Source organism: Sorangium sp. So ce834, from assembly GCF_051521425.1.
Classification (GTDB): Bacteria; Myxococcota_A; Polyangia; order Polyangiales; family Polyangiaceae; genus Sorangium; species Sorangium cellulosum_D.
The window spans coordinates 10,242,434-10,357,776 of the sequence record NZ_CP150351.1 but is presented as its reverse complement, the minus strand read 5'-3'; the positions used below and the strand labels follow the sequence as shown (position 1 = coordinate 10,357,776).

71 protein-coding genes and 2 pseudogenes (2 of these 73 running past the window's edge) are annotated in these 115,343 nt (G+C 71.6%); 37 read left to right on the top strand and 36 right to left on the bottom strand.

Features of this window, described 5'->3' with window-relative positions; translation table 11 throughout:
* Nucleotides 1-454, top strand: the 3' portion of a protein-coding gene (locus WMF20_RS38065; RefSeq protein ID WP_165374394.1) for a class I SAM-dependent methyltransferase. Its footprint begins 350 nt before the window's first position; only the last 454 of its 804 coding nucleotides appear in the window; the start codon falls outside the window, past its left edge; its stop codon occupies nt 452-454.
* Between the two features lie 75 nt (nt 455-529).
* On the opposite strand, the gene WMF20_RS38060 is transcribed toward WMF20_RS38065, so the two are convergent.
* The 3 genes from WMF20_RS38060 to WMF20_RS38050 all read right to left on the bottom strand — a co-directional run bounded on the left by WMF20_RS38060 (nt 530) and on the right by WMF20_RS38050 (nt 4,200).
* Nucleotides 530-835: a hypothetical protein gene (locus WMF20_RS38060; RefSeq protein WP_437606678.1), complete on the bottom strand. Its 306-nt coding sequence runs from the start codon at nt 833-835 to the stop codon at nt 530-532.
* 295 nt (nt 836-1,130) lie between these two features.
* On the bottom strand, nt 1,131-1,763 hold the full coding sequence (locus tag WMF20_RS38055; protein WP_129578878.1) for an AgmX/PglI C-terminal domain-containing protein: 633 nt from the start codon (nt 1,761-1,763) through the stop codon (nt 1,131-1,133).
* Between the two features lie 58 nt (nt 1,764-1,821).
* Nucleotides 1,822-4,200: an ArnT family glycosyltransferase gene (locus WMF20_RS38050; RefSeq protein ID WP_437606677.1), complete on the bottom strand. Its 2,379-nt coding sequence runs from the start codon at nt 4,198-4,200 to the stop codon at nt 1,822-1,824.
* Nucleotides 4,201-4,310: 110 nt separating this feature from the next.
* Between WMF20_RS38050 and WMF20_RS38045 the strand changes: the two genes are divergently transcribed.
* Nucleotides 4,311-5,114, top strand: a complete 804-nt coding sequence (locus tag WMF20_RS38045; protein WP_437606676.1) for a Uma2 family endonuclease — start codon at nt 4,311-4,313, stop codon at nt 5,112-5,114.
* A 21-nt stretch (nt 5,115-5,135) separates the two neighbouring features.
* On the opposite strand, the gene WMF20_RS38040 is transcribed toward WMF20_RS38045, so the two are convergent.
* Complete coding sequence (locus tag WMF20_RS38040; RefSeq protein ID WP_437606675.1) at nt 5,136-5,879, bottom strand: hypothetical protein; 744 nt, start codon at nt 5,877-5,879, stop codon at nt 5,136-5,138.
* 544 nt (nt 5,880-6,423) lie between these two features.
* Between WMF20_RS38040 and WMF20_RS38035 the strand changes: the two genes are divergently transcribed.
* From WMF20_RS38035 to WMF20_RS38020, 4 genes are all read left to right on the top strand, one after another.
* Nucleotides 6,424-8,223: a hypothetical protein gene (locus tag WMF20_RS38035; RefSeq protein WP_437606674.1), complete on the top strand. Its 1,800-nt coding sequence runs from the start codon at nt 6,424-6,426 to the stop codon at nt 8,221-8,223.
* Between the two features lie 38 nt (nt 8,224-8,261).
* Nucleotides 8,262-9,092 carry an HmuY family protein gene (locus WMF20_RS38030; RefSeq protein WP_437606673.1) on the top strand — a complete coding sequence of 277 codons (831 nt, stop codon included), beginning with the start codon at nt 8,262-8,264 and terminating at the stop codon, nt 9,090-9,092.
* On the top strand, nt 9,089-10,777 hold the full coding sequence (locus WMF20_RS38025) for an MXAN_6640 family putative metalloprotease (RefSeq protein WP_437606672.1): 1,689 nt from the start codon (nt 9,089-9,091) through the stop codon (nt 10,775-10,777). The genes WMF20_RS38030 and WMF20_RS38025 overlap by 4 nt, the downstream gene beginning before the upstream one ends.
* 161 nt (nt 10,778-10,938) lie before the next feature.
* Nucleotides 10,939-11,361 (top strand): STAS/SEC14 domain-containing protein, encoded by a 423-nt coding sequence (locus WMF20_RS38020; protein ID WP_437606671.1) that lies wholly within the window; start codon nt 10,939-10,941, stop codon nt 11,359-11,361.
* 2 nt (nt 11,362-11,363) lie between these two features.
* Here WMF20_RS38020 and WMF20_RS38015 read toward each other — a convergent pair whose 3' ends face one another.
* Complete coding sequence (locus WMF20_RS38015; RefSeq protein WP_437606670.1) at nt 11,364-12,938, bottom strand: S8 family peptidase; 1,575 nt, start codon at nt 12,936-12,938, stop codon at nt 11,364-11,366.
* Between the two features lie 223 nt (nt 12,939-13,161).
* Here WMF20_RS38015 and WMF20_RS38010 point away from each other — a divergent pair, with 223 nt between their 5' ends.
* Complete coding sequence (locus WMF20_RS38010) at nt 13,162-14,502, top strand: lactonase family protein (protein ID WP_437606669.1); 1,341 nt, start codon at nt 13,162-13,164, stop codon at nt 14,500-14,502.
* Between the two features lie 39 nt (nt 14,503-14,541).
* On the opposite strand, the gene WMF20_RS38005 is transcribed toward WMF20_RS38010, so the two are convergent.
* The 8 genes from WMF20_RS38005 to WMF20_RS37970 all read right to left on the bottom strand — a co-directional run bounded on the left by WMF20_RS38005 (nt 14,542) and on the right by WMF20_RS37970 (nt 21,825).
* Nucleotides 14,542-15,096: a hypothetical protein gene (locus tag WMF20_RS38005; RefSeq protein WP_129578870.1), complete on the bottom strand. Its 555-nt coding sequence runs from the start codon at nt 15,094-15,096 to the stop codon at nt 14,542-14,544.
* Between the two features lie 494 nt (nt 15,097-15,590).
* Entirely contained in the window at nt 15,591-16,070 is a 480-nt protein-coding gene (locus tag WMF20_RS38000) for a hemerythrin domain-containing protein (protein WP_437606668.1), read from the bottom strand.
* Between the two features lie 213 nt (nt 16,071-16,283).
* Nucleotides 16,284-16,979, bottom strand: a complete 696-nt coding sequence (locus WMF20_RS37995) for a pirin family protein (protein ID WP_437617205.1) — start codon at nt 16,977-16,979, stop codon at nt 16,284-16,286.
* Nucleotides 16,980-17,102: 123 nt separating this feature from the next.
* Nucleotides 17,103-18,062 (bottom strand): GNAT family N-acetyltransferase, encoded by a 960-nt coding sequence (locus WMF20_RS37990; protein ID WP_437606667.1) that lies wholly within the window; start codon nt 18,060-18,062, stop codon nt 17,103-17,105.
* 269 nt (nt 18,063-18,331) lie between these two features.
* Nucleotides 18,332-19,507, bottom strand: a complete 1,176-nt coding sequence (locus tag WMF20_RS37985) for a hypothetical protein (protein ID WP_437606666.1) — start codon at nt 19,505-19,507, stop codon at nt 18,332-18,334.
* On the bottom strand, nt 19,504-19,734 hold the full coding sequence (locus WMF20_RS37980) for an acyl carrier protein (RefSeq protein ID WP_437606665.1): 231 nt from the start codon (nt 19,732-19,734) through the stop codon (nt 19,504-19,506). The genes WMF20_RS37985 and WMF20_RS37980 overlap by 4 nt, the downstream gene beginning before the upstream one ends.
* A 15-nt stretch (nt 19,735-19,749) precedes the next feature.
* On the bottom strand, nt 19,750-20,544 hold the full coding sequence (locus tag WMF20_RS37975; RefSeq protein WP_437606664.1) for an acyltransferase: 795 nt from the start codon (nt 20,542-20,544) through the stop codon (nt 19,750-19,752).
* Nucleotides 20,545-20,796: 252 nt separating this feature from the next.
* The gene (locus tag WMF20_RS37970) at nt 20,797-21,825 is read right to left on the bottom strand and encodes a lysylphosphatidylglycerol synthase domain-containing protein (protein WP_437606663.1); all 1,029 of its coding nucleotides are present in this window, start codon (nt 21,823-21,825) and stop codon (nt 20,797-20,799) included.
* Between the two features lie 154 nt (nt 21,826-21,979).
* Here WMF20_RS37970 and gor point away from each other — a divergent pair, with 154 nt between their 5' ends.
* Nucleotides 21,980-23,398 (top strand): glutathione-disulfide reductase, encoded by a 1,419-nt coding sequence (gor, locus tag WMF20_RS37965; RefSeq protein ID WP_129578862.1) that lies wholly within the window; start codon nt 21,980-21,982, stop codon nt 23,396-23,398.
* 172 nt (nt 23,399-23,570) lie between these two features.
* Nucleotides 23,571-24,161 (top strand): DUF420 domain-containing protein, encoded by a 591-nt coding sequence (locus tag WMF20_RS37960; RefSeq protein ID WP_437606662.1) that lies wholly within the window; start codon nt 23,571-23,573, stop codon nt 24,159-24,161.
* 60 nt (nt 24,162-24,221) lie between these two features.
* Here the strand turns inward: WMF20_RS37960 and WMF20_RS37955 are convergent, their stop codons facing one another.
* From WMF20_RS37955 to WMF20_RS37925, 7 genes are all read right to left on the bottom strand, one after another.
* Nucleotides 24,222-24,872, bottom strand: coding sequence for a protein-methionine-sulfoxide reductase heme-binding subunit MsrQ (locus WMF20_RS37955; protein ID WP_437606661.1), 651 nt, complete (start codon nt 24,870-24,872; stop codon nt 24,222-24,224).
* Nucleotides 24,873-24,874: 2 nt separating this feature from the next.
* A complete protein-coding gene (msrP, locus tag WMF20_RS37950) occupies nt 24,875-25,918 on the bottom strand; it encodes a protein-methionine-sulfoxide reductase catalytic subunit MsrP (RefSeq protein WP_437606660.1) in 1,044 nt (347 codons plus the stop codon).
* A 46-nt stretch (nt 25,919-25,964) separates the two neighbouring features.
* Complete coding sequence (locus tag WMF20_RS37945) at nt 25,965-26,747, bottom strand: DUF5995 family protein (RefSeq protein ID WP_437606659.1); 783 nt, start codon at nt 26,745-26,747, stop codon at nt 25,965-25,967.
* 1,194 nt (nt 26,748-27,941) lie between these two features.
* Nucleotides 27,942-28,715: a succinate dehydrogenase/fumarate reductase iron-sulfur subunit gene (locus WMF20_RS37940; protein WP_437606658.1), complete on the bottom strand. Its 774-nt coding sequence runs from the start codon at nt 28,713-28,715 to the stop codon at nt 27,942-27,944.
* The gene (locus WMF20_RS37935) at nt 28,715-30,628 is read right to left on the bottom strand and encodes a fumarate reductase/succinate dehydrogenase flavoprotein subunit (RefSeq protein WP_129578857.1); all 1,914 of its coding nucleotides are present in this window, start codon (nt 30,626-30,628) and stop codon (nt 28,715-28,717) included. The genes WMF20_RS37940 and WMF20_RS37935 overlap by 1 nt, the downstream gene beginning before the upstream one ends.
* Nucleotides 30,629-30,647: 19 nt before the next feature.
* Nucleotides 30,648-31,343 (bottom strand): succinate dehydrogenase cytochrome b subunit, encoded by a 696-nt coding sequence (locus WMF20_RS37930; RefSeq protein WP_061628392.1) that lies wholly within the window; start codon nt 31,341-31,343, stop codon nt 30,648-30,650.
* Nucleotides 31,344-31,502: 159 nt separating this feature from the next.
* Nucleotides 31,503-32,363 carry a response regulator gene (locus WMF20_RS37925; RefSeq protein WP_437606657.1) on the bottom strand — a complete coding sequence of 287 codons (861 nt, stop codon included), beginning with the start codon at nt 32,361-32,363 and terminating at the stop codon, nt 31,503-31,505.
* Between the two features lie 810 nt (nt 32,364-33,173).
* Between WMF20_RS37925 and WMF20_RS37920 the strand changes: the two genes are divergently transcribed.
* The 4 genes from WMF20_RS37920 to WMF20_RS37905 all read left to right on the top strand — a co-directional run bounded on the left by WMF20_RS37920 (nt 33,174) and on the right by WMF20_RS37905 (nt 40,003).
* Nucleotides 33,174-33,488 carry a hypothetical protein gene (locus WMF20_RS37920; RefSeq protein WP_437606656.1) on the top strand — a complete coding sequence of 105 codons (315 nt, stop codon included), beginning with the start codon at nt 33,174-33,176 and terminating at the stop codon, nt 33,486-33,488.
* A gap of 373 nt (nt 33,489-33,861) precedes the next feature.
* A complete protein-coding gene (locus WMF20_RS37915) occupies nt 33,862-35,193 on the top strand; it encodes a class I SAM-dependent methyltransferase (protein WP_437606655.1) in 1,332 nt (443 codons plus the stop codon).
* Between the two features lie 86 nt (nt 35,194-35,279).
* Nucleotides 35,280-36,401, top strand: coding sequence for an aminopeptidase (locus tag WMF20_RS37910; protein ID WP_129578855.1), 1,122 nt, complete (start codon nt 35,280-35,282; stop codon nt 36,399-36,401).
* A 1,343-nt stretch (nt 36,402-37,744) separates the two neighbouring features.
* A complete protein-coding gene (locus WMF20_RS37905; protein ID WP_437606654.1) occupies nt 37,745-40,003 on the top strand; it encodes an ATP-binding protein in 2,259 nt (752 codons plus the stop codon).
* Nucleotides 40,004-40,079: 76 nt separating this feature from the next.
* Here WMF20_RS37905 and WMF20_RS37900 read toward each other — a convergent pair whose 3' ends face one another.
* The 4 genes from WMF20_RS37900 to WMF20_RS37885 form a co-directional block, all read right to left on the bottom strand.
* Entirely contained in the window at nt 40,080-40,598 is a 519-nt protein-coding gene (locus WMF20_RS37900; RefSeq protein ID WP_129578853.1) for a nuclear transport factor 2 family protein, read from the bottom strand.
* A 110-nt stretch (nt 40,599-40,708) separates the two neighbouring features.
* Nucleotides 40,709-41,119: a response regulator gene (locus WMF20_RS37895; protein ID WP_437606653.1), complete on the bottom strand. Its 411-nt coding sequence runs from the start codon at nt 41,117-41,119 to the stop codon at nt 40,709-40,711.
* 108 nt (nt 41,120-41,227) lie between these two features.
* Nucleotides 41,228-43,591: a phosphoribosylformylglycinamidine synthase subunit PurL gene (gene purL / locus WMF20_RS37890; protein ID WP_437606652.1), complete on the bottom strand. Its 2,364-nt coding sequence runs from the start codon at nt 43,589-43,591 to the stop codon at nt 41,228-41,230.
* Between the two features lie 198 nt (nt 43,592-43,789).
* Nucleotides 43,790-45,064, bottom strand: coding sequence for a SpoIIE family protein phosphatase (locus WMF20_RS37885; protein WP_129578850.1), 1,275 nt, complete (start codon nt 45,062-45,064; stop codon nt 43,790-43,792).
* A gap of 339 nt (nt 45,065-45,403) precedes the next feature.
* Between WMF20_RS37885 and WMF20_RS37880 the strand changes: the two genes are divergently transcribed.
* From WMF20_RS37880 to prs, 3 genes are read left to right on the top strand one after another with little or no spacing between them, the layout of a single operon-like run.
* The gene (locus WMF20_RS37880) at nt 45,404-46,468 is read left to right on the top strand and encodes a LolA family protein (protein WP_437606651.1); all 1,065 of its coding nucleotides are present in this window, start codon (nt 45,404-45,406) and stop codon (nt 46,466-46,468) included.
* Nucleotides 46,468-48,504 (top strand): class I SAM-dependent methyltransferase, encoded by a 2,037-nt coding sequence (locus WMF20_RS37875; RefSeq protein ID WP_437606650.1) that lies wholly within the window; start codon nt 46,468-46,470, stop codon nt 48,502-48,504. The genes WMF20_RS37880 and WMF20_RS37875 overlap by 1 nt, the downstream gene beginning before the upstream one ends.
* Nucleotides 48,501-49,424: a ribose-phosphate diphosphokinase gene (gene prs, locus WMF20_RS37870; RefSeq protein ID WP_437606649.1), complete on the top strand. Its 924-nt coding sequence runs from the start codon at nt 48,501-48,503 to the stop codon at nt 49,422-49,424. The genes WMF20_RS37875 and prs overlap by 4 nt, the downstream gene beginning before the upstream one ends.
* Before the next feature lie 7 nt (nt 49,425-49,431).
* Here the strand turns inward: prs and WMF20_RS37865 are convergent, their stop codons facing one another.
* Nucleotides 49,432-50,502 carry a glycosyltransferase family 4 protein gene (locus WMF20_RS37865; protein WP_437606648.1) on the bottom strand — a complete coding sequence of 357 codons (1,071 nt, stop codon included), beginning with the start codon at nt 50,500-50,502 and terminating at the stop codon, nt 49,432-49,434.
* Nucleotides 50,495-50,932 carry a serine O-acetyltransferase gene (locus WMF20_RS37860; protein WP_129578845.1) on the bottom strand — a complete coding sequence of 146 codons (438 nt, stop codon included), beginning with the start codon at nt 50,930-50,932 and terminating at the stop codon, nt 50,495-50,497. The genes WMF20_RS37865 and WMF20_RS37860 overlap by 8 nt, the downstream gene beginning before the upstream one ends.
* A 464-nt stretch (nt 50,933-51,396) precedes the next feature.
* Here WMF20_RS37860 and WMF20_RS37855 point away from each other — a divergent pair.
* A pseudogene (locus WMF20_RS37855) lies at nt 51,397-51,468 on the top strand (hypothetical protein); the annotation flags it as partial.
* A 664-nt stretch (nt 51,469-52,132) separates the two neighbouring features.
* The gene (locus WMF20_RS37850; RefSeq protein ID WP_437606647.1) at nt 52,133-54,616 is read left to right on the top strand and encodes an RCC1 domain-containing protein; all 2,484 of its coding nucleotides are present in this window, start codon (nt 52,133-52,135) and stop codon (nt 54,614-54,616) included.
* A 120-nt stretch (nt 54,617-54,736) separates the two neighbouring features.
* Here the strand turns inward: WMF20_RS37850 and WMF20_RS37845 are convergent, their stop codons facing one another.
* The gene (locus WMF20_RS37845; RefSeq protein ID WP_437606646.1) at nt 54,737-56,125 is read right to left on the bottom strand and encodes an IS1380 family transposase; all 1,389 of its coding nucleotides are present in this window, start codon (nt 56,123-56,125) and stop codon (nt 54,737-54,739) included.
* A 155-nt stretch (nt 56,126-56,280) separates the two neighbouring features.
* On the opposite strand from WMF20_RS37845, the gene WMF20_RS37840 reads away from it, so the two are divergent.
* Nucleotides 56,281-57,255 carry a hypothetical protein gene (locus WMF20_RS37840; RefSeq protein ID WP_437606645.1) on the top strand — a complete coding sequence of 325 codons (975 nt, stop codon included), beginning with the start codon at nt 56,281-56,283 and terminating at the stop codon, nt 57,253-57,255.
* 128 nt (nt 57,256-57,383) lie between these two features.
* Here the strand turns inward: WMF20_RS37840 and WMF20_RS37835 are convergent, their stop codons facing one another.
* Entirely contained in the window at nt 57,384-58,019 is a 636-nt protein-coding gene (locus WMF20_RS37835; protein WP_437606644.1) for a hypothetical protein, read from the bottom strand.
* Nucleotides 58,020-58,339: 320 nt separating this feature from the next.
* On the opposite strand from WMF20_RS37835, the gene WMF20_RS37830 reads away from it, so the two are divergent.
* The 7 genes from WMF20_RS37830 (at nt 58,340) to WMF20_RS37800 (ending at nt 66,659) form a co-directional block, all read left to right on the top strand.
* A complete protein-coding gene (locus WMF20_RS37830; protein WP_437606643.1) occupies nt 58,340-60,406 on the top strand; it encodes a hypothetical protein in 2,067 nt (688 codons plus the stop codon).
* Between the two features lie 179 nt (nt 60,407-60,585).
* Nucleotides 60,586-61,350, top strand: coding sequence for an antibiotic biosynthesis monooxygenase (locus WMF20_RS37825; protein WP_437606642.1), 765 nt, complete (start codon nt 60,586-60,588; stop codon nt 61,348-61,350).
* Between the two features lie 40 nt (nt 61,351-61,390).
* On the top strand, nt 61,391-63,307 hold the full coding sequence (locus WMF20_RS37820) for a hypothetical protein (protein WP_437606641.1): 1,917 nt from the start codon (nt 61,391-61,393) through the stop codon (nt 63,305-63,307).
* A 25-nt stretch (nt 63,308-63,332) separates the two neighbouring features.
* Nucleotides 63,333-64,409 (top strand): ferritin-like domain-containing protein, encoded by a 1,077-nt coding sequence (locus tag WMF20_RS37815; RefSeq protein ID WP_437606640.1) that lies wholly within the window; start codon nt 63,333-63,335, stop codon nt 64,407-64,409.
* Between the two features lie 103 nt (nt 64,410-64,512).
* A complete protein-coding gene (locus WMF20_RS37810) occupies nt 64,513-64,731 on the top strand; it encodes a hypothetical protein (RefSeq protein WP_044989269.1) in 219 nt (72 codons plus the stop codon).
* Nucleotides 64,732-65,193: 462 nt separating this feature from the next.
* On the top strand, nt 65,194-65,664 hold the full coding sequence (locus WMF20_RS37805) for a ferritin-like domain-containing protein (protein ID WP_437606639.1): 471 nt from the start codon (nt 65,194-65,196) through the stop codon (nt 65,662-65,664).
* A 206-nt stretch (nt 65,665-65,870) separates the two neighbouring features.
* The gene (locus tag WMF20_RS37800; RefSeq protein WP_437606638.1) at nt 65,871-66,659 is read left to right on the top strand and encodes a leucine-rich repeat domain-containing protein; all 789 of its coding nucleotides are present in this window, start codon (nt 65,871-65,873) and stop codon (nt 66,657-66,659) included.
* On the opposite strand, the gene WMF20_RS37795 is transcribed toward WMF20_RS37800, so the two are convergent.
* Together WMF20_RS37795 and WMF20_RS37790 are read right to left on the bottom strand one after the other, a co-directional pair.
* Nucleotides 66,640-68,301, bottom strand: a complete 1,662-nt coding sequence (locus WMF20_RS37795) for a M23 family metallopeptidase (RefSeq protein ID WP_437606637.1) — start codon at nt 68,299-68,301, stop codon at nt 66,640-66,642. The genes WMF20_RS37800 and WMF20_RS37795 overlap by 20 nt on opposite strands.
* The gene (locus tag WMF20_RS37790) at nt 68,298-68,912 is read right to left on the bottom strand and encodes a hypothetical protein (RefSeq protein ID WP_437606636.1); all 615 of its coding nucleotides are present in this window, start codon (nt 68,910-68,912) and stop codon (nt 68,298-68,300) included. Before WMF20_RS37790 ends, WMF20_RS37795 begins: the two co-directional genes overlap by 4 nt.
* Nucleotides 68,913-69,521: 609 nt before the next feature.
* On the opposite strand from WMF20_RS37790, the gene WMF20_RS37785 reads away from it, so the two are divergent.
* From WMF20_RS37785 to WMF20_RS37765, 5 genes are all read left to right on the top strand, one after another.
* Complete coding sequence (locus WMF20_RS37785; protein WP_437606635.1) at nt 69,522-78,440, top strand: neuraminidase-like domain-containing protein; 8,919 nt, start codon at nt 69,522-69,524, stop codon at nt 78,438-78,440.
* A 39-nt stretch (nt 78,441-78,479) separates the two neighbouring features.
* Nucleotides 78,480-79,028, top strand: coding sequence for a hypothetical protein (locus tag WMF20_RS37780; protein WP_437606634.1), 549 nt, complete (start codon nt 78,480-78,482; stop codon nt 79,026-79,028).
* A 192-nt stretch (nt 79,029-79,220) separates the two neighbouring features.
* Nucleotides 79,221-86,531, top strand: coding sequence for a SpvB/TcaC N-terminal domain-containing protein (locus WMF20_RS37775; protein ID WP_437606633.1), 7,311 nt, complete (start codon nt 79,221-79,223; stop codon nt 86,529-86,531).
* A gap of 35 nt (nt 86,532-86,566) precedes the next feature.
* Complete coding sequence (locus WMF20_RS37770) at nt 86,567-86,851, top strand: hypothetical protein (RefSeq protein ID WP_437606632.1); 285 nt, start codon at nt 86,567-86,569, stop codon at nt 86,849-86,851.
* 536 nt (nt 86,852-87,387) lie between these two features.
* Nucleotides 87,388-88,989 carry an RHS repeat domain-containing protein gene (locus WMF20_RS37765; RefSeq protein ID WP_437606631.1) on the top strand — a complete coding sequence of 534 codons (1,602 nt, stop codon included), beginning with the start codon at nt 87,388-87,390 and terminating at the stop codon, nt 88,987-88,989.
* 24 nt (nt 88,990-89,013) lie between these two features.
* On the opposite strand, the gene WMF20_RS37760 is transcribed toward WMF20_RS37765, so the two are convergent.
* Entirely contained in the window at nt 89,014-90,438 is a 1,425-nt protein-coding gene (locus tag WMF20_RS37760; RefSeq protein WP_437606630.1) for an IS110 family transposase, read from the bottom strand.
* Nucleotides 90,439-91,140: 702 nt separating this feature from the next.
* On the opposite strand from WMF20_RS37760, the gene WMF20_RS37755 reads away from it, so the two are divergent.
* Complete coding sequence (locus WMF20_RS37755) at nt 91,141-92,937, top strand: RHS repeat-associated core domain-containing protein (protein ID WP_437606629.1); 1,797 nt, start codon at nt 91,141-91,143, stop codon at nt 92,935-92,937.
* A 5-nt stretch (nt 92,938-92,942) separates the two neighbouring features.
* A complete protein-coding gene (locus WMF20_RS37750; RefSeq protein WP_437606628.1) occupies nt 92,943-93,251 on the top strand; it encodes a hypothetical protein in 309 nt (102 codons plus the stop codon).
* Between the two features lie 79 nt (nt 93,252-93,330).
* Here WMF20_RS37750 and WMF20_RS37745 read toward each other — a convergent pair whose 3' ends face one another.
* Nucleotides 93,331-94,098 carry a transposase gene (locus tag WMF20_RS37745; protein WP_437606627.1) on the bottom strand — a complete coding sequence of 256 codons (768 nt, stop codon included), beginning with the start codon at nt 94,096-94,098 and terminating at the stop codon, nt 93,331-93,333.
* 67 nt (nt 94,099-94,165) lie between these two features.
* Nucleotides 94,166-95,716 (bottom strand): annotated as a pseudogene (locus WMF20_RS37740) (IS3 family transposase).
* 167 nt (nt 95,717-95,883) lie between these two features.
* Here WMF20_RS37740 and WMF20_RS37735 point away from each other — a divergent pair.
* The 3 genes from WMF20_RS37735 to WMF20_RS37725 all read left to right on the top strand — a co-directional run bounded on the left by WMF20_RS37735 (nt 95,884) and on the right by WMF20_RS37725 (nt 97,686).
* The gene (locus tag WMF20_RS37735; protein WP_437606626.1) at nt 95,884-96,663 is read left to right on the top strand and encodes a hypothetical protein; all 780 of its coding nucleotides are present in this window, start codon (nt 95,884-95,886) and stop codon (nt 96,661-96,663) included.
* Nucleotides 96,664-96,683: 20 nt separating this feature from the next.
* A complete protein-coding gene (locus tag WMF20_RS37730; protein WP_437606625.1) occupies nt 96,684-97,115 on the top strand; it encodes a hypothetical protein in 432 nt (143 codons plus the stop codon).
* A 151-nt stretch (nt 97,116-97,266) separates the two neighbouring features.
* Complete coding sequence (locus WMF20_RS37725; protein WP_437606624.1) at nt 97,267-97,686, top strand: hypothetical protein; 420 nt, start codon at nt 97,267-97,269, stop codon at nt 97,684-97,686.
* Between the two features lie 971 nt (nt 97,687-98,657).
* On the opposite strand, the gene WMF20_RS37720 is transcribed toward WMF20_RS37725, so the two are convergent.
* The 3 genes from WMF20_RS37720 to WMF20_RS37710 form a co-directional block, all read right to left on the bottom strand.
* On the bottom strand, nt 98,658-99,467 hold the full coding sequence (locus WMF20_RS37720; RefSeq protein WP_437606623.1) for a glutaredoxin domain-containing protein: 810 nt from the start codon (nt 99,465-99,467) through the stop codon (nt 98,658-98,660).
* Entirely contained in the window at nt 99,464-101,593 is a 2,130-nt protein-coding gene (locus tag WMF20_RS37715) for an ABC-F family ATP-binding cassette domain-containing protein (protein ID WP_437606622.1), read from the bottom strand. The genes WMF20_RS37720 and WMF20_RS37715 overlap by 4 nt, the downstream gene beginning before the upstream one ends.
* Before the next feature lie 184 nt (nt 101,594-101,777).
* A complete protein-coding gene (locus WMF20_RS37710; protein ID WP_437606621.1) occupies nt 101,778-102,404 on the bottom strand; it encodes a glutathione S-transferase family protein in 627 nt (208 codons plus the stop codon).
* Between the two features lie 850 nt (nt 102,405-103,254).
* Between WMF20_RS37710 and WMF20_RS37705 the strand changes: the two genes are divergently transcribed.
* Nucleotides 103,255-115,343: the 5' portion of an SDR family NAD(P)-dependent oxidoreductase gene (locus WMF20_RS37705; protein WP_437606620.1), read on the top strand. It continues 3,475 nt past the right edge of the window; the window shows 12,089 of its 15,564 coding nt (coding positions 1-12,089); it begins with the start codon at nt 103,255-103,257; its stop codon lies beyond the right edge, outside the window.

Genomic DNA, 115,343 nt, shown 5'->3' with positions numbered 1-115,343 from the left:
CCGCCCGGAGGCGCTCGTCGCCGAGATGGCGCGCGTCCTCCGCCCGGGCGGCCTGCTCATCCTGAGCGCGCCGTTCTCGTTCCGCCTGCACGAGGAGCCGCACGATTACTTCCGGTTCACCCCTCACGGCCTCCGCGCGCTGTGCGGCCGCGCCGGCCTGACCATCGAGGAGATCTGCCCGCACGGCGGCCTCTGGAGCTTGCTCGGCCACAAGGTGAACAGCTACCTGGCGCTCCAGGTGGCGCAGATCGGCGGCGTCGCGCAGGCGATGGGCAAGCTCGGCCACGAGGCCCGCGAAGGCCGCGGCGCGCGCGTGTGGACGCTGCCGCTGGTCGCGCCGGCCATGATCGCGGTGGCCGCGGGCGCGCGCGCGCTCGACCGCGCGCTGCCCGACCCCACCGAGACGCTCGGCTTCACCCTGGCGGCGCGGCGGCCGGCGGCCACGGCGGCCTGACGGCGAGAGGGGTTGAGCCAGGGGGCGCAGCAGGCCATCGGGCAGGCCCGCGCGGCCGCGAGCGCGACGACCCGCCTACGAGCGGCCCGGGGCGAGCTCTCCGGCGATGCGCTGCACGCTCTGGAGCAGCGCCTTGATCTGATCGCCGACGACCGGCCCCGCGTCCTCGACGAGCCCCTCGACCTGCTCGAGCACGGGCGGCAGCCCGTCCGCGGTGACCTCGTGGATGCGCTCGCCCCCGAGCTTCGCCTCGATGCGCGCGAGCTCGTCCTTGAGCTCGCCGAGCGCCTGCGACACGTGCTCCCGGTTCTGCACGTGCTCGTGGCGCGAGAGCTCATACGCTATCGCGATCGCGCTCCGGACATCCCGCTGCACTTCCATCCGCTCCATGCTCCCTCACCCGTGCCGTCGCCGGCGATAGTGGATCTCGAACCGCCTTCAGCGTTTCAGCGCTTGAGCGTTCCAGCGCATAGCAGCTTCCGTGCCCTCGCCGGCCCTCTCGCCCTGCTCGGCCGAGCCCGGGCGGGCGCGTCTCCCGGGCGCGCGCCCGGCGCAACCCACGCGGACGATCCGCCTCACGTGTCGCAGATCGCCACGCGGTCGCGCGCCTCTACCGGATCGGCCGTTCGCGGGGGCCGGCCGCGCCGGGCCCGCCGCGCTCCCGGGCAGGGGCCTCTCAGGGCACCAGCTCGACGCCGCTGAACTCGATGGGAAAGGTGATGACGGTCGTCACCCCGCCTTGCGGCGCGGGGAACTGCATCTTCTCGAACGCATCGGCCACGCAGCGGTCGACCTGCGGGTTCTTCGCCGTCGACCTCACGACGTCTGCCTTGTTGACCTTGCCGCTCGGGCCGATGGTCGCCTTGACGGTCACCTTCCCGACGAACTTCGGCGAGCTCTTGACGCCGATCTTGTAGCACTCGTCGAAGACCTCTCCGTGCTTCTCCACGACGTCGCGGACCTGCGCCTCCGAGATGCTGCCCCCGAGCGTCCCGGTCGCGACGGCCGCGCCGGGCTTCACGTTGCCGTCGCCCCTCGACGCGGCCGGCTTCGGCGCGGCCTCGACCGGCGCGGCCGCCCCGGGGACCTGCGAGGTCGCCGGGGGCGCCTCGCCGGCGGCGGGCGTCCGGCCCGCCGGCGTCGGGCCCGCCGCGCCCGCCGGCCCGGCGGACGTCGTGTCCGCGGGCGCCGTGGAGGTCGTACCCGCCGGCTCCGGCGGCGCGGGCTGCGCCGGCGCCTGGGCGGGCGGCGGCGCGCAGGCCGACGCGAGCGCGAGGACCAGAACCAGACCTGTTCGGCGAGAGCTCATGCCGAAGGTAAAACCCGGATGCGGGGCCGTGTCCACGAGGATGGAGGCGCGCCGCCGCTCAGCGCAGCCGCAGCACCTCGACCTCGGACGCGTCGCCGCCGAGGAGCCTCGGCGCTCGGCCCCGGTCGCGGGCCTTCAGCGACGCCCAGAACACCTCCGTCCCCGGCCGCTTCCGGATCGGCACCGGATCGGCGTAGACGAAGCCCGCCCTCCAGCGCTGCGGCGAGATCGCCGTCGGGAGGCCGACCTCGCGGTAGACCGGGTCGGCCATCGTCGAGGACAGCGGGGCGCGCTCGACCACCCGCGACCGCACCGTGAGCGTCACGTCGCTCGCCGCGGGCCCGCCCGCGCGCACGAAGATCGTGAGGAGCGAGCGCGCGCCCTCGTGGAACGTGGTCCCGAGCAGCTCCGTGCCGTCGTCGAACCGCGCGCCGAGCGGCGCGAGCGCGGCGGTGATCTCCGAGAAGAGCGCCGCCGCGCGCGCCGTGTCGCCCGCGGCCAGCGCGGCGTTGTGGGCGATCCGCTTCTGCTCCAGCGTCTCCGGCGGGCCGGCCGGCGGCTCGGCCGGCTGTCCGAAGTGCGCGCGGAGCTCCCACGTGAGGAACGGATCCGGCACGATCTCGCGCTCGGGCTCGGTGCCCGAGACGAAGTACCAGGCGAGGAGCCCCGGCTCCCGCTCGCGGAACGAGAACGCCTCGATGCCGCGCGCCCCCTGCGCCGGCGCCGCCGCCCCGACGCCCGCGCCGAGCGCCCAGAACGGGCCCACCGCGGTGATGTCGAAGCGCTGCGCGAGGCTCGCCTGGTCCCGGTCGAGCATGAACCGCGTGTCCACGAGGTAGGCGCCGCGGGGCGGCGTCTCCCTCGGCGCGGGCCGGGTCGGCTTGACGACGCGCCCGCCGAGCGCCCAGACCTGGGCCCAGGTGGCCTTCATGCCCTCGTGCATCTCGACGAGCGCGCCGGTCGGCGTCCGCGGCAGCCTCGGCGCGAGCCAGCGCAGGAACGCCGTCTTCTCCCCGTCGGAGTCGATGAGGTGCCCCCGCTCGTTGAAGCGCCCGCCCGTCTCGCGCGCGTAGCGCAGCGCCGGGAGCCCGTCGCGCAGCACGGCGGCGAGCGGCGCGAGCCACAGCGCGAGCGCCGCGAGCGCCGGCCACGCGGGCGCCGGCCCCGCGATCCCGGCGGCTGCAGGCGCCGCGCGCGATCCTGCGGCCGCCGCCCCCGCGGCCGCCGGCCCGGCGGGATCGCGCGCGGCGTCGGGCGCGGCGTCGGGCGCGCGCTGCGCGGCCGCGGCGGCGGCGCGCTCGAGCAGCGCCGCGCCGGTCGCGACGAGGGCGGCGGCGCCGAGGGCGAAGTAGGCCCCGAAGTAGTGCGGCCAGAAGATGTGGATGTCGGCGCCCTGGCGGAAGACGACGTACTGCACCGTCGCCGTCGCGAGGTAGAGCAGCGGCAGCGCGTCGTGCTCGCGCCGGAGCAGGACGAGCCGCGCGGCGCAGACGATCGCGGCGAGCTTCCCCGCGGCGATGGCGATCGGCGTGAACGAGAGCTCGATCCAGTACCGCCGGCCCGCGAGCACCTTGGCGAGCGGCTCGGCGTTGCCCGAGGAGCGGAACCCGTAGCTCGCCAGGAGATCGCCGAGCTTGCCGGCCTGGTGGAAGAGGGCGAGGTAGAGCGCGGCGGTCAGCGCCGCGAGGAAGGCGGTGAGCACCCACCACTGCGCGTAGCGCCGCTCGTGGATCGGGCCGAAGACGCGCTTCGGGAGCAGGTAGGCGCGGATCGCGCCGAACGCGAGCAGCCCGCCCGTGAGCACGAACGCGGGCCAGTCGGCGTGCATGCCGAGCGTGAGCCCGAGCGCGCTCAGCGCGAGGTAGCGGCGCCGGCCCGTCTGCGTGAGCCGGACGTACCCGAAGAGCCCGAGCAGCGTCCAGGCCATGACGGGGACCTCGAGCGCGTTGAGGTTCGCGAACGAGAGCGTGATCGGCAGGACGACGAACGCCGCCGCCGCGGCCGCCCCTGCGGCGGGGCGGTAGACGCTCCGGCCGATGGCGTAGAGCAGGGGCGGCGTCGCGGCGCTCAGCAGGACGGCGGGCAGGCGGCAGACGACGTCGTGCCGCCCGAGGACCTGCATGAACGCGGCGGTCGTCCAGAAGATCCCCCAGGGGTGGTGGCAGTAGTACATCTCCGGCGCCGGCCGGCCCGCGGTGTACTCCCACACCGGCCCGGGGATCTCCCAGCGGAGCATGTTCTCCGCGATGATCCCGACGCCGGCGGACGACGCGTAATGGCCCGCGAGGATGGGCCCGAACAGCTCCCACGCGGCGACGAGCGCGAACCACGCGGTCGCGACGGCGGTGACGGCGAGCGCCGCGCGGGTCTCGAGGCGGGAGGCGGCGGGGAGGCCGCGCAGATCGGTCGGGCGGGGGGCGGGGCGCGGGAAGAGCAACGTGCGCGCAGCCTAGCGTCGATGGGGCGCTTCCGGAGAGGGGAGAAGCCCCCGCCGTCCGCGGCGGCGGCGCGGGTCGATGCGCGCGCGCGGCTCGGGTAAGGTAAGGCATGTCGACCGAGGCGCAGAGGCAGGCTCACGGGCGGGCGCACCGCGACGGCAGGGGGCGCGATCCGACGTTCTATCCCGTGGAGAAGAAGATGGGGGAGGACTCCCTTCAGACATGGATCGTGGAGCTCCTCCGCCCGCTGATCGAGCGCTGGTACCAGGAGCTCGGCCGGCCGCGGTTCGTGGGGGCGGACCAGTTCATCTATTATCAGCAGTTCGATCCTTCCAAGGTCGTGGCGCCGGACGTGTACGTGCTCCCCGGCGTGCCGCCGGGCCGGCGCGTGCGCAGCTGGAAGGTGTGGGAGACCGGGATCGCCCCGAGCTTCGCGCTCGAGGTCGTCTCCTCCGACGAGCCGTACAAGGACTACGTGGACGCGCCCGAGCGCTACCGGGAGCTCGGGGTGAGGGAGCTCGTGATCTTCGATCCCGACTGGGAGAGGAGCCGGGATCGGGTGCGCTTTCAGCGCTACCGGCGGCTGAAGACGCGGGGGTTCGTCCGGGTGGAGACGACGAACGTCGACCGGATCTACGCGCGCGTGCTCGGCTGCTGGCTGCGGGTGGTCGGCACGGGCGACGCGGCGCGCCTCCGGCTGGCCACGGGGCCCGAGGGCGAAGCGCTCTTCCCGACCGCCGCGGAGGCGGAGCGTGCCGCGAGGGAGGCGGAGCGGGCCGCGAGGGAGGCGGAGCGGGCCGCGAAGGAGGCGGAGCGGGCCGCGAAGGAGGCGGCGCTGGAGCGGGTCGCGGCGCTCGAGGCGCAGCTCGCGGGCGCCGCGGGCGCGAAGGACAAGGGGCCTGGCGTCCCCTGAGCCTCGCCGGCGCGCGGCCGTTCAGGCCCGGAGCAGCGCGACCCGCCGGCCCGAGGGCGTCCGGGCCTCGTCGAGCCGCGTGCGCGCCTCGACGTCGCCGGCCGCGGCGCGGCGGTCGAACAGCACGAGCACGCCCTCGTCGAGGCCGAGCTGGGCGAGGTAGCCGTCGAGCTGCTCGAGCCCCTTCGGCGTGGGATCCTTCTCTCCCTCGCGCCGCCTTGTACTCGCGCACGTCGCGCAGGCCGCAGAGCGCCACCGCGGCGGGAAAATCGCCGGGGCGATCGGGAAGCCGGCGCGCAGCTGGCGCAGCACGCTGAGGAGGCTCTGGTCGCGCAGTGCGTCGATCTCGTCGAAGAACAGCGCCAGCGGGCGCGGGCAGGCGCGGGCCCAGGCGCGCAGCGCGACCTCGACGCGGTTGCCCTCCGGGGCGGCGGGGAAATCCGGCGGATGCAGCGCCGGCGGCAGGGTGAGCTCGGCGCGCGTCCGGATCGAGCTGAGCAGGATGCGCTCGGCGGCGCCGTAGTCGTCGCCTGCCGCCTCGCCCGCCTCGCAGGAGAAGTGCAGCGCCGCCCAGCGGCCCGACGCGGTGAGCTGCTCGGCGAGCGCGCGGAGCGCCGTGGTCTTCCCCGTCTGTCGCGGCGCGTGAACCACGAAGCAGGCGCGCTGCTCCACGAGACCGGGCGCCTCGGGCAGGCGCCGCTCGGCCGGGATCATGTAGTGCCAGTCGGGACGGCAAGGGCCGGCCGTGTTGAAGCGGCGTGCCACGCGCGCAGCTTGCGTCCCGGAGCCGGGCGGCGGCAAGGGCCGCGCGCGTCCTCCGCCGCCGTCGCCGGGCGGCGTGCGCTGCGCTCGCGCAGCGGCATCTCGCCAATCTCGGGGAGACCCTGACCTGACCGCGCGCCGGTTCTGGATCGAGCCCTCCGGCCCTCCGAGGGCTTCTCCTTCGGTTTCGGATCGACGCACCCCCCCCTTGAAGGGATCGGCGGCACATCGCGACCTCTCGGTGCGGGCTTTCGAGGCCCTCGGGTCGGTTCTGGATCGACCCCACCCCCCCTCGGAGGGGTCGCCGGCACGTCGCGACCTCCCCGTGCGGGCTTTCGAGGCCCTCGGGTCGGTTCCGGATCGACTCCACGCCCCCTCGGAGGGGTCGCCGGCACGTCGCGACCTCCCCGTGCGGGCCTCCGAGGCCCCCCGGTCGGTTCCGGATCGACCGAGCGCCCCTCGCCAGGGGTCGCCGGCACATCGCGGCCACTGCGCGCGGGCCTCCGAGGCCCTCCGGTCGGTTCCGAGATGGTAGCTTCCCGCCACTTTGGGTACCCCGTCCCCCCCGGCGGAGCCTCCGGCGGCCCCCGCCCCGGCGGTCCGCGCGCCGTCCGGCCCGCTCCGCCGCGCCGCGGGCGCCGCGCGCCGCGCGCTGTCCGGCCCGCTCCGCCGCGCCGCGGGCGCCGCGCGCCGCGCGCCCCTCGACGCGGCGCTCGCGCTCGTCGTCGTCGCCGCGTCCGTCTACGTGATCGCCCTCCCGCTCGCGGTCGTCCGCTATCCGCCGATGACCGATCTCCCGTTCCACGCGGCCCAGACCGCGGCGCTCCGGCACTACCTCGACCCGGCGTGGCACTTCCGCGAGCAGTTCACGCTCCAGCCGCTCGCGGTCCCGTACATGTCCATGTACGCGCTCGGCGCCCTGCTCATGCTCGTCCTCCCGCCCGTGGCCGCGGTGAAGGTCGCGGCGGCGGTGATGCTCGCGCTCCTGCCCGCGGGCCTCGCCGTCCTCTTCCACGGCCTGAAGCGGAGCCCCCTGCTCGGCGTCCTCGGCCTCGTCCTCGTCTGGTGCAACCTCACGCACTGGGGCTTCCTCAACCACATGGGCGCGCTCGGCCTCTTCGCGATGGTCGTCGGCTTGACGCTCATGCTCGTCGATCGCCCCTCGCGCGGCCGCCAGATCGCGCTCGCGCTCGCGCTCGTCGCGCTGTTCTTCACCCACGTCTTCCGCTTCCCGTTCGCGATCGCCGCCGTGGTCGGCGCGGCGATCGTCGTGTTCCCGGCGACGCGCCGGCTCCGCCCCATCGCCCTGCCGCTCGCGCCCTCGCTGCTCCTCTTCGCGGCGTGGCTCGCGGTCCGGACCGACACCCTCCACGCCGCGCCCTTCACCCCCGCGCTCCACGGGGAGCGGCTCGGCGAGATCCCCTCGCTCCTGTTCACGAGCTTCACCGATCCCGCCGAGGCGGCGGCGGCCCGCCGGGCGGCGCGCCTCGTGCTCGCCGCGCTGCTCGTGTGCGTCGGCGGCGCGGCCGTGCAGCTCGCCGCCTCCACGTCCGCGCCGGCGCCCGCGCCCGCCACCCCCGACGCGGCGCCCGCCGCCTCCACGTCCGCGCCGGCGCCCCCTCTCGCCGCCCCCGACGCGGCGCCCCCGCCCGCCACGGACGCGCGGCAGCGGTCGTTCGCGCGCCTCGCGGCCCTCGTCCCGATCGCCTGCGCGGCCGTGTTCCTGGGCCTGTTCCTGAGCCTGCCGCTCCAGATCGGCCTCTGGTGGTACGTCTACCCGCGCGAGATCGTCGCGGCCCTGTTCCTCGCCCTCGGCGCCTTCCCGGACCTGCCGCGATCGCCCTGGCTCAAGGCGCCGGCCGTGCTCGCGATCGCGGCCGCGGCGATCTCCCTCGGCGACGTGGCGCGCGACAACTACCGCCGCTTCGACCACAGCACGCGCGACTTCGACGCCATCATCGCCCGCGTCCCGCGCGCGCCCAGGCTGCTCTACCTCGTCTTCGATCACGGCGGCTCGACCCGGGCGACGACCCCGTTCATCCATCTCCCCGCCTGGGTCCAGGCCACGCGGGGCGGCTGGCTCAGCTTCCATTTCGCCGTCTGGGACGCGTCGCCGATCGCCTACCGGCCTCGCGACGAGCCGGGCGCCGTCGTCCCGCCGGAGACGCCGCTCCGGTGGGAGTGGACGCCGGAGAAATTCGACGTGCGCCGCCACGGCGCCTTCTTCGACTGGTTCCTCGTCCGCCGGCGGGCGGGCGCCGATCACCTCTTCGCCAAGGACCCGAGCATCGTCCCCGTCGATCACGTCGGCGACTGGTGGCTCTACCGGCGCGCCGGCGCGCCGTAGCCAGCGCTGCGGCCCGGGCTTCTGTTACCATGCCGCCCATGCGCTCCTCCTCGGCCTCCGCTCTCCTCGCTGCGGGCTTCGCGCTGCTCGCCGTCTGCGCCTGCGGCTCCGACGGGCCGGTCGACCCTGCCGGCGCGGGCGGCGGCGGAGCGGGCGGCGGCGCGAGCGCGGGGGGCGGCGGCTCCACCGGGGAGCCGGGGCCCGCGTGCCTCGAGCCGACCCCGGTGCCCTGCGAGGACGAGGTCTTCCAGCAGATGAACCTCCAGTCCGACGTGGCGCCCGGGGAGCTCAGCAACGAGCAGGACGGCGGCGGGTTCCGCTCCCTCATCGACGCCACCGCGGGCGGCGCCTTCGCCTCCGAGCCCCACGCCTACGTCTACGCCCGGTTCACCGACGGCGGTCTCGAGAAGGTCGCGATCTCCGACGAGGCGTCGCTCGGATCGATGGACTGGGACATCGCCTTCCGGCGCTACGTCGTGCGCATCAACAGCGGCCACTCCGGGCCGTCCTGCGTGACGGCGGCGCGGCTGCCGGGGACGCCCGACTACGACGCGCTCGCCGAGGCCCCCGGCGACCTGAGGCTCCGCAGCGACGAGTACTTCACGAGCGACACCTGCGAGCTCATCCCCGACGGCTCCGGGCTGGAGTCGCCGGCGACCGCGCTCTCCGGCTACTGGAAGTACCCCGGCTGCGTGGAGATGAGCGGCGCCGTCTACGTCCTCCGGCTCGCGGACGGCCGGAGGCTCAAGCTGACCGTCACGCACTTCTACGACGAGGAGAACCAGGCGCTGTGTCAGGAGACCGGGGCGGTCCCGATGGGCGACACCGGCGCGGCCAACCTCCAGATCCGGTGGGCCTTCCTCCCGTGAGCCGGCCCTCCGGCGCCGGGCGCCCCGCCCCCGCGCGCCGCCGCCGCGCCGGAGGCACCGCGGCCTCGTGGCGCCGCCGCGCTGGAGGCGCCGCGGCCTCGCTCGCGCCGGCGCTCGCCGCCGTGCTGGCCCCGGCGCTCGCGGCCTGCGGCGCCGGCGACGCGCCCCCAGGCCCGCTCGACGGGCCCGCCGCGGCGCCGCTCGATCGGCCGGACACGCGCGGCACCGATCTCCAGTTCCGGTTCGATCCGGACGACGCGGTCGAGACCTTCGCGTCGGCCTCGGGCAGCTTCCTGGTCCACTTCGCGCGCGAGGGGCGCAGCGCGGTGCCCGCCGAGGACGCCGACGCGACGGGCGTCCCCGACTTCGTCGAGGAGGTCGCCGCCATCTACGACGAGGTGATCGTCCACTACCGCGACGTCCTCGGCTTCCGGCCGCCGAGGAGCGACGAGGACCTCCCCGACAACGGCGGCGACGGCCGCTTCGACGTCTACCTCGTCGACTTCGCCGGCGTCGGCGACGGCGTGTTCCGCGTCGACGCCTGCGCGCCGGACGACGAGGGCCGCTGCGCCGGCTTCATGACCCAGGAGAACGACTACAGCGGCTACGACTATCCGTCGACGCGGATCGCGAACCGGATCCTCGCGAGCCACGAGCTCTTCCACGCCGTGCAGGCGGCCTACGATCACGGCCAGGACACGCCGATGCTCGAGGGCAGCGCGGTCTGGGCGACCGAGTCGTTCGATCCTTCGCTCCAGGACTTCGAGGGCTTCGTCGGCGGCTACCTCTCGAACACGGATCGATCGCTCGACGTGCCCATGATCGGCCCGGTCGACCCCTTCAGCTACGGGAGCGCGCTCTTCTTCCAGTTCCTCGAGGAGCGCTACGGCGACGGCACGGTCCGCGAGCTCTGGGAGCGCGTCGAGGACGGCGCGTTCGACGAGGCCGATCCCGTGTGGTTCGAGCAGCTCGACCCCTTGCTCGCGTCGCGGGCGCAGGCGACGTTCGCCGACGCGTTCGTGGAGTTCGCCTCCTGGAACCTGCTCACCGGCCTCCACGCCGATCCCGAGCGCTCCTACGCCGCCGGGGCCGGCTACCGCGGCCTCGTCCCGGAATCCGTCGCGGCGCCGCACGCTGGCCGGCTCCGCGTCTTCCACGCGTCGGCGCAGTACTTCAGCGTCCCGCCCGACGGGCGTGCGGCCATGACCGCCGCGCTCGCGGGCGACCCCGCGCAGCGGGACGGCCTCGCCCTGCTGCTCGCGGCGCGGCGCGGCCGCGCGTACGGCGAGATCGCGCGCGCCGACGACGTCGCCTCCGGCGCGGCGCTCGTCGACACGGCCGGCGCCGACGGCCTCGCCGTGATCGTGGTCAACGGCCTCCAGGACGGCGATTCGCGCAAGCCGACGCTGTGCATCGGCACGGCGGACGAGGTCGCGGCGTGCCGGGCCGCCGCGGAGGGCGGCGGCGCGGGCGGCGGCGGCGCGGGCGGTGGCGGCGGCGCGGGCGGCGCCGGAGGAGAGGCGCCGCCGGAGGGCGAGGAAGGCGGCGACGACAGCGGGTGCGGCTGCCGCGTCGTGGCGCCCGCCGCAGCCGCGAGCTCCGCCGCAGCCGGGAGCTGCGCGCTCGGCGCGTCGCTGCTCGCGCTCGCCCTGCGCCGGCGCAGGGCCACGCGCATCCACCGCTGATCTCGGACGATCGCGCACCCGCTACGGCGCGGCGCGATCGCGCGGCGGCGCGCGGCCGCGCCGCGCCGCCCGTCACCGCCGAGGCTGCCGTCGCGTGACCGCCGCGCCCGCTGCGCCGGAATGCGCTGCCGCGCTCGACGCGAGACGCTACGATGCTCTGCATGAGCGACCCCGGTCCCGAGGCCGCGCGCCTCACCCTTCGCGAGGATCCGGACGGCTTGCTGTGCACCGTCGTCGAGGGCGACCTGTCGGACGACATGGCGCGCGAGATCGCCGCCGCCTGCCAGAGCCTGTCGGACAGCGGCCGCGAGGTCCTCGTGCTCTCCGATACGCGTCGCATCGGCACCATCTCGCCGTCGGCGCGCAAGGTGATGGCGAGCGAGATGCGCGCGGTGCGCTTCGACGCCATCGCGCTCTTCGGCGCGAGCTTCGCCGTGCGCGTCGTCTCCACGCTCGCGGCGAAGAGCGTGCAGATCCTCACGCAGCAATCGTATCCGGTGCAGTTCTTCGAGACCGAGGCCGAGGCGCGCGCGTGGCTCCTCGCGCAGCGGGACGCGCGCCGCGCGAGGCGGCCGGGCGCGTGACGTCACGCGCCGAGGCGCGCGCCGGCCGCCCGCCGCCGGCGCGCCGCCGCGGCCAGGCCGAGGAGCGCCGCGACCGCGAGGCCGCGCCGCTCGCCCGAGGGAGCGCCGGCCGCCGCGCACGCGCAGCCTGCCTGCTCGTCCTCGCCCCCTTCTTCCGGGGGCGGCGGCGGCGGCTCGTCCCCGAGCACCTCCCTGAGCGCCGCGACCGGGTCGATGATCCCGTACCCGAAGATGGGGTCGTGCCCGCGCTCGTCGGGGAGGGCGAACGGCGCCGGCCGCGCGGTGCGGATCAGGACGTCGTAGAGCTCGCCCGCGGTCCGCTCGGGCGCGGCGCTCACGAGCAGCGCGGCGACGCCGGCGGCGACCGGGCACGCCGAGGAGGTCCCGCCGAACAGCGACGTGTAGTCGTCCGGGCTGTCGCCCTCGCGTCCGGCGATATCGGTGCTCAGCGTCCCCGTCGGCGCGACGAGATCGAGGGAGCTCCCGCGGTTCGTGAACGGCGTCTCCTCTTCCAGGTGGTTGACCGCGCCCACGTTGAGGACGCCGCGCGCGGCCTGGATCTCGTCGTCGTCGATCTCCCGGTCGTCGTTGCCGGCGGCGAAGAGGACGAGCGCCCCCCTCCCGTCGCGCCCGGCGTCGAACAGGCGGCCGATCGCGTCCTCGACCACCCTGGGGACCGGCATCGGCTCGGCGTATCCCCAGCTGTTGGACACGACGGCGGCGTTCACCTCCAGGGCGAACTCGAAGGCGTCGACCGAGGCGGAGATCGGCTGCGGCTCCTCGTCGAGCAGCCGCACGCACCGCAGCCTGCACTCGGGGCAGCCGCCCGCGATGCCCACGCCGTTGTCGGTGTCGGCGGCGATGAGGCCCGCGCAGGCGGTCCCGTGGTTCACGCCCGCTGCGCCCGGCCGGTAGGTGGGGTCGTCGTCGCCGTCGATGACGTCCAGGCCCGGATCCATCTTCGCGGCGAGGTCGGGGTGATCGAGGTCGCAGCCGGTGTCGATGACGACGATGGAGGTGGCCGCGTCGCCTCGCGTGCGCCCCCAGGCCTCTTCCATCCTGAGGTCGTCGAAGTACCACTGCCCGGGCAGGCGCGGGTCGTCCGGCGTGAACGGCGCGCCGCGCGCCTCGAGGCGCACGTGGAGGTCCGGGATCGCCTCGCGCAGGAAGGCCGGCCGCGCCGCGCCCTGCAGCCGCTCGGCGACGTCGAGGCCGTCGCCGCCGCCGGAGTCCCTGACGAGCCATAGCCCGATCGAGGGCATCAGCGGCCTCACCACCTCGAGGCCCGCGCCGGCGAGCTCGCCCTCGGCGCCCGGCTCGACCTTCACGATCGCGGTCGCGCCCACGCTCGCGTGGATCGTCCGGCCGTCGGGGTAGCGGAGCCGCAGCGGCGAGAGCGCGCCGCGCGAAGCGCCCAGCGCGGCCGGCCCGAGCCGCTCGACGGCGACGCGGCGCCCGCCGTCCAGGAACGACGGCGCGCTCGCGGCCGGGCGCGGGCCGCTGGCGAGGGCGTCGCCGGCTCCGGCGGCCAGGAGGAGCGCCGCCGAGGAAAGCAGGATCGAGGGCTTGCGTCTCATCGCCCTCCTGGATCTACCGGACCGCGCGGCCTCCCACCAGGGCCGCCCTGGAGCGGCGCTCGGACGAGTAAAGAACCAGACGGCGAGCCGGTGCTCGGCGGAGCGAGACGAGGAGAGAGGCCGCCGAGGCGCCGAGAGCGCCAGGAGGAGAGATGTTTCCGGCGAGCGCTCCGCAACGATTCAGACCGACGGAGTCCTGATATGCCCGAGCAGCAGATTTGCGATGCTCGTGCGGGCTGTCGCGCGGACCCTCTGGCCTCATCATCCATCGTGCTCGAGGAGAGCCGCGAGAGGATCGATCGGCGTAGATATCCGCGCAGAGCTCGAACGAGCTGCTCACGTCGGTGATGAATGCGCTCGTCTACGCCGCGACCGGCATCGGCATCGAGCCGAGCTGCGGACCGCTGCCGGGCTTCCTCGCCTGAGGCCGCTCGGGGCGAGGCGACGCGTCGCTGGCGTCGCCTTTGCAGGGGGCCTCGGATCGGATAGAAGGCGTTCCTCTCCACCCTGCCTGCTGACGCTGGCCGAAAGCCCCTTCACCGCGATGACCCAGGCCGCCACCTACGTCTACGTCTCCAACGCCGAGAGCCGCGCGATCTCGGTGCTGCGCCTCGGCACCGCCGACGGGTCGCTCTCGCCCGTGCAGACCGTCGGCGTCGACGGCCAGGCCGGGCCGCTGGCGATCTCGCCGGACCGGCGCTTCCTCTACGTCGCGTTGCGCTCGGAGCCCTATGCCGTGCAGAGCTTCGCGCTCGACGCGGCGAGCGGGCATCTGAAGCCGGTGTCGGCGGCGCCGCTGCCGGACAGCATGGCGCACATCGTCACAGATCGCAGCGGGCGAACCCTCTTCGGCGCCTCCTACCACGGCCACAAGATCACCATCAGCCCGCTCGACAGCGACGGCGCGGTGCGCGCGCCTGCTGCGGTGCTGCCCGCCGGCCGCCACCCGCATGCCACGCTGGTGGATCCGTCGAACCGCTATGTCTTCGTCAGCGCCCTCGGCTCGGATGCGGTGCTGCAGTGGCGCTTCGACGCGGCCACCGGCCAGCTCACGCCGAACGATCCGGCGGCGCTGCCGGTGCATCCCCTGGCCGGCCCGCGCCACCTGGTGTTCTCTCCCGACGGGCGCTTCGTCTACCTGCTCAACGAGCTGGACGCGACCGTCGAGCTCCTCGCCTTCGACGCCGAGCGCGGCACGCTGTCGGCGGTTCAGCGCCTCTCCACGCTGCCCGAGGGCTTCTCGGGCAAGCCCTGGGCGGCCGACCTGCACCTCACGCCCGACGGCCGCTTTCTCTACACCTCGGAGCGCACGTCGAGCACGCTCGCCGGCTTCAGCGTCGATGCGCAGACCGGCCGCCTGACCTTTGTCTCGCGCTCGCCCACGGAGCAGCAGCCGCGCGCCTTCCAGATCGATCCCAGCGGCCGCTGGCTCGTCGCCGCCGGGCAGCTCTCGCACGCCGTGCGCGTGCACGCCATCGACCGCGCGAGCGGCCGGCTCACCGCCTCGACGCCGTACCCGGTGGGCCAGAATCCCCTCTGGGTCGAGATCCTGAGCTTCCCCTGAGGGGGCCCGCGGCGCCGGCGCTCGTCGCGCGGCCCGGAGCTATCCCTTCTCTCCGCCTCGGATCACCATCGACGTGAGCAGGTCCATCAGCCTCGACAGGTCCTCCCGCGCCGCCCCGTCGGGGAGCGTCGCGAGCCGCGTCGCGACGCGCTCCAGGAACTGCTGCCTCGCCCGCTCGAAGCCCGGCGCCAGCTGGTCGTGCAGCGCGCACGTCACCAGCTCCTGATCGAGCTGCCGCCAGAAGAACTTGCCGTCGACGGTCGCGACGTAGAGCCGACCGGTGAAGCCGACCACCGTCCGCGCGCCCGCCTCGAGGAGCTTGTCGAACAGCGGGCCGCTCGCCGTCTCACCGCAGCAGAAATACAGCACGCGGCCGCGCGCCCAGAGCTCGATCTCCTGCGCGGGGCTCTCGTGCGACAGCAGGATGCCGTCCGGCGACTCGTCGTCCACAACGCAGCTCGTCCTGCCGTGGGACGACACCACGATCCCGCGGAACGGGTTGCCCCCGCTCTCGGCCCGCGCGATCTGGCGGATGATCCTCCGCCGCTCCACGCTGGCGCGCCCGAACGGTACGACGGAGAACTGCTCTCCCATACGCCCATAGAGCTGCGTGCGCCCCGTCGCGAACCAGGCGCTATCCGGGTCGAGGGATGTGTCAATCGAGAGTACAGGTCGAGCCGTCATCCTACCTCCGTCGAAGATTCCCCGTGCGCGCCGCCCAGCGCTCACCCGCACCGGCGATGGCAAGCGCCGCCGCTCGCGCCCGCTGCGCCGGCCGGCTGGCGCCGGGCATCAAGCCCGCTCCACCGGCTTCTTCGCAGCATCCATCGTACCCGCTGGCATTTCGAACCCTGCCACAAAAGTCGCGACAGTGTACAATATCAACCGTAGGGGAATTCCTTCTAGAAAAATCGTGATCGTTCCGATGAATTTTCTCGCTCACGTATGCTGTTGGTGGGCCCCTGCGCGCGCGGCGGCTCATGTTTTTTACCGCGGGCGTTGGCACGCGTGTGTTGCGCGAGGGTATCGCGTCGAACAATCGCCGCGAAACGCGCCGCGAGGCGGGGGGGCTCACATGAGCGCGCGGCTCAGGGGAGGGGCGCGGCGGCGTCGGTTTGGGCGAGGACGAGCTTGCGGGGCTCACCCCGCCGGAGCTCGGTCATCCTCGCTTGCATCGCTTGCCCGAGCTCCTCGCGCGCGGCGTCGTCGAGGAGCTTCTTCACCTTGGGAAACAGGTGCTCTTCTTCTTCCTTGTGGTGGTGCTCGAGCTGCTCGGCGAGCACGTGCAGCTTGGGGCCGAACGTCTCGTCCTTGGTGTCGAGCGCCAGGAGATCGGCCAGCACGCGCTTGAGCGACAGGTGCTCCTCCAGCGACTCGAGGAGGATATCCTCGGTGCGGCGGGCCCGAACGGCGGGGTAGAAGTCCTGCTCCTCGATCGTGATGTGCGTGGCGAGGAGGTCGGCGGCCGTGAAAAACTGCTCAGGGGCGACGGAAGAGGCCTCTTTCAGGCCGGAGAACTGCTGCTCGAGCTCGCGGTGATGGCGCTCGAGGAGATCGATGGCATCCATGGAGACTCTATGTAGCGGCGCCGCACCGCGAGCAAGCCGGGTGGACACCCGAGAGCCGCGCCGAGCGGCGCTCATCCCGGCGCCGCGCGCGGCGGAGCGGGCGTAAGCTCGCCGTATGGACTCCCCGATGCGCCGAGGCGCGGGCCGGGCCGCCCCTCGGCAGCGTGGGTGTCTGAGCCAGGGAGCTCCTGATGCAAATTGCCGATCTCCCCTTCACGCGAGATCGAACAACAGCACCTCGCCCGCGTCCTTCCCGACCAGGTGGAGCGCGCCTCCCGCGCCGATCGCCGCCGCGTCGCCGGCCTCGAGCCGCGTCCCGTTCAGCTCGACGCTCCCGCGCGCCACGTGGACCCAGGCGCTCCGCCCGGCGGCGAGTTCGTACCGCGCCTCCTCCCCAGGCCCGAACAGGCCCGCGAACAGGCTCACGTCCTGGTGGACCGTCACCGAGCCGTCGCGTCCGTCCTGCGAGGCGACCAGCCGCAGCTTGCCCTGGCGCTCCTCCTTCGAGAACGCCTTCTGCTCGTAGCTCGGCGGATACCCGCGCCGGTCCGGCAGGATCCAGATCTGCAACAGGTGGGTCTCGCCCGTCTTCGAGGGGTTCATCTCGCTGTGGAACACGCCCGTGCCCGCCGACATGCGCTGGACCTCGCCGGGGCGGATGATCGAGCCGTTCCCCATGCTGTCCCGGTGCGCGACCTCCCCCTCGAGGACATAGGTGATGATCTCCATGTTCTGGTGCGGATGCGTCCCGAACCCCCGCGCCGGCGCGACGCGATCGTCGTTGATCACGCGTAGCGCCCGGAAGCCCATGTGCGCCGGGTCCTGGTAGTCGGCGAACGAGAACGTGTGGAACGACTTCAGCCATCCGTGGTCGGCATAGCCGCGCTCGCCGGAGCGGCGGAGCTGCATCGAAGAAGTGGTGTTTGCCATGCACTTCATGATGCGTCGGCCGATCCATCTTGTGAATCGGCATTCACCTCATGGTTTCCATCTGGATCGTAGATGGATCCCGCCCCCCCACGGGGCGCTTCGTCAGACGACCTCGAGGTTTGTCGCCTCGGCGTCGAGCCACGGCCCGTCGCCCGGGAGGAGCACGAAGGCGTCGAAGGCCGCGTCGGTCGGGCGCGCGCCGGCCGGCCTGAGCTGATCCTGGGGGACGAGCGCCAGGTTGGGCGCGCTCACCACCGGCGCGGTGGCCTGCCCGGCGAAGGCCTCGGAGGCGGCGCGCAGCACGGCCGCGAGCCGGTCGGCGGTCGGCTCGGGCAGGAAGAGCGCGTCGACCGTCGCCACGCGGTCGATCCCCCGGGCGGTCGCGATCTCGGACAGGAACACGGCGGCGGCGCCGACGGGCCGGCCCGCCTCCTCGACGAGCAGCAGCCGGCGCGGCCGCGGATCGCGCAGGCTGTGCTCGAGCTGCGCCGCGTCGGGCGCCGACCACAGCACGCGATCGTCGCCGCACGCCGCGATGGCCGCGAGCACGTCGGCCGCGGCCTCGGTCGGCCTGGCGACGGCCTGCGTCGGCGCGGCGCTCGCCCGGGGGACGAAGCCGTGATTCCGGCACGTGGCCAGCTGTTTGCGCCTGAGGCCGGCCGCTTCGACGGCCTTGAGGAGCACGCGCTGCGCGGGCGCGGAGCGCGCCTCCACGAACACCACGATCGGCAGGCCGGACGCGCGGAGGCCGGCCAGGAGCTCGCCGTACAGCCGGCTCGCGAGCCCCCGCCCCTGGAACTTGGGGCGCACGCTCACGAACGAGAGGACGTACCCCGCGGACGCGGCGCCGCGGAAGCGGAAGCGGCGCGGCGCGACGCCGATGAAGCCGGCCGGCTCGCCGCCCTCGCGCGCGAGCACGGCGCGCGGCGCCGGACCGGGGAAGCCGAGCTGCCACCTCAGGTAGTCGGCCGTGTAGTGGAGTGCCGGCGGCGGCCACGCCTCGCGCAGGACCAGGCTGGCCTCCTCCGCCGCGGCGATCGGGTCGACGTGCTCGAGCTGCATGGCCGAGAGCGTCGCAGAATCGTCCGGGAACCGGAACAGTCGGAACCGAGCGCCGCGCGAGAACGCCGATCACGTTGGAATTCGGCGAAAATCGACTCATGGGAAGAGCACCGCAAGGGCGCAAGGGACGCAAGGGGAAGAGAAGAATACAATTTCATCTCTGTCCCGTTGCGCCTCTTGCGCCCTTGCGGTCTCTCCTCTTGTGTTCTTTTGCGCGTCTGCGTTGAACTCTCTCTCCGGATCCCTGACCGGACTCCCGGTGGGCGGAGTTAGAGACCCGCCATCTCCGGGGAGCGCCGCACGACGTCCGGCCAGCCCGAAGGGTCGTTGCCGTGCTGGGCGAGGAAGGCGTAAACCCACCGCTCGAGGCCGAACGCGATGCACACGCTGTGCATCGGCCCCGCGCCCTCGACATTGCAGCTGAACGCGCGGCCGAAGAAGTCCGTGTGGTAGTTCAGCGACCCGGCCGCCACCCGCTCGCCCTCCGGGAGCATCAACGAGATCTCGTACTTCGTCTCGCTGCTGATCTGGAAGTACGTCTTGGCCGCCGCGTCCGGCGCGATGAAGAACGGATCGCTCGCCGTCCGGATCTCGCCCGCGAGCCGGTGCTCGTCGAGGTAGCGCGCCACGAGCTCATTCCCCTGCTCCCGCAGCCCGAGGACGTTCTCCCGCGTCCCGAGGAAGACGATCTCCCGCATCGTGAACTCCCAGAGCCGGCGGAGGTCGACCATCTTGCTCGACTCGTAGCGGAAGCAGCGGCCCGCGAGGGCGTAACGCGCGCCGCCCGCCGGCAGCACGCGGTCCCGGTTCGCCGCGTAGACGTGATAACAGACCGCCGGCGAGAGGCAGACCTCCGGGGGCGCCATGTCGCCGAGCGCCCGGTCGTCGAGCGTCTCCCGGTCCTGGTGCCGCGCCCGGAAATCCTCGATGCGCGGCATGTCCTCCGGCAGGTGGCACGCGAACGTGACGATGTGGGGAAACGAGCGGAAATAATCGCACTTCGACAGCGTCGCGGCCGGGATCAACGTCGGCACCAGGATCGGGCTCGGCGAGAACGGCGCGCCGAGCGCCTCCAGCGAGCGATCGAAGTAGCGGTAGAGCCGCAGCGGGATGCCCTCCAGGGCGACCTGGCCCTGGCCCATCTGCGTGATCCCGGCGGGGAGCGCGCCGCCGCGGAACTCGACCCGGTCGCACGCCGGGCTGCGGTACACGAGCTTCCGCGCGAGCGAGCGCAGGCTGCGCTGCATGGTGCGCGCGAGCCCCTCGGCCGCGCGCGCGAGATCGGCCGCGCGCTCCTCGGGGGCCTCGAACGCCAGCGCTGCGCCCTCGCGGACGAAGCGGATGTCCGAGATCTCCTTCGAGAGGAAGGCGATCTGCTTCGGGATCTCCTCCTGCGCCATCTCGGTCGCGGGCGTCGCGAGCTCGACGGTGACGGTCTTCCTCACGAGGCGCGCTCCTCGATGAGGGCGCTCAGCGCGCGCGGCGTGCGCGCGAGGCTGAACTTGTCGTCGGGGAGCGTCACGTTGAACTTGTCCTCCAGCTCGGTGAGCAGCTGGAGCGCGCGAATCGAGGAGAACCCCGCATCGTAGATGTCGTCATCGGGCTGTATCGCGGCCGGCAGGCTGCCGACCGTGACGATGACCTCGATCACCTTCTCGACCTCAATCGCCATGAGCAAGCTCCAGGGTTACGATGCGCTGCTTTCGAGCGAGCGCCTCCCCGCGTCGTCCGCGCCGTTGCTCCTCGCGCCGGCGCGGTCCGCCTCGGCGGCCGGCGGCGGCTCGGTCCGGAGTGATGCCACCCGCCTCGCCGGATTGCCAGCGACGACCGTGTACGGCGGGACATCGGCCATCACGATGGAGCCCGCCGCCACGACGCTGCCCTCGCCGATCGTGACCCCCGGGAAGACCATCGACCGGGCGCCGAGCCAGACGTTGTCCTCGATGACCACGGGCCGCACCTCGCTGTCCGCGGGGGGCAGGCCGCGCTTGCGGTCCTCCGGATCGCTCGGGTGGCCGCTCGAGTCGAGGATGTAGACGCTCCCCGCGATCCGGCAATGCTTGCCGATGGTGACCGACTTGCCGACGATGATCCGGCAGTCGTGCCCGATCCCGGTGTTATCGCCGATCCGCAAGGTCGGGCGGTCGGTGAACCGGGCGGCGAAGACGATGTTGACCTTGCCGTCGAGCACCACATTGTCGCCGAGGATCATGTCGCCCCGGCCCTGGATGTAGTGAATGAAGTTCCCGGTCCGGACGCCCTTGCCGTACTGGGCGCAGTGCGACTTGAGGTGCGGCTCGCAGACGAGCACGCGAGCACCGAACCAGTACATCTCGCGCGCTGCCTCGAACGCCAACCGCATCGGGACCACGAGCGGCCGCGGCGCGGGCAGCGTGAAGCTACGGACCTCCCGGCGCGCGTGGCGCACGGCGCGGGCGACGCTGTGATCGGAGGTGGCGAGGAAACGAACCAGGTTCTTCATGGAAGGTCGCTCTGCGCAGCCTGGCCGGAGCAGCGATGTTCCGCGGGCGCCCGGCAAGAAGGACGGAAGGAACGTCAGCGAGCCCGAGACTATACCTCGGAGCCTACCGCGTCGATCGTTCTCTAGCCGCTTTATGGCGCGGTCCCGGCGCTGTTCCGCACCCTATTACAAACCAATTACAGGCAGCGCATCACCCGCGGGCACAAGCAAATACCGTGACAACACCGCGACGCGGGGCCGCGCGGCGCCGCTTCAGGCCGGCTCTCGTTGTGCGCTCGTGGGGGCGGCGCCCTCGGGCGCGGCGGCGGTGGGGTCCTTCGCCTCCATATGGGGCAAAACGCCCCGGAGCAGGACCAGGCCGAGCGCGGCCTCGACGAGGGTGAGCGCCACCGCCCATGTGGTCGTGGTGGCGGCGATGGCGGCGAGGCGCTCCTCGCGCGTGACGCCGGCCGCGAAGCCCTCGAGGAGCGCGGCGGCGAGCACGTCGCGCGTGCCGAAGCCCTGCGGGGTGAGGGGGAGCGTCACCGCCACCATCAGGATGGGGATGTACGTCAATGCGGCCCCGAGGGGGATGCGCACGCCGAAGAACCAGAAGGGGAGCCAGGTGCCGGCGAACAGGACGAGGAGGTGCGGCACGCGCGCGGCGAGGGCGACGAGGTGGCCGCGCACGCCGGCCTCGAAGAGCGGGGCGAGGAGCTTTGTGCGGGCGAGCCGGGCGGGGCGCAGCGCGAGGACGGCGAGGTAGAGCACGCCCGCGGCGAGGAGCAGGGCGGACCCGGCGAGCGGCCCGCCGTTCGCGGGCACGGCGACCGCGCCGAGGAGGAGCAGGCAGCCGAGCCACGACGCGTAGACCACGAGCGTCGCGCCGGCGACGCGCGCGAGCGGCACGCCGTGCGCGCGCGCGAGGAAGACCGTGATGAACGCCTGGCCCACGTGGTGGTTGAGCAGCGAGGGAAGATAGGAGGCGCCGCGGAGCACGAAGAAGTCGCGGAAGGCGACGGGGGCGATCAGCCGGCGGTAGACGAGGACGGTCGCGAACGTGTCGGCGCCGAGGAGCGCGAGGATGAAGAGGGCGGCGAACCCGCCGAAGAGCGGGGCGTCGACGCGCGCGAGGGCGGCGCGGAAGGCGTCGAGGTCGAGGCGGCCGAGGACGAACGCGACGAGCGCGATCGCGAGCGCGAAGGGCAGGGCGCGGCGCGCGCGATCCCAGCGGCGCGGGGCGCGCCGCTCGGGCGGCGGCGCGGCGTCGGCGAAGGTTCCGGTGTGGGTCGAGGAGCGCAACGGCGGGACCCTAGCAGAATCCCCGCCGCGGGGCCGAGAGGAGCGGCGCCCGGGACCGCGCCGCCTTCGGCCTCGGCGGGCGCGCGCCGCCCCCGCCTCCGGAGGGCGCACGCTGCGCGGCGACCGCGCCTCGCATGGGGCATAGTCGTCCACCATGTCCAAGTACGATTACGATCTGTTCGTCATCGGCGCCGGCTCCGGCGGCGTGCGCGCCGCCCGCATGTCCGCTTCCTACGGCGCCAGGGTCGCCATCGCCGAGTCGCGCCACCTCGGCGGAACGTGCGTCAACCTGGGATGCATCCCGAAGAAGCTCCTCGTCTACGCCTCGCACTACGCCGAGGACTTCGAGGACGCCGCCGGCTACGGCTGGTCGGTGCCCGGCCACGGCGGGGACGGGCAGGCCGGCCCGTCGTTCGACTGGGCGACGTTCCTCCGGAACAAGGACAAGGAGATCGAGCGCCTGAACGGCGTCTACGAGCGGCTGCTGAAGAACTCGGGCGCCGACATCCGCTGGGGCCAGGCCAAGGTCGTGGACCCGCACGCCGTCGAGATCGACGGCGCCAGGATCACCGCCGAGCGGATCCTCGTCGCGACCGGCAGCTACCCGTGGGTTCCGGACCTGCCCGGGCGCGAGCTCGCGGTCACCTCGGACGACGCGTTCCACTTCAAGGGCCTGCCGCGCCGGGCGGTCATCGTCGGCGGCGGCTACATCGCGGTCGAGCTCGCCGGGATCTTCCACGGGCTCGGGGCGAAGGTGTCGCTGATCCACCGCGGCATGCACCTCCTGCGCGGCTTCGACGACGACATCCGGGCGTTCCTCGCCGCCGAGATCCAGAAGAAGGGCCTGGATCTCCGCCTCGGCGCGAGCGTCGAGAACATCGAGCGGCGCGGCGACGGGCTGTGCGCGGCGCTCGCCGACGGCACCGAGCTCGCGGCCGACTGCGTGCTGTACGCGACGGGGCGCCTGCCGAAGACGAAGGGGCTCGGCCTCGAGGAGGTCGGGGTGGCGCTCGACGAGGACGGCGCGGTCGTGGTGGACGACGCGTTCCAGTCGTCGGTCCCGTCCATCTACGCGATCGGCGACGTGATCGCGCGCGTGCAGCTCACGCCGGTCGCGATCACCGAGGCGATGGCGCTGGCGAAGCGGCTGTTCCGCGGCGAGGACGCGCGCGTGGACTACGCCGGCATCCCGACCGCGGTGTTCAGCCAGCCGAACGTCGGCACCGTCGGCCTGTCGGAGTCGCAGGCGCGCGAGCACCACGACGTCGCCGTGTACCTCTCGACCTTCCGCGCGCTCAAGCACACCCTCTCCGGGCGCGAGGAGAAGACGATGATGAAGCTGGTCGTCGACCGCGCGACCGACCGGGTGCTCGGCGTCCACATGGTCGGGCCCGACGCCGGCGAGATCATCCAGGGGTTCGCGGTCGCGCTGAAGTGCGGCGCGACGAAGGCGCAGTTCGACGCGACGGTCGGCATCCACCCGACCGCGGCCGAGGAGTTCGTGACCATGCGCGAGCCGCTGCGGAAGATGGATCGCAGCCCCCCGATGGGGATCGCGCCGAGCTCGGCGTGAGCTCGCGGGCGCGCGCGCGCCGGCCCGCCCCAGCGCGCGCGCCCGCCCGTGCGCTGGCGACGGCTGCGGCCGGCTGCAGGCCACGTCCGTCCGTTTTCGCCGGCCTTCGATCGCCGGCGTACGGTCGCTCCGGCTCGCCTGCTCGCGTTCGCGCTCTGCGCGCTCCTCTGGTATGAACCGCGCGATGTCGACACCCGCCTCGACCCCCTTGAAGCCGGTCGGCCTGCTCGCCCGCACGAGCGACCGCTCGTTCTACGTCTTCAACGCCGTGCTCTCCGCCGCCGCGCTGGCGTTCCTCGCGTACATCCTCATCATCCGGCGCGGCGCGGGCGGCGCGGATCTCCGCTTCATGCCGCCGCTGAACGCCGCGCTCAACGCGACGGCCGCCACGCTGCTCGTCGCGGGCTGGATCGCGATCAAGCGCCGCGCGATCGTCGCGCACAAGTACCTGATGGTCTCGGCGTTCGTCGCGTCGTCGCTGTTCCTCGTCGGCTACCTCGCCTACCACTTCGTCCACGGGGACACGAAGTACCAGGGCACGGGCCCGCTCCGCGCCGTCTACTTCGTCGTCCTCATCTCGCACATCGTGCTGTCGGCGGGCATCGTGCCGCTCGCGCTGACGTCGTTCTACTTCGCCTACAAGGCGAGCTTCGCGAAGCACGCCCGGGTCGCGCGGGTGACGCTGCCCCTCTGGCTCTACGTGTCGGTGACCGGCGTGCTCATCTACTTCATGCTGCGCGGCAGCACGCCGGCGGTGCCGTGAGCGCGCTGCCGCCGCGCCGGCCCGGCCTCGGAGTTCCTCGGCGGCGACGCGGCGCAGGGCTCAGCGCGACGCCGCGCGCCTGCGCAGGGCGGCGCTGACGATGCGCGCCGCGAACAGCAGGGCGAGCAGCGTGGCGTAGATCATCGGCTCGGTCGCGTCCTTCTTCACGCGGAGGAAGAAGTGCGCGACCCCGAGGACGGCGGCGACGTACGCGAGGCGGTGCAGCCGCTTCCAGCGCGCGGCGCCGAGGCGCTTCAGCATGCGCGCGGTCGACGTCGCCGCGAGCGGGACGAGCAGGAGGAGCGCGACGAAGCCGGCGAGGATGAACGGGCGCTCGGTGATGTCCTCGACGATCGCGCCGACGTCGAGCCCTTGATCGACGAGCGCATACGTCAGGAAGTGCGCGCACGCGTAGAAGAAGGCGAGCAGCCCGAGCGCCTTGCGGATGCGCAGCGGAAACGTGTAGCCCGAGACGATCTTGAGCGGCGTCGCCGCGAGGGAGGCGACGAGCAGCACGAGCGCGAGGAGCCCGAGCTGGTTCAGCGCCTCGGCGACGGCGTTCGGGCCGAGCGCGCCGGCGCGGGCGCGCAGGCCGAGCACGGCCAGCGGGATCAGCCCGCCGGTGACGACCGCCGGCACGAGCCAGGGCAGCTTCCGGCCGGCGGGCGCCGCGGCGCCCGGCCGCGACATCGTCCTCGCGGGCGCGCCCATGGTCAGAAGCTCTCCCGCAGGTCCATGCCGCTGTAGAGGCTGGCCACCTCCTCCGCGTAGCCGTTGAACGGCAGCGTGGGACGGCGGCGCAGCTCACCGATCCTCCGCTCGGTCGCCTGGCTCCAGCGCGGGTGAGCCACCGCGGGGTTCACGTTGGCATAGAAGCCGTACTCGTCCGGCGCGGCCTGGCTCCACGTCGTCTTCGGCTGCCGCTCCGTGAGCTTGATGCTGACGATCGATTTGCACCCCTTGAACCCGTATTTCCACGGGACCACCAGGCGGATCGGCGCTCCGTTCTGGCCGAGCAGCGATTTGCCGTAGAGGCCCACGGCCAGCATCGTGAGCGGGTGCATCGCCTCGTCGATCCGGAGCCCCTCGACGTAAGGCCAGTCGAGGACGTCGCTCCGCTGGCCGGGCAGCTGCTCCGGATCGAGCAGCGTGGTGAACTGGACGTACCGGGCGCGGGAGGTCGGCTCGAGGCGCCGGAGCAGCGCGGCCAGAGGGAACCCGAGCCAGGGGATCACCATCGACCACGCCTCGACGCACCGCATGCGATAGACGTGCTCCTCCAGGGGAAACCACGAGAGCAGGGTGTCGAGGTCGATGACCGCGGGCTTCGCGATCTCCCCCTCGCACGCGACGGCCCAGGGGCGCAGCCGGAGCCGGCCGGCGTTCTTGGACGGCTCCGACTTGCTCAGGCCGAGCTCGTAGAAATTGTTGTAGGTGACGATGGCCTCGTAGTCGGTCCGAGCTTCGTCGGTGACGAACGCGTTCTTCGCGTCCGCCGCGCCCGCCGCGATGCGCGGCGCGGCGGCGTCCGGCGGCGGGGGCGCGCTGCCGAGCGGCGCGGCCTCGCCGCCGGGGGCGCCGGGAGCGCCGGCGTCCGCGACGCCGGCCTCGCCGCCGGTGAGCCAGACGAGGCCGCCGCCGATGGCCGACGCCGTGCCCGCGAAGAGCGCGGCGTTCTTCAGGAGCTCGCGCCGCCTCAGGTAGAGCGCTGGAGGGGTGATCTCGCTGGCGGGCGGCTCCTTGGGCAGCTTGCTCATGCCCCATTCTACGATCGGCCCGGGCTCCGGTTACGGTCGGACGCGCTCACGCGGCCCTTGACAGGAGGCGGAGCGCGGCGTGGGGCGCGTGGTGGAGCGACGGCAGCGCGAGCATCTGCCCGATGCGCGCGGAGCGCTGCTCCACCCCGCGGGCGATCGCCGCCCGCTCGCTCGCGGTGCGCGCCTTGAGCAGGGCCAGCACGTCGCTCCAGACGCGCTCGCGCCACCGCGAGAGCATCTCCATCGACACCCAGACCGCGAGATCCGGGGCGGTGTCGCGGAAGATCGCGCTCAGGGGGCAGCCATGCCGGACGGCGAGGCGCTCGAGCGCCTCGATGACCGAGCGGCGGAGCAGGATATTGACCTCATCGTGATCGTGCTTGAGCCGCGCGAGCATCCGCGGGTCGCGGCCGTGGCCGAACTCGACGATCGTCGCGTGGATCCCGAACACCAGGTCGTAGTTGATGTGGGCGCTGAACCCGAGCAGGGCGTTCTGCACGGGGGGCGCGAACCGGGACGACGTGCTCGCGTACGCGATGTGCCAGGCGCCGCAGTCCTGCGCCGCGCCCCCCTCGCACCACCGGAACGTCTCGAGGTACCGCTCGCAGAACCTGCCGGCGAGGCGCGAGATCCACGAAGGCTCGAGGAACATACCATCGGGCCGCTCCACCTGCGCCGCGACTGCGCGCGTGACGATACCGTAGACGTCGGTGAACGCCGCCCGCCGATCTCCCGCGGCGATCAGGCGATCCGTCACGGTGTCGAGAACAACGGCAGCATCGTGGACGCTCTTCGGGTGCAGATTAAGGCCGTCGATGCAGCTGCTCATGAAGTCCCCTCCTACTTCTTCGCTCGTCAAAGAGACCTGATCCGATGTTCGAACTTCCGCATCCGACCGCCTCGCTGGCGCCGGCCGCATCGCCTGAGCGCAGCACGAACGGTGAAGCAGCGGCGCCGGCCGTCGGTCCGCCCGGACCCGGCCTTCCTGGTCTGCGCCCCGGTGCGCTTCGTTCCCATGTCGAAAGCGGATCTGGAGACCCGCCGGGAGAAAGGTCGCCGCGGATGTTGCCCTTGCTTCTCCTACTGCCGGCCCTCCCCTTGAACCGGCCCCCCGCAGAAGAGCGATGACTCGATGCGATCCAGACGCGCTCGCAGCGGGATGCCCCCCCTCGCCGCGGCGCTCTAAGGTGAACCTAGTCTACGACATGGTGTGGGGTGACCACAATTGTCTTATGACTGCTGATCCCGTTCGGGACAGTCTCGAGGTTATTCTAACTAGCGAGCTCGAACAAGCGGCCGTTGACCCTGACACGTTTCTTTCTCGCGCGGGAGAGCGCCACGGCATCTTCCGGGTTGCGCTGCCACTGGAGCGAGGGTTCGTCGAATTCGGAAACCCATCGTCTCACGTAGCTGCAAGTCTCGACGAGATGTTCTCGAAACATGCCGAGTGCTTATCCCATGTCGGCTGTACGGTCGGGGCTGGGAATGTGAAGAGCGTTTAGGAAGTCCCTGAGCCAGAGCTCAGGAAACTCCTGGCTCGTTTTCCACAGGGGAGGTCGGTTTCTTGCGTCGATGTTGAAAATCGCGCGGATGTGGCGGATGAGGACGCTCGCATCGCGGCGTGGCCTCCACTGCGCGTCTGCGCGAGCGGCAGGGTTCGCCTGTCATCGCCGCTGGGCCCTGCGGGGTGATCCTCGCGCCGAGGTCCTGCAGCCTGCGCCTGCAGGGCGCGGGGGCCGGCCGTACGGCGGCGATGGCCGGGAAGGCGCGCCGCGATCGCCGGACGCAGGGCTCGCCCGGCGCTGGACGGCCGGTCGGCGCGAGCGGCGGCGGCGCCGACGCGCGGCCCCGCGCGCGAGGTGGACGGCCGCGACGGAGCGCCGCCGTCCACCTCGCGCGCGGGGCGGGGCCTCGCTGTCGAGGAGAAAGAGGAGGGGCTCCGCTGCCGGAGAGGGGGGAAGAGCCGGATGAGGAGGAAGCGCCGCCGGCGTCGCCGGGCGAGGCCGGCGAGCCGGCGCGGCGCTCAGCCGGTGCCGCCCTTGGCCTGCACGTCGCGGTAGCTCAGCGTCGCGCGCAGGTAGTCGCGGTTCATCTGCGCGATCACGTCGAGGGGGATCTCCTTCGGGCAGACCGCCTCGCACTCGCCGATGTTCGTGCAGTGGCCGAAGCCCTCGGCGCGCATCTGGCCCACCATGTTGAGGCTCCGCTGATCGCGCTCCGGCTGGCCCTGCGGCAGGATGTTGAGGTGCGTGAGCTTCGCCCCGGTGAAGAGCGAGGCCGACGCGTTCGGGCACGACGCGACGCAGGCGCCGCAGCCGATGCACGCGGCCGCGTCCATGGAGCGCTCGGCGATCGGCTTCGGCACCGGGACGGCGTTCGCGTCCGGCGCGCTGCCGGTCGGCACCGAGACGTAGCCGCCCGCCGCGATGATGCGGTCGAACGCGCTGCGGTCCACCGCGAGGTCGCTCACCACCGGGAACGCCTGGGCCCGCCACGGCTCGAGCCACAGCACGTCGCCGTCCTTGTAGTGACGCATGTGCAGCTGACACACGGTCGTCCCACGGAGGGGGCCGTGCGCCTGGCCGTTGATCATGAAGCCGCACATGCCGCAGATGCCCTCGCGACAGTCGTGATCGAAGGCGATCGGCTCCTCACCCTTGAGGATGAGCCGCTGATTGAGCACATCGAGCATCTCGAGGAAGGACATGTGCTCGCTGACGTCGGGCACCTCGTACGTGACGAACCGGCCCGCTTCGTACTTGCCCTTCTGCCGCCAGACATGGAGGGTGAGGCGCATTATTTGTAACTCCGCTGCGTTGGGTGAACCTCGTTGAACTGGAGCGGCTCCTTGTAGAGCTCCTGTGCCTGACCTTCGCCTCGCCAGCCCCAGGCGGCGACATAGGTGAAGTTCTGGTCGTCGCGCTTCGCCTCGCCCTCCGGGGTCTGGTGCTCCTCGCGGAAGTGCCCGCCGCACGACTCTTCCCGGTGGAGGGCGTCGCGGCACATGAGCTCCGCCAGCTCGAAGAAGTCGGCGACGCGCGCCGCCTTCTCGAGCTCCTGGTTGAGGCCGGTGCCCGTGCCCGAGACGCGGACGTCGCGGTGGAACTGCTCCCGCAGCTCCGGGATCCGCGCGAGCGCGCCCTTGAGCCCGGCCGCGTTGCGCGCCATCCCGCACTGCTCCCACATGATCTTGCCGAGCTCGCGGTGGAACGAGTCGGCCGTGCGCGAGCCGTTCGTGGCGAGCAGCCTGTTCAGCCGCTCGCTCGCGTCGCGCTCGGCGTCCCGCACCGCGGGGTGGAGGTCGTCGACCCGCTCGAGCTTCGTCGACGCGAGGTAATCGCCGATGGTGTAGGGGATGATGAAGTAGCCGTCGGCGAGGCCCTGCATCAGCGCGCTCGCCCCGAGGCGGTTCGCGCCGTGGTCGGAGAAGTTCGCCTCGCCGAGCACGAACATGCCGGGGATCGTGCTCATCAGGTTGTAGTCGACCCAGAGCCCGCCCATCGTGTAGTGGATGGCCGGGTAGATGCGCATCGGGACGCTGTACGGGTCGTCGCCGGTGATGCGCTCGTACATGTCGAAGAGGTTGCCGTAGCGCTCGGCGATGGCGGCCTTGCCGAGGCGCCGGATGGCGTCCGAGAAGTCGAGGTACACGCCGAGCCGCGTCGGCCCCACGCCGCGGCCCTCGTCGCACACCGCCTTCGCCGCGCGCGACGCGACGTCGCGCGGCACGAGGTTGCCGAAGCTCGGGTAGCGGCGCTCGAGGTAGTAGTCGCGCTCGCCCTCCGGGATGAGCTCCGGCGGGCGGGTGTCGCCCGGGTTCGTCGGCACCCAGATGCGGCCGTCGTTCCGGAGCGACTCGCTCATGAGCGTGAGCTTCGACTGGTAGTCGCCCGAGACCGGGATGCACGTCGGGTGGATCTGGGTGAAGCACGGGTTGCCGAAGAGCGCGCCGCGCTTGTGCGCCCGCCAGATGGCGGTGGTGTTCGACCCCTTCGCGTTGGTCGAGAGGAAGAAGACGTTGCCGTAGCCGCCGGAGGCGAGGACGACCGCGTCGCCGAGGTGCGTCTCGAGCGCGCCCGTGATCAGGTTGCGCGTGACGAGGCCGCGCGCCTTGCCGTCGACCACGATGAGGTCGAGCATCTCGGTGCGCGGGTACATCTTGACCTTGCCGAGGCCGATCTGCCGCTCGAGCGCCTGGTAGGCGCCGAGGAGGAGCTGCTGCCCCGTCTGCCCGCGCGCGTAGAACGTGCGCGACACCTGCGCGCCGCCGAAGGAGCGGTTCGCGAGCACGCCGCCGTACTCGCGCGCGAACGGCACGCCCTGCGCGGCGCACTGGTCGATGATGTTCACGCTGATCTGCGCGAGCCGGTACACGTTGGCCTCGCGCGCGCGGTAGTCGCCGCCCTTCACGGTGTCGTAGAAGAGGCGGTAGATGCTGTCGCCGTCGTTCTGGTAGTTCTTCGCGGCGTTGATGCCGCCCTGCGCGGCGATGCTGTGGGCGCGGCGCGGAGAGTCCTGGAAGCAGAAGCTCTTCACGTTGTAGCCGAGCTCGGCCAGCGTCGCGCTCGCCGCGCCGCCGGCGAGGCCGGTGCCGACGACGAGGATCGTGTACTTCCGCTTGTTCGCCGGGTTGACGAGCTTCAGGTTGAAGCGGTGCTGGTCCCACTTCTTTTCGATGGGACCTTCGGGGATCTTCGCATTGAGCTGCATGATGACGGGGGCTCCGGGCTCAGCGGACGATGCCGAACAGGACGGCCAGCGGGATGGAGGAGAAGCCGACGGCGAGCAGGATCGACGCGGCGGCGGCGAACTTCCTGAGCGCCGGTGTGTAGCGCGGGTGGCTGAGGCCCATCGACTGGAACATGCTCCACGCGCCGTGGTAGAGGTGCAGCGCGAGCAGCCCCATCGCCACCATGTAGGCAATCGCCACGGGCGCCGAGCTGAAGCCCTTCACGACGTTGTCGTAGGCGTCGAGCGGCACGAAGTCGGGGTGCACGGTGCCCGTCGTCAGGTGGAGCAGGTGATAGACGATGAACGCGGCGAGGACGCCGCCGCTCAGCAGCATCGTGCGGGCGGCGAGGTTCGGGTGCCTCTGCCCCTTGACCTGGTAGCGGACCGGCCGGGCAGCGCGGCTGTGCAGCGCGAGCGATACGCCCGTGTAGACGTGGACGACGAGGGCGGCGAGGAGGAGCAGCCGCGTCCCCCAGAGCAGGGAGGGGGTCCCGTGGAGGAAGGCGGCATAGTCGTTGAACTTCTGCCGGCCGAGGAAGACCTGCAGGTTGCCGGCCATGTGACCGATCACGAAGCCGAAGAAGACGACGCCGCTCAGCGCCATCGCGAACTTCTTGCCGACGAGATCCCGGTAGAAGAGCGCGATGCGCTGGGCCCTGGTGGGGAGAGTCGATGGGGCAGCAGTGGGGCTCATCGCTCCCCTCCTTTAGTGGCGTGCGAACGCGTTCGCCAGAGGGAATCTCGCGCTCGATCGCGGAAGATTTTGCGGACGTCGGCCGCAGATCTCGGCCCGAAGGAGGCGCGCTGCCCGCGGCGTTCGCGGCGGAGGCGGGCGGGGCGCGGGGGGCGGGCGTCAGGCGGCGCGCGGGTCGTGCGCGCGCCGTACCTTGCGACCGTAAAACGCCAGTGCGAGCTCGATCGCGAAGATGCCGATGGCCTGCTCTTCCTGGCTGGTGAACGCCGGCAGGCGCTCGTCGCGGAGGACGACGAGGCCGCCGAACGAGCGCTCCCCCAGGCGGAGCGGCGCCACGATGGCGGCGCCGAAGCGATCGCCCTCCGCGGTGCAGAGCAGGTCGGGCGCGTCGTCCGCCGACAGGCGGACGGGGGCGAGCGCGCCCTCGATCTGGCCGGCGAGCCGCGCGATGAACGCGGCGGACACCTCGGCGCCGGAGGCCGCCTGGTAGAGCGCGGCCCCGTGGTCGAGCGCCAGGGAGAGCGCGGCGCCGGTTGTATAGACCACCTTCGCCGCGAGATCCACGGCGCGCTCCGGGAAGTCGTCCCGCGAGAGGGACGCGACCAGGGCGGCGCTCGCCTGGTGGACGGCCGCCACGGCGTCGAGGTGGGTGCGCAGCATGGCCGCCTCGAGCAGCCGCTTCATGTCCTCGATGTCGTACGGCTTCTCGAGGATGTCGTACGCGCCGCTCTGGATGCACTCCACGGCGGCCTGCGCGCTCGAGCACGGGGCGCCGACGATGATCTCGAGGTCCGGGCTGATCGCCTTGAGCGCGGCGATGGTCCCGGCGCCTTCCATGCCGGGCGCCCTCACGTCGGCGATCGCGACGTCGAACCGGCGCGCCTTGACGAGCTCGATCGCGGCGAGCCCGCTCTCGGCGCAGGTGACGTCGAAGCCGCCGTCGCTGAGCTCGACCGCAAGCCTGTCGAGGACCCTCTTCTCGGCGTCTACCACGAGCACATGGGGTCGGGCCTGGCTCACTGATGCCTCCTCCTCTGGTTACAAGGGCTGCGCCGCGCCGCCTCGCCGTCCGGCGCCGTCGTGATCGCGCGACGACCACGCCGGTCGTGGCCGATGTCGCCCCACCCGGCGGAGCCCCCTCCGGTCTCTACCCGCTGTCCAAAGTTCGCCTACAGTCCAATAGAACCGGGTTTCCAGCGAAACGGAAGTCGAAGCGGCGTTGACGCGGTCCACCTTGAGCAGGCGAGGCGCCGCGCGCCCGGCGCGGATGTGCTCCGGTATGCCGACTCCTGTGGACCGTGTGAGCGCGCGTCGCAGGGAGAGAGCGCGCGGGGCGCGCGTCTTCGGGCCCGTCTCGCGAGGAGCGGCGGTGGTCGCGCGCCGCACGGCGGACAGGATGGGGGCGGTGCGCTGCGCGTCGCCGCCGGCGACGTCCGTCACGCGGAGCGCGGCGCGGGCGAGCTCGCGCCGGGCAGCGGGTTCGCTGGCGGCGCGCTCCACGAGGAGGCGCTCGAGCGCGGCGCGGCTCGTGGTGTCGTCGCGGCGGGCGTCGATCCCGCGCGTGAACGCGCGCGGCGCATCGAGGGCGCGCGAGCGCGTGAGCGCCGCGCGCATGCGCGCAGTCGTCGTGCGCGTGCTCGTGCTCGTGCTCGTTCTCCGTCCGCGTGCGCGTGCGCGTGCTCGTGCTCGTTCTCCGTCCCCGTCCGCGTGCGCGTGCTCGTTCTCCGTCCTCGTGCTCGTCCTCTGTCCTCGTCCCCGCGGCCGCGCATGCTCGCGTCGCCTTCGCCTCCGCGCGCGTGGCGAGTCGGCCTTGCATCGTGCATCTCCGCGGTGGACCTGCGCGCCTCCCTGCACCCGTCGCGACCAGCGCGCGATGCGTCCCAGCACGTTGGCGATCTTCTCGAGCGCGCCGTGCATCGCCTGCGCGCGCAGCGTCGCCTCGAGCCGCGCGACCGCCGCGGCGCACGGGCGCGGCGCGCCCACGTCGCGCGCTCCGCCTTCGCCTCGCGCGCCCCGCGCGATCCGATCCGAGCGCATCTCGCCGACCTGGACGACCGACGCGCCCCCGGCGAACGCGACGTCGACCTCCTGCCCTCCGGCCGTCCCCAGCCGTCCCGCGAGCCCGCACGGCCGACGGTCGGCTAGGGGGAACGGACCGCGGCGGCCGCTCGCGACGGGAAGGCTGGAAGAAGGTGGGGAGAAACTCGACGCATCCTCTCGATTTCCTCCCTTCGTCTGGAACATGAAACCTCCCAGACACAGTTCTGTTGTCGGGACTTCCCCGAACACTTCTCCGATGCCCCTGGAGCCCTGTCGACCACGTTCCTCCTGTCCCCGACGACAGCGCATGTCCGCGTCGTCCTCCGACCGTTGTGGGCGTTACGGGACTCGCTGCCACGGTGTCGATGAAATGACATGTCGCTTGACGGGAAAGCGCAGCTCGGTTCAGCTCGTCGGGCGGCCGGGGGGTCGCGGAGGGGGTCCGATGTTCATCGTCAGGAAGGGCGAAGTTCCGCTGTTGTCCCGTTGGGTGAAGGAGGCGACCTCGCGCCTGCTGGAGCGCTATGACGGGACCCCGTTCGAGCTGCGCTTGTGGGGCGGCGAGCGGCTGCGCTTCGGCGCGGGCGCGCCGGCGTTCGCGGTGACGTTCCGGACGCGCCGGGCGCTCTGCGAGGCGGCGCTCCGGGGCACGCTGGGGCTCGGCGAGGCCTACGTCCGGCGCGAGGTGACGTTCGACGGCGATCTCGAGGACTCGCTCGCCGGCCTGTTCCAGCTCGCGCGGTCCGTGCGGTCCGTGCGGTCCGTCGAGGCGCGCTTGCCGCGCCTCGCGCCCGCGCTGCCGTCGTTCGAGCGCGGCCTCTCCGGCGTGCTCGACGCGCTCCGGCTCGGGCTGCTCTCCGGCGCGGCGAAGCGCGAGCGGCTCGCCGTCGAGCGCCACTACGGGCTCGGCAACGACTTCTATCCTCTTTACCTCGACAGGCGCCTCCAGACCTCGTGCGGCTACTTCCGGTCTCCGGGCGAGGCGCTCGACGACGCGCAGGCGCACAAGATCTCCCTCGTCGCGCGGAAGCTCGCGCTCCGGCGCGGGCAGCGGCTCCTCGATCTCGGCTGCGGGTGGGGCCACCTCATGTTCCACGCGGCGGAGACCTACGGCGTGCAGTGCCTCGGGATCACGCTCTGCGAGAACCAGGCGAGGTACATCCGCGAGCAGGCCGCGGCGCGGCGGCTCCCGGTCGAGGTCCGCGTGATGGGCTGCGACGAGCTCGAGGGCGAGCCGCGGTGGGATCGGCTCGTCTCGCTGGGCTCGATGTGCCACGCCGGCGCGCGCCGGATCGAGGTGTTCTACGACAAGGTGAAGGCGCTGCTCGCCGAGGGCGGCGTCTGCCTGCTCGAGAGCGTCACCCGCGAGCTGGAGTCGCCCCGGACTGACCCCTTCGTGCAAAAGCACATCTTCCCGGGGTACTGGCCGCCGTCGATCCAGGGGATGGCGGCGCGCGCCGCCGCGCGCGGCCTCGACGTGCTCGACGCGGAGAACCTGCGCCGCCACTCCGCGCTCACGGCGCGCTGCTGGCGCCGCAACTTCCTGGACAACCGGGAGAGGATCGAGCGGGTCACCGGCTTCGACGGCGCGTTCCTGAGGACGTGGGAGTTCTACCTGGCCTGCGCCGCCGCCGCGTTTCGCAGCGGGCACCTCGGCGCCGTGCAGATGGTGCTGTCGAACGGGGCTCCGCGCGACTACCCGCTCGCACGCGAGCCCCTGTACGCCGCGGAGGAGCCGTCGCTGCGGGACCGCGCGCCGATCGTCCCGGCCGTGCAGTTCAGCGCCTGGGGCACCGCCGCGCCGTCCTGATCCCGGAGGCGCGCCGTCCGGCCGGCACGCGCGCCCTCCGCGCGGAAGACCTTGTGAACCCCGCGCGGCCAGCTATCAGCTAGAGCATGAGCGAACGGCTGCCGGCCAGCGCCCATCGCGGCGCCGCGCCCTCGTGGTCTGCGTCGCGCCCCCGCCGCCCGGCGCGCGCGGGCAAGGCCGGAAGCGCGCTCTTCGCGGCCGCCCTCTGCGCCCTGCTCTCCTCGTGTACCCAGATCCGCTACATCGCGCAGGCGGGCCTCGGTCAGCTCTCGATGGCGTGGAAGACCGAGTCGCTCGAGGACGCCGTCGGCGACGCCCGCAGGCCATGGCGGACGCGCGCGCTCCTGCGCGAGGTCCCGCACATCAAGCGCTTCGGAGAGCGCCACGGGCTCACCGCGACCGACAATTACCGGACATACGTCGAGCTCGATCGCCCGGCCGCGGTCTGGGTGGTCAGCGCGTGCGAGCCGCTCCGGTTCCGCTCCAAGACGTGGAGCTTCCCCATCGTCGGCACCGTTCCGTACGTGGGGTGGTTCGACCTGAAGGCCGCCAAGGCGTTCGCGGCGCCGCTCAAGGCGGCCGGCTGGGACGTCGACGTGCGCCCGGCGGGCGCGTACTCGACGCTCGGCTGGCTGGAGGATCCGGTCCTGTCCACGATGATCTCCAGCGGGGACGAGGCGCTCGGCGAGCTCGCCAACGTGGTGCTGCACGAGTCGCTGCACGCGACGCTGTACGTGAAGGGCCAGACGAGGCTGAACGAGAGCCTCGCGAGCTTCGTCGGGGACGAGCTCGCCAAGCGCTACCTGGACGAGCGGGTGGGCCCGTTCTCCGCGGAGAAGACGGCCTACATGCGGGAGCAGGAGCGCAGCGAGGCGCGGGCGGACGCGCTGCACGAGGCCTACGTCCAGCTCGACCGGCTGTACGCGTCCGCGGCGCCCGACGCCGAGAAGCGGGCCGCGAAGGCGGCGGTGCTCGCCCGGCTCAAGGCGGCCATCGGGGCGCGCAGGCAGCTCAACAACGCGTCGCTCGTCCAGTTCCGCGTCTACAACTCGGGGGACTCGGAGCTCCGGGCGCTGCTCGCGACCTGCGGCGGCAGCTGGCCGAGGTTCCTGGGCGCGCTGCGGAAGCTCGAGCGCCACAAGTTCTCCGCGCCCCAGGAGAACATCGGCCAGGTGATCGAGCCGCTGATCCGGGCCGGGTGCAGGTAGCTCCGCGCGCGCGTAGGGCCGTGTGCGGCATTGCGCGCGTGCGGTGCTGCGCGCCGCGTGCCGCAGTGCGCTGCGCGCGCGTGCGGTGCTGCGCGCCGCGTACCGTGCTGCGCGCCGAGGGCAACGTGTAGCGTCAAAATCCGCTGCGGTGCGTCGCTCGGAGCGTGCTGTGTCCTTGCAATCGTGCGCTCTCACGGCGCAATGCAATGCGGTCGGCCCCAGGTGAGTGGACAAATCATTGTCCAGGTAAGAATTCCGTTCTGGATCTGAACCCATCCCTGGATCGGACCAGTCCCTGCGGAAATGTATGACGGGCATCGCACCTCCAGGCGGTGCGCCCCGCGGCTGGCGACGGGCTTCTGCGGGTTTTTTGGCCGTGGGGGCCCGTCTGTGCGGGGGGATCGAGGTTGGCCCGCCGGTTGCTGAATGTATCCGCCAGATGTCGCTCCCGTTCGCTGCTCGGTTTCATGGGGCCTCGGCGGGAGCGGCCCCCCTGGCACATCGTTCGCAGTGCAAGCCCCAGTCGTTGGGGGGCGCCGAGCGAGGTGATCGGCGGCATCTCTGCCGAGCGATCGTGACCCCGCCGCCACCCGGATGCCATGGACCTGCTGTCGGCTCCTTGATTGACTTGTCGCCGGACGCCGGCGGAGAGCTTCGATTCTCGTGACGATAGCCGCCTTGCGGGGCGATTAAGGAGGGATGATCGAGGCGCGCGCGACGCGCGTCGCCAGATGAGATGGCTTATCGTGATCAGCTTGTCGATCTTGGTCCGAGCTTCTCTTACTCTCTCGCAGCTCTCGAGTTCGACTCCGCTTCGTCGCTTCGCTTCCCCTTGCCCCTGCTTCGCTTGAGCTTGCCCCTACGGTCTCTGGTCTGCGCTTGATCCTTTGCTTCTCCTTCTTCTTTCGCTTTGACTCGCTTCTTTGATTGTCTTACTGTCTCGCTTCGACTTTGCTTCCTCTTTGCTCGTGCTTTCTTGCTTGGACGCGCTTCGTATCGCTTTCCTGGCTTTCATGACTTCTCTCTCGTGACCGCGGGCCTTTCAGGTTCCTCCGGTGGATCCCCCCTCCACCGGCGCTCCTGAGCGGCTCCGGTGGGGCCGCGGCTGCGGACCTCAGGCCGGCGGGCTCTCCCGACCGGCCTTTCTTTTTTTGATGCGCACGTGCGCCGTCGTCCGCGCTGTCGGGCGCGGCCGTACGGGAGCGCCCGTACGGCGGCCGAATCCCTCGACCCGGCCGTGGAAATCCACTAACGACGAGCCCTCATAACGATCCGCGTGCCCTCCTCGCCCTCGCGAGGTCTCGTCGAGGGGCGTGGGGAAGTGGCGACGTGGAGGGCGGGACATGATGCAGGGGCACGGTGGGCGGGGGCAGGGCGTCGATCTCACGAATTGCGCGGCGGAGCCCATCCACATCCCCGGGCGGATTCAGCCGCACGGAGCGCTGCTCGCCCTCTCGCCCGGCGATCTCGTCGTCCGCCACGTGAGCCTCAATGTCGGCGCCGTGCTCGGGAGCGGTCCCGAGGGCGTCCTCGGGCGCCCGCTCCTCGACCTCATCGCGCCTCTGGCGGGCGGAGATCTCGAGTCCATCCTCCGGTCTCCGGAGCCCGGCGCGCTGAACCCGCTGAAGGTGACCCCCAGGAACGAGGGCGCGGCGGCGTGGCTCGACGCCATCGCGCACCGGGCGGGCGAGCGGCTGATCGTGGAGCTCGAGCCGCTGGAGGCGCCGGGCGACGTGTCGTTCTCGAGCGTGTACCGCGCGATCCGCGCGGCGATCGAGCGGATCCAGTCGGCCGAGGGGCTCTTCGAAGCGTGCGAGGCGACGGCCGAGGAGATCAAGCGGCTGACCGGCTACGACCGGGTGATGATCTACAGGTTCGACCGCGACTGGAACGGCGAGGTCATCGCCGAGGCCAGGGCGGCGGACATCGAGCCTTATCTCGGGCTGCGCTATCCGGCCTCCGACATCCCGCCGCAGGCGCGGGAGCTCTATCTCCGCAACTGGCTCCGCATCATCCCGGACGTCGACTACCGGCCTTCGGACATCGTGCCTTCGCCGGAGGCGCCCATCGATCTCAGCTTCTCCGTGCTGAGGAGCGTCTCGCCGATGCACATCCAGTACCTCAAGAACATGGGGGTCGGCGCCTCGATGAGCGTCTCGCTCATCCGCGAGGGGGTCCTCTGGGGGCTCATCGCCTGCCACCACCGCGCGGCGAGGCCGCTGTCGTTCGAGATCCGGCAGGGCTGCGAGCTCTGCGGGCGGTTCCTGTCGATCCAGCTCGCGGCCAAGGAGAAGCTCGAGGACAGGGGGCACGAGCAGGCGCTCAAGGCCCTGTCGGACGAGATCGTCGCGGCGGTCTCGCAGCGGGAAGATCTCATGGTCGGGCTCGCGGAGAGCGCCGGAGCGCTCATGAGGCTCGCGGACGCGCCGGGCCTCGCCCTGCTCCACGGAGAGGAGGCGACCGCGCTCGGCGCCGCGCCCGCGCCGGACGAGCTCCGGCGCCTGTACGCGTGGCTCCGGCGCACGGTCGCCGATCGGCCGGTGTTCCACGCCGAGTCCCTGTCGCGGGTCGATCCCGAGTTCGCCCGCATCAAGGACGTGGCGAGCGGCGTCCTCTGCATCTCCATCCCCGAGCCGGAGCCCTGGTACGTCGTCTGGCTCCGGCCCGAGGTGATCCAGACGGTGAGCTGGGGCGGCAACCCCGAGAAGCCGGTGGAGAGCACGGCCGAGGGCGCGGTGCTCGGCCCCCGGCGCTCCTTCGCGCTGTGGAGGCAGGTCGTGGAGCAGACGGCCGTCGCCTGGAAGCCCGCCGAGATCGAGGCGGCCGAGCAGCTCCGGCGCGCGCTCATCGAGCTCGACCTCACGCGGCAGGTCGTGCGGGAGCGGACCGCGCGCGCCGCGGCCGAGCGGAGCAACGCCGAGCTCGAGCAGTTCGGGTACATCGTGGCCCACGATCTCAAGGAGCCGATCCGCGGGATCCGGTCGTTCTCGACCTTCGTGATGGAGGACGACGGGGCGGCCCTCTCGGCCGAGTCGCAGGGCTATTTGCGGCGCATCGGCGACCTCGCCGGGAGCACGATGGAGCTCATCAACTCGCTTTACGAGTACTCCCGCGTCGGCAACGTGGATTTCTCCTTCGGGGAGGTCGACCTGAGCGAGGTGCTGGCCGACGTCGAGCGGCGGCTGTCCGGCTCGCTCCTGCAGCGCGGCGCCGAGATCCGCGCGCCGCGCCGGCTCCCCCGGGTGGTCTGCGACCGGATCCGGATCGCCGAGGTGCTGGCCAACCTCATCTCGAACGGCATCAAGTACAACGCGAGCCCGAACCCCTGGGTGGAGGTGGGCTTCGACGAGCGGTCGGAGCCGACCGTCTTCCACGTCAGGGACAACGGCGTGGGCATCCCCGCGGACGAGCGGCACCGCCTGTTCACGATGTTCGAGCGGCTCTCGACCGCGGCGCAGTACGGGGAGGGGACCGGCTCGGGGCTCGCCATCACCCAGCGCATCGTCGAGCGGCACAAGGGGAAGATCTGGGTGGATTCGCCCCCGACCGGGGGCACGACGTTCTACTTCACGCTCGCCGAGGCGCCCCCCGCCGACCGGTGATCCCGGGCGCGGCCGCCGGCCCGCGCGCGCCACGCCGGAGGCCGCCGTTCCCCGGGCCGGGGCCAGGGCGCCGCGATCAGAGGTCGTCGTCGCCGGGCGCGCGCCGGGGGTGGACGGTGGCAGAGACGATCTTCCAGTCGCCGTCGACCTTCTCCAGCCGGAGCGCGACGGGCAGCTCGTCGCGCCGGGCGGGGTGGCCGTGCCGGGCGCCCGTGACGGTCGCGGTGGCGGTCACCTCGGCGGTCATGCCGGCCGGATCGACCTGGATCTCCGTGTCGCCGAAGCTCACGTCCGCGGTCTGGTAGACGACCGCGGCCTGGGTCGCGGCCGCGGCGAGCTCGTCGCGGCCGCTGAGCCGGTCGCTGATCTCGACGACGCGGGCGCTCGCCTCCTTCGTGAAGATCTCGGCGAACTCCTTGCGGACGCGGCCGTGGCGCACCAGCGGGTTGCGCTCGCCGTCGTCGATGCGCACCGCGTCCGCGAGCTGGGCGAGCCGGTCGCGGATCCGGTCCTCGTCGGAGGGGGAGAGCAAGAGCGCCACCGCGGCGAGGACGGCGCCGAGGGCGATGAGCCCGAGCGGGAGCCAGCGTTTCATGCGGGAAGTATAGGCGACAGGCGCCGCGCGAGCCCACCCGACCCCGGATGGCGCGCGGCAGCGCGCGCCGTCGCCGCCGGGATCCGCGCCTCCGCGGCGAGCGCGCCCGCTCAGGCGGTCGCGGCGAACACGGCGAGGGCGCCCACCCGGAGGACGGCCAGGACGGCCTCGCGGAGCCTCGCGGAGCCGAGCACCTCTTTCCAGAGATAACCCGAGATGCCGAGCGACTGGGCCCGCGTCAGCATCATCGGCGCCGGCTGGCCCGTGATGAAGATCACCGGGGCCTCGGTGATGCGCTTGAGCTTCTCGAGCAGCTCCAGGCCATCCATGTCGGGGAGGCGGTAATCGAGGATGATGCAATCGGGCGGGCTCGTCCGGCACGCCTCGAGGGCGGCCTTCGCCGTCGGCGCCTCGATCAGCGTGACGTCGATGTCCGCCCAGTCCCGCAGGTAGCGCCCGTAGATGGTGCGATCGATCTCGCTGTCCTCGACGAGGAGGATCACGGCCTTCCGGAGCGCCATGGGGACCAATCTCCTTTGTCCAGCCGTGAGACGCAAGTTGGACGTTGCGCGCAGCGCGTGGGGAACCACCCCGAATACCGCAGGGGCAGCCCCCGATAGGCCTCGTCGCTAGCTCCCGACGATCGGCTCGAGGCACCGGTCGCGCGCGTCGCGCAGCGCGCTGAGCTCGACGTCGATCACCGCGCCGCCGCCCGACGCGATCGTGAGCCGATCCCCGCCGGTGGTGCCGAGCTCGGTGCAGGGCACGCCGGCCTCCCTGGCCCTGCGGGCGACCTCGGCGGCGTCCTCGGGCCGGACGCTGACGACGACGCGGCTCGGCGCCTCGCCGAACAGCGCCTCGGAGAGCTCCTCGCGCGCCTCGCCCTCGGGCAGCCGCACGCGGGCGCCCACCATCGCCGCCGGGTCGTCGGCGGCGGCGCAGCACTCGCCGAGCGCGATCGCGAGCCCGCCGTCGGAGACGTCGTGCGCGCTCTGGAGGAGCCGCGGCCGCGAGCGCGCGAGGGCGAGGCAGAGCCCCTGGAGCCGCGCCTCGCGATCGAGATCGATGGCGGGGCTCGGCCCCTTCACCTCGCCGGTGTGGCGCGCGACGTACTCCGAGCCGCCGAGCGGGCCGCCGCGCGGGTCGCCGAGCAGGAGCACCGTGAGGCCGGCGGCCGGGAACGACGCCCGCAGCACGTCGCCCGGGTCCGCGACGAGCCCCACCACCGCGACCGTCGGGGTGGGCAGGATCGCGCGGCCGTCGGTCTCGTTGTAGAGCGACACGTTGCCGCTCACGACCGGCACCGAGAGCGCGCGGCACGCCGCCGCCATGCCGTCGATCGCGAGCGCGAACTGCCGCATGATCTCCGGCCGCTCCGGGTTGCCGAAGTTGAGGCAGTCGGTCAGGCCGATCGGCTCCGCGCCCGCGCACACCACGTTGCGGCACGCCTCGGCCACGGCCATCGCCGCGCCCTGGAACGGGTCGAGCTCGCAGAGCCGCCCGTTGCAGTCGCTCGAGAACGCGAGGAGCTTCTCGAACCGCTTCCCGTCCTTCTCGCAGGGGACGCGCACCACCGCGGCGTCGCTGCCGGCCCGGACCTCGGTGCCGCCCCGCACGATCTGGTCGTACTGCCGCCACACCCACGCGCGGGAGCCGAGGTTCGGCGAGCCCGCCATCGCGAGGAAGAGCTCGGACCACGAGGTCGGCGCGGGGAGGGTGCGCGGGTCGAAGGCCCGGCGCGCCGGCAGCGTGGCGTCGTCGCGCTGGGGGCGGTCGTACTTCGGCGCCGCGTCGGTCAGGAAATCGACCGGGAGGTCGCAGACGACGACCGGATCGCGCGGGGTGCTGGCGGCCGCGCCGCCGAGCGGGTCGTAGCCGGGCGTGGCGCGCACGATCCAGCGGCCCGTGTCGGTGACCTTGCCGATGATCGCCGCGTCGAGCTCCCATTTCGTGCAGATCTCGATGACGCGCGCCTCGCACCCGGGCTTCGCGACGAGGAGCATGCGCTCCTGCGACTCGCTGAGGAGCATCTCGTACGGGGTGAGCCGGGCGGCGCGCCGCGGGACCAGGTCGAGATTGAGATCGAGGCCGCTGCCGCTCCGGCCCGCCATCTCGACCGACGACGAGGTGAGCCCCGCGGCGCCCATGTCCTGGACGCCGACGAGCAGGTCCTCCGCGAAGATCTCGAGGCACGCCTCGAGCAAGAGCTTCTCCATGAACGGGTCGCCGACCTGGACCGTGGGCCGCTGGCTCGGGCCGCCCTCGGAGAACTCGTCCGAGGCCATGGTGGCGCCGTGGATGCCGTCGCGCCCGGTCTTGGCGCCGACGTAGAGCACGTTGTTGCCGATGCCGCTCGCGCGGCCGTAGAAGATGCGGTCGGTGCGGACGACGCCGCAGGTGAAGGCGTTGACGAGGATGTTGCCGTCGTAGGCGCGGTCGAAGAAGAGCTCGCCGCCGACGGTGGGGACGCCGATGCAGTTGCCGTAGCCGCCGACGCCCGCGACGACGCCGCGGAGCAGCTGCGGGGTGCGCGGGTGGTCGGGCCGGCCGAAGCGGAGCGAGTCGAGGTTGGCGACGGGGCGCGCGCCCATCGTGAAGACGTCGCGGAGGATGCCGCCGACGCCGGTGGCGGCGCCCTGGTAGGGCTCGATGTACGACGGGTGGTTGTGCGACTCCATCTTGAAGACGGCCGCGAAGCCGTCGCCGATGTCGACGACGCCGGCGTTCTCGCCGGGGCCCTGGATGACGCGGGGGCCGGCGGTGGGGAGGCGGGAGAGGTGCACGCGCGAGCTCTTGTACGAGCAGTGCTCGCTCCACATGACGCTGAGGACGCCGAGCTCGGTGAACGTCGGCTGCCGCCCGAGGCGCTCGCGGGCGCGCTCCCACTCGCTGGCCGAGAGCTTGTGCGCCTGCGCGAGGGCGAGGTCGACCGGCGGGTCGCCGGGGAAAGGGGTGGGGGCGGCGGGCGGAGGGGCGGCAACGACGGCGCTCATCGCGGGCCTAGCTAGCGCAAGGACGCGGGGAGGGGAAGGGGAGCGGGCCGACCGAGCAGAGCGGGGCTCACCCGCTGCGGATCCGGGCCCATCTCGACGTTTTCGGTGCTCGGCGTGCTGGAGCACGCCTGCGCGCCGAAAACGCCGATCTGGACCCGGCTCCTGTGCGGGTGAGCCCCGCTCTCGGCGTCGCGCTTGCTAGGCGTCTCGTTTGACAACGAGGGCGGTGAGGTCGTCGATCTGCTTCGCGGAGCCGGCGAAGCGGCGCACCTCGGCGAGGAGGGCGCCGAGGATGTCCGAGGTGGGGCGCGCGTTCAGGCGGTGGATGAGATCGCCGACGCGCTCCTTGCCGAACACCTGCCCGGCGGCGTCCTGGTACTCGTAAAAACCGTCGGTGAGCAGGATCAGGAGATCGCCCGGCGCCATCACGAGGGGGGGCGTCGGGGGGAGGTCGAGATCCTTGAACATGCCGAGGGGGACCGTCGTGGGATCGCGCCAGACGACCTGGCCCTCGGCCGCCCGGTAATGCAGGAGCGGGCCCTGCCCGGCGGCGTGGTAGCGGAGCTGGTGCGTGACCGGGTCGAGGATCCCGAGGAACGCGGTGATGAAGCGGTCGTTCGGCAGATCCTCGATGAGCTGCTGGTTGATGTGGTGCATGAGCGCGTCCATGTCGGCCGAGAGGCGCAGGCCGATGCGCAGCATCGCGCGGAACTGCGTCACGCTGAGCGCGGGGCCGATGCCGTGGCCGGCCGCGTCCGCGAGCAGGAGGAGGAGCGGCGACATGTCCGCGCGCTCGTCGAGCCGGATGACGTCGTAGATGTCGCCGCCGGTGTCGTCCGCCGGCTTGCTGAACGCCGACAGCGAGTATCCAGGGCAGCGCGGGAGCCGGCGCAGCAGGATGTTCTGCTGGATGTCGCGCGCGATGGTGAGGTCGTGCTCGAGCTTGATCTTGATCATCCGCTCCTCGAGCAGGAGCGTGCGCTGCACGGCGACGGCCGCCTGCGCCGCGAGCAGCTCCGCGACGTCGCGCTCGTCCGGGCCGAAGTGGCCCACCGCCGAATTCAGCATCTGCAGCACGCCGACGAGCTTGTCGTCGAGCCCGATGAGCGGCACCGTGATGAGGGATTTCGTGTGATATCCCGTCCGGCGGTCGATCTCCGGATTGAACCGCGGGTCGGTATAACAATCGTCGACGACGATGGTCTGGCGCTTGCGCGCGCACTCGCCGGCGATGCCCTTGTCGATGCTGACGCGGATTTGCGTCTCGCCCGTGGCGACACGCGAGTAAAGCTCTTTGGCCTCCGCGTCGTAGAGGAAGACGCTCCCGCGGTCGGCGCCTATCACCTCCCGCCCCGTCTTGATGATGAGCTCGAGCAGCTCGGTGAGATCGCACGGCGCCGCGAGCTTGCGCGAGACGTCCAGGATCAGGATGAGCGACGACGCATCGATCAGGGAGGGAGTGCCCACGCGCATGCGGCCCGAGAGTTTGGGCTACGTGGAAATAGGGGTCAAGACATGGTCTCGCCCGGGATGCTCGTGGCGAGCCCGTCGACCAGCGCGTCTCGCTTCCGTCGTCGCTTCCGTCGTCGCTTCCATCGTGATTTCCCTCGGGGTTTCGCCGTCGGGCCGCCGCGCTTCGCCCTGGGCGCTGCTTTTTTTTTCGAGCGGCGGCGGCCCGGCGCGCCGCGGCGACGACGCGAGATCGTGGATGCAGCGCGGCGGCCCGCGGGCCGCCGCGTCGTCGGCGCTACCACCTCGGCCCTACCTGTCCTAGAACACGCGACGCACACGCCCCTGAAAGCGAGCTCTTCGATGATTCGCCTCCGCCTCGCCGCCCTCGCCCTGCCCGCCGCCCTGGCCGCGGCGGCCTGCGACGCGCCGTCCGCTCCGGTCGGCGCGGCGCCCGACGCCGCGCCCTCCGCCGCCGCGCCGCCGGACCCGCCGCCCCCTGCCGCCGCGCCGCCGGCGAGCGCCCCCGCGGCGCCCGCCGACGCTCCCGCGGTCGCGGCCGACGCGGCGGCGCCGGCCGATGCGGGCGCGCCGGCGGAGGACGCGGGCCGCAAGCCGCCTGTCGACGCGGGCGACGCGGGCGGCGCGGCGGCGGCGCGCGACGCGGGCGGCGGAGCGGCGGGCGGCGGAGCGGCGGGCGGCGGGGCGGCGGGCGGCGGGGCGGCGGGCGGCGGGGCGGCGCGCGACGCGGGCGGCGGGCGCGCCGAGGCGCCGGCGGCGACGGGCGGGTCCCCGCCGGTCGCGGAGGCGCCGCCCCTCGCCCCGCCCGAGGCCGGGTCCGCGGACGCCGTGGCGGCGGAGGTCGACGCGATCTTCGTCGGCAAGAAGACCTATGTCGCCCGGTTCAAGCAGGAGCACACCCAGAAGATCTCCGGCGCCGTCAAGAAGCAGAGCGGCGCGCTGTCGGTCCAGAAGCCGGACAGGATCTCGTTTCGCTACGATCCGCCGAGCCGGAACCGCATCGTCTCCGACGGCGTGTCGCTCAAGGTCTACGTCGCCGAGGACCGGCAGATGTTCGTCACGCCGGTGAAGAACTCGGAGTATCCGGGCGCGCTCTCGTTCCTGATGGGCCACGGGCTCCGCCCGTCGTTCACGTTCACCTTCAACGAGAAGGCGAGCTTCCAGGGCGGCCCCGTGCTCGTCGGCAAGCCGCGGGCGCCGACTCCCCACTACGAGCTCGTGATGTTCTATATCGACAGCGCGCTCCTCGCGAAGAAGGACCCGGGCGTCGTGCGCCGCGTCCTCATCGTCGACGCGCAGGGCAACCGCAACCGGTTCGACTTCGAGAGCGCGTCGCAGCCCGCGTCGATCGATCCCGCGGAGTTCCAGTTCACCCCGCCGCCCGGCACCGACGTCAAGCAGAATTGATGATTCCGCGCCTCTCGCTGCCGGAGCTGTTTCCCGACTTCCATCCGGAGTGGATCCTCGCCGAGGACGCGGATCTCATCGTGGTCGACAAGCCGGCTGGCCTGTCGACGCACGCGCCGGAGGCGGACCGGATCGACGACGTGGTGACGCGCCTCCGCGCCTTTCTCCGCGGCCGGGGCGACGCGGAGGCGTACCTCGGGATCCACCAGCGGCTCGATCGCGACACCTCGGGGGTCCTGCTGTTCACGCGGCGGCGCGAGGCGAACGCCGCCGTCGCGCGGCAGTTCGAGGGGCGCACCGTGCAAAAGACGTACGTCGCCGCCGTGTCCGGCTTCGGCGATCGCGCGCCGCGCGGCACGCTGCGGCACCGCCTCGTCCCGGCGCCGGGCGGCGCGATGCGCGCGATCGCCGAGGTCGGCGCGGGGCGAGAGGATCGGGGCGCGGGGCGAGAGGATCGGGGCGCGGGGCGAGAGGATCGGGGCGCGGGGCGAGAGGATCGGGGCGCGAGGCGAGAGGATCGGGGCGCGAGGCGGGAGGATCGGGGCGCGCGGCGAGGAGACCGCGGTGCGAGGCGGGAGGACCGGGGCGCGGGCGGCCCGGAGCGAGCCGCCAGCGGCGCGCTGGCGATCACCCGCTACCGGCTCCTCGAGCGCCGCGGCGACCGCGCCCTCCTCGAGCTCCGGCCCGAGACCGGCCGCACCCACCAGCTCCGGGTACAGCTCGCCGCGATCGGCCTGCCCATCGCCGGCGATCCGCTTTACGGCGGCGCCGACGCCCCGCGCCTGCTCCTGCACGCCGCCGAGCTCCGCCTCGATCACCCGGCCACCGGCGCGGCCGCGACCTTCCGGTCGCAGCTGCCAGCGGCGTTCGAGGCGTGGCTCGCGGACGCGCCGGCGGACCCGTACGCGGGGGGCGTCGCGGCCGTCGAGCGCGCCATGCGCGAGGCCGCCGAGCGGCGCTACGCCGTCGCGCGCGCCGGCGACACCACGGCGTTCCGGCTCGTCCACGGCGTGGGCGACGGGCTCCCCTCCATCTCGGTCGACCTCTACGGCGAGCACCTCGTCGTGGCGCTGTTCGGCACGGGCGAGGGCGAGCCGGGCGCGCCGCCGCGCGACGTCGTGCTCGACGCGGCCCACCGGCTCGGGGCGAGGGGCGTCTACCTCAAGGTGCGCCCGAAGCACGCGAGCGTGATCGTCGACGCGCGGCGCGAGGAGTTCGCGCCGCGGCACGCCGTCCGGGGGGAGAGCGCCCCCGAGGAGCTCACGATCTTCGAGCACGGCCTGCCGTACAAGGTGCGGCTCGGCGACGGGCTCTCGACCGGCATCTTCCTCGACCAGCGCGAGAACCGGCGGCGCGTGCGCGAGCTCGCCCGGGGCGCCCGGGTGCTGAACCTGTTCGCCTACACGGGCGCGTTCACCGTCGCGGCCGTGGCGGGCGGCGCGCGCGAGAGCGTCACCGTCGACGTGTCCCGGGGGGCGGTCGCCTGGGCGCGCGAGAACCTCGACGCGATCGGCGCGGACGCGGCGGCGCACGTCGTGGTCGAGGCCGACGTGTTCCCGTGGCTGAAGGCCGCCGCTCAGGCCGGCCAGCGCTTCGACCTCATCGTGCTCGACCCGCCGAGCTTCGCGACCACGAAGAAGAGCCGCTTCAGCGCGGCGAGCGACTTCGGGGCGCTCGCCGCGCTCGCCTTCCGCCTGCTCGCCCCGGGCGGCCGGCTGCTCGCCTGCACCAACCACCGCGGCATCGCGCGCGCCAAGTTCCGGCGCCATTTGCACGAGGCCGCGCGTGAAGCAGGATGCGACGTCGTACAGATGAAAGATCTCCCCGATCCGGTCGATTTTCCGAGCGAGCTGGGCATGGAGCCCCACCTGAAGAGCGTCCTCGCCACGGTGGGGGCGCCGGCGGCCAAGGCCGGCGCATCCCCGAAGGGCGCGCCGGCCGCGAAGGGCGCGCCGGCCGCGAAGGGCGCGCCGGCCCGCGGCGCTCGCCGAGGGACCGCCGCGCCTGCCCGGGCGCCTCGCCGGGGGGCGCGATGAGCCAGCGCCGTCTCCTCATCACGATCCGCTCGTACGCCTACCTGGAGCCCGCCTTCCTCGCCGCGGGCGACTTCGAGCGCGGCATGGTCGAGCGCAAGAGCTTCCCGGACGGCGAGCGCTACCTGCGGGTCGCGGTCGACTGCTGGGGGCGCGACGTGGTCCTGCTCGGCGGCGCGCCGCAGGACCTCGACTGGCTCGAGATCTACGACCTCGGCTGCGCCATCTCGCGCGCCGGCGCCCGGTCGCTCTCCATCGTGATGCCGTATTTCGGCTACGCGACCATGGAGCGGGCCGTGAAGCCGGGCGAGGTGGTGACCGCGAAGACGCGGGCGCGGCTCATCTCGGCGATCCCGTCGTGCGACGCGGGCACGCGCATCTTCCTCTTCGATCTGCACACCGACGGCATCGAGTTCTACTTCAGCGACTCGCACGTGACGCGCCACCTCTACGGCGCCCCGCTCATCACGCAGGCGGTCCGCGAGCTGATGGGCGATCGCCCGTACGTGCTCGCGGCGACGGACGCCGGACGGGCCAAGTGGGTGCAGAGCCTCGCCCGCGGCCTCGGCGTCGAGCCGGCGTTCGTCTACAAGGAGCGGCGGGGCGACGGGGTCGGCGTGACCGGCGTCAACGCCGATGTCTCGGGCCGCGAGGTCGTCATCTACGACGACATGGTCCGCACCGGATCGTCGCTCGTCCAGGCGGGGCGCGCCTACCTCGCCGCCGGGGCCTCGAAGGTCCACGCCGTCGCGAGCCACCTGGTCCTGCCGGGCGACTCGCTCGAGAAGATCCGGAAGACGGGCGTGTTCACGACGCTGCTCGGCACCGACTCGCACCCTGGCAGCCAGCAGCTCGCCGACACGCCCGGCGCCCTGCATTCGGTGGCGCCGCTCATCGTGCGCGCGCTCGAGCGGGAGACCTAGAGCACCCTCACCGCGGGCCGGACGCCGGCGCGGGCCGGCCGCCCAGCTCCCCGTAGAGGCCGGTGAGCCGCTCGACGACGGCCGAGATGTCGTACCGCGACCGCGCCCGCTCCCAGGCGCCGCGGCCCATCCGCTCGCGGAGCTCGCCCGAGCCGAGCAGCCGGTTGATCCGCTCGGCGAGCGCGTCCGCGTCGCCCGCCGCGATCAGGAAGCCGCTCTCGCCGTCGGCGATCACCTCGGGGATCGCCCCGACCCGGGTCGCCACCACCGGCCGGGCCGCCGCCATCGCCTCCAGGAGCGCGATCGGCAGCCCCTCCGCGTGGGACGGGAGGATGAACACGCTGCTCTCCTCGAGCACCCGGGACTTCGCCTCGCCGCGCACGCTGCCCAAAAACCGCACGCTGTCGCGCAGGCCGAGCTCCGCGACCAGGCGCTTGTAGCCGGCGAGGGCGTCGGGCTCCGCCGGCCCGGCGAGGTTGAGCACCGCGGCGGGGTGCTGCCGCACCACCTGCGCGAACGCCCGGATCGCCTCCGGGACGCCCTTGCGGTCGTCGATGGAGCCGAGGAGCAGCACGCTCGGGGCGGCGGGGAGCGGGAGCGGCGCGGCCGGCACGGAGACCGCGTTCTCCAGGGTGACGATGTGGGCGCCGGGCGCGATGCGGCCGAGGTAATCGGCCCAGTACGCGCTCAGCGCGATCACCGCGTCCGCGTCGCGCAGGCTCCGGGCGATCCACCCCTTCCACCGGCTCCGGGCGACGAAGTCCTCGAACTTGCTGCCGTGGATGTGCAGGATCGTCCGGTAGCCGAGCCACTGGCCGAGCTGCGAGAAGACCGCCTTCTCGTAGTAGGACCACCCGTACGACGAGTGGATGTGCAGGACGCGGCACTCGGGGCGGTTGGCGACGATCGCGGCGCACCCGCGGGCGAAGCGCGTCAGCTTGCCCCGCAGCGCGGGCGCGGGGGCGGTGTCGCAATGGCGCGTGGGGATCCGCTCCAGCATGGTCTCCACGTAGGTCGCGATCCCCCCCACCGCCGGCGCCCGCGGGCCGATCACCAGCACGCCCGCGCGCTCAGACATCGGCGCCCTCGCTCGGCTGCTTCAGGATCCGGGCGGGGACGCCGCCCACCGTCGCGCCCGCCGGGACGTCCTTGACCACCACCGCGTTCGCGCCCACCACCGCGCCGCGCCCGACGCGGATCGGGCCGAGGATCTTCGCGCCGGCGCCCAGGTAGACGTCGTCCTCGATCACCGGCACCCCGGTGTGGCCCTGGCGCCCGCCGATGGTCACCTGCTGGGCGATGACCACGTTCCTGCCGATCCGCGCCTGCGCGTGGATCACCACCCCCATCCCGCCGTACCCGAACCGGGAGCCGGCGCCGATCTCGGCGCTGGGCGGGATCGAGCTATTGTAGACGAGGAAGGTCGTCCAGTAGAGCAGCTTGGGGACCACGGGGATTTGCTTGGCGTGGCACCAGTGCGCGACGTTGTACAGGTGAATGGCGTTCATGGAGTTCTCGACGGCTCTCGCGCGGGCCGGTCAGGCCATCGATCCAACATGGCCAGCATGGCTCGCGCCGCGGCGGCGCCCGGCGGCCCGGGCGAGCGGGGCCTCGTCCTCGTCTTCGTACAGGCGTTGATAGGTCTCCGCCATCGTCGCCACGTCGGAGGGAGAAGGAAATCCAAACGTCTCGGCACGTCAAGCCCCAACTGCGGGGCCTGCCCGTGGTTGACAGGACGTTCTTCCATGCTATCCGGCCCTCCGGGAAAAGCGACGGTAGATCAATAACTTAGCCGCGCATCGAGGGGCCGTCTTTACGCTGCGGCCCGCGGGGGCTCGTCCGAAACGGCCCGGCTTCGTTCCCGGAAGGGCGATGCAGAGCGCACCGGCGCGCGTCGTCCTCACTGCGCGGCCTGCGCTTTCAGGGTCGGGTGGACAGCGGGCCCGGCATGCGGTGAGCCTGGCCCCCCGGCGCGGACCTCGCCGGCGCGAAGCTCCCCAGCGCCGAGCTCTCCGGAGCGGAGCTGACGTCGGTCGCGGCATGAAACGCGGCGCGGCTCGATCGAGGAAGCGCGGCGAGCAGCAGCGAGCGTTGGAATCGCCGCGCACGGCGACGCGCGCATGTCGGAGCGCTGCGCAGGCTGCATCGATGCGTATCACCGTGCGATATCCTCACGATGAATCCAGATCTCGTGTCGCTCGTGGCGCCCATCGTGATGCTGCGCTTCGTCCGGGCGAGCGTCTCGATGTCACGTGACATGTCACGTGACATCGAGACGCCGCACCGTGACGTCTCCTCGCGAGAACGGTCACCCCGCGGCCCTTCGGCGCGGTATTGGGCGCATCTCGCTGGGCGCTGTGCGAGCGGAGCGTTGGCACTCCCATTGCAATGAATCGCTGCCGTCCGATGGCATGCTGGCCACGCCTCCCGGCGAGTAGGTCGGCACCCAGCTCGTCTCTGATCCTGTTGTGACAAGAGGCGGGCCATTGAGGCACGGCGTCCCTGGGGCTCTCTTCTCTGTGTCCTCTGCGCCTCTGTGTCGCACCTCCCTGCCGACTGCGGTCCACCGCGACCTATCCCAGGAAAGGACTCTTCGATGCGAACTCTCTTCATGCGTCCGAGCGCCACGCACGACAGCGGCCCGGCGCCAGCGCCGCCGGCCGACGCCTCGCGCGCCGAGCGCCCGAGCGGCGGCGAGGTGATGTGTCATGGCTGACGCGCGCCGCTTCCGCGCATCTCCCGCGCTCGCCGCGGCCCTCCTCTCGGCCTGCGCCGCCGGCGAGGTCGCCCCGGCGCCCGGCGCCGCCGAGACCGAGGAGACCGGCTCGCAGCAGAGCGCCCTCGTCAAACACAAAGCGCAATCGCTCAGCGCAGGGATGAACCACGCCTGCGCGGTCCTGAAGACCGGCGCGCTCAAGTGCTGGGGGGACAACTACTACGGTCAGCTCGGCCTCGGCGACACCGAGATCCGCGGTGACAGCGCTGGCGAGATGGGAGACGCCCTCCCGGCGAGCTTCGGTCAGGGCATCTCCGCCGTCACGGCCGGGTACATGCATACGTGTGCGCTGTATCAACCCTTTTCCTGGTCGCGGCCTGGCCTGAAATGCTGGGGGAGGAACGGCAGCGGTCAGCTCGGCCAGCTCCAGATCGGCGACCGCGGCGACGAGCCGCGCGAGATGTTCCAGATGCACTTCACGGACCTGGGCGCAGGCCGTCGTGCCAAGTCCGCGGATTCCGGCTCGTACCACACCTGCGCGGTGCTCGACAACGACGAGCTCAGGTGCTGGGGCTACAACATGCACGGTCAGCTCGGCCTCGGGGACTCGCAGAACCGCGGCGACTCGGCGCTCGAGATGGTGTTCCTCTCCACGATCCCCCTCGGGACGGGCCGCACCGCGAAGGCCGTCGCGGCCGGCGAGAGCCATACGTGCGTGCTCCTCGACAACAACCAGGTCAAGTGCTGGGGCTTGAACGCGGGCGGCTCGCTCGGCCTCGGCGACCTGAACCCGCGCGGCCTCACCACCGCGACGAAGCCGGCGAGCCTCCCCGTGGTCCAGCTCGGCGGCGCCAACGATGAGGCCAAGGCGATCGCCGCCGGCGGCCAACACACCTGCGCCATCCTCCCCGACGACACGGTCAAGTGCTGGGGGGCCAACGACTACGGTCAGCTCGGTCAGGGCAACACGAACAGGCTCGGCGACAGCACCGCGACCGAGCCGGAGGACTTCGCCGCCATCGGCCTGGGGGGACCCGTCTCGGCGATCTCCGCTGGCTGGCGGCACACCTGCGCCCTCCTCGTCAACGGCACGGTCAAGTGCTGGGGGCTCAACGACCACGGCCAGCTCGGCCTCGGGCACAACCAGAACCAGGGCGACGCTCCCGGCGAGCTCGCGGCCCTCCCCGCCGTCGACCTCGGCCCCGGCCGCACGGCCAAGGCGGTCGCCGCGGGCGTCTTCTTCACCTGCGCGCTCCTCGACACGGACGAGGTCAAGTGCTGGGGCGACGACGCCTACGGCGCGCTGGGCCACCCCGGCTGCTCCGGCGCCACGCCGGACTGCGGCGACGAGCCGGGCGAGATGGGCGCCGCGCTCCCGGCCGTCGACCTCGGCGATGACGAGCTCGCCGTGGGCGGCTGCGGCGCGCCGACCCTGGTCCTTCGCGACGGACCCGCCAACGACCCGAACGCGAACGAGCTCTGCCTCCACGGGACGGGCACGCTGGACCTCGCCACGGTTCCGCGCGGGACCACCGGCACCTGGGCCGGCCAGGTCGAGAGCTTCTACCGCGACCTGCCGCCTGGCGACCCCGACCGGGGCGGCCTCCTCTCGCGGGCGTCCTGCGCGACGTACGACTGCCCCTCCCAGCACTTCACCGGCGCCGACAGCTCCGGCTGGGTCGACGCCGACGAGAACGCCGAGGCAGCGGAGCTCGTCACGCTCTTCCACCTGAAGGAGCCGATCCGCACCGAGGATTTCACCACCAGCGTCCCTGGGTTCATCCTCGCCGACAGCCCCATCAAGCCGCCCGTCACCGTCTCGGCCCTCGCGCAGGAGAGCACCTTCGTCTGGCACGGCGATCGTTATACGAACGACTGGACCGCCGCGACCGCGAACCCCGACATCATCGTCGGCCATTACATGCCCGTCTCCGGGGTCGACGACGGCGTCCTCGCGCGCTGCCAGACAGACTCCGATTGCCTCCTGGAAGGGTATCACTGCATCACCTGGAACGCCGCGTCCAACCCGGCGACCTACTACTTCCATGGCGAGAAGGTGTGCTGGTACACGTCGAGCGAGATGCGCAGTTGCCAGAAGGACTCGGGCACGGAGGACTTCGGGGGGCCCAGCCAGGACGCAGACTGCAAGCCGACGCCGGACAGCGACATCGCCGGCGTCTGCGCGCAGGCCCCGGGCGGGACGCAGCTCAAGTGCTTCCAGAGCGCGGCGCTCAAGGGCGCGATTAACTACAACTACTGGGACGCGCTCCATCCCGAGTGGATCCTCCGCAGGTGCACGAGCAGCGGCGGAAAGCTCGACGCGGCCCCGTCGGTGGTCAGGGACAGGAAGAACGCGGCGTACTGGGGGGTCGAGAACCCGGCGCTCGACTTCACCAACGAGGAGGTCGTTGAAGAGATGCTGTCGCGGATCCGCGCTCAGCGTGGATTTCGCGCCCATGGGGCACGAGTGGGCTGACGGCGACGTGCGAGCATCGTTCCGCCGAAGAATGCGATGCCAATTACACATTGGTGCACCCACAGCGTCACGAAGGCACACGCCCCCCTTACCCCCGCGATGATTTCGGCTGGTCCGGACTCAATTCAGCCAGCGGGCGAGCTGCGAGCGCTCCGGCACGTGCAGGGTCGTGCCCCGACCCGACCGGGCCAACCTTCCCGGGACGAGGATGAGCGCGCGGCGCAGCCACGGCGTTCGCCAGCTCGCCAGGTGCGGAACGTGCTCCAGCACAAAGCGGCGCATCAGGTTGGCGGTGAGCAGCTTCAGCAGCAGCGCGGCATGATTGGCGTTGAAGCAGTGGCTCGGCACGCGACCGCATCCCCACCCGTGCTTGAGATCGCCGATAAGCGGCTCGATGCCCGCGCGCAGGTCATATCGCCCCGCGACGTCCTCCGGCGCTTCGACCGGCTCGTTGGTCAAGAAGACCTGCACCGTGTAGTCGAGGCCTTCCCAGAGGTAGATCTGCTTGCCGTTCTCCCGGTCGCGTGTGCGTACGGCGATGACGCGGACCCCATCCGGCCATTCGCTGCGCCGGAAGGGGACCTCGGCCACCTGCCGTCGAGGACGACCGTCGGCATCCCGGTCGATGGTACGCCATCCAGTGGCGTGTGCGACCATGCCCACCAGATCGGGACTCATCCGCGCCTTGGTGAGGAAAAAGCATCCCTTCGCGGCAACGGCGTGCATCAAGGCGCTGCAATCTCCCGCGCCATCGATCCGCACGTAGATGACCGCGCTCGGCGCTGCGGCGCGCGCCCGGTCGATGCATTCCTCGACGAAAGGTACATCGGCTTCGCCGAAGCTCGTGTCGCCAGGTCGCAGCTTGGCTCCGACGATGGCGTCGGCCTCGGCGATGCGCGCCAGGATCGGATGATAGCTCGGTCGACCGTGGTATCGCGGATTCGGGCCCGGAAGCGCCCCCTCCTGCATCCCGAAGAGCGGCTCCACGGTCGTGTCCACGTCGATGTGCACGAACCGATGCTTTCGGCGAGCAACGAGGGCGAGCCCGTGGTCGACGACCATGCTGTGCAGTGCTTCGAGCGCCTCCTCATCGAAGCGGCACAGGTCCCGGTAGACGGTGTCGATGCTGGGGACGACCCCGCCTGCCAGACGCGCGAAGAGCGGATCGACGGCGAGCGCCTCGATGCCGAAGACGCGCTCCTCGCCGGCGAGCGCGCTGTCCATCAGCAGGCGCATCTGCGCGGCCATCGGGTAGATGACCGAGCGGCCCGTCTTGAGCCGGGAAAACCTGCGGCTCAGGGCCACGTCGACGCCGAGCTCGCGGAGGAAGGCGCCGAACGGGGCAAGCCCTGCGACGCCCGTCAGGTTCTTCTCCGTGGGCTCGACGTGAATCCTGGAAGGGTCTGGCCGCCGGATTCGCTCCTGGTGCCGCCCGTCGCCTTTCCTCTTGAACCCGAGCTCGCGTCGACGCACCTTGGAGGTGCTCGGCGTGCGTCTTCGTTTGGTCATAGCAACCCGGGCGGGTCGCCACGCCGAGCCTTTCTTTCAAGGCGTTCCTTTTACTGCGCCGGATTTCTCACGCCCCAGATCGGCATCGTAGGCGCGAAATCCACGCTCAGTGGGCGCGGGGGCTGAAGTTCGACGCTCTGTCGCTCGACGTCGTGATGCCCGCCAACTACATCGGCGCGTGCGGCGTCTACGAGAACGGGACGGACTGGACCCCCCTGTTCAAGGGCGACCAGCGCTACGATCCGGCGTGCAGCGGGACGTGCGACCCGGAAGACCCGAGCTGCGCCGCCAGGGACGGGTACTGCGACTGGCAGTACACGCGCGCGGTGGCCAAGTGGCTGAAGCGGCTGCGCGACGAGATGCACAAGGACGGCAAGCGCCTCCACATCAACCTGACGAGCACCGGGGGGAAGCATCCTGCTTACTCGATCTCGTCGAGCGACGCGGCGCTCGCCGGTCCCGGCGGCATCTTCGACACGGTCGACGGCGTCCTGACCGAGGAGGGGTTCAACTACGCAAAGTGCGGCGCCTATTCCTACGACCAGTCCCCGGACTGCCCCGACAACCCTTATGACGGCAAGGACGTCCATTTCTGGAGCAACATGCACGGCTACATGCTCGGCGTGCAGAGCCGCTCGAAGCCGTTCTACCTGAAGACGGCCTTCCCCACCGCCGACCACAACACCCCGCCGACACCTGCGCAGATCGAGTGGGCGCTCGCGAGCTACCTCGTGTCGGAGGCAGGGCTGGCGAGCCTCTACGTGACGCCCTACTCCGACGCCAGGGGTTACTGGGATCACGCCCAGCTCGGCGTCGAGCTCGACTCCGCCTGCGGTGCGGCGGCGCCCGTCGTGGAGGCGGTCGGCGCGCGCAAGGGGCTCACGCGGACGTACCGGCACGGCTTCGTCGCCGTGAACTTCGGCGCGCCCACGGCCGCGATCTCGCCCCTGCTCGGCGGCAATATCACGGTGTCCCTCCCGGCCGGTACGTTCTTCAAGTGGAACAGCAGCACGGGGCATTACGACGCCCCTGTCGACTGCAGCAACCCGGACCCAGCGCTGAACGACTGCGTGATCCCGCCCCAGCAGGGCAGGGTGTTCGTCCAATCGGGCGCCCCCATCTGCCCCTGAGCGGCCAGGCTCCAGCTCGGGATCGACGGCTGGGGCTCCCAGGTCGCATCGCTCTCCGAGCTGGAGCAGAGGGATCTGGCCGTTCTCACAGGCGAGCTCGGCCACTCGCGGTGATGGGTTCGCCGCGCTTACTGCGAGGTGAGCAGAGCCGCGATGTCCTCGCAGGTGTGCTCCTCGGCGGCCCGGCAATTGCTGAGGTCGCGCCACGGCCAAAAGGAACACCCCTCGGCGTCGTCCGTGCACGCTTCCTCGAACTCCGGAGAGATGACGAGATCGCAGATCCGGTGCTGCGACGGCGCCTCCCACCCCAGCGTGGGCCCGCACTCCATCCCCTCGCGCCCGCAGTGCCTCTCGCGGGTCTGCACCAGCGCGGTGCCGTCGCCCAGCACGACGAGCAGCGATTCTGTCTCGTCGATGTACGGTCCAGGGGTGAGCAGCGCGCCGAGGACGCCCGTGCCGCCCCCGACCACGAGCTTGGCCGCGCAGGTGAGCGCCTCCGGCGGGGTCGGGGAGGCGTGCATAACGACTCGCTCGCAGCTGGGCTCGAGGCCGCACGCGAACAGGTCTACCGCCGGGTCGGTCGCGCCCGTGTCGTCGCCGGATGGGGAGCTCGACGACGTCGATTCCGTGCCGGCGTTCCCCCCTGTACCCGTCTCGGTCTCGGCCGCATCCGAGCCGTCGGTGACGCTCGAGCAGGCGACGGTAAACGGAACCTGCGCCGCTGCCAGCAGGAGCGCGCGCCAGATGATGTGATGTGCTCTCATGATCTCGTCCTTTCAGGAGGCCTGTGGAAGCCGTGTCCGTGTGTGGCCATTGCAAGGCATGTACCAGGCTGTCTTCGCGCGTGACAGCGTGTCGCGCTCACTGGATCCAGCCCTTTCCCGCACTGCGTTCAGCGCCGGGACACAGGGCACGACCACGCCAACGCGCATCCTGCTCTCTCTGGCTGGCGCATCATGGCTCATCATGACTCATGACTGACCTATGTCGGTCTCGCCTTACGTGATGGCGCTCGGCTTCGTGGATCTTTGCGCCGGGCATGAACGGACGCATGCTCGGCGCGAAACCCGATAGACTGCGATGCGTGGACGCCACGACTCACCACGGCGCGGAGCGACCTCCGTCGATTCCGCCCTCGGCCAGGTACAACCCCGCGGACGGGACCTTCGAGCTCGGGGAGACCGACGCCGACGGCCGCCCTTCCGGCGAGCGCCTGGTGTACCGCGCGAGCGACGGCTCGCTGCTCTCGCGCTGCTGCTACGCGGACGGGGTGAAGGACGGGCCGTTCACCGTGTTCCACCCGAACGGTCAGCCCGCGCAGCGCGGGCGCTACCGCGACGGCCAGCTCGACGGCGAGGTGGTGGCGTACGGCAGCGACGCCCCGACCGAGCTCAGGCTGCGACGGTGCTGTGTGCCGCCCGGCGCCTGGGAGCTGCGAACGCTGGTTCGGCAGGGGCAGATCCGGCGCGAAGTCTTTCACGACCGCGCCGGATACCCGATCTCCGCGGACGGCGCCCGCTGGCCCGAGAGACCCGCCGGCGTCGCCGAAGAGGCGGACTACGACCAGGGCTCGCAACGCTGGATCCTCATCGAGGAGGACGAAGCCTCGGCCTCGACCCTCCACCGTTACTTCACGCGCGAGGGCACGCCCGCTCAGGAGATCGAAGTTCGCGCCGGAGCGCGTGTTCGCGAGCTCCAGTACGACGCGCTGGGCCGCCCCTCCGAGGAGCGGCACCTCGATCCCCAGGGGCGCCTCCACGGCCCGTCCACCCGCTGGTTCCCCGAGCCGGACGCGAGCCCGTACCTCGATCCGCGCGTGCGCGAGGAGCGCGGTCAGTACGCGCACGGTCACCCCGTCGGAGCGTTCACGCTGCTCGACGCGGACGGGGCGCCGGTCGTTCGACGCGAGCTCGGCGCCGCCCTCGACGAGGAGAGCCTCGTCGCGTCGCCCGCGCTCGCCGAAGACCTCGCGGCGTGGGACGCCGAGCGCGTCTGGGCCCTCGCGCGAGAGCTCTTGCAGGGCGGCCGCGCGCGCGAGGCCTGCTGCGCCGCAGCCCGCGCGGCGGTGCGCGGCGGCGAGCGCGAGAGGCTCGCCGAGCTCCTGCGCGCCGCGACGCTGCAGCCGAGGCCCGAGGTCGCGGAGCGACGGGGGCGAGCGCTGCTCGAGACGACCGACGCGGCCGCGCTCGCCGCCCTGGACGAGCTCTTGCTCGGCGCCGAGCCGAGCGCCGCCTACCGCAGGCTCGCCGCCGCCTTTCCGGGCTCGCGCCGCGTCGCGCTCTCGCTCGTCGAGGCGGCGCTGCTGCTCGAGCCCGAGCGCCGCTCGACCTGCATCACGCGCGCGCTCCTGCGGCTCGATCTCGGCGATACGCGCGGCGTGCTCGAGGACGCCGACCGCATCGAGCCCGAGGCCGCCGCCGTGGCCGAGCACCTCAGGACGGTGGTGCGGGTGCTGTTCGCGGAGCTCGATTTCTGGCCGGCGCGCCAGGCCATCGATCCGCTGCCGGGCGACGCGTCGGTCGCGGTCGAGGTCGGCCAGCCGATCGAGCAGGTCCGGCAGAAGATCCAGGTCTACGCCACCCGCTTGCTGCGCCTGCGCGACGCCGTGCAGCGCGGCCTGCCGGGCACCGAGCCGTGTCCGTGGCTCCCGCCCGACCTGTCGCACCTCTTGCCGGATGGGCCGGTGGAGCTCGCGCGGACCGCGGCGACCTTGACCGAGGAGACCGAGGACGGCGTGGAGACCGTCGAGCTCACCGTGGACGAGACGCTCGACCCAGGAGCCCTGCCGGTCTCTCTCCTGATGCGCAGGGTCCGAGCCGAGTGGGCCGCCCTCTGCTGGCTTTGCTGGTCGGCCGGCCTCGACCGCGTCGCGTTGCCGGAGCGCATCGCGCACCGGCCCGACTTCACCGCGGCGGTCAACATGTCGCTCTCCCGCTGCTTCCGCGCGCGCGACCAGTGGCAGACCGGCGGGCTCGTGAGCCGGGCGCGCGGCGTGCCGGGGTTCGTCTGGGAAGGCCACGCGATCGACGATCTCGACCCCACGCTCGCGGCCATCGCGGCCGACGAGACCTTCGAGGTGCGCTGCCTCTTCGCGTGGCTCCTGTTCCCGGAGAACCTCTCCCCGTTTCAGAGCGATATCCGCGCGGCGTGAGGCCGATTCGCCGCGGCAGCGCCGGCGTCGAACGCGTGAGATGTGAGAGGTTTTGCCACTACATCGATCTTCTCGATGTCCGATTTTGCTTCCATCGAGGATCCGCTTGAGTACGCTGCACTACCGATCGGAGGGGGCGCTCTGCTTGGACGTTCCTGCCGGGAGGGGGTGCGGCGCGAATGCATGGGGAACCGGAGATCCTGAGCCTCACGTCGACGTGGTTCATCCGGCCGGGCCACGAGTCGGCCGCGGTGCCGGCGCTCGTGGCGCTCGCGGCGGAGGTGCGGGAGAGCGAGCCAGACACGCTCGCCTACCTCGTGCACGCGCCGTTTCGCGGCGATGACCGGCTCCAGGCGCTCCCGCCGGGCGCGCCGGATCGCGTGGTGTTGTTCGGGATCTATCGCAGCGCCGACGCCTTCCTGCGCCACGTGGAGGGGCCGGCGTTCACGCGCTTCCTCGAGCGGCACGGCGATCTCTTCGTCGCCGCGAACGGCAAGCCGTTCACCTTCGTGGAGTTCCTCGCGCGGCGGGCCGGCTTCATCCGGCCGGAGGCGTTCGCGCCCGCGGCCGTGAACGAGCCGGACAACCAGCACCCGTCGGTGATGTTCGAGATCATCGGGCGCGATCAGGCGAAGCTGAAGGCGTTCTATCAGAACGTCTTCGGCTGGAATTATACGATCGGCACCGGCGGGTTCGCCTACGTGAAGTTCCCGGTGGAGCGGCGCGAGGCGCTCGGCGGGATCGGGCAGGCCGATCCGGGCACGCCGGGCTTCGAGCCAGGTCACAACTTCTACCTGCTGGTCGACGACCTCGACGGCACCATCGCGCGCGCGGTGGAGGCGGGCGGCACGAAGCTGATGCCGCCGACGTCGATCGACGGCTATCAGTTCGCGCTGATCAAGGATCCCGAGGCCAATCCGATCGGCCTCATCAAGCCGTTCTGAGCCCAAACCGGCCCTCATTCTCCCGCGAGGTGGAGAGACCATGAGCTACCTGAACCAGCCCCGGCTGACATTCTCCGGACGATTCCAGGCGGACCCGTCCACCGTCAACAACGACCCGCGGCACTTCGACAACGCGACGTTCACGCCGCGATTCCAGGAGTTCAGCACCCAGCAATCGATGAACGGCTGGTGGAACCCCACGGGCACGGCCATCTTCCGCTTCACCGGCTGTACGATCCAGCAGGCGATCGGCGCGTCCGGCGTCGACGCGGCGGACGGCGCGGTCGGCCTCTCGGTGGGAAACTCGCCGGATCGCCCGTCGGGCAAGCTGGTCGACATCGACCCGGACTGGCAGCTCGCCTCGCAGCTCTATGGGCTCTCGGTGTCGCTCCGCGACCCGCGCACCGGCGATCTCGTGCTCCTCGCCGATCTCGAGCCGACGCCCTTCCGGGACCTCTGGTTCTTTCGCGGCGGCATGAAGGGCGACTCGGGCGCGTCGGCCATGTGGCAGTCGCAGCTCTCCAACCTGCGCTGGCGGCTCGACGGCGTGAACAGCCCGGTGCTGAAGGCGCTCGCCGAGGCGTCGCGCGGCAGCGGCCGGCTCTCGGTCCGGCTCACGGTCTTCAGCTACCAGACGAGCGTCAAGGCGCCCGACTTCACCTATGGCGCCATCGTCGGCGCGATCGGGCCGGTGCTGCCCGACGAGCCGGCGTCGTTCGTGTCGGGCCGGCGGTTCATGCCGACGAGCGCGTTCCAGAACCCGCAGCTACCGGCGAACTCGTGCCTCGCCGCCAACGGGATGACCTGCTTCTCCGGCAAGGTCATCGGCGACGCGCTGGTGGTCGACTTCAGCAACGCGCTGCCCTTCGGCGACGACGGCAAGCTGGCGCCGCTCGGCGATCTGCGGTTCGCGGTGCTCCACGATCCGGACGCCAACGAGGGCGCGGTCCTCGCCGAGGATCGATTCACCGTGCTCGGCGCGCTCGACGCGAGCGACGGCTCCCTGACCCAGGCGTCGGGCATCCAGACCTTGCCGATCCCCGCCGCGGCGAGGAACCTCGTCAACGAGCGTCCGCTCGCGCTCGTGCTCTTCGGCGGCGGCGTGCCGGCCGGCCACGGGCTCGTCATGATGCGCGAGACCGCGCACGGCCGCGACCTGCGCGCCGACGCGCTCTCGTTCCGCCTCGACCCGAACGAGCCGGACCTCAACCGCCGCGACGTGCCGATGTGGGCGACCCGCTACGGCCTCCCGCTCTCCGGCGCGCCGATCGCCTTCCAGCCGCTCGCGCCCGCGCCCGACGACGGCGACGCGCCCGCCGACACCTCCATCGGCACCACCCCGACCGCGGCCATCCCGATCATGAACAGCCCCATCGGCGCGCTCGCGATCGAGCCCCAGCGGGTCCGCACCGACGCGGCGGGGCGGGTGACGGCGCGATTCCAGGGGCCGCCGGAGATGGGCTATCCGCGCCGCTACATCGACGGCCAGCTCTACGCGGTCGCCTACAATTTCGCCGACGGCGATCCGATCATCCAGCAGACATTCGACCAGATCTCGGTGCTCGTCTTCAGCACCTTCACGGCGTCGGAGCACCCGACCTGGGAGGAGGTCCAGCCGATCTGGAAGCAATACGCGAACCTCTACCCGGTCATGAGCAAGGGCCTCTTCGACTTCTCGATCCGGGAGGTCGCGGACGCCAACGCGCACCTGTTGCATTTCGTCCTCAGCAAGCCGACGACCGATCCCGATCACATGCCGGTGACGCGCGACCTCTCCGCCGGCAAGCGCGCCGCGCTCCTGCGCTACCTCGAGAGCGCGATGGGGCGCTCCGCGGTGCACGACCCGCACCTCGTGGCGCGCTTCCAGGGGCGCTGCCCGTTCTCGGGGGTGGCGCCGTCGTCGCCGCCGGAAGAGGTCGAGAACAAGCGCATCTTCAACCGCCTGCGGAGCCGGTGAGACCATGCTCGTCGTCAATAAAACCATGATCGCCCGGGTCCGCGAGGCCCGGGACGCCACCGACGTGATCGCCGCCCTCGAGGGCGCCGTCCAGCTGGAGCTCTCGACGCTGCCGCCGTACCTGACGGGCGTCTTCTCGCTCCAGCCGGGCGCCAATGACGAGGCGCGCGTCCTCGTGCAAGCGGTGGTGGTCGAGGAGATGCTGCACATGGCGCTCGCCGCCAACACCGCGGTCGCGCTCGGCGGCAATCCGCCGATCCGCAAGCTCGGGCTGGCGCTCGAATACCCAGGACCCCTGCCGATGTCGATCGACCCCGAGCTGACCGTCTCGCTCGGATCGCTCACGACGGCGCAGCTCAAGAACGTGTTCATGGCGATCGAGCGCCCCGACACGACCGCGGTCCTGCCCGGCGAGGATCCGAAGATCGCGCAGCGGATCGCCGAGAACAAGGCGAAGGGGTACGGCTCTATCGGCGATTTCTACAACGCGGTCATCGAATCGCTGGAGCGGCTGGTGCAGAGCGGACAGGACCCGTTCGGGGACCCGCGCCTCGAGCGCCAGCTCGATCTCTCGCGCTGGTTCCCGTCGAGCGTACCGGGCGATCCGACGTGCCGGGTGCGCGATCTGGCGAGCGCCGAGGCCGCGCTCCGCACCATCATCCGCCAGGGCGAGGGGGCCAACGTCGGCCAGGATCCGATCAACCCCCACGCCGGCGGCAACGAGATGGCCCATTACTTCAAGTTCGGCGAGATCGCGTTCGGGCACCGGCTCGTCGCCGACAAGTCCGCGCCCTCGGGGTGGTCCTACACCGGCGCGCCGGTGCCGCTCGACGCGAGCCGGGTCCACAGGTTCCCCGAGAACGCCCGCTTGAGCGATTACTCGCCCACGTCGGCCGCCGGCTTCACCGGCGGGGCGTTCTACGACGCCTACCTCCGCCTGCTCGACGCGCTCGAGGCCACGTGGAACGGTCGACCGGAGATGTTCAACAGCGCGCTCGGCATCATGTTCGAGCTGAAGCTCGTCGCGCAGCAGGTCGTGCAGCACCTGGTCGATCCGGCGAACCCGGACGGCCCCACCGCCGCGCCGCCGTTCCAGCCCTGAGCCCGCGCCGGCGGGCGCGGAATTCCCTTGCCGGCGCGGATCGGCGCGTGGATGCTCTCCCCGGATGCGCGGGTCGCGCGCAGAAAGGATGAGCGTCGAGGCCATGGACGAGCTGGTACGACAGGTCGCGGAGAAGGTGGGCATCTCGGAAGACAAGGCCCGCGTGGCCGTGGAGACGGTGGTCAATTTCCTCAAAGCGAAGCTCCCCGCTCCGCTCGCGGCCCACGTCGACACCGCGCTCGGCGCCGCCGCCCCCGCCATCGCCAACCTGGACGTGGGCGGCCTCGCGAGCTCCCTCGGCGGCCTCTTCGGCAAGAAGTAGCCTCGCCTCCTTCGCTGGGGCTGCCCGCCCTCTCCCTTCCACCGATCAGCTCACCCTCTCCCGACCTCGGCGGCGCGGCCTCCGCTCCTCCGGGCGCCGAGGCGCGCTCACGTCCAGGACGCTCTCAAGCCGCGCCGCTCCGGCCGGCGCGATCACGCTTCCTGCGCCCTCGGCGTTTCACGGCGCGGTCCTGACCCGGCGCGCGCCGCGCGGCCTCGATCTGGGCTGCGCCTTCGCATCCGCCGTGCGTGCGAGGCCCGGAGAGGCCGTCGCGGGCACGGCCGCCCGGCGACGAGCGTGGAAAGGCGCGCGGTTCCTGGACGGCGCGCGCGGCGCGATGGATAGCCGCTGCACAGGCGGGGTCCGGCACCGGGCTTGCGAGCATCGAAGACCTGGAGAAGCACCCGCCCGCGTCCTACTTCCCGGGCGGCGCAGCTTCCGGGTCGAGAGGAGCGATATTCCATGGCGTCCGTGATCGGCGGCGAGGCCGCGTTCATCGGGTCCTTGACTGAACTCATCGAGCTCAATTGGTCCGCGGTGGACGCGCTCCGAGCGGCCCTCTCGCGGATGAGCCGCCCAGGCGACAAGGGCCGGCTCGCGAGCTTCTTGAGCGATCACGAGCGCCACCTCGAGGAGCTCGCCGCCCTGGCCCACGAGCTCGGCGATCCGCCCGTCGAGAGCGCCGTCCGACCCAAGCTGAAGAGCAAAGCGCTGACGAACGGGATGGCCGGAGAACGCGCCATCCTGGAGGCGATGAGGCATTACGAGGAAGACAGCTGCGCTGCCTACGAGAGGATGATATCGTCCCGGGAAGGCCTCTCCGACCGCGCGCGGGACCTCCTCCGGCAGTCGCTCGCGGTGGAGCGGCGTCATCGGGAGTGGTTCGCGGAGCAGCTCGACGCCCGGCAAGGGCTCCTGCTCCTGCCGCTGTAGCGAGCGCGCCGGTGCGCAACCAATGCGCAACCAACGACGATGCCGACGATGACTCCGTCCGGATCGAAGATTGACGCTCGGAGTCGATTCGCGTCCACGCGATCTCCGCTGCGGGCGCGGAGGCCCTGTCGGAGCTCGGCGATTCGCCCCGGAGCGCGCTTTGGGGGCGGCGGTTTTCTTTCGCCGTCTCGTGTATCATCGCCGCGATGATTCGCCCCCTGGTCCTTGCCTCCCTTGGCCTCGCCGTCTCCCTCCTGGGCTGCGACGAGCCCCAGAAGCCCGCCGCTCCTGCGGCCTCCGCCGCCCCCGCCGCGCAGGCGCCCGCCGCCGCGCCGCCCGCCGCGAGCCCCGCGGCCGCGGCCAGCGCGCCGGCGCCGCCGAAGAGAGAGGTCGTGTGCACGAAGAGCGACCCGGTGACGTTCTCGCATCCGGCGCTCGAGGCGCGGGTGCGGCAGCAGCTCCAGAAGCCCGAGGGGCCGATCAAGCGCGCCGAGCTCAAGAACATCAAGACCATGAACCTGTCCGACGCCCAGGGGCTCGACGAGCTCGATCCCTGCCTCTTCCCCGAGCTCACGGGCGTCAAAGGGCTTTACCTGCCGCCGGGCAAGATCGACGATCTCCGCCCGATCAAGGGCCTGCTCCGGCTGGAGTCGCTGCGCGTGTCGGCCACGCTGGTCAAGGACCTCTCCCCGCTCGCCGGGCTCGTCAAGCTCGACCGGCTCGACATCGGCCGCACGCCCGTGGAGGACCTCTCCCCGCTCGCCGGCCTCACCAACCTGACCGAGCTCCAGATCGACGAGACCGAGGTGACGGATCTGCGCCCGCTCGCCGGCTTGAAGAAGCTCGAGATGCTCCAGATGAAGCGGACGCGGGTGAGCGACGTGTCGCCGCTCCGGGAGCTCAAGAGCCTCAAGAACGTGTACCTCGAGGGCTCGCGGGTCGACGACGCGAGCCCGCTCCGGAGCATCCCGGGGATCAAGATCCACGAGGGCTGACGCGCCCGGCCGCGCGCCGCCGCGCCGCGCCGAGCGCCGCCGCCGCGGCGAAGAGCCCGAGCGGCCAGCGCGCCGCGGCGCCGCCCGCGTCGGCCGCGCCGCACGCGCAGCCGAGCTCGCCGTGGACGGCGCCGTTCATGAGGGGCCCGTCGTCCGCCGCCCCTCCTGCGCCCGCCGCGCCGCCGGAGCCGCCGGCGGCGCCGCCGCCGCCTTCGCCCAGCGGCGGCGCGTCGATGAGCGCGTCGATGACGTAGAGCGCCGGCGTGGAGCCCTGCGCCAGGAAGGGGCGCGGCGGCAGCGCCGGGCCGAGCGGCAGGGCCGCGAGCCGCGCCGCCGGCCACACGACGGCCTCGTCCGGATCGAGCCGCCACGCCGCGGCGACCGCCGCGTCCGGCACGGCCCGCCGCGCGGCGCCGTCGACCAGCCACACGGACGCCGCGCCGTCGCCGCGCACGAGCAGCGGCGACGGCGGGAACGCGTCGCCCTCGGGGAGCGCCTCGAGCGCCGCGTCCGGCGCGCTGGCGACGTCCCAGAACCGCGAGAGCCGCCAGGCGTCCAGCGCCCCGGCGCCGCCGAGCGGCCGCCGCACGCCGCCCGGCAGCTCGAGCGGGCACGCGAGCGCCCTCGGGCTGCCCTCGAGCTCGACCTCCTCGCCGCTCAGCGCGTCGACGCCGTAGGCGCGGACCGCGTGCTCGCCCCCGAGCAGGCTGAGCGGCATCGGCGCCTCGAAGCCGTGCGCGCACGAGCCGAGCGGCTCGCAGAGGTCGTCCCGGCGCCGGTCCGCAGGGCGGGTGTGGCCCTCGGCGCCCGCGTCGGTCGCCGCGGCGTCGAAGTAGAGCCGCGCGCTGCCCGGCGCGCCCTCGGCGTCCGGATCGCGGGTCCAGCCGCGGATACCGTCGCAGCCCGCGGTCTCGAGGACGCCCTCGGGGGGCTCGTTGATGAGCGCCTGGTACGAGGCCACGAGCGAGGTGTAGGGCGGCACATAGACCATGCCGACGCCGCTCAACGGCTGTCGCACGTTGAAGTGCAGGTGAATCGTCGTCGGCGTGCCGCCGAAGACGTTGGAGACCTTGCCGATGCGCTCGCCGCGCGACACGCCCTGTCCCACCGAGACCTGGACATCGGACATGTGGAGGTAGTCGTAGCGAGTCCCGTCCTCGCCGGTCAGGTACACCGAGTAGCCGCCGATGCTCGTGATGATGCCGTCGGCCACCGCGACCACCCAGTATTTGCCCGCCTCGCACGTGGGCGGCCGGACGTCCTGCCCTTGATGACCCGCCCCGGAGGGGCAGAGCGGCATCGCCCACGACCGCGACTCGCAGAAGTTGTCGCGCCACGGATAGGCGTAGTTGTCCGCGTCGCACTGCCCCCCGCGCGGGCCGGCGCTCCCGCCTTTGCTGTACACCTGGGAGTTGGCGAATGCCGGGCCCTCCTCGAGGGGAAAGCGCATGGCGGGCGCGTACACGACGCCGTCGGCGCGCCCCTCGCCCGAGCCGGGGACGAGCTCGCCGGCCGGATGATAGGAGAACGGATCGGCCGCGGCCGCGGTCGGCAAGAGCGCGAGCGCCGCCGCGGCGACGAGCGGGGCCGGCGCGGCGGGGCGGCGGCGATGGAGGCGGCGCGGGTGGAGCGGCGCGCTCATGGCCTGTCTCCCGCCGTCTTCGCGCCGACGCCGCCCACGTAGACGAGCTCCGCGGCGAGCTCGCGGAGGAGCGCGTCCGAGGCGCAGGCCGGGGCCTCCGGCGACGCGCACTCGACGTCGAGCGCGTAGGTGACGCCGTTCTCGAGCCAGGACGCGGTCCAGATGCCCTCGTTCGCCGTGATGAGCGCGGGCGCTCCGCGCACGGCGTGGGTTCCTTGGAAAGGTGGAATACCCGGATATTTGCGTGCGAGGCGGGTCATGGTGAGCGAGACGGTGATCGACGCCGTCTTTGCCCAGAACGACGTCCAGTGCTCCTTGGCCACGAGGACCGGCGCCGCGAGGAGCTCGCGCCGGGACGGCACGAGCACCGGGACCTGCGAGATCCTGGCGGTGTGGGCCGCCGCCTCGGGCAGCGCCGCGAGCGCGCCGCGGTCGACCGAGGCGGCCGGTGGCCAGGTGACGGGGGCGATCACCGGCGCCGCCGTGGCGACGAGCGGCTGGGCGGCGGCCGGATCGCGCGGCGCCTCGGAGGGAGGCGCGGCCTGGTCGCACGCGGCGAACACGACAGAGAGAGAGAGGAGGACAACGACAACCGTGGGAACGCCGCGCATGGAACCTCGCGGAAGGGGACCCACGAGTGTAGTCGAAGAGCCGCGGCCATGGTCAAGAGATGGCGTAGCGCGCAAGATGTCGCAAGGATGTGACCGGGGCGACTTGACGCTCCGCGCGAGGCGCCCGTGACGGCGCGTCATGGGTGCGGGCGCGTCGAACGACACCACGCCTTCCATGCGTGCGTGAGCTCATGGCAGCAGCCATGCGGCCGCGCTCGTCCGGCGACAGCATGAAACAGACGAGCGTCGGTTGCGCGTGAGGCGCGGAGCTACCCCGGGATCGCCGAATGTCGGGAACGTGTTTCGAGCTTTCCAACGAGACGCTCCGTGGTAGTTCAAATCACGTGTTGCAGGCGCGTCCGCGGCGGGGTGCTGACGCGCGCAAGGGCTGAAACAGGGGATCGATAGGAAGCAGCTGATTCCTCGCGGATGGGCGAGGGGGGGGCTCGCACGGAGCGAGCGGCGCGGCGATCCGCGCGCCGCTCGCCCCAGGGGCGGCTCTCCCCGTGTCCTCCGCTGCTCACCGTCGGCGACAAGGCGCATCGACCGCGGCGGCTGAAACTTGCGCCACTTGGGTGGTTCTTGACCATGGAATCGAAGGGAGCTCGCATGAGAAAGTATAAACTCTCCGGTCGGGTCGTTCGAGCCAAGAGCGAACGGGGCGTCGGAAGTGTGCGTGTCGAGGCGTGGGACAGCGCGGAGGTCAACACGGATCTCGTCGCCGTCGCCGTGACCAACCAGAACGGCGATTTCGAGATATCGCTCGACCAGGACGATGTGGATCGTCACTTCCAGGGGCGGGAGCCGGTGGCCGCGCTCCGCGCGTTCGCGCTCGGGAACGAGGAGTACGTCACGCGCTACACGCAATGGAAGCTGTCGCCGACGCCCGCCACCCTCCGGATCGAGGTGGACCTCGCGCTGACCTCGACCAAGCGCGCTCCGGCCACCGCGACCGTGCGCGGCAATGTGAGGAACGAGCAAGGCGCGGCCGTCGCGAACTTGATGGTGCGCGCCTACGACGTGAAGCTGACGTCACAAAGCGAGATCGGCTCGTCGACGACCGACGCGTCGGGCCATTACAAGATCTCCTATGCGACCATCCTGGCGTCCGGCAAGCAACGGCCGGATCTCCGGGTGATCGTCTACAACGGGTCGAACCAGGAGCTGGGCCGCTCCGCGCTGATCGTCCGCGCCCCGTCGACCGCGGTCGTCGACCTGATCACCAGCCAGGACCAGGAAGACCGCGGCCCCTCGGAGCTGCTGCAGGTCAAGTCCCGCACCGCGGCCCATACGCAGGGGGTGTTCCTCGGAGACCTCCAGGCCGAGCAGGTCGATTTTGTCGCAAAGGCGACCGAGGTGGAGCGCGGGAAGGTCGAGGCGCTCGTCGGGGCCGAGTCGCTCATGACGTCCGTCGGCGTCAACGAGTCGGCCGAGCCTTATTACCCCTTCGTCCGCATGGGCTTGCCGACCACCAAGCGCGGGCTCCTTTCGTACCCGAAAGCCACGCTGAGCCGCGTGCTCGACGAGGCGAAGGCGGCGAACATCGTCGGCCGCGAGGTCAGCGATAGCATCGTCGATCTCCTCACCCAGGCCGCCGTCGACCTCGCCACGGAGGCGCCGCCCCCGGGAGCGACCTGCAACCTCGGTCAGCTCCTCGATCTCGAGCTGGGCGGGGCCTACACGCAGGACTTCATCGCCGAGTACATGGCGTTCGATGGCACGCCCGAGGCCTTCTGGACCCACCTCGCGTCCCTGCCCGCGTACCAGGGCGAGGGCGCGCTCCTCATCCCGCGGCTCAAGCTCCTGCTGCAGCTGGGCGCGCTCACGCGCTATCACTTCCCGCTCATCTCGGAGCTGTGGGATCGCTGGCACGACAACCAGTTCAATGACCTCAAGGACCTCGCGGCCTACAGCGAGGCCGACTGGATCGCGATTTTCGCCCTCCAGCGCAACGGCTCGCCCATCAACACCCCGGACGACACGCCCGGCGCGACGGTGGCCGAGCGGCGCGCGACCTACGCCAAGGTCATCCGGCGCGCCCTGGAGGTGGCGTTCCCGTCGAAGGCGGTCGCGTCCGCGATCGCTGGGGTCGGCGGGAGCGAGCTGCCGACCTTCTTCAACAACAACCCTTCGTTCCAGCTCGGCAAGACGCGCGCCGGCCACTTCATCGCGTCGAACCCGGGGGCGTTCACGGGGCTCTCCAACCCCGCCGCCGCGAAGCGCGAGCTCAAGGCGGTCGAGCGGCTGTACAAGCTGACACCCAAGTACGAGGAGGCGAAGGTGCTGCTCGACGGCGGGCTCAAGTCGGCGCGGGAGATCGCCCGCCGCGGCCGGCTCCGGTTCGGCGCCGAGTTCGGCGCTGCCCTCGGAGGTGCCGAGATCGCGGACGACATCTACGACAAGGCGACCGCCGTCTCCGATGTTGCGCTCGCGCTGGCGCTCAAGTTCGGCACGGCCTTCAACCAGAGCTCGGCCCACGTCCTGCCCGACCCCGCGGGCCGCGCGAGCCAGGCGGCGCCAGGGTTCGCGACCTACGAGGAGCTCTTCGGCTCGACCGACGCGTGCGCGTGCGCGCACTGCGCCTCGGTCTACGGCCCGGCGGCGTACCTCGTCGACCTCCTCCACTTCCTCGATCGTTACTACTCCGAGATCACGAAGAGCGGCAGCACCAAGTGGACCGCGAAGGAGCTGCTCCTCGGCAGCGCGCCGGGCGCGACGCCGTCGCTCCCCGGGCGGCGCCCGGACATCGGCCGGATCGACCTCACCTGCGAGAACGCCGACACGCCGCTGCCGTACGTCGACCTGGTGAACGAGATCCTCGTCCACGCCTTCGTGGGCGAGACCCTGGAGGAGAACGAGGCCCCGCCCGCCTTCCCGGAGCACATCGCGACCGTCGGCACCGCCGAGGACCTCGCGGCCATGCCGAACCCGCCCAGCGGCGAGGAGGACTGGCACGAGGACGCTTACGAGCGCCTCTCGAGGAGCGACTTCCCCCTCAGCTTGCCGTATCACCACCGGCTCCACGAGGCGCGCGTCTATCTCGAGCACCTCGGCGTGCCCCTGCACGCGTTCATGTCCGAGCTGAGGTCGAGCTGGCACAGCCCGGAGAGCTTGGAGCCCGAGAACATGGCCGCCTTCCGGCTCGGGCTTTCATGGCGCGAGCTCCGGCTGATCCGCGGTGAGCCGATCTCGGGCGTGACCCTGGCGAGCGCCTGGGGCGTCGGCTGGGTCCCCGGCGGGCTGCTCAACGTGCCGGAGTTCCTCAAGCGCTCGGGGCTGTCCTACGACGAGCTGCGCGATCTGCTCGAGACCTCCGTGCTCCATCGCTTCGGGTCGCCGACGATCGAGCCCGCGGGGAGCTGCAAGATCGAGGAGCAGACCATCGGCGGCCTGAGCGGCGATCTGAGCGATCTGGACTTCCTGCACCGCTTCCTGCGGCTCCGGCTGCGGCTCGGCTGGTCGATCCGCGAGCTCGATCAGGCGCTGGCCGCGTGCGCGCCCAGCGGCACCGACCTCGTGAACAACCGCGCGCTCCGCGTGATCGCGGTGATCCAGGCGCTGCGCGCCGACCGGGGCATCTCGCTGCCGATCGCGGTGCTCGCGAGCTGGTTCGGGCCGCTCGACACCCAGCGCCGCGATGCCGGCGAGACGCCCTCGTTCTACGAGCAGCTCTTCCAGAACAGGACCGTGACCAACCCGGTCGACGCCGCGCTCGCGCTGCCGAGCGTCGCCGGCCTCTCGGCCGCCGACCTGCTCACCGACCACACGCCAGCGATCCTCGCCGGCCTCCGCATCAGCCGGGAGGAGCTGGCGCTGCTCACCGAGAACTCGGGGCTCGGTCTCCCCGTCCTCGTCCCCATGACCGAGGCGGTCCCCGCGCTGGAGGCGCTCGCGAAGCTCCACCGCATCGTGACCTTTGCGCGGGCGACGCGGCTGTCGCTGCCCGATTTCCTCGTCATCTACAACCTGAGCGCCTACAAGCCGTTCGAGGCCGACGACCCCGAGCGCACGCTGCGCTTCCTGGACACGGTCGAGCGCGTTCGGCGCTCGGGGCTGTCGCCCGCCGACCTCGAGGTCATCTTCCGGATGCGGTCGTCCCCGCGCGCGCGGATCGCCGTCACGGACGAGGCCGCGACCCCCGTGCTCGAGCAGATGTTCGGCGCGCTGCTGGCGCTGCGCGGCAAGAACGGCGGCCTGGACAGCGAGGCCGAGGCGGCCCTCGTCGAGGACACGCTCGCCGCGGCGCTGAAGCTGGACGCGCGGTCGATGCACCTGCTGCTCACGGACATCCTGACCCGGACGGACGAGAACGGCAGCTCGCCGCTCGGCAGCGCGTTCTCGCTGCCCGACGAGCTGCCCGCCTCGCCGCCGCCGTCGCTCGAGGACCTCGGCCTGCGCGCCGCGCAGCTCGCCGCCTACCGGCACCTGGCCAGGGCCGCGGCCCTCGTGCAGCAGCTCGGGCTGAGCGCCGACGAGATCGACGTGCTGTTCGCCCACGACTGGCCGGTGATCAACCTCGACCAGCTGCCGCGCGCCGAGCTCAACGACACCGGCTCGACGTGGTTCGAGCGCTGGGAGCAGCTCGTGGATTTCGTCGCGCTCCGCTCCCAGCTCGTCGGGCCGAACCCGTCGCTGGTGAGCCTGTTCGAGGAGGAGCCCGCGGACGTGGCCGCCGCCATGGGCTGGCCCGCGGTCGACGTGGCGGAGGTGCTTAGCGTCCGCAACATCCTGCTCAACCCGGATGCCTCCTCGCAGCAGGTCTATGCCGTCGGGCTCGTGCGTCGCGTGATGGTGATGCTGAAGCGGCTCGGCGTATCGGCCGCCCAGGCGTTCGCGTGGGAGAGCGCGATCGTGTCGGACGGCCCCGTGCCCGTCGAGAGCATCGTCCGGGCCGCGAAGGCGAAGTACTCCGACGCCGACTGGGCCAGGGTGGCGCCGCCGCTGCGCGACGTGCTGCGCGAGCGGCTCAGGTCGTCGCTGGTGGCGTACCTCGTGGCGAAGCGAGGATACGAGGACAGCGACGACCTGTTCGCCAACCTGCTCGTGGACGTCGAGACGAGCCCCGCGGTGATCACCTCGCGCCTGAAGCAGGCCATCGGCTCGGTGCAGACGTTCGTGCAGCGCGCGTTCTTGAACCTGGAGGCAGAGCTGGCGCTCCCGGAGGAGGCGGCGCGCGAGTGGGCGTGGCGCAAGAGCTACCGCGTCTGGGAGGCGAGCCGCAAGGTCCTGCTCCAGCCGGAGATGTACCTCGACCCGTCGCTGCGCGACGACAAGTCGCCGTTCTTCAAGGCTCTCGAGAACGAGCTCCGGCAGAACGACATCACCGACGACGCCGCGGAGCGCGCGTTCGAGCGGTACCTCGACAAGCTCGACGAGGTCGCGAACCTCGAGATCGTGTCCGCCTTCCACCAGCAGGAAGATGGCGACACGACGCACCTCCCCATCGACGTGCTCCACGTCGTCGGCCGCACCGCGGCCCAGCCGTACAAGTACTTCTACCGCACGCGGGTGGACGGGCTGTCCTGGACCCCCTGGGAGCCCATCGATCTCGACATCGAGGGGGACAGGGTCCTGCTCAACGTGGTGGATCGTCGCCCGCACCTGTTCTGGGCGATCATCGAGGAGCGCGCCGTGCCGCCCCAGCAGATGCCCGACGGCGCGGGCGAGCAGGCGGAGACGAGCAATCACATCCGCCTCGCATGGAGCGAGCGCCGCAACGGCGCCTGGGGCGCGCGCCGCATGAGCGGCGGCTCGGAGGTGACGCTGCAGTCGCCTGGGGACCCCGACTTCATCTCGCTGTTCGTGGAGCGCGGCGACGCGCAGGAGCCGCCCCGCATCGCGGCGATACACATCCCGGCCCGCGCCGGCACTCGCCTCGGGTACTTCGCGCACAACGCCTGCGGGTCGCTGGAGGGCACTGATTTCAGCAGGCTTTATGTAGAGTCCAAGGACTTCTATCCGGCGTTCCCCGGGGACACCGTCTTTCGGGGGCAGCACGTGGTCCTCGCTGGTCCGACCGAGCTGTTCGTTCCGATCAGGCTCAATGGCCTCCAAAATTGGATCAGGCTGTTCGGCTACAGCATCCCGTACCGCGCGCTCATTCCCCGCGAGATCGGCAGTGGGTCCAGGGAAGACAGCGCTTGGGACGGCGCGCCGTTCTTCTTCTACAAGGACGCGAGCTCGACGTTCCTCGCCGAGCTCGTCCTGACCGCGCACACCGAATGGTATACCGTGAACGTCCAGCCCGGGATCACGGCGTACGGCGACGTCGCCAAGAACGATGCCGTGCTCGCCATGCGCGCGGGGCCGGCGGCGGCCGACTGGGCGAGGGAGGCGCCCATCTTGATTCGCCTCGCGCACGTCCACGAAGACGCGAAGCGATACCGGTTCACGTCCTTCTATCACCCCTACGTCTGCCTGTTCCGCAAGGAGCTGCAGCGCGCCGGGGTGGACGGGCTGCTCAAGTGGTCGGTCCACCGGCCCAAGCCGCTCCAGCTCAGCTCCCGCGAGTTCTTCGAGGAGCGCTACGCCCCGGAGCCCGCCAATGTGCTCACGCCGTATCCGAAGGAGGAGGTCGACTTCTCGTTCCAGGGCGCGTACTCGCTCTACAACTGGGAGCTGTTCTTCCACGCGCCGTTGCTCATCGCCCTGCGGCTGATGCAGAGCGGCCGGCACGCCGAGGCACAGCGCTGGTTCCACTTCATCTTCGACCCGACCACGGGCGATCCGGCCCCGTCGCCCGAGCGCTTCTGGAACGTGCGGCCGTTCCGCGAGAACAGGGATCTCGCCTCGATCGAGGAGGAGATCCGGGATCTGTCGCCCTCGCAGCAGGGCACGATGGCCAGGCTGCTGAGCTCGCTCCTGACGACCCAGGACGACGAGCCGGAGAAGGTCGATCTCGTCGCGCAGATCGAGGCGTGGCGGAAGGACCCGTTCAATCCGCACATCGTCGCGCGGATGCGGCCGATCGCCTACCAGAAGGCGGTGGTGATGAAGTACGTCGAGAACCTGATCGCCTGGGGCGATCAGCTCTTCCGGCGCGAGACTATCGAGTCGCTCAACGAGGCGACGCAGCTGTACATCCTGGCCGGCAACCTCCTCGGCCGGCGCCCGGTGCGCATCGAGCGGAAGGACGCGGTGACGCCGCGGAACTACTGGCAGCTCGAGGCGCTCGGGCTCGGCGACCTCTCCGACCCCGTGGTCCAGTCCCGGTCCCGCGTCGAGGCGGAGAGCCTCGTGGCCAGCTCGCTGATGGATCTGCTGCGCCGCACGTTCTTCGAGCGGGCGATCGACCTCGGCGAGCTCTACTTCTGCGTGCCCCGCGACGAGGCGCTCTCGAGGCTGTGGGACACGGTCGCCGATCGGCTCTTCAAGATCCGACACTCGATGAGCATCGAGGGCGTGGTCCGGACGCTGCCCCTGTTCGAGCCGCCCATCGATCCGATGCTGCTCGTGCAGGCGAGGGCGCTCGGCGTGGACCTCGCGACGGTGCTCAACGAGGCGAGCTCCCCGCGGCTCCCCTACCGCTTCCAGGTGCTGCACGCGAAGGCGATGGAGCTCTGCGGCGCGGTGGCGGGGCTCGGGGCCGCGCTGCTCGCCGCCATGGAGAAGAAGGACGGCGAGGCGATCGCGCGGCTGCGCTCGGGCCACGAGGTCGAGCTGCTCGCGGCGGTGCGCGAGGTCAAGGCGCAGCAGGTCAAGGAGGCCCAGGCGACCGTCGCCTCGCTGGAGCGGTCGCTCGAGACGGCGCAGCTCCGCCGCGACCACTACGCGAACCTGCCGCGGATCAGCGCGGCGGAGCAGGCGGCGTTGGCCATGAGCGTCTTTGGCATGGAGCTCGGGCTCGTGGCGCAGGCGGTCGCCGCCGTTGCGCCCGGCGTCGAGGCGATCCCTCCGGTGACGTTCGGCGGCGCCGGCGCGTTCGGGAGCCCGGTCGCCCTCACCACGATCGGGGGGCAGGCCTCGGGCGCTCCGATCGAGGCGGCGTCGAACGTGCTCTCCATGGTCGCCGGAGCGCTGCGCGAGGGCGCGTCGATCGCCTCCACGCTGGCCGGATACGAGCGGCGCGCCGAGGACTGGGCGCTGCAGGAGCGGCTCGCGGCGAAGGAGATGCAGGGGCTCGAGAAGCAGATCGTCGCCGCGAAGATCCGCGCCGCGGTGGCCGAGGTGGAGCTCAAGAACCACGATCGACAGACCGAGCAGGCGCGCGAGGTGCTCGAGTTCCTCCAGGACAGGAAGCGCACGACCGAGGAGCTGTACGACTGGATGGTGGCGGAGCTGTCGACCGTCCACTACCAGACGTATACGCTGGCCTACGACATGGCGAAGCGGGCGGAGCGGGCGCTCCGGTTCGAGCTCGGCACGTCCGACGGCACGCCCGCCATGGTGCGCTTCGGCGCGTGGGACAGCCTGAAGCAGGGCCTGCTCGCCGGCGAGCGGCTCCAGCACGACCTCCGCCGCCTGGAGGTCGCGTTCCTGGAGCAGACGCCGCGCGAGGCGGAGCTCGTGAAGCACGTCTCGCTCGCCGAGGTCGCGCCCGAGCAGCTCATCGAGCTCCGGGAGACCGGGACGTGCGAGTTCGAGCTGCCAGAGGCGGTGTTCGACCTCGACCATCCGGGGCACTACTTCCGGCGCATCAAATCGGTCGCGGTCACGATCCCGACCGTGACCGGCCCGTACGCGGGCGTGAACTGCACGCTCACGCTGAGCGGCACCAAGGTGCGGAGGAGCTCGGTGGTGGAAGGCGCCTACGCCGACGGGCCGAACTTCCGGGCGGATCTCGTTCCGCTGACGGACGTGATCACGACCAGCAACGGGGTGAACGACGCGGGCCTGTTCGAGACGAACCTGCGCGACGAGCGGTATCTCCCGTTCGAGGGCGCGGGCGTGCTCGGCACCTACAAGATCGAGCTCCCCGCGGCGAACAACCGCTTCGACATCGCGGCGGTGAGCGACGTGATCCTTCACATCCGGTACACGGCGCGCTCGAACGGCGCCCTCGCGGAAGCGGCGAACGATCACTACGACGAACACCCGCCGGTGCGGCGCCGGCTCTTCAGCCTGCGTTCCGAGCTGCCGGCCGAGTGGGCCCGGTTCATGGCGCCGGCGAGCTCGAGCGCGCCCCAGGAGCTCTCGATCCCGCTCACGCCGGAGATGTTCCCTTACGCGCCGGCGACACAGAAGACCGTGCTGACGGGCGTCACCTTCTATGCGCGGTGGAGCGGTGAGAAGTTCTACTCGAGTGGAGGTACGCTCAGCGGCCACGTGACGCCGCCGGGAGCCGCGGCGGCTGCGCTCTCGCTCCCGAACTACCTGGGAGAGGGCGAGTGCAATATGGGCAAGAGCGTCACCTTGAGCCCGACCGCGCCCGGCGGCTCGTGGGATCTCGGTACCTGGACGCTCAGCGTGACCAGCGCCGAGGTCAGCGCGATAGCGGACAAGCTCAGGACGGACAACCGGCTCAACCACACGCTTCAGGACATCTATCTGCTCTGCGACTACCGCACCGAGCAGCTGCCGCAATCGTAGAGGACGCACCCGCGATCGAACACCAAGGAGTCAACGACCATGTCGGACAACATCACGCTTCCTCAGGGCGCGGGCACGCTCCTCGCCACCGATGAGATCCTCGGCGTCCACGTCCTGCGCGCCAAGGTACAGACGGGCGTGGACGGCACCGCCGTCGACGTCTCGCAGAACAATCCGCTGCCGGTGGGCCTGGTCGGGTCGCTCCCGGCCGGCGCCAACACGGTCGGCGCGGTCCATGTGAAGCCGGACACCGCAGGTGGGCTCTCGGTCTACCGCAACGTCAGCCTGAGCGACACGGGGCAGAGCGTGAAGAGCTCCGCCGGACAGGTGTTCGGCTGGCACCTGGCCAACTGGGGCTCGAGCGTCGCGTTCGTGAAGCTCTACAACACGGCGGCGACCCCGACCGTCGGCACGACCGAGCCTGCCTTGACGCTCATGGTGCCGGCCGGGCAGGTGGTCTCGGCCGAGCACACGAACGGCATTGCGTTCGCGAACGGCATCGGGATCGGCGCGACCGCCGCCGCGTCCGACAACAACACCTCCGCGCCCGGGGTGAACACGATGATCGTGAACGTGTTCTACAAGTAGCGCTGCCCGCCGAGGGGACGAGCCCTTGTCCCGGGGGGACCGGGCGACGAGGACAGGGCCGTGGAGAGCTCGAACCGTCCGTGAGCGGCGCTGGCCCGGCGCCGCTCACGGACTCGGCGGCCGACGCCGTGGTGCCGGAGCGAGTCGCTCCGGGCGCGTGGGCCGCCCCTTGCCGTGGGAAGAGGGAGACGCATGAACGCTCGTGAGCCCAAGAAGGAAACCATCGTTGCGCAGGCGGCATCACCGGCCGCGCCGGACGCCGGAGCGCGCGGCAAGAGCCGAGACCCCGCGTCCGCCGCCCGGGCGGGGTCCGGTAAAGACACCGAGGCTCCGAAGGGCCTCCCCGGCGCGCCGAAGGCGCCGGAGCTGCCCGCGCCCGCGCTGCCGAAGGGCGGCGGCGCGATCCGCGGGGTGGATGAGAAATTCTCCGCGAACCCGGTGACGGGCACGGGGTCGTTCTCGATCCCGCTGCCGCTGAGCCCCGGTCGCGCCGGGTTCGGGCCAGCGATGGCGGTGACGTACGACTCGGGAGCTGGCAACGGCCCGTTCGGCGCCGGCTGGCAGCTGTCGATTCCGCGCATCGCGCGGAAGACCGACAAGGGCCTTCCGCGTTACGACGACGCGCACGAGAGCGACGTGTTCGTGCTGTCCGGCGCGGAGGATCTCGTGCCCGCGCGGTCGATCGACGGAGCCGAGCTCGATCGGTACGAGACCGAGAGCGAGAAGGTGATCCGCTACCGTCCCCGCGTGGAGGGCGCGTTCGCGCGGATCGAGCGCCGCGAGGTGAAGGCGAGCGGGAACGTGTACTGGACGGCGACGACGCCGGACAACGTCACGAGCGTGTACGGGCGGAGCCCGGAGGCGCGGATTGCCGACCCGGCCAGGCCGGAGCGCATCTTCTCGTGGCTGCTGGAGGAGACGCGGGACGACAAGGGCAATGTCGTGGCCTACGCGTACAAGGCGGAGGACCTGACCGGCGTTGCGCGCGACGAGGCGGCGGAGGGCCACCGCCACGCGGGCCGCGCGGCGGTCGCGAACCGCTATCTCAAGCGCGTCCGCTACGGGAACATCGTGCCGGGCGACGCGGAGAGCAGCCTGTTCGAGGTCGTCTTCGATTACGGCGAGCACGACGCCGAGGCGCCCACGCCCGAGGAGAGCGCTTCGTGGCCGGTCCGCCAGGACCCGTTCTCCGTGTACCGCGCCGGCTTCGAGATCCGCACGTACCGGCTCTGCCGTCGCGTGCTGATGTTTCACAAGATGTCCGAGCTCGGCGAGGCGCCGTGCCTCGTGCGGTCGCTCGATCTCACCTATGCGGAGAACGCTTACCTGACGCGGCTCGCCACCGCGACGCAGGCCGGCTACGTCCGCGATCCGCAGACGCAGGCGTACAGCCGCGAGGCGCTCCCGCCGATCGCGCTGACGTACAGCGAGCCGGTGATTCACCGCGAGGTGAAGTCGCTCGACCCCGAGAGTCTGCGCGGCCTGCCCAGCGGCACGATGGGGGCTGGGCGGCGGTGGGTCGATCTCGACGGAGAGGCGCTGCCCGGCGTGCTGATCGAGGAGGGCGAGGCGCTGTATTACAAGCAGAACCTCGGCGGGGGCCTCCTGTCCCCGGCGCGGCCGCTGCCGTCTCGGCCGGCGGTCCTGAACGGCGGGCAGCTGCTCGACGTCGACGGGGACGGGCGCAAGGAGATGGTGGTGTTCGAGCGGCCGGTGGCGGGCTACTTCGACCGCACGGACGCTGGTTGGGCGGCGTTCCGGCCGTTCGCGTCGCAGCCGAACGTCGACTGGAGCGACCCGAACGTCCGTCTCATCGATCTGAACGGCGACGGGCACGAGGACATCCTGATCACGGGGCCTGACACGTTCACGTGGTATCCGTCGCTCGCGAAGGGCGGCTTCGACCGGCCGATCACGATCGCGCGCCCGAGCGACGAGGAGCGCGGGCCATCGCTCGTCTTCGCCGACGCGGCGCAGAGCATCTTCCTGGCCGACATGAGCGGGGACGGGCTGGTCGACCTGGTGCGGATCCGGAACGGCAACGTGTGTTACTGGCCCAACCTCGGTCATTGCCGCTTCGGCGCCAAGGTGCAGATGGGCGGCAGCATGCGGTTCGACCACGAAGGCCGCTTCGACCCGAAGCGCATCCGGCTCGCGGACGTGGACGGCTCGGGGACGACCGACATCGTTTATTTGCACGTGGACGGCGCGCGCTTCTATGCGAACAACGCCGGCAACACGCTGGCCGAGCCGGTGGTCCTGCCGCGGCTGCCGGACGTGAGCGAGCTCGCGGCGGTCGACGTGATCGATCTGCTCGGCTCCGGGACCGGGTGCCTGGTGTGGGCCTCGTCGCTGCCCGGGGCGCGCCCGGCGGTGCGCTACATCGATCTGCTCGGGAGCAAAAAGCCGCATCTGTTGACGTCGGTCGCCAACAACCTCGGCAGAACCACGACGGTGACGTATGCCCCGTCGACGAAGTTCTACCTCGCCGACCGGGCGGCGGGCCGGCCGTGGGTGACGAAGCTGCCGTTCGTGGTGCACGTCATCGAGCGCGTCGAGGTGTTCGACGCGGTCTCGCGGCATCGTTTCGTGACGACGTATGCTTACCACCACGGCGACTACGACGGGGTGGAGCGGGAGATGCGCGGCTTCGGCATGGTGGAGCAGCGGGACACGGAGTCGTTCTCGGCGTTCAGCGGGACGGGCTTCGCGCCGCCCGCGGCGAACGCCGATCCCGAGCTGCACCTGCCGCCGGTGCTGACGAAGACGTGGTTTCATACCGGCGCCTGGATCGAGGGGGCGAAGATCTCGGCGCAGTACGAGAGCGAGTATTACGCCGGCGACGCAGGGGCGGTTCGCCTGGAGGATACGGTGCTTGCCGAGGGGCTCAGCGCCGTGGAGATGCGCGAGGCGTGCCGGGCGCTCAAGGGGCGGCCCCTCCGCCAGGAGGTCTATGCGCTCGACGGCTCGGCGGAGGAGCCGCGTCCGTACGTCGTCGCGGAGAGCAGCTATGGGCTCCGGCGGCTTCAGCCCGCGGTGGGCGGTGCGCACGCCGTGTTCTTCGCCCATCCGCGCGAGGCGCTGGAGTACCATTACGAGCGCAACGAGAGCGATCCGCGTGTCGCGCACGCGCTCACGCTGGAGGTCGACAACCACGGCGCGGTCAAGCGGACGGCACAGATCGGGTATCGCCGCCGGGCGGCGTGGGCGGCGTTCCCCGAGCAGGAGGAGGGGAAGGCGACGCTGACGGAGCACGACGTGGTGCACCTGGTTCCCGATGAGGAGGGTGCTTATCGCATCGGGGTTCCGACCGGGAGCCGGACCTACGAGCTGCACGGCCTGCCGCTCGGCGAGGAGGGCGTGCTCGCGTTCCAGGACGTCCTCGACGCGGCGGACGAGGCGACGGACCTCGCTTACGACGGGACGCCGAGCGGGGGCTTCGAGAAGCGCCTGTTGCAGCACACGCGCACGAGGTACTGGAGCGACGATCTCACGGGGCCGCTGCCGTTCGGCGAGGTCGGCGGCAGGGCGCTGCCGTATGAGAGCTACGCCAAGATCCTCACGCCCGCGCTGATCACGTCGGTGTTCGGAGCCAGCGTCACGAGCGGCGTGCTTGCGGAGGGCGGCTACCTGCAGCTCTCGGGCGACGTGGACTACTGGGTGTCCTCGGGGCGGGCGGTGCCTTCGGCGGCCCACTTCTACCAGCCGACGGCGTTCGTCGATCCGTTCGGCAATACGTCGCAGGTCGTTTATGATGCGTATCGCCTGCTCGTGACCCAAGTGACAGATCCTCTGAGCAACGCCGTGATTGCCGTCCCCGACTACCGCGTCCTCGCCCCGTGGCAGCTCACCGATGCCAACGGCAACGTGAGCGAGGTGCGCTTCGACGCGCTGGGCAGGGTCACGCTCTTGGCGGTGATGGGCAAGCCGGGGGCCGGCGAGGGCGACACGCTCGAGGATCCGACGGCCACGTTCGCGTACGACCTCGAGCGATTCGTGCTCACCGGCAAGCCGAACGTGGTGCACGCCCGCGCCCGTGAGCAGCACGGCGCTGGCAACACGCGCTGGCTGGACACGTATACGTACTCCGACGGCTCGGGCAACGAGGTGCTGCGCAAGGTGAATGCGGAGCCGGGGCTGGCGCCCGAGCGCGACGGGACCGGCGCGCTGGTGCACGACGCGCAGGGCGACCTGGTCTTCTCGCACGCGACGCCGCGCTGGGTCGGCACCGGGCGCACGGTGCTGGACAACAAGGGCAATCCGGTCAAGCAGTACGAGCCGTTCTTCAGCGCGACGTACGAGTACGAGGATGAGGCGGAGCTCGTGGAGTGGGGGGTCACGCCGATCCTGCGGTACGACCCGCTCGGCCGGCTCATCCGGACCGACCTGCCGAACGGCACGTTCTCGCGGGTGGAGTTCGACGCGTGGAAGCAGACGTCGCACGATCCGAACGACACGGTGCTGGAGAGCGCGTGGTACGCGGCGCGCCAGGCGCTGGCTGCAGGCGACCCGGAGCGGCGGGCGGCGGAGCTCGCGGCGGCGCACGCCGGGACGCCGGCGGTGAGCCACCTGGACGCGCTGGGGCGGGTGTTCCGCGCCGTGGCGGACAATGGGGCTGAAGGGCAGTACGTCACGCAGAGCACGCTGGATATCGAGGGTCAGCCGCTCGCGATCACCGACGCGCGCGGCAACCTGGCGATGCAGCATCGGTTCGGGCTGGGCGGGCAGCTGCTGTATCAGAACAGCAACGACGGCGGCGAGCGGCGGATGCTGGCGGGCGCGACGGGACAGCGGCTGCGGGCGTGGAACGAGCGGGGATTCGCCTACCGCTCGTCGTACGATGTCCTGCGCCGGCCGACGCACGAGCACGTGCAGCTGGGCTCGGGCAGCGAGCGGGTGGCGCGCCGTTACGTCTACGGCGAAGCGCATCCGCAGGCGACGTCGCTGAACCTGCGCGGTCGACCGTACCAGGTGTATGATGGCGCGGGTGTGGTGACGAGCCAGGCGTACGACTTCAAGGGCAACGTGCTGCAAGCGTCGCGGCGGCTGCGCAGCGACGTGCACGCGGACGCCGACTGGTCGGTGCTGGCGGCGCTGACGGATGTGTCCGCCATCGCGACGGCGGCCGACCCATTGTTGGAGATCGAGAGCTTCGGGACGCAGACGGCGTACGACGCGCTGAACCGGCCGACGAGCGTGACGGCGCCAGACGCGAGCGAGGTGAAGCCGACGTACAACGAGGCGGGGCTGCTGGAGCGTGTGGAGGCGCGGATTCGCGGCGCGGTGGCGTGGACGACGTTCGTGGACGACATCGACTACGACGCGAAGGGGCAGCGCGAGCGGATCGAGTATGGCAACGGCACCTTCACGGCGTACACGTATGATCCGCTGACGTACCGGCTCACGCGCCTGAGGACGACGCGGAGCTCGGACAGCACGGTGTTGCAGAACCTGAGGTACGTGTACGACCCGGTCGGGAACATCGTGGAGATCGGGGACAGCGCGCAGCAGACGGTGTTCTTCAACAATGATGTGGTGTCGCCGAGCGCGCAGTACGTGTACGACGCGGTCTACCGGCTGATCGAGGCGACGGGGCGGGAGCACGCGGGCGGGCTGTCGGACGCGCCGCGCGACCAGAACGACCTTCCGATCCAGTCGCTGCCGCACCCGAACGACCCGCAGGCGCTGAGGAACTATACGGAGCAGTACGTCTATGACGCAGTGGGCAACCTGCTGCGGATGGTGCACCAGTGGGTGCACCAGGCCGGGCTGGGGAGCTGGACGCGGTGGTATGCGTACGAGACGGCGAACAACCGGCTGACGAGCACGACCGGGGACCCGGAGCACGGGCCGTTCCGCACCTATGCGCATGACGCGCACGGCAACATGACGTCGATGCCGCACATCACGGCGCTGACCTGGGACGAGAACGACCAGGTGCGGAGCACGGATCTCGGCGGCGGGGGCGATGTTTATTACGACTACGATGCTGCGGGGCAGCGCGTGCGCAAGGTGTGGGAGCACAGCGGGCTGGTGGAGGAGCGCATCTACCTCGGCGGCTACGAGGTGTACCGGAGGCGCAACAGCTCGGGGCTGGAGCTGGAGCGGCAGACGCTGCACGTGATGGATGGCGCGCGGCGGGTGGCGATGGTGGAGACGAAGACGGTGGACACGTCGGGGCCGTTCACGGTGACGCCGCGGGTGCGCTACCAGCTCGACAACCACCTCGGGTCGGCGTCGCTGGAGGTCGATGGGGCGGGGCTGGTGATCGGGTACGAGGAGTACCACCCCTACGGGACCACGGCGTACTGGTCGGCGGCGTCGGGGATCGAGGTATCACGGAAGAGGTACAGGTACACGGGGAAGGAGAAGGACGAGGAGACGGGGCTCTACTATCACGGGGCGAGGTACTACGCGCCGTGGTTGGGCCGATGGACGAGCGCGGATCCAGCGGGAATGGTGGATGGCATCAATCTCTATCAATATGCTCGCTCGTCTCCGAGCGTTCGCGACGACCCATCCGGCCATGAGTCCAGACCGACGATGCTGGACCAAGAACATCAGATCGAGGCCGACTACCATACGCTTTCGTATCCTGATTTTTTGAAGAAGTATCCTCACGTTGACACGCCAACTTACGCCAAGCTCCCGGAGCACTTCGCGCATACGCGTCGAATGGAGAAGGCGTTCGGGATGGGGCAAGAGACCACCAGTTCGGGGCCGACCGCACAGCCAGGCAGCACCGATCCGCCCGCTCGCCGCCTTACCCTGGAAGACTTCAATGAGATCGTGGAGAACGGGCGGCTGGTCCCCGGCTATGGGGCTGGCGCTTCCGCTGCGGTCGCCATGGGACAGCAAGATCCGGAGAAGATCAAGGGCGCCGGAAGTTTTGGTGCCACGGCGCTGGCTACCGGACAGCTCGTCCATGCTGCGCGCTCGAGTTCCCGGCGCGCGGCGGAGTCGAAGTCGAGCAGCGGGCGACTGAGTTCCGGAGGCAAGGGAGGATCGACCTCGCCCGAGTCGACGGCGTGGTATGCGGAGGTGGACCGGGAGGGGAAGCTTCGCCTCTCGCGTAGCACGACGGGGGCGGATTTGGTCGTGCTGAACCACGGCAAGGGCGAGGTCGCCGTCTACAAGGCGCCAGGAGACGGAGGCGTCGAGATATCTCGCCGACTCACCCCCACAGAGATGTTGACACTCCAGAGAGTCTTCGGCGTCGAGTTCGCGCTCGTCTATCGTACCGGGGGCGACAAAAACGGTGGAGGTGGGAGATATTATCTCTACTCCGGGACACGCGACTTCGTGAGGGTGCCCATGGGATCGAACATCCGGCTGATCTCCCACACCCACCCCAAGGATGACTCGAAGGACTATGGCCCGAGCACTGACGACAAACAGTGGCTGAAGGATAACAAGGAAAAAGGGTCTCCGCAGAACATCTCTCGCGTGATCGAGTACGACAATAATGTGATTCCATTTGGAGATCGACGGAAGAAACAGTGACCGCGGTGACCGTGGCAGCAAAGCGAGGAAGTGTCATGGACGAGGAAGCGCTGAAGGGGTTTGAGTCGTTCTGGAGTACCGATAGGTATTGCTATACACTGGAGGAAATCGATGCGAGCGCGCCCGATTTCGCCGACAGGTACATCGTCGTGGATCTCAGGGGCAACTGCATGGTCATCATTGAGAGCAGGGCGATCAAGGCAGAGGTTGTCCGGCGGATGCTCGACGCGGGCGTGCTCGTGGGCGATCGCTTCGATCCCAAGATTCGAAAGGCGTTCATGAGGGCGCGCCTGAAGGGCGCTTGTTCTGATCAGAGCTGAAACAAGCTCAGATTGTCGTTGAGTCCTCGATCGCTCGAGGCACCAGAAGGCGGGGGGCCGCCGGCGGTGGCGCCGGGTTGGCGCTTGCGCCGTAAGCGCCCGGCCATCGCCATGGACGCGACCCCTTGCAGGTCGCGCCGGGTTCGACCATGTTGGGCGCGGGCGGCATCTGCCCATGGCCCGGGCGGACGCAGGCGGACGTGAGAGGGTCGGCGAGGTGCTCTCCCCCGCCACGAAAGTTGCTCTCCCCCGCCACGAAGATGAGGGTCGGCGTCGTTCAGGACGCGTCGGCGTCGCCGGTGGCCGGCGCCGCGAGCGACGCTCGCGCCCACACGTCGGGCAGAGTTCGTCCAGCCGCTCGCGCGGCCAGCCCCCTTGCTGCTTGTGCGATCCCAGAACAAGACACGGATCTAGTCGCCTCGCCGATTCCTGAACACGAACAGATGTCCGCAGAGCGGTAATGCGTCGCGACACATTACCGCTCGCTGGACACGTATACGTACTCCGACGGCTCGGGCAACGAGGTGCTGCGCAAGGTGAATGCGGAGCCGGGGCTGGCGCCCGAGCGCGACGGGACCGGCGCGCTGGTGCACGACGCACAGGGCGACCTGGTCTTGTCGCACGCGACGCCGCGCTGGGTCGGCACCGGGCGCACGGTGCTGGACAACAAGGGGAATCCGGTCAAGCAGTACGAGCCGTTCTTCAGCGCGACGTACGAGTACGAGGATGAGGCGGAGCTCGTGGAGTGGGGGGTCACGCCGATCCTGCGGTACGATCCGCTCGGCCGGCTCATCCGGACCGACCTGCCGAACGGCACGTTCTCGCGGGTGGAGTTCGACGCGTGGAAGCAGACGTCGCACGATCCGAACGACACGGTGCTGGAGAGCGCGTGGTACGCGGCGCGCCAGGCGCTGGCTGCGGGCGACCCGAAGCGGCGGGCGGCGGAGCTCGCTGCGGCGCACGCCGGGACGCCGGCGGTGAGCCACCTGGACGCGCTGGGGCGGGTGTTCCGCGCCGTGGCGGACAATGGGGCTGAAGGGCAGTACGTCACGCAGAGCGCGCTGGATATCGAGGGTCAGCCGCTCGCGATCACCGACGCGCGCGGCAACCTGGCGATGCAGCATCGGTTCGGGCTGGGCGGGCAGCTGCTGGTTCAGAACAGCAACGACGGCGGGGAGCGGCGGATGCTGGCGGGCGCGACCGGCCAGCGGCTGCGGGCATGGAACGGGCGAGGGTTCGCCTACCGCTCGTCGTACGATGGGCTGCGCCGGCCGACGCACGAGCACGTGCAGCTGGGCTCGGGCAGCGAGCGGGTGGCGCGCCGTTACGTCTATGGCGAAGCGCATCCGCAGGCGACGTCGCTGAACCTGCGCGGTCGACCGTACCAGGTGTATGATGGCGCGGGTGTGGTGACGAGCCAGGCGTACGACTTCAAGGGCAACGTGCTGCAAGCGTCGCGGCGGCTGCGCAGTGACGTGCACGCGGACGCTGACTGGTCGGCGCTGGCGGGGCTGACGGATGTGTCCGCCATCGCGACGGCGGCCGAGCCGTTGTTGGAGATCGAGAGCTTCGAGACGCAGACGGCGTACGACGCGTTGAACCGGCCGACGAGCGTGACGGCGCCGGACGCGAGCGAGGTGAAGCCGACGTACAACGAGGCGGGGCTGCTGGAGCGGGTGGAGGCGAGGATTCGCGGCGCGGTGGCGTGGACGACGTTCGTGGACGACATCGACTACGACGCGAAGGGGCAGCGCGAGCGGATCGAGTATGGCAACGGCACCTTCACGGATTATACGTATGACCCGTTGACGTACCGGCTCACGCGCCTGAAGACGACGCGGAGCTCGGACAGCACGGTGCTGCAGAACCTGAGGTACGTGTACGACCCGGTCGGTAACATCGTGGAGATCGGGGACAGCGCGCAGCAGACGGTGTTCTTCAACAACGACGTGGTGTCGCCGAGCGCGCAGTACGTGTACGATGCGGTTTACCGGCTGATCGAGGCGACGGGGCGGGAGCACGCGGGCGGGCTGTCGGACGCGCCGCGGGACCAGAACGACCTTCCGATCCAGTCGCTGCCGCACCCGAACGACCCGCAGGCGCTGAGGAACTACACGGAGCAGTACGTCTACCTATGAACGTGTCAAGCTCGGGACAACGATTCACGTCGACCTCCGGCCGGGAGAAGGGGCCTGCGCGGACTTGGCCCGCCGCGTCGTCGCTGGCGCTTGCCGGGCGGATGCCGGCCGGGCGGACCGCAGAGACGAGGCTGCCGCCCCAGCAGCTTCGGGCCGCGCGGGGGTCGCTGCGCGACGAGGCAGCCGCTGAGGGCGGCTGGTCTGCGCGACGTGCTTGAGCACCTTCTGCTGGCGCAGCATCCGCAGCTCGCCGTCGGACAGCGGCGCGATCGGCGGCAGCCCCTCGCGCTCGTAGATCGTATCGAGCGCGGGCACGGTGCGGGTGCGCACGCCCGAGCCGTACGCCTTGGGGCGCGGCTGTCCCTTTGGCAGCCCGGTCCGGCGCCGCTCGCCGGTCGCCTTCACGCGCATCCGGGCCAGCTTGGTGTCGGTCGAGCGCGGCACCGCATAGCGATACGGCTCGTTGTTCTTGAGCATGTGGTAGGCGATGGTCACCAGCTTGCGCGCGGTGGCCACCACAGCCACGTTGCGGTTCTTGCGCTTGGCGAGCCGTCGAAAGAAGTTGCCGAGCGGTCCTGGGTGGTTGCCGACGTGCTGCGCGGCTTGCACCAGCATCCAGCGCGCCTGCCCCTTGCCCTGCTTGGTGATGCGCCCGTGGTAGACGTGTTCGGGATCGCCCGACTGATAGGTCGAGGGCACCAGCCCGAGGTAGCTCGCAGCGTGGTCGGGCGAGCGAAAGCGCTGGATGTCTCCGAGCGCCGCCAAGAGCGTTTGCGCCACCGCCACGTCCACGCCCGGCAGCGTCATCAAGAGCCGCACGCGCGGCTCGTCGTACCCGTCGACGGCCAGCTCCTCGTCGAGCCGCGAAAGCTCCGACTCCAGCTGTCCGAGCAGCCGCAGCTCGCTGTCGAGCGCGGCGCGACCTGCGCCATCCAGCTCCAGCGTCTCCAGCCAGGCGCGTCCCTTCGTTCCAAACAGCTCGTTGACCATCGGGTGAATCAGACGCTGGTGCAAGACGGCGTGAATGCGATTCTTCACCCGCGTCCTGTCGGCCACGAGCGACGCTCGACGGTTGGTCAGCCGGCGCCGTCCTTGCGTCGCCTGATCGGGTTGCCACACCCGCGGCAGGTAGTCGGCGCGCAGCAGCTGCGCCAGCACCAGCGCGTCGACCTTGTCGGTCTTGACCTTCGCGTCGGCAATCGCCCGCGTGCGCAGCGGATTGGAGACGACGATCTCGGCCGCGAGCGGGCGGAGCACCTCCACGATGGTCCAGGTGTGGCTCGTCGCCTCCAGCGCCACACGGGCGTTCGGGCCCAGGTAGCGCTTGGCGAACCGTACGAGCTCCTCGCGGGTGCAAGGGAAGCGGACGCGACGGCGCAGCTTGCCTGCCTCGTCGATCACGGCCGCTTCGACCGCATCCTTGTGGACATCCAGGCCGACAGAGTCCATACGCTCTCTCCAGCGGTGCGAGGAGGGTCGTGCTGCCCGGGTGCCCAGGCGAGCGAGTCCTTCGATGAGGACCCGGCGAGGTGGTTGACCTTCGCGGTCGACTGGCCACCACGCCGACGGAACAACGGGTCGTACGGCACCTACCTATCCGAGCTCGAGGCTCAACCGGGTGGGCCGGTGGGGCGGTCACATATGACAGCGGGCTCATGGCCCATACGCGAAAGCGACCGACCCCGGGGTGAACGACCCCCTCGCACCGCACTTTCTGGGGAGACAGCGTCTCACCCCGTCCCATGCCCGGTGCGAGGAAGGCCAGCATGGGACGAAATCTTTGCAACCTTTTTGACGCATGAGCTGGGCGCTGGCGTGCGTCCCGCAACGCGCTCGCTTCCTGCCGATCCCTGCTCGCCTCTCCTCTTGATCGGGGCGTCCGGCGGCCGAGGCGCGACGCTCCGGGCGCTTGCTTGTCGCTCATCCCGCCGGCGCGCCTGGGCCGCCGGACGCCGGCGCGCGGCAGACGCTGCCTCCAGTCGGCGCAGCCTGCTTGCCGCGCGCTCGCGCTCCTCCGCCTTGGCCACCGCCCGAGCCGCTGTGATTCCAGTCGCGCGACGCTCGTCGCCAGGACAGCCGCTGCTGCACACCAACGTACCGAGAGCGAATGCGGGGCGGCGGTCACACCACGTTCATAACCGGTATGACGCAGTGGGCAACCTGCTGAGGATGGTGCACCAGGCGGGGACGGTGATCTGGACGCGGTGGTATGCGTACGAGACGGCGAATAACCGGCTGACGAGCACGACCGGGGATCCGGAGCACGGGCCGTTCCGCACCTATGCGCATGACGCGCACGGTAATATGACGTCGATGCCGCACATCACGGCGCTGACCTGGGACGAGAACGACCAGGTGCGGAGCACGGATCTCGGCGGCGGCGGCGATGTCTATTACGACTACGATGCTGCGGGGCAGCGCGTGCGCAAGGTGTGGGAGCACAGCGGGCTGGTGGAGGAGCGCATCTACCTCGGCGGCTACGAGGTGTACCGGAGGCACAACAGCTCGGGGCTTTCGCTGGAGCGGCAGACGCTGCACGTGATGGACGGCGCGCGGCGGGTGGCGATGGTGGAGACGAAGACGGTGGACACGTCGGGGCCGTTCACGGTGACGCCGCGGGTGCGCTACCAGCTCGACAACCACCTCGGGTCGGCGTCGCTGGAGGTCGACGGATCGGGGCTGGTGATCGGGTACGAGGAGTATCATCCGTACGGGACCACGGCGTACTGGTCGGCGGCGTCGGGGATCGAGGTCTCGCAGAGGAGATACCGGTACACGGGCAAGGAGAAGGACGAGGAGACGGGGCTGTACTACCACGGGGCACGGTACTATGCGCCGTGGCTCGGGAGGTGGACGGCGGCGGATCCGGCGGGGACTGTGGATGGTCCGAACCTCTACGCTTATGTGCGGGGAAATCCGATCAGGCTCAGGGACCCGAGTGGGAGAGAGAGCGAGACCGACAAACGGATCGCGCAAATGACGGACGTTCAGCTGCACCGGCACGTGAAGGGGCTGTCCCCAGAAGCCCGTGCAGAGTTCGCTCGCTCTGCAACAGGTAAGTTTCAGGAGCGAGCTTCGGCCACCCTCAAACGAGGCAATCTCGAGTCCGTCCGTACGGGCGTCACCACGGTAGAGCACATTCGTCCTGCTGCGCCGGACACCACCGCAGAGACGGCGGGGGATACTCAGGAGTACTACAGCCAGTCCGAGTACAGGGCGATGGCGCTCGCGGGTGAGGCCCTCGTGGGGGGAACGACGGGTGTCCTCGACTTTCTGCATGCGGAGGCGAATTCACGGCCAGACGCGGGTGTTGAGCCACAGGAGTTGCCGCCCGGCGGCACGGATTGGAGCGGGGGCGCAGAGGGGGGATTGCTCTCTGACCCCGCGATGAGGACCTTGACCGGCTTGACTTCCGACGTGATGATTGCGGAAGCGGTCATGGCGGGGGGAGCGGCACTCAGTGCCGTGCTCCGATCCGAGAAGATTGCCGGCATGGCCGGCAGGCTCATCGACTACCCACCGAACCCCGGTGGCGTGGTACGAACACTGGAAGAGGCCCAGAATCTAGCTAGGCAGGCGGGCGTGGACCTCGATCCCGAGTTGTACCGCGTTGCCCTGGATCCGTCCCTCCCGTACGAGACTCGGGCTGAATATTTCCGCCTGGAATATAGAGATGATACCTATAGGCTCTCGCAAATGCAGACTCGGGATGGTAGGTTCGTCTTGAGGGTGAATCCGGCTATCCTCGGTAGTGATCAAGAGATTGTGGGAACTTTCGCGCACGAAGTGTATGAATCGCAAGCGCTCTCCGAATTGTTTGACGCAAACGGCGGGAGGCTGACGGCGAGGCAGCTCGCGGCAGCAGTTCGCGCTCCGTATGGAGATTTGCATCAGGCCGCGGAAGCGCACGAGGTTGACGTTGTTCGCCGGTTCTTCGGCGGTAAGTAGGAAGTATGGAATTGAGACGCCCTGCAAGCCCAAAAGAAGTCGTGGACGCCTTCTATGACGATCTGATTCCCTGGGCCGACGTGCCAGGATTGCTGATGTTATTTATCAATGAACGAAACGTCGACTCCATCATCGAAGGCCTTACGGCTGAGCTGCGCGATTACTTTATCGAGCATGCAGAACACGTCTACACTCGCGACGATCTGCCGAATATCATCGTTAGCTCAAGCGGGCGAGCTCCAATGAGCCCTCCACGTGAAGCCGTCCTTGCTGTCCGTGGGTGGCTCGCACGCCATCGTCAGGCGGGAGCTTAGCTGGCGAACCGGAGCGGATCGAACGCGTTCGAGGGACGACATCGACTACCTATGAACGTGTCAAGCTCGGGACAACGATTCACGTCGACCTCCGGCCGGGAGAAGAGGTCTTCGTGGACTTGGCCCGCGGCGTCGTCGCCGGCGTTTGCCGGGCGGACACTGGCCGGACGGGGCGCCGAGGCGAGGCGGCAGCCGCAGCAGCGCCCGCCGGCTCGGGTGCCGCCTCGCGGCGAGGCAGTCGCTGAGGGCGGCTGGTCTGCGCGACGTGCGTGAGCACCTTCTGCTGGCGCAGCATCCGCAGCTCGCCGTCGGCCAGCGGGGCGATCGGCGGCAACCCTTCGCGCTCGTAGATCGTGTCGAGCGCGGGCACGGTGCGGGTGCGCACGCCCGAGCCGTACGCTTTGGGACGCGGCTGCCCCTTTGGCAGCCCACCCCGGCGCCGCTCGCCGGTCGCCTTGACCCGCATCCGGGCCAGCTTCGTGTCGGTCGAGCGCGGCACCGCATACCGATAAGGCTCATTGTTCTTGAGCATGTGGTAAGCGATCGTCACCAGCTTGCGCGCGGTAGCGACCACAGCCACGTTGCGGTTCTTGCGCTTGGCGAGCCGTCGAAAGAAGTTGCCGAGCGGTCCTGGGTGCTTGCCGACGTGCTGCGCGGCTTGCACCAGCATCCAGCGCGCCTGGCCCTTGCCCTGCTTGGTGATCTTGCCGTGATAGACGTGCTCTGGATCGCCGGTCTGGTAGGTCGAGGGCACCAGCCCAAGGTAGCTCGCTGCGTGGTCGGGCGAGCGGAACCGGTGGATATCTCCGAGCGCGGCCAACAGGGTTTGCGCCACAGCGACGTCCACCCCCGGAAGCGTCATCAAGCGGCGGACGGGGGGCGGCGGGTGTCAAGATAGTTGTCCTTTGATTCGGTCAGGTCCTAATGGCTGCTTGTGCCTCGTGCGTGTGGGGGTTGAGGGTCACAGGACCGACCGGAGTCCAGTTGCGGGTCTGGCCGGTCCAGCGCAGCGGCGTCTTGCGGCGGGCCCGCTGGTAGAGGGCGTGGCGGGCGGCGAGCAGCGCGCCGTCGCGACCGCGGTGGCGGTCGTCGGGCGTGACGAAGCGGATGCTGCTGTGCAGGTGCTCGCCGTTGTACCAGGCGACGAAGCGCTCCACCCAGTGGCGCGCCTGCTCCACGGTGGCGAACGGGCGGCGTGGGTACTCGGGCCGGTACTTGAGGGTGCGGAAGAGCGCCTCCGCGTAGGGGTTGTCGTCGCTGACGCGAGGGCGGCTGAAGGAGGGCACAACGCCCAGGCGCTGGAGGGTGGCGAGCATGGTCGAGCCCTTCATCAGGCCGCCGTTGTCGGCGTGCAGCACCAGGCAGCCGGAGCCCACGGCTTCGCGGCCGCAGGTCTGCTCGACGAGGCGAGCAGCAGCGAGCATCGACTCCTCGGCCTCGACCGACCAGCCGACGATCTTGCGGCTGTAGACGTCTACGATCAGGTACAGGAAGTAGAACGCTCCGCGCACCGCGCTCTTCAGGTAGGTGATGTCCCAGCACCACACCTGATTCGGGCTTCTGGCGACGAGCTCGCGAGGGCGATGAGCGGTTGCCGGTCGAGCCGGATTGCGGTGCGCCAGCAGCCCCTGCTCGCGCAGGATGCGGTAGAAGCTCGACTCCGAAGCCAGATACACGCCGCGGTCGGCCAGGCGTGGCACGATCTGCTTGGGCGAGAGGTTGCGGAACTCGGGGCTGTTGGCCGTCTCGACGATGTGCCGGCGCTCGGCCTCGGTCAGCTTGTGCACCGGGGCGTGCCGCGGTCCGGCGCGGCCGTCCTCGCCGCCGGCCTCAGCGCGCCAGCGGGCCACGGTGCGCGCTCAATCCGAGCGCACGGCAGGCCGCCGCGAGCCTGGCGCCGCCACGGACGGCCTCGTCGATGAGATCGAGCGTCACCTGTCGGTCTCCGGGTCTGTGTCGTCGTCCCCGTCCCCCCAAATGGCTTGGGCTTTTTGGGGAGCACCAGGATGGCCGCCGCCTCGGCCAGCGCCTTCTTTGCGCCGTAGCTGCCTCTCCAGCTCCCGAACGCGCCGCGACGGGGCCGAGCCGTGGCCGGGCTTTGCCGGCCCGCCCAGGGCCTCCAGCGCGGCCTTGCGCCACTCGGCGAGCTGCGCCTCGTGCAGCCCCTCGCGGCGGAGGAACTCGCCCAGATCACGCTCGGAGAGCGCTGCCGCCTCCGTCACGGCGCGCAGCTTCTGCTCCGGGGCCCAGTCCTCGGGACGGCGAGCAGCGGCGGAGGGCGGAGGGGCGGAGCGGCGAGCGTCGTCCGACATGGGCGCGAGGCTACGCGCATCGCGAAGCCAGCGCGAGAGCGTCGTCTGATGCACCCCCGTCTCCGCGGAGAGCGCCACCGCCGTGGGTCCTCCTGGGGCGAGGAGCCGCTGGACGATTTTTTTTCTTTTGAAGGATTCTGAGTACTCTCTCACCTCAAAGCCTGTCTCCGCTCCCCGGAACCGGTGACCTGATCCTCTCTAAGCGGATCAGATGAGGCGACAACTTCTCTGACACGGGGGGCGTCTATGGCGAAGCGCATCCGCAGGCGACGTCGCTGAACCTGTGCGGCAGGGCGTACCAGGTGTATGATGGCGCGGGTGTGGTGACGAGCCAGGCGTACGACTTCAAGGGCAACGTACTGGAGGCCTCGCGGCGGCTGCGGAGCGACGTGCACGCAGACGCCGACTGGTCGGTGCTGGCGGGGCTGACGGATGTGTCCGCCATCGCGACGGCTGCGGAGCCGTTGCTGGAGACGGAGAGCTTCGGGACACAGACGGCGTACGACGCGCTGAACCGGCCGACGAGCGTGACGGCGCCGGACGCGAGCGAGGTGAAGCCGACGTACAACGAGGCGGGGCTGCTGGAGCGGGTGGAGGCGCGGATTCGCGGCGCGGTGGCGTGGACGACGTTCGTGGACGACATCGACTACGACGCGAAGGGGCAGCGCGAGCGGATCGAGTACGGCAACGGCACCTTCACGGATTATACGTATGACCCGCTGACGTACCGGCTCACGCGCCCGAAGACGACGCGGAGCTCGGACAGCACGGTGCTGCAGAACCTGAGGTACGTGTACGACCCGGTCGGGAACATCGTGGAGATCGGGGACAGCGCGCAGCAGACGGTGTTCTTCAACAACGACGTGGTGTCGCCGAGCGCGCAGTACGTGTACGACGCGGTCTACCGGCTGATCGAGGCGACGGGCCGGGAGCACACGGGCGGGCCGTCGGACGCGCCGCGTGCCCATAACTCAGGTTCTGGTGCCCGGTCCGAAGGGGAAGGGTGGTTGGCAGACAGTGCGAAACGCGTCTACCGGGATGGGAGAATTGTAAGCCCTGCCATAGAGGGTGGCTCGGCGCCACGTAACCTGTGTCAGTAAACGTCGCGAAAGAGAAAGCGATGAACATCGTCAATTTAGAGGTGGCCGCGCGACAGATCGAATCGCTGATCGGATCGCTGATCGGATCGAGGCTTTCATCGATCGTTTCAGACGCAATTGATGATGCGCTCGGTACGCTTCAGTGGACAAGCATACCAGCAGGCGTCGATGATGATGACACCATGGCGAAGCTGCTCGGGCTCGCTTCGTTGCCACCGGATACCGAGCTGGTCGTGGTTACAGATGTTTCATTCCAAGAGGACTGCGGCGCGTTTGTAATGTCCGCGTCTCAACTCGAAGAATTCCAGTCGTGGTACTCCGACGAATTCTCTGAACGGTTTTTGGGGGCTGCGATGTTATCATTTGGGCTCCGGTGGACAGGCGATTGTGGGTCGTGCATCATGAGGGGGTATACGCTGCGGCGCAGCTTGGTGCCCCCTGACCTCTCGTGATCCATGGCCCGCGGCATCCTGATGACGGCAGCGTCTTCCCTGGACGCTGGACTCCGGAAAAAGCCATCAGCGCGGATAGGGCCGGCGACGAATTTGGCGTGAGCACACCGTCGACTCGCGAGGGCATTATGGAGGTCCTCAGGAGGCTCAAATGACGCATGAAGAATGGGTGCGCAAGGAAATTAGGCGAGGGTTTGCGGCAAGCGTCGAATTCGGGATCGGGTGCTGGCCGAAGGATCTCGTCGCGTCTTGCCCTGATTTTGGCGCCTCGTTATATCATTACGATGATGCCGACGTGTCGGTCACGCTTTATTCATATGGTATTGTAAGCAAGGATGCGTCCGGTGCTGTCCGGCTCCGCTACACGGAATTGGATGCCGTCATTCCTGTTTTGCTCACAGAGTTGGTCCGCGTACGAGACCTGAACGCCGCTGTTCCCATCCAGATTGAAGCTCAGGGAACCGTGTTTGTGATTCGTGTTCCGTTGAGGGTGTATTCGGCGCTGTGTCCGGTGCTGGCGCACATTGCGAAGCATTTTTATTGGGCGCGTGCGGATGGCGCGCCACGATAGCTCTTGTAGGTTTCAGCCGATCTTGCGCTCTGAATATGGATGGCGAATCGCGATTTTTTTTGCGGCGTCTGGAGAGCGGTGAGCGCAGGCTCGTGATCGGCAGGTTCCTCAAGGGCCAAGCGGTCCGGCTGCTGGACAGCGCCAAAGAGAGCGGGCTCGACCTGCGGATCGGCCGGCCGGGCAGGGCGCCGACCGCCTCGAGTGAGGCGGCGACATGCGGCGAAGCCCATCCGCAAGCGACGGCGCTGAACCTGCGCGGTCGCACCGTGCCAGGTGCGTGGTGGCGCGGGTGTGGTGACGAGCCAGGCGCACGACGTCGAGGGCAGCATGCGCCCAGCGTCGCGGCGGCTGCGGCGTGACATGCACGCGCGAGCCGCCTGGTCGGTAAGTATGATATCAGGGTGGCATGGCGACCGAGCTCGACCGCCGTTCTGTTTGTGACCGAGCGATAAGGCTGCTCGATTCGGCTCTCGCAGAGTTTGTGCGCGATGGACGGGTCGGCTCGGTTCGGTGTGACGTTTGCGCCGGCCTCATCGAGATCAAGGCAGTTGGAGATGCTGCCTATTCCGTCAGCTGTGCCTGCGGTAAGTTTCGAGGCACGCTGCGAGGGATCTGATGGTACGTCGACCCTTGAACGACGCGAGCTGGTCGCGAGCTTGGCCGATGGCGTGCGATCTCAGGGTGCCTTCCACGACGCCATCGAGAGGGCGCGCGTCAGGCGCCTCGTGGCTTGGGCGCTCGAGTCCCTGGGCTGGTCGAACGAGCTGCCACCGCAAGGCCGCGCCATCGATGTAGGCCCTCCCGCGGGCGGCTCAGGTTCCTGATCGAGGCGTCGCCCGGCTTTCGGTACGTCACCCGCGCATCGACGACGTCGTCTCCGATCTCGCTGCACCCGTGCGCCGCGCAGGCGGCGCCCTGATCCGGCGGTCCCCGCCGCCTCCGGATCTCCCGCCGCCCCGCTCCCCGCCGCCTCAGAGCGTCGTCCCGCGCGCCGCCCGCGCGAGCGCCTGGTCGAGCGCGTGCGGGCTGTACCCCACGAGGATCTGCCCCCGAACGTCGATGATCGGGATGCTGCCCCCGCGCTGGTGGCTCTTCGCGAGCTTGTCCTGCATCTCGGCGGCCGCCGCCGGGTCTTCCTCGATATCCTTCACGATGGCAGCGACGCCCTTCGCGCGCAGGTAGTCCGCGGCCTGGTGGCACGGCTTGCACCACGAGGCGCCGTAGATGATCACCGTCACACCGGCGAGCTGGCCCGGCGCCGCCGGCGCCCCCGCGCCCGCAGAGCCGCCGGGCCCAGGCGGTGCCGCGGGCGGGGGCGCCGTCTTCGCGACGTGCTCGGCGCGCCGCTTCTCCAGCAGCGACTCCCACTCCCGCCGCGGCATCGTCCGGACCGCGTACGTGCCGTCCGGGCGCTTCTGCGTCAGATCCGCGACGTAGAACACGTCGCGCGTGCCCTCGGTCCGGTCCGAGAGCATGGCGCGCACCATCGCGCGGCCCTCGGCCGGCACGTCGGCCGGGCGGAGCTCGACGTGCGTGTCGCCCTTCTCGTCGATCCACGTGAGCATCAGGTTCGCCGTGTCGTCGCGCAGCTCGAGCGGCGGCAGCTCGGCGGGGGCCTGCGCCGGGGCGGTGCCGTCGTCGCGCGGCTCCTTGCACGCCGGCGCGAGCGCCGCCGCGGCGAGCGCGAGCACGACCGCCGCGCGCCGGGCGCCCGCCGCCGACGCGCCGCCCGCGCCCCGCGCGCCGCCCGCGCCCCGCGCGCCCCGCCCCCCGCCCGTCACGCCCCGCCCCCCGCGGTCGCCGACGCGCCGAGCTCCTCGCTCAGCGCCATCCACTCCGTCATCGCCGCGTCGACGCGCTTCGCGAGCGCCTGCTCCTCGCGCGCCTTCTCGGCCAGCTTCGCCCAGTCGCCGCCGGGGTCCTTCTTCAGCTCCTCGCGCATCTCGGCCAGCTTCGCCTCGCCGGCCGCGATCTCCGCCTCGAGCTCCTTCACCCGCTTGCGCTTGCGCTCCACGGCCCGCGCCGCCGCCTTGTCGGTCTCGAACGCCCGCTTTCGCGCCGCCGCGTCCCCCGCGCCCGCCTCGTCCGGAGGCGGCATCGTGGCGCCGCTCCGCCGCACCGCGCGGCCCGGCTTCGCGCCCCTGTCGGCCGCGGCGCCCCGCGCCGCCTCGTCGCGCGGCGCCGGCGCGCCCGCGGCCCTCTGCGGTGCCGGCGCGCCCGCGGCCTTCTGCGCCCCACGGCCGCCCCCGGCCGGCCCGCGCCGAGCGTCGCGCTCGTCCGCTTCGCGCGCCGCCGCCTCGGCCGCGAGCTTCTCGAGGTTGTCGCGGTAGTCGCGGAAGCCGCCGGGATAGATGTCCACGTGTCCCTCGCGCACCGCGACGATGCGCGTCGTCACCTGCTCCAAAAACCGCCGGTCGTGCGAGACGAGCACCACCGTGCCCTCGAAGCCGGTGAGCGCCTCCTCGAGGATCTCGGCGGCGGGGATGTCGAGGTGGTTCGTCGGCTCGTCGAGGAAGAGCAGGTTGCGCGGCTCGAGCAGGAGCTTCGCGAGCGCGAGCCGGCTCCGCTCGCCGCCCGAGAAGCCCTGGACCTTCCGGAGCGCGTCGTCGCCGTAGAAGCGGAAGCGCGAGAGGTACTGGCGGGTCGCGTCGACGTTCATGTCGGCGCGGACGCTGCGGATCTCCTCCACCGCGGTCTTCGACGGGTCGAGCGAGCCGAGGTGCTGGTCGAAGTAGCCCTGGCAGAGGTTCGTCCCGCGCCGCACCTCGCCCGCGTCCTCGGGCGCGCCCGCGCCGGCGAGCAGCTTGAGCAGCGTCGACTTGCCGGTCCCGTTCGGGCCGACGATGCCGACGCGATCGCCGCGCCGGAGGAGGAGGTCCACGCCCGAGAAGAGCGTGCGCCCGCCGCGGCCCGCGCCGAGCCCGCGCGCGTCGAGCACGATGTCCCCGCTGCGCGGCGCGGGCGCGAACCGGAACCGGACCTTCTCGGCGACCGCCCAGATGTCCTCCGGCCGATCGATGGTCTCGAGCTTCTCCAGCATCTTGCGCCGGCTCTGCGCCTGCTTCGTCTTCTGGCCGGCGATGTTGCGCCGGATGAAGTCCTCGGTCTTGGCGACGAACGCCTCCTGCCGCTCGGCGAGCTCGCGCTCCCGGGCGAGGTCTTCCTCGCGCGCGACCGCGTAGTCGCTGTACTTGAGCGGGTAGGCCCGGAAGCTGCGGTGGCCGAGCTCCATCGTGTTCGGGCAGACGGCGTCGAGGAAGGCGCGGTCGTGCGAGACGCAGAGCAGCGCGCCGGCGAGGCCCGCGAGGTGCTTCTCGAGCCAGGTGATCGTCTCGATGTCGAGGTGGTTCGTGGGCTCGTCGAGCAGGAGCAGGTCGGGCTCGATGGCGAGCACGACCCCGAGCTGCAGGCGCCCGCGCTCGCCGCCGGACAGGCTCGCGACGGGGCGATCCATGTCGGCCGGCGTGAACCCGAGGTGGGCCGCGATGATCTCGACGCGGCGCTCGAGGTCGTCGCCGCCGGCGATGTGGTAGCGATCCGTGAGGTCGCTGAGCCGGGCGAGGTCGGCCTCGCTGCCGCTGGCCGCGGCGTGCTGCGCCGCGGTGAGGGCGTGGCGCAGCTCGAGGACCTCGGAGAACCCGGAGAGGAAGGCGTCGAGCACCGTGCCCTCGGCGTGGAGCTCGTGCGACTGCCGGAAGTAAGCGACCCGGATCCCCTTGCGGATCACGACCGATCCCGTGTCGGGGGTGAGCTCGCGGGCGACGAGGCGGAGGAGCGTCGATTTGCCGGCGCCGTTCGGGGCGACGAGCGCGGCGCGCTGGCCTTGCTCCAGGGAAAAGGTGATGCCCTGGAAGAGCTTGTCGGCGCCGTAACCGAAGCTGAGGTCGGCGACCTGGAGGACCGTCATTGCGGCCGAGTTCTAGCATGGGTCGGGCGCGCGCAAGGCGCGCGGGGCGCGAGGCCCGGCGGCGCGCCGGACGACGCGCCGGATCCTGTGGAAGACCGCCGGCCCCGGCCGCGCCGGCGTCGAAGCCGCGCAGGCGTCAAGGATGGGGGCGCCTCGCCCGCCCGGCGAGCGAGGCGCCCGGGGCTCAGGTCTGGGCCATCGCCGCCTTGATCGCCGGGCGCTCCATGATGCGGTCGAGCCAGCCCTTCAGGTTCTTCTGCTCGGAGGTGTCGATCTTGGCCGCCATCAGGCCCCAGCCGAGCATGGACGCGAGGTCGATATCCACCAGGGTACAGCGCTCGCCGAGGACGTAGGGGCGGCCGGCGAGGCGCTCGTCGAGGATGCGGAGCAGGCCGCGCAGCTCGGCCAAGGCGTGCTCGGCTTGCTTCTCGTGGTGCATCTCCTTGGGGAAGTAGTCGCTCGTGTTCGCCATGTAGCGGAACAGGGCGCCGGTGAGGCTGACCTGGCCCCACACGAGCCAGCTCAGGGCCGTGAGCTGCTCGGGCGAGCCGGGCGCCGGCCACAGGCCCTTCTGCACGCCGTAGCGCTCGCCGAGGGCGATCTGGATCGCCACCGACTCGAACGTCGGGGTGCCGTCGATCACGACGGTCGGCACCTTGCCATTCGGGTTGAGGGCGAGAAACTCCGGCTTCCTCTGGTCGCCGGCGCGCAGGTCGAGCCGGACCGCCTCGTAGGGGACGCCGAGCTCGGCGAGCGATACGAGGATGCGACCAGCGCTGGACTGCGGGGAGTAGTAGAACGTGATGGACATGGTGTTGGCCTCCGGCGCCCCTTGTAGTTGATCCGAGTCGCCAGAGTCACGCGCGGCATGCGACGCAACGCCAGGCTGGCTCCGATCCCGCTGCCGACACAGATGCGCGGCATTTGCCGTGTGGAGCAAGAATCCGACGGCGGTTTTGGGGCTGCCGAGGTGGGCGGTCCTCCGCGGTCCTGGCCTCCGGCAGGGAGGCCCGCCGAGTCGGGCGGCGGCCGCCGCGTGCCTGCGGGGCGCCGCTCCGGCGGCCCGGGCGCTGAAGGGGCCGCACTCGATACATCCCATTCAGCATCCCGCTCCCGAGCAGCGAGGCTGGATGACTGGATGAGGGGATGGAGCGCACATCAGCTCCTCTTGTCGGAGTCGCCCGCCATTCGCTGCAAGGTGCGGAGATGATTGACAATGGCGCGCTCGTGCTGCTCCAGTAGCTTGTAATCTGTACGTCACTGCTCGACGATAATTCGCGCTGAGGGCCAGGGCGCCCGAGGCGCCCGGAAGCGCACGACTGCCTCGCCTCCCGCCGGGAGCGCGGCGCAGGGCGCCCTCTCCGGCAAGCCCGTGAGCCCCTCCGAGGTCGCCGCGACGCGGATCGACAGCCAGAGAGATGGACTTGAGTCGATCCACCGATCCTGCACCGATCGTCGTTGAGCTCTGCCCGTGTATTCACGAACGTTCGTTTGATTACTGACGGGCAACACATTTTACTAACCTTGTGTAAGCGACTTATTTCCTGTAATGGTCGTTATGGCTAGGGGCTGCGCGTTCGGCGTCTGAGCCCTGAGATCCAGCGAGCAACGAAGCTTTCCTCAGAGGCGATGTTTTTACGCTCTGCCTGAAGGAGACGGCTATGTCGCGCGAATCACGGACGCAGCTCTCCACCATTGCTGAGGTCCAGCGATGGCTCACGGAGAGGATCGCGGAGCGCTCGGGCGTGTCGCCAGGGTCGATCGAGCCCGGCGCGCGGTTCACCGATTGTGGGCTCGACTCCACCGCTGCGATGGGCCTGATCGCCGCGCTGGGGGAGGCCCTCGGGCGCCGGCTCCACCCCACGCTGATATGGGAGTGCCCGACGATCGAGCGGCTCTCTCGTTACGTGGCCGAGGGGCCGGGGCTATCGCCCGCTCCCCGGGGCGCGCGCACGGGCGACGGGGCCCTCGGGGCGTCGAGCCCCGAGCCGATCGCCGTCATCGGCGTCGCCTGCCGGTTCCCGCAGGCGCCGGACCCGGACGCGTTCTGGCGGCTCCTGCGGGGCGGCGTGGACGCGACCTCCGACGTCCCTCCGGGGCGGTGGGACGTCGACGCGCTCTACAGCGCCGATCGCGGCGCTCCGGGGAAAATGAGCGCGCGCCGCGGCGGGTTCCTCGACCGGGTGGATCTCTTCGATCCGCAGTTCTTCGACATCTCGCCGCGCGAGGCGGTCCAGATGGATCCCCAGCAAAGGCTGATGCTGGAGCTCGCGTGGGAGTCGCTGGAGGACGCCGGCGTGCCCCCGCGATCGCTCGAGGGCAGCCAGACCGGCGTGTTCGTCGGCGCCATGTGGGGCGATTACGCGCGCGTGGACGGCGGCCACATCGACGCGATCGTCCAGCATACGGCCGTCGGGCAGGACCTCAGCATCCTCGCCGCCCGGGTCTCCTATGCGCTCGGCCTGGAGGGGCCGAGCCTGCACGTGAACACGGCCTGCTCCTCGTCGCTCGTCGCGGTCCACCTCGCGTGCCAGAGCCTGCGGCTCGGCGAGTGCGATCTCGCGCTCGCCGGGGGCGTGAACCTGATCCTCGCCCCCGAGAGCATGGTCGCCATCTCCAAGTTCGGGGCGCTCGCGCCCGACGGCCGCTCGAAGGCGTTCGACGCGCGCGCGAACGGGTATGCCCGCGGCGAGGGCGGCGGCGTGGTGGTGCTGAAGCCGCTCTCCCGCGCGCTCGCGGCGGGCGACCCCATCTACTGCGTGATCCGCGGCAGCGCCGTCAACAACGACGGGCTCAGCAACGGGCTCTCCGCGCCGAACCCGAAGGCGCAGGAGGCCCTCCTCCGCGAGGCCTACGCGCGCGCGGGGGTGCGGCCGGAAGAGGTCGATTACGTCGAGGCCCACGGCACCGGCACCATCCTCGGGGACCCCATCGAGGCGAGGGCGCTCAGCGCCGTGCTGTGCGCGGATCGCCCGCCGGAGCGGCCGCTCCGGATCGGGTCGGTCAAGACGAACATCGGCCACCTCGAGGGCGCCGCGGGCGTGGCGGGGCTCATCCGCGTCGCGCTCTCGATGCGGCGCCTTACGCTCCAGCCGAGCCTCCACTTCGAGCAGCCGAACCCGCACATCCCGTTCGACGAGCTGCGGCTCTCGGTGCAGCGCGCGACGGAGCGGTGGCCCGAGAAGGAGCGCGGGCCGGCGCTGGCCGGCGTCAGCTCCTTCGGCTTCGGCGGGACCAACTGCCACGTCGTGCTCGAGGCGCCCCGGCGCCGCGAGGTGCACCTCCTGCCGCTGTCCGCGCCGAGCGGCGAGGAGCTCGCGGCGCTCTGCCGGCGCGTCCATGCGCTCGCCGCGGCCGGCGAGGGCGACGACCGGCCCTCCGTGCAGGCGCTCTGCGGCGCCGCCGCGGCGCGGCTCAGCGGCGAGGAGCGCCGGCTCGCGCTCGCCGTCTCCTCGCACGGCGAGCTCGCCGCGCGCCTCGACGCCCTCCTGGCCGGATGCGCGCAGCCGGGCGGCTCGATCGGCAAGGCGGCCGGCGGGCGGCCGAAGGTCGCCTTCGTCTTCGGCGGGCACGGCTCGCAGTGGCTCCCCATGGGGCGCGATCTCCTGCTCGAGGAGCCCGTTTTCCGGTCGACCCTCGAGCGGTGCGACGCGGCGATGCGGCCGCACGCGAGCTTCTCGCTGCTCGCCGCGCTGGCGGCGGGCGACGGGCGCCTGCTCGAGGAGGCCGACGTCGTCCAGCCGGCCATCTTCGCGATCCAGGTCGGGCTGGCGGCGCTGTGGCGCTCCTGGGGCATCGAGCCGGACGCGGTGGTGGGGCAGAGCATCGGCGAGGTCGCGGCGGCCTGCGTCGCCGGCGCGCTGACCCTCGAGGACGCCGCCGCGGTCATCTGCGCGATGGGCAGGCTGGTCCGGCAGCAGAGCGGCTCGGGCGCCGTGGCCGTCGTGGAGCTCTCCGCGGACGACGCGGCGCGCGCGCTCGCCGGCCACGAGGGCCGCCTCTTCCTCGCGGGGAGCAACAGCCCGGGATCCACCCTGATCTCGGGCGAGCCGGCGGCGCTCGAGGCGCTGCTGCAGGCGCTCGCCGAGCAGGGGGTGACGGGCCGGCAGGTCCGGATGGATTACGCCTCGCACAGCCCGCACATGGACGCGCTGTGCCCCGAGCTCACGCGCGCCCTGCAGGGGATCGCGCCGCGCGGGGGCGATGCGCCGATCTACTCGACGGTGACGGGGGCGCGGCTCGACGGCGCGGCGCAGGACGCCGCGTACTGGGCCCGGAACCTGCGGGAGCCGGTGCGCCTCGACGCCGCGCTCGATCGGCTGATCGACGACGGGTTCGGCGTCTTCCTCGAGCTCGATCCTCACCCCGTCCTCGCCCACGCCGTCGCGTCCAGCCTGGCCCGGAAGGGGCGGAGCGGCGTCGCGCTGCCGTCGCTGCGGCGGGACGAGCCGGCCCGGGAGTGCCTGCTCGGCTCGCTGGGCGAGCTCTACATGCTCGGCGCGCCCGTCGCGTGGCGCCGGGTGGCTCCGCTGGTGGCGGCGGACGCCCTGCCGGCGCCGCTCGGGGAGCCGCGCGCTGCAGGGCCGGAAGCGGCCTCGAGCCCGGCGGACGCGGGCGAGCCCGCCACGCCCGAGCTGCTCGTGCTCTCGGCGCGCTCCAGGCCCGCGCTCCTCGAGCTTTCGCGCTCGACGGCGTCCCGGCTGCGCTCGCCGGAGAGCGGCCTGCTGCGCGACGTCTGCTACACGGCGAGCGTCCGGCGCAGCCACCTCGAGCACCGGCTGGCGGTCGTGGGCTGCTCGCACGAGGAGATGGCCGGCGCCCTCGACGACCTCGCGCGCGGGCGCGCCGCGCTGGGCGAGGCGCCGCCGGGGCAGCGCCCCTCGGTGGTGCTCGTGTTCTCGGGCCAGGGGTCGCAGTGGCCGGGCATGGGGCAGGCGCTCCTCCGGCAGGAGCCCGTCTTCCGCGAGGCGCTGGAGGCGTGCGATCGGCTCCTCGCGCCGCTCGCCGGCTGGTCGCTGCTGGAGGCGATCGAGGCGCCGGAGGCCTCGTCGCGCCTGCAGGAGACGCAGGTCGCGCAGGCCGCGCTGTTCGCGGTGGAGGTCGCGCTCGCGGCGCTCCTCGGCTCCTGGGGGATCGCCCCGGACGCCGTGATCGGGCACAGCGTCGGCGAGATCGCGGCGGCGCACGTCGCGGGGGCGATCCGCCTCGAGGAGGCGGTGCGCATCGTCCACCACCGCGGGCGGATCATGCAGCAGGCGACCGGCCTGGGAAAGATGGCCTCGGTCCAGACGTCTCCGGAGCAGGCGGCGCGCGCGCTCGAAGGTTACGAGGGGCGGCTCTCGATCGCCGCCGTCAACGACCCCGGCTCGGTCGTGCTGTCCGGCGAAGCGGCGGCGCTCGGCGAGGTGGTGGCGGAGCTCCGGCGCGCACGGGTCGAGTGCCGCGAGCTGCGGGTGAACTACGCGTTCCACAGCCCCCAGATGGATCCGTTCGGCGAGGAGCTCGCGGGCGCGCTCGGGGAGATCGCGCGGAGCCGCGCGGACCGGGTGCTGGTGAGCACCGTGACGGGCGAGGGCATCGACGGCGAGGCGCTCGACGCGTCGTACTGGGCGAGGAACGTCCGGGAGCCGGTGCTGCTCGCGCGCGCGATCGACGGCGCCGTGACCGCCGGGCACCGGATCTTCGTGGAGGTGGGGCCGCACCCCGTGCTCTCGGCCAACGTGCAGCGGTGCCTCTCGGCGCGCGGGGTCGACGGGCTGGTCGCCCCGACCTTGCGCCGGGGCCGCGACGCGCGGCGCTGCCTGCTCGAGGCGCTGGGCGCCCTCCACACGCGCGGGTGCCGGGTCGACTGGGCCCGGGTGTACCCGGCGGGCGGGCGCTGCGTGTCCTTGCCGGGCTATCCGTGGCAGCGCAAGCGGTACTGGCTCGAGGCGCCCGGGGACGCGCGGCGCGAGGCGAAGGGCGCGCCCGCGGCGGCGCTCCCGTCGCTCCTCCGGTCGGCCGACGCGGCGGCCTTCGCGGCGCAGCTCGGGCTCTCCGCGGCGCTCTCGGCCGAGGAGCTCGGCGTCGTCGGCCGGGTGCTCGACGCGCTGCGGGCGAGGGCGGATCAGGAGCGTGCGGCGGCGGAGATCCAGCCGTGGCTCCACGAGCTCTCGTGGAAGCCAGCGCCCCTCGCGCCGCGCCCGCGCCCGGCCGCGGCCGGGCACTGGGTCGCGCTCGTGGACGAGGGCGGCACCGGCGACAGGCTGGCCGACGCGCTCGAGGCGGCGGGCGCGACCTGCTCCCGGCTCCGCCTGGGGAGCGCCGCGGCGCGCGCGGCGGAGCCGGCGTGGACGGGCGATTCGACGCCCGAGGCGCCCGAGGGCCTCGCGGCGTGGTGGGCGGAGCGCGCGGCCGAGCGCGGGCCCGTGCGCGGCGTGGTCCACCTGTGGAGCCTCGGCGGCGCGCCGGAGGGCGAGGGCTCGCTGGACGCCGCGCTCGCGCGGGGCGTCGGGAGCGCGCCGGCCTTGCTGCGCGCCGCCCTGCAGGCGGGGCAGGGCGAGCGGCCGCGGCTCTGGTTCGTGACCCGCGGGGCGGTGTCGGTGGGCGAGGGCGACCCGGTCACGGCGCCCGCGCAGGCGGCGCTCTGGGGGCTCGGCCGGACCCTGTCGCTCGAGCACCCGGAGGTCTGGGGAGGGCTCGTCGACCTGCCGCCTTCCCCCGGGGAGCACGACATCGCCGCGCTCGCCGCGCAGGTGCTGAGCCCCGACGGCGAGGACCACGTCGCGCTCCGGGCGTCGGGGCGGTTCGTGGAGCGGCTCGTGCGCTGCGCCGGAGCGGGAGCGCCGGACGGCGCGCCGGCCTGGTCCACGTCGGGCACGGCGCTCATCACCGGGGGGCTCGGCGCGCTGGGCAGGCATGTCGCGCGGTGGGCGGCGCAGCGGGGCGCGCGGCACCTCGTGCTCACGAGCCGCAAGGGCGCGTCGGCCGACGACCGCGACTTCCTCGCGTCGCTCGAGGCGCTCGGGGCGCGCGTGACCGTGGCGCAGGCCGACGTGGCCGACGCGGCGGCGATGGCCGCCGTGCTCGCGGACATCGACGCCCGGCTGCCGCCGCTCTCCGCGGTGTTTCATCTGGCGGGCGTCTCCGATCAGACGCCGCTCTCGGCCCTCGACGGCGCGGGGCTCCGCCGGGTGCTCGCGCCGAAGGTCCACGGGACCGCGGCGCTCGACGCGCTGACGCGCGGCCGGCCGCTCGACGCGTTCGTCTGCTTCACGTCGATCGCCGCGGTGTGGGGCTCGGCGCGGCAGGCCGGCTACGCGGCGGCGAACGCGTTCCAGGACGCGCTCGTCCGGGCGCGCCGCGCCGCCGGGGCGCCCGCGGTCGCCGTGAGCTTCGGGCCGTGGCGCGGCGGCGGCATGGCGACCTCCGCGCTCGCGTCGCTCGAGGAGCGCGGCGTGCGGGCCTTCGGCCCGGAGCAGGCCATGGCGGCGCTGTCCTTCTGCATGACCGCCGGGGCGGCGCAGGTGGTCGTGGCCGACGTCGACTGGCCGCGGTTCTGCGCGGTGGTCGAGAGCAGCGGCCCCCGCCCGCTGCTCTCCGAGGTGCCGCGCGCCACGGCGCCCGCGCCGGGCGACGCCGCGCCCGCGCCGGGCGACACCGCGCCCGCCCTCCTCGGCGAGCTCGCGGCGGCGCCGCCGCGGGAGCGGCGCCGGATGCTCCAGCGGCGGATCCAGGCCTCGGTCGCCGAGACGCTGGGGTTCGCCGAGGTCGACGAGGTGAGCCCGACCCGGGGCTTCTTCGAGCTCGGCATGGATTCGCTGATGGCCGTGGATCTGTGCCAGCGCCTCGGCCGCGCGCTCGGCCGGCCGCTGTCGTCGAGCGTGACGTTCAACCACCCGAACGTCGTCGCGATGACCGACTTCCTGCTCGAGGAGCTGTCGCCGAGCCTGCCGGGCGACGCCGCGCCTCCGGAGGCCGAGGAGCGCGCGGGCGCGGACGGCGCGGACGGCGCGGGCGGCGCGGGCGGCGCGGCGTCGAGCGACGCCGGCGGGCGCGCCGCGATCGGCGACGAGCCGATCGCCATCGTGGGGATGGGGTGCCGCCTGCCGGGGGGCGTGGAGACCCCGGAGGACTTCTGGCGGCTGCTCGAGCAGCGGGTCGACGCCGTGGGGCCGATCCCTCCGGACCGCTGGGACGCCGCGGCGTACTACGACCCCGATCCGGACGCGGCCGGCAAGATGTACGTCCGGGAGGGCGGCTTCCTGGCCGCGGCGCCCGATCGGTTCGACGCGCGCTTCTTCGGGATCGCGCCGCGGGAGGCGGTCCACCTCGATCCGCAGCACCGGCTGCTGCTCGAGGTCATCTGGGAGGCCATGGAGGACGCGGGCGTCGTGCCCGGCGAGCAGCCGCTGACGGGCGTCTTCGTCGGGATCGGGCCGAGCGACTACGGCATCCTGCAGCGGGCGCACGCGGATCTCGAGGCGCTGGACGCCTACACGCTCTCGGGGACGTTCACGAGCTTCTCCGCGGGCCGGCTCTCGCACGCGCTCGGGCTCGAGGGGCCGAGCATGGCCGTCGACACGGCGTGCTCGTCGTCGCTGACGGCGATCCACCTCGCCTGCCGGAGCCTGTGGGCGGGGGAGTGCCGGGTGGCGGTCGCGGGCGGGGTCCAGCTGATGCTGGCCCCGCACCTCGGCGTGTACCTGTCGCGCCTCCACGCGCTGGCGCCGGACGGGCGGTGCAAGACGTTCTCCGCGGACGCGGACGGGTACGGCCGGGGCGAGGGCTGCGGCATGGTCGTGCTGAAGCGCCTGTCGGACGCGGCGCGCGACGGCGACCGCATCCTGGCGGTGATCCGCGGCTCGGCCGTGAACAGCGACGGCCGCAGCGCCGGCATCACCGTGCCGAACGGCAAGGCGCAGGAGGCGGTGGTGCGCGCGGCGCTGGCGATCGCGGGGCTCTCGCCCGGCGACATCGATTACGTCGAGGCGCACGGCACCGGGACGGCGCTCGGCGATCCCATCGAGGTCGAGGCGCTCGGGGCGGTCTACGGCGAGGGGAGGCCCGGAGGCCGGCCGCTCAAGATCGGGTCGGTGAAGACGAACATCGGCCACCTCGAGTCGGCGGCGGGCGTGGCCGGCGTGATGAAGGTGGTGCTGTCGCTGGGGCACGGCGCGCTGCCGGCGCAGCTGCACGCGCGCGCGCTCAACCCGCGCATCCCGTGGGCCGAGCTCCCGATCGAGGTGGCGACGGCGGCCGAGCCGTGGCGCCGCGGGGAGCGGCCCCGCCGCGCGGGCGTGAGCTCGTTCGGGATGAGCGGGACCAACGCCCACCTCGTGCTGGAGGAGGCGCCGGAGGTCCCCGAGCCGCCCGCGCTCCCGGACGCCCCGCTCACGCTGCTGCCCCTGTCGGCGAGGTCCCCCCGGGCGCTCGCCGCCCTGGCCGAGGCCTACGAGCGCTTCCTCGGCGGCGCGCCGCCCGACGTGCGGCTCGCGGACATCGCGTACACGGCGAGCGTGCGGCGCCGCCACCACGAGCTCCGCCTCGCCGTGGTGGGCCGGTCCCGGGAGGAGCTCGCCGAGGCGCTCGGCGCGCACGCGCGGGGCGAAGCGCACCCCGCCGCGGCGAGCGGGCAGACGGTGCTCGGGTGGCAGCCCCAGGTGGTGTTCGTGTTCTCGGGGCAGGGCTCGCAGTGGGTGGGGATGGGGCAGCAGCTCCTCGCCGAGGAGCCCGCCTTCCGCGCGGCGCTAGAGGCGTGCGAGCCGCTCGTGCAGCGGCACGCGGGCTTCTCGCTGCTCGCCGAGCTCGCCGCCCCCGAGGCGAGCTCGCGGCTGGATCGGACGGAGGTCACTCAGCCGGCGATCTTCGCCGTGCAGGTGGCTCTCTCGGCGCTGTTGCGAACGCTGGGCGTCACGCCCGACGCCGTGATCGGCCACAGCGTCGGCGAAGTGGCGGCCGCGCACGTCGCCGGCGTCCTGAGCCTCGACGAGGCGATCCGGATCGTGGCGATCCGCGGGCGGATCACGCAGCGCGCCACGGGCCTCGGGAAGATGGCGTCCGTGGCGCTGTCCGAGGACGAGGCGGCGGCCGTCCTGGAGGGGCGCGCGGACCGGATCTCGATCGCGGCGATCAACGACGCGCGCTCCGTGGTGCTCTCCGGCGACGCGGCCGCGCTCGAGGAGGTGGTGGCGAGCCTGCAGGCGAGGCAGGTGCCCTGCCGCATGCTGCGGGTCGACTACGCCTCCCACAGCCCGCAGATGGAGCCCCTGCAGCGCGACCTCCGGGGCGCGCTGGGGGAGGTCGCGGCGGGCCGGGCGTCGATCGCGATGTACAGCACCGTGACGGGCGCGCGCCTCGAGGGCGAGCCGCTCGACGCGGGGTACTGGGCGCGGAACGTCCGTGAGCCGGTGCAGCTCGCCCGGGCCGTCTCCGCGGCGTGGGCGGACGGCCACGAGATCTTCCTGGAGATCGGCCCGCACCCGGTGCTCCTGGCCAACCTCCAGCAGCTCCTGTCCGAGCGGGGCACGGGGGGGAAGGCGCTCCCCACGATGCGGCGCGACCAGGGAGAGCGGCGGAGCGTGCTCTGGGCGCTCGGAGCCCTCTACGCCCACGGCTATCCGGTGCGCTGGAAGCTGCAGTATCCGTCGGGCGGGCGCTGCGTCCCGCTGCCGGCGTATCCCTGGCAGCGGGAGCGGTACTGGATCGAGGGAGGCGCGCCCGCGCCCGCGCGCTCGGCGACCCTCGAGGCGCCCGGGATCACGGAGGAGCTGCTCTACGCCGTCGCCTGGCATCGCAGCGAACCCGCGCGCCCGCCCGCTGCCCCTCGCAAGTCGCGCGGCGCGTGGCTCCTGCTCCTGGATCGGGACGGTACGGGTGAGGAGGTGGCCGCGCTCCTCGGCCAGCGGGGCGACGCGTGCGTGCGCGCCGTTCCGGGGGAGCGCTATGCGCGCCTCGGGGACGGGCGCTACGAGGTCGACCCCTCGGACAGCGCGGCGCTCTCGGCGCTGCTGGACGACGCGTTCCAGGGCGACGCGGCGTGCCGGGGCGTCGTGCATCTCCTCGGCCTGAACGCCGCGGCGGCGGAGGCGACGACGCCGGAGACGCTCGAGGGAGACCTGCGCCGCGCAGGCCTGAGCGCGCTCTCGCTGGCGCAGGCGCTCTCGCGCAGGGGGTGGCGCGACGCGCCGCAGCTCTGGCTCGTCACCCGCGGCGCGCAGGCCGTGGCCGAGCCGGCGCCGGTGTCCGTGGCCCAAGCGCCGCTCTGGGGCGTCGGGGGTGTGCTCTCGGCCGAGCACGCGGAGCTCCGGTGCAAGCGCGTCGATCTGGGCCCGACCCCCGCATCCGGCGAGGCCGCCGCGCTGCTCCGGGAGCTCGACGCGGCCGATCGCGAGGACCGGATCGCGCTGCGCGGCGAGGCGCGGTACGTGGCGCGGCTCGAGCGCGGCGTCCCCGGGGCCAGCCCCGGCGCGAGCGCGAGCTTCCGCGCCGACGGAGGTTACCTGATCGCCGGAGGCCTCGAGGGGTTCGGCCTCTCGCTCTCGCGGTGGATGGTGGAGAAGGGCGCCCGCCACCTCCTGCTCACCGGCGAGGGCGGCGCAACGGAGGCAGCCCGGAGCGCGATCGCCGCGATGGAAGCGGCAGGCGCTCAGGTGGTCGTGGCCGAGGTCGACGTGGCCGAGCCGTCGCGGGCGGCCGAGGTCGTGGCGGCCGTCGAGCAGCGGTTCGGCGTGCTCCGGGGGGTCGTCTACGCGGAGCCGGCCGCGGGCGGCCCCGCGCCGGAGCGCGACGCCCGCCGCTCCTGGACCGCGGCGGCCTCGCGGGCGCGCGGAGCGTGGAACCTGCACGCGCTGACCGCAGACAGGCCTCTCGACCTCTTCCTCCTGCACGCCTCGGCGATGCCGCTCCTCGGAGCTCCTGGCGACGCGGGCTCCGCGGCGGCCGACGCGTTCCTCGGCGCGCTCGCGCACCACCGGCGCTCCAGGGGGTTGCCCGCGCTGAGCGTCGACTGGGGCCTCTTCGCCGAGGAGACCCCGGCGGAGGCGCGCCACGGCGCCGCGGCGCGCCTCTCGCGCAGGGGGACCGGGCTCCTCACGGAGGCGGACGCGCTGGCCGCGCTCGAGCGCCTGCTCGGGGGAGGGGCGGCTCAGGCCGGCGTCCTGAGGTTCGACCTGCGCCGGTGGCTCGAGTTCTACCCGACCGCCGCCGCGTCGCCCTTCTGGGAGCGCCTGCGCGAGGAGCGCGATCGCGCGAAGCAGCGCGCGCCCGAGGTCGCGCGCTTCCGTGCGACGCTCGACGGCGCGACGCCGGAGGAGCGGCCGTCGCTGATCGAGGGCTTCGTCCGGGAGGTCGCGGCCAGGGTCCTGCGGTTCGAACCGGGATCCATCGACCGGCACGTGCCGCTGAACGATCTCGGCATCAACTCGCTGATGAGCCTGGAGCTGCGCAACGGCCTGGAGGCCGGCCTGGGGCTCTCGCTGCCGTCGACCTTGCTCTGGACGTACCCCCACGTCGCCGGGCTCTCGGCGTATCTCGCCGAGCAGCTCGGCGCCGGCGCCGGAGCTCGGCCCGCGTCGCCTCCCCCGAGCGCGGCGCCGCAGCCCGCGGCGGCGCAGGAGGTCGAGCCGATCGCCGTCGTCGGCCTGGCGTGCCGGCTGCCCGGAGGCGGAAGCGACCCCGAGGCGTTCTGGCGAGCGCTGGAGGACGGCGTCGACGCGATCCAGCGGATCCCCGCGGCGCGGTGGCCCGACGGCGCGATCCCCGACGGCCTGCCGGGGACGCGCTGGGCCGGGCTGCTCGACGGGGTCGACGGGTTCGACGCGCGCTTCTTCGGGATCGCGCCTCGCGAGGCCACGAGCCTCGACCCGCAGCAGCGCCTCCTGCTCGAGGTGGCCTGGGAGGCGTTCGAGGACGCAGGGCAGCCCGCCGAGCGGCTCCTCCGCAGCCGGACCGGCGTGTTCATCGGCATGGCGGTCCAGGACTACCAGCACCGCTTCGCCTCGCTCGATCCCCGGCAGCTCGACGCCTACTGCGCGACCGGGACCTTGGCGAGCACCGCCGCGGGGCGCCTGTCCTACGTGTTCGGCCTCGAGGGGCCGAGCATGACGGTGGACACGGCGTGCTCCTCCTCGCTCGTCGCGCTCCACCTCGCCTGCCAGAGCCTCCGGAGCGGCGAGAGCGACATGGCGATCGCGGGGGGCGTCAGCCTCATCCTGTCCCCGCTGACGATGTGCCTGATGGGCCAGACCCAGGCGCTCTCGCCCGACGGTCGATGCAAGACGTTCGACGCCGCCGCGAACGGGTACGTGCGGGCGGAGGGCTGCGGCATGGTCGTGCTCAAGCGGCTCTCGGATGCGCAGCGGGACGGCGACAGGATCTGGGCGCTGGTCCGCGGCTCGGCCGTCAACCAGGATGGGCGCTCGTCGGGGCTGACGGCGCCGAACGTGCTCTCGCAGCAGGCGCTCCTGCGGCAGGCGCTGGAGAGCGCCGGCGTCTCGCCGGACCAGGTGGGCTACGTCGAGGCCCACGGCACCGGCACCTCCCTCGGGGATCCGATCGAGCTCACGGCCCTGAAAGAGGTGCTGGGCGGGCCGCGGCCCGACGGGCCGCCGTGCTGGCTCGGCTCGGTGAAGACCAACATCGGCCACCTGGAGGCGGCGGCGGGGGTGGCGGGGTTCATCAAGGTCGTGCTGGCGCTGCGCCACGAGACGATCCCGAAGCACCTGCATTTCCAGACGCTGAACCCGCGGATCTCGCTCGAAGGCACGCCGTT

Coding starts and splice junctions, on each gene's coding strand:
- WMF20_RS38020 (WP_437606671.1), top strand. CDS start 10,939: ATGAGCGACCCCGGTCCCGAGGCCGCGCGCCTCACCCTTCGCGAGGAT.
- WMF20_RS37815 (WP_437606640.1), top strand. CDS start 63,333: ATGATCGCCCGGGTCCGCGAGGCCCGGGACGCCACCGACGTGATCGCC.
- WMF20_RS37825 (WP_437606642.1), top strand. CDS start 60,586: ATGCATGGGGAACCGGAGATCCTGAGCCTCACGTCGACGTGGTTCATC.
- WMF20_RS37840 (WP_437606645.1), top strand. CDS start 56,281: ATGCCCGCCAACTACATCGGCGCGTGCGGCGTCTACGAGAACGGGACG.
- WMF20_RS38005 (WP_129578870.1), bottom strand. CDS start 15,096: ATGGGAGAGCAGTTCTCCGTCGTACCGTTCGGGCGCGCCAGCGTGGAG.
- WMF20_RS37750 (WP_437606628.1), top strand. CDS start 92,943: ATGGAATTGAGACGCCCTGCAAGCCCAAAAGAAGTCGTGGACGCCTTC.
- WMF20_RS38000 (WP_437606668.1), bottom strand. CDS start 16,070: ATGGATGCCATCGATCTCCTCGAGCGCCATCACCGCGAGCTCGAGCAG.
- WMF20_RS37900 (WP_129578853.1), bottom strand. CDS start 40,598: ATGAAACGCTGGCTCCCGCTCGGGCTCATCGCCCTCGGCGCCGTCCTC.
- WMF20_RS37760 (WP_437606630.1), bottom strand. CDS start 90,438: ATGGACTCTGTCGGCCTGGATGTCCACAAGGATGCGGTCGAAGCGGCC.
- WMF20_RS37790 (WP_437606636.1), bottom strand. CDS start 68,912: ATGCGCGGCGTTCCCACGGTTGTCGTTGTCCTCCTCTCTCTCTCTGTC.
- WMF20_RS37805 (WP_437606639.1), top strand. CDS start 65,194: ATGGCGTCCGTGATCGGCGGCGAGGCCGCGTTCATCGGGTCCTTGACT.
- WMF20_RS37850 (WP_437606647.1), top strand. CDS start 52,133: ATGGCTGACGCGCGCCGCTTCCGCGCATCTCCCGCGCTCGCCGCGGCC.
- WMF20_RS37725 (WP_437606624.1), top strand. CDS start 97,267: ATGACGCATGAAGAATGGGTGCGCAAGGAAATTAGGCGAGGGTTTGCG.
- WMF20_RS37995 (WP_437617205.1), bottom strand. CDS start 16,979: ATGCAGCTCCGCCGCTCCGGCGAGCGCGGCTATGCCGACCACGGATGG.
- WMF20_RS37785 (WP_437606635.1), top strand. CDS start 69,522: ATGAGAAAGTATAAACTCTCCGGTCGGGTCGTTCGAGCCAAGAGCGAA.
- WMF20_RS37910 (WP_129578855.1), top strand. CDS start 35,280: ATGAGCGAACGGCTGCCGGCCAGCGCCCATCGCGGCGCCGCGCCCTCG.
- WMF20_RS37930 (WP_061628392.1), bottom strand. CDS start 31,343: ATGAGCCCCACTGCTGCCCCATCGACTCTCCCCACCAGGGCCCAGCGC.
- gor (WP_129578862.1), top strand. CDS start 21,980: ATGTCCAAGTACGATTACGATCTGTTCGTCATCGGCGCCGGCTCCGGC.
- WMF20_RS37860 (WP_129578845.1), bottom strand. CDS start 50,932: ATGAACGCCATTCACCTGTACAACGTCGCGCACTGGTGCCACGCCAAG.
- WMF20_RS37945 (WP_437606659.1), bottom strand. CDS start 26,747: ATGAGCAGCTGCATCGACGGCCTTAATCTGCACCCGAAGAGCGTCCAC.
- WMF20_RS37990 (WP_437606667.1), bottom strand. CDS start 18,062: ATGCAGCTCGAGCACGTCGACCCGATCGCCGCGGCGGAGGAGGCCAGC.
- WMF20_RS37845 (WP_437606646.1), bottom strand. CDS start 56,125: ATGACCAAACGAAGACGCACGCCGAGCACCTCCAAGGTGCGTCGACGC.
- WMF20_RS38045 (WP_437606676.1), top strand. CDS start 4,311: ATGTCGACCGAGGCGCAGAGGCAGGCTCACGGGCGGGCGCACCGCGAC.
- WMF20_RS38055 (WP_129578878.1), bottom strand. CDS start 1,763: ATGAGCTCTCGCCGAACAGGTCTGGTTCTGGTCCTCGCGCTCGCGTCG.
- WMF20_RS37935 (WP_129578857.1), bottom strand. CDS start 30,628: ATGCAGCTCAATGCGAAGATCCCCGAAGGTCCCATCGAAAAGAAGTGG.
- WMF20_RS37875 (WP_437606650.1), top strand. CDS start 46,468: ATGATTCCGCGCCTCTCGCTGCCGGAGCTGTTTCCCGACTTCCATCCG.
- WMF20_RS38060 (WP_437606678.1), bottom strand. CDS start 835: ATGGAAGTGCAGCGGGATGTCCGGAGCGCGATCGCGATAGCGTATGAG.
- WMF20_RS38030 (WP_437606673.1), top strand. CDS start 8,262: ATGCGCTCCTCCTCGGCCTCCGCTCTCCTCGCTGCGGGCTTCGCGCTG.
- msrP (WP_437606660.1), bottom strand. CDS start 25,918: ATGAGCAAGCTGCCCAAGGAGCCGCCCGCCAGCGAGATCACCCCTCCA.
- WMF20_RS37810 (WP_044989269.1), top strand. CDS start 64,513: ATGGACGAGCTGGTACGACAGGTCGCGGAGAAGGTGGGCATCTCGGAA.
- WMF20_RS37980 (WP_437606665.1), bottom strand. CDS start 19,734: ATGGCGATTGAGGTCGAGAAGGTGATCGAGGTCATCGTCACGGTCGGC.
- WMF20_RS37795 (WP_437606637.1), bottom strand. CDS start 68,301: ATGAGCGCGCCGCTCCACCCGCGCCGCCTCCATCGCCGCCGCCCCGCC.
- WMF20_RS37820 (WP_437606641.1), top strand. CDS start 61,391: ATGAGCTACCTGAACCAGCCCCGGCTGACATTCTCCGGACGATTCCAG.
- WMF20_RS37865 (WP_437606648.1), bottom strand. CDS start 50,502: ATGTCTGAGCGCGCGGGCGTGCTGGTGATCGGCCCGCGGGCGCCGGCG.
- WMF20_RS37885 (WP_129578850.1), bottom strand. CDS start 45,064: ATGCGCGTGGGCACTCCCTCCCTGATCGATGCGTCGTCGCTCATCCTG.
- WMF20_RS37955 (WP_437606661.1), bottom strand. CDS start 24,872: ATGGGCGCGCCCGCGAGGACGATGTCGCGGCCGGGCGCCGCGGCGCCC.
- WMF20_RS37775 (WP_437606633.1), top strand. CDS start 79,221: ATGAACGCTCGTGAGCCCAAGAAGGAAACCATCGTTGCGCAGGCGGCA.
- WMF20_RS37895 (WP_437606653.1), bottom strand. CDS start 41,119: ATGGCGCTCCGGAAGGCCGTGATCCTCCTCGTCGAGGACAGCGAGATC.
- WMF20_RS37715 (WP_437606622.1), bottom strand. CDS start 101,593: ATGACGGTCCTCCAGGTCGCCGACCTCAGCTTCGGTTACGGCGCCGAC.
- WMF20_RS37975 (WP_437606664.1), bottom strand. CDS start 20,544: ATGAAGAACCTGGTTCGTTTCCTCGCCACCTCCGATCACAGCGTCGCC.
- WMF20_RS37960 (WP_437606662.1), top strand. CDS start 23,571: ATGAACCGCGCGATGTCGACACCCGCCTCGACCCCCTTGAAGCCGGTC.
- prs (WP_437606649.1), top strand. CDS start 48,501: ATGAGCCAGCGCCGTCTCCTCATCACGATCCGCTCGTACGCCTACCTG.
- WMF20_RS37905 (WP_437606654.1), top strand. CDS start 37,745: ATGATGCAGGGGCACGGTGGGCGGGGGCAGGGCGTCGATCTCACGAAT.
- WMF20_RS37780 (WP_437606634.1), top strand. CDS start 78,480: ATGTCGGACAACATCACGCTTCCTCAGGGCGCGGGCACGCTCCTCGCC.
- WMF20_RS38010 (WP_437606669.1), top strand. CDS start 13,162: ATGCTCGTGCGGGCTGTCGCGCGGACCCTCTGGCCTCATCATCCATCG.
- WMF20_RS38015 (WP_437606670.1), bottom strand. CDS start 12,938: ATGAGACGCAAGCCCTCGATCCTGCTTTCCTCGGCGGCGCTCCTCCTG.
- WMF20_RS37800 (WP_437606638.1), top strand. CDS start 65,871: ATGATTCGCCCCCTGGTCCTTGCCTCCCTTGGCCTCGCCGTCTCCCTC.
- WMF20_RS37730 (WP_437606625.1), top strand. CDS start 96,684: ATGAACATCGTCAATTTAGAGGTGGCCGCGCGACAGATCGAATCGCTG.
- WMF20_RS37835 (WP_437606644.1), bottom strand. CDS start 58,019: ATGAGAGCACATCACATCATCTGGCGCGCGCTCCTGCTGGCAGCGGCG.
- purL (WP_437606652.1), bottom strand. CDS start 43,591: ATGAGCGCCGTCGTTGCCGCCCCTCCGCCCGCCGCCCCCACCCCTTTC.
- WMF20_RS37880 (WP_437606651.1), top strand. CDS start 45,404: ATGATTCGCCTCCGCCTCGCCGCCCTCGCCCTGCCCGCCGCCCTGGCC.
- WMF20_RS37710 (WP_437606621.1), bottom strand. CDS start 102,404: ATGTCCATCACGTTCTACTACTCCCCGCAGTCCAGCGCTGGTCGCATC.
- WMF20_RS37770 (WP_437606632.1), top strand. CDS start 86,567: ATGGACGAGGAAGCGCTGAAGGGGTTTGAGTCGTTCTGGAGTACCGAT.
- WMF20_RS37940 (WP_437606658.1), bottom strand. CDS start 28,715: ATGCGCCTCACCCTCCATGTCTGGCGGCAGAAGGGCAAGTACGAAGCG.